The following is a 110,929-nucleotide window of genomic DNA, read 5'->3' as shown; positions in this document are numbered from 1 at the left end:
TTTGAACGTCTGGATCAATGGACGCGAATGAGGGTGCGAGCCTTTATGCGCAAAAAGAGATCTACGGTGTCAAACCGGCTGATACCAAACAAAGTACTGGAATCAGCCGGAATGGTATTTCTAACAAGCTTACTCACCACACGTTCCTAATTCAGGAGTGAAATAAGCAATCCGGCGACGGATGAAGGAAACTCACTCCTGAAGATGGGGAACTGACGAAGGAAAGCCGTGTGCGGGAAATCCGCATGCACGGTTTGACGGGGAGTCCGAGGGAGTAATCCCTCGTCTTACCCTACTATTGTGCTGTGGGATAGACTGACCGCAAGGCACATGAACAGGCAGGATAATGCTGGTAAATGCCGAATTTACCTATGTTAACTATGGTGAATAGGGGGGGAGTCCATGCAAGGAAGCGAGTTGTATGTTTATCACATTGTCACTAGGAAAAAGATGGACCTTGGGCAGATCATTAGCTTTGACAAAAATCAAAAAAACACCTTATATCACTTCTTTTTTGAGAAGGAACAGATGAATTCTAAAGGTGAAGATATGATTCAAATTTTGCATGGTCATTATACAAATGACGGCTTAAAGATGGATAAAGAGAATGCAGATGTAGCGATTAGATATATGGGGCAGACAATCAGGGCTATTAGAGAAGCAATATGTGAGATGGTTAGATTGCAAGAATATCCTGAATATCCTTCACGGTTGTCTTGCTTATATGCTGCGAAGAGCTATGAAGACGCTCAGAAATGGAAAGAACTATTCGATGCTTACCATCGAATAGTTCTGCAGATCGTTAAACTTCGGGTCATTGGGAATATCTTTGAAGGTGACGGCAATCTTTTACCAAAGGAAGATGGAATTCCGTTCTCCCAAAAAATCGAACAAGCCAGAGAATATTGGAAAGGCAATATACATAACAATCTTCCTGAGCTGTTGATCAACGGACAAATCGAAGTAGTAGAAATTATTGATGAATTCTCCGCTTAATTTCAGCGAAATGTTTGAAAAACCATTGAGCTAGTAGGCATAAAAGAGAACGTGGTGGTACGCTATAAAAAACTTTCTAGGAGCTGAATGATGAGCGAATTTAGTGCAAGTTATCATTTACAGACAAGCGATCAGCAAAAAGCCGTTGAGTTAATTAGAGCTTCAAACAATAAAGGATTTGTTTTCCCCTGAGTCTAATGGTTGGGTGACTTTTATTGTTAAGGGACCGGCATTTGGTATCCGGAAAGCGATTGTATCGCTAAATCCAGGCTTATTAGTTCATTATTCATATATGGAAGATCACGGATGGGCACTATCATTTTTTGAGAAGGATGAACTCATATCTACATATAAGTGCGATTGGACTGAGGAACTACATATTGAGAAAGATAAGCTTGATATAGTTCTCCTTAGAGAATTAATTATTAAGCAAGGTAATTCAATTGAAGACTTGGAAAAAGCTTTAGATTTAGCGGAAGATGTTGGTGAAGAGCCTCCAGCTTATTTTATCGCAAATAAACTAGGATTAAGCTATTATGAATGGTTGTCCGCTGATAACATCGGCGATGGCTCATATTATAAAAACTTAGTAATTGTGGATTAATCGAGAAAGAGAAGACTAAACCCCGGAAGGTTCGTGAAGGTGGGAACGCTACTTTCAATTACGTAATGGGAAATGATAGAGGAAAAGCAGATTGCATTGGCAGTCTGCTTTTTTCATTGAAGTAAAGGGCAGCTTACGTTGAAGATTAAAATAGACTGGCCTAGTCAAATAAATGAAAATTGTACCTTCTAATCTTTTTTGAGAGGTTTATGCTCGTAATAAAAGACATTTTACTTTTGAAAGGTTGTATTTATTATGTTTACAGGTTTATCTGCATTTCCTCTTACTCCAATGAATGAGACCGGAATAGATGAGATGGCTTTAGTGCAATTACTCAAACGTTTAGCCTCAGCAAGAGTAGATTCAATTGGAGTTTTAGGGTCGACTGGTAGTTATGTTTATCTCAATCGGGAAGAACGACTGCGTGTTACTCAACTCGCAATTGAGTACGCCGAGGGGATACCAATAATGATTGGAATTAGTGCTTTACGTACACGTGATGTTCTCCAATTAGCCGAAGATGCTCAGAAGGCAGGGGCGAATGCTGTACTCCTAGCGCCAGTTTCCTATCAGCAACTTACTGATGACGAGGTGTTCTCACTGTATGAGACAGTAACAAAATCTCTTTCTATACCATTGTGTGTATACGATAACCCAAGTACAACTCAATTCCGGTTCAGTGATCATTTGCATGGGCATATTGCGCGGTTACCAATAGTCCATTCCATAAAGATACCCGGGGTACCGGATTTCGATTCTGCTAAGCAGAGAGTGGAACATCTACGTGCCCATATACCAAAGGATGTCTCTATAGGAACTAGTGGAGATCCGTATGCAGTGGTTGGTTTAACTGCTGGATGCGAGGCATGGTACTCTGTACTTGGTGGTTTGTATCCTGATATTTGCATAAGTATAACCCGTGCTGCTCTGGGCGGGAATTCGGTCAATGCTGAGAGACAATCTGCTTTTCTTGCCCCTCTTTGGCAGATGTTTCAAAAGTATGGTAGTTTACGCGTCGTTGCTACAATTGCGGAAATTCAGGGGCTGATCAACAATCCGAGTCTTCCGTTACCGCTAAAAAGTTTAGATGGAGTTGCTCGGCAAGAATTAGGAAATATCCTTGCTGACTTGCAACTCGAAATCCCGTTATGCTAACGAAACGCTAGCTCAAACACGATAAGGCAGCCGGTCAGTAAACGCGATCGGCTGCTCTTATTTAACTAAAGGTCACTATAACGTGGCGTATGATCAGACTAAGACAGGACTCACGACATCTTTTTTATAACAGTTTTATACTAATCGCAAAAAATTTATTAGTAGTATACTATTGGATGAGTGTCCATTATTGAAGGGAGTGATGAGGTATGAAGAATATTTTTGCTGTCACGGTTGTTAGGGAGGAAGTTCAATTATAGTCGCAGAGGAATTCCTCTGTGATATCAAAATTCCGGAGGAATTTATGTGGTTATTGAATTAAAGCCAGTATCATTTGAGAACTGGTACGATTGTACCAAGTTAAATGTAAAGCAAGAACAAAAAAGTGTGTTTCCAGCTCCTGTTGTCTATTGGATCGCAGAATCTAAATACGTTCATGATTTTGAGTTGCGTGCAATATATTCCGAGGCGTTGCTAGTCGGATTTATGGTCTTTTGTAAAACCCCCGACGAAGACGGTAACCACTGGATACCTGCACTCATGATTGATGAGAATCATCAAGGGAATGGTTATGGCAAATTAGCAATGGAAAAATTAATTGATCTTATGAGTGGGAATAGTTGTAACAAATTAATGATCGGGCACAAACCTGACAACTTGATTGCTGGGAACCTGTATGAATCCTTGGGGTTTCAGAGGGCTAGCGATGAAATTATTGATGGTGAAATCATACGTTTTCTACAACTTAATTAAAGAATCTCCCTAGTAATAAGCGGAAATGAGCAGATTGCATTGACAGTCTGCTTTTTTCTTTGAAAGTAACGGCAGATTTGTGGAACAGCAGGACCGTACAATCATTTACATTTACAATTAATTCCAGTGCAGTATAATAAGCGAGCGCTAATACAATATTTATCTAGGAGGCTATATGTAGGAAAAATTTGCGCTTACCAATAAGGCTGCTTGGGAAAGGAAAGCTTATCAGGCTTGGGTACAGTACCATGGATCTCCTAATGAATTTGCTCAAACGTTAAAAACAGATCCTCGGCACCCTTTAAGGTATTGGTTGAAGTACATAGGTAATCCATCAGGTAAGAAAGTATTCTATCTACTTGGTTCTCACGGTAAGAAGGCAATTTGTTTAGCCTTGTTAGGCGCTGATGTTACCCTGTTCCGTTGACTCCCTTATATGCATGAACAAGTTTAGTGTAAAAACTAAAGCAATAATTAGATTTGTTAGACTCAACTAACGGAAAACGTTAATTCAATAGGAACAAGTAGGCAGCCGCTCAAAAGATCGGTTGCTTTTCTTTAAGCTAATGGGCAGGATAATGGATGTGAGATTTCTTTGATTTAGTCCAATTAAATTTTGAGCTTATGCATTTTGTTTGCTTATTTTCTTCTACTAAAGATACAAGGGGGAAAAGTTGCTTTTGGAACACACTGGTGGGTGAGAAAACAGAAGAGAATACTTGTTTGCAAAAATGATGACAAGTAAAATATGGATATATTAATTGGATATTGACTGGGCATGATGGAAGTGAAAAAATGCGATGACTCGATGTTTTTTTAAACCGACCCAGGATGTCATAAAGACAGAAACGTTATGTGAAATACCATTAAAAAACAAGGAAATGAGGGATATGCTCAATGACGTTACAAAACTTATTTAACGAAAAACCAGCTAAATTATGGAATGAGAGAATGTCAGTAGATGGAGATGAGTTTTTTACGAAAGAGAGATTACTAATGTCTGATAAAGTCCTGGATAAATTTATAAACCGATTATTATTATTACAAGAAACTAAACATCCTGAGAGTATTATGAAGGCTGTGGAAGAAATTGTAGTTACGTTTAATGAAATGAATGAGGACAATGGCTATTTTATTGAAACGATGGAGCGTGAAGAATTGGCTGATTTTATTGACAAGCCAGCTAGGCTAGCTGGATTAGAAATTGAGGAGGATCAAGATATTACAGAAGAATGGAGGGAGTGGTAATTTGTTGATTAGTTTTTGTAAATTGACTCAATAAAGTCCATAGTTCTTCACATAACACAATATTCACGCCTCGGGCTCAATTCAGTCCGGCAGGCAGATATAAATAGAATTCAACACAATTCCTCATAGAGGAAGGATAGTTCCGTCAATGGTAAGATAGAAATAAGAATTAATTTGAGAATGGAGGTATCATGTGGAACCTGACTTGGAGAAGGACCTAAAGGAAATATGTACAGACCTTTATGTGAAGTTAAGGGGGAACGGAGGCGGAAATGGGAATGCTTTGATTGATCACGGCTTGATTCAACATCTTCATACAACGTTGGATGCCTACAAGGAATCCATTCATAAAGAAGAAATGGTTTCAAAAGAATTAGTATGGTCCCTTTTTTATACCTGCAGCAGGTTCTATATACAAAGTAAATATTCTAGAAATGCCGTAGATCTCATGAGAGAATTTGATAAATTAAACTATAAGTTACTTCGCACTTTCGACAATTACGACAATTAGCAAGTATTTACTACTCGATGGCTTAGAGCTAACTGAAAACGATAGAAAAAGCGGTTTCTTGCGGGAACCGCTTTTGTTTTTCTTTACTAATTGGGCAGTTTAGTGCAGCCCTTTTATATAAAAGGACTTGCTACTACTATTCTCCTGTTAAAATATGGGGGTTGTTAGATTCATTTAAAAGGACGGCGAATTACTTTAATAATGCGTGCCCCTTTACTAATCAGTCTTTGTGCTTGAGCCACATTTATTCTAACGAGCACTGCTACATCGGTAGAGTTCTCAACGTCGAATACTGAAAAGATCTGCCCATTGGCGAACAGTACTCCTTTAAGCTCAACTTCTTTTCCGCGGGTTGGTCTTGGAACAGTATTTTGAATTTTGCAACGCATTACACCCGCACGTATTAGACGGCGTGCTTGTTCAGTAGTCGTTCTAACCGCGAAAATCGGGTCTATTTCTACCCCTGTCGTTTTCGCTTCAATTTCAGATATTAGAAAAAATTTACTTCCTATTTGTGCAATACAATTGGAGCCTATGGTAACCGGATTTGCCATAGTGTATCACCCCCTCGAAAAATGATATGAAGAGTAGGAGAATTATGAAACGGCGAAGTTCCTAGCCGAGCAGCTTTTATATGTAAAAAAACTTGCATGAACTGTGCCATAGATTACAAACAGATTTTATTCCACTAACGGGCAGGATAGTTTAATTATGTTTATTTTATCCTGATTATATTGTCTATCCATCGTGGTATTATTGAATGCAATAAACAATATAACACTTCTGATGGGGCGTGATTTGAATATGAAGGATCCCTTTAATCTGATGAATTTGGATATAGAAGAAGCAAGTATATACGAATTACAAAATGCGATGGAACAAGGTGAATTTACTTCAAAAGAATTAGTGTTTTGCTACTTATCACGTATCGCAAAATATGATCAGGATGGCCCTCACATAAATTCCATCATGGAAATTAACCCCGATGCCATTTTCATCGCAGAAGCACTCGATATAGAACGTCAGCGCAAGGGGAGTAGAGGACCGCTTCATGGCATACCGATTCTCGTTAAGGATAATATTGAAACCGGAGACAAGATGCGTACCAGTGCGGGAGCTTTAGCACTAGCACAGCATGTAAGTACGAGGGACGCTTTCTTGATTCGCCGATTAAGAGAATCGGGGGCCATCATTTTGGGCAAGACGAATATGACAGAATGGGCTAACGGTATTTCCTCGACGATGTGGGCAGGTTATAGTTCAAAGGGGGGGCAGGTCGCGCACCCCTATGGTGATTTTTTCGTAGGCGGATCCAGTACGGGATCGGCAGCAGCGGTGGCCATGAGTTTTGCAGCGGCGGCGATAGGCACAGAAACCTCCGCTTCAATTCTAAGTCCGGCCATACAGATGTCTATTGTCGGCATTAAACCGACCATCGGCTTAATTAGCCGCTCAGGACTTATTCCTTTTTCTTATTCACAAGATACAGCAGGGCCGATGGCAAGGACGGTTTCAGATGCGGTTGTTCTGCTTAACGCATTAGCTGGAAGGGATGAGCGCGACCCAGCAACCTGGCGTAATGACCATGCTATAGAGGACTACACACCGTTCTTGGACAAGAATGGCCTACAGGGAGCTAGAATTGGGGTCTTTTGTGAAGTGCCAGATTCCCAGCGTGAATCTGGTGAATATAATGAGGAGCTATTTCATCAAGCATCCTCCGAATTGATAAAAGCAGGAGCCGAAGTAGTAGAAAATATCGACATTCCTTCGTTTCATGGTCCATGGCATTGGAACAAGATGAATTTAGAATTCAATCATGGAGTGGAGAATTATTTGCAGCGCCTCCCGGCACACATGCCGGTTCATTCATTGTCCGAACTCATCGATTGGAATGAAAAGTATGCAGATGCAGCCCTGAAATATGGTCAAGATATATTAGAATTCCGGGAAGGGCTAACCGATCCCTTGAAAAATAAAGACTATATCATGGAATCAATTATGGATTTATATCTAGCCCAGAACGAAGGAATAGATTATGCGATAAATAGTTATCAGTTAGATGCGATAATGTTTCCAACTTATATTGGAGCGGATATATGTGCCAAAGCTGGTTATCCATCTATTGCTATCCCCGCAGGGTACGGAGCAAACGGCAGACCATTTGGCATTACTTTTGCCGGAAAAGCATTTACTGAACCCACCTTAATTCGCATAGCTTATTCTTTTGAACAAATAACAAAACATCGCAAAAAACCTATATTCAACTAAAGGAGGACTATATAGGTAACTTCCCATTTACTTATTATACGTACTTCCCAATTACCTAAGTATTATGGTTTTGGCTGCTTTTACCGTGAATTGCAATTGGAGTTATGAAGGTAAGAGGACATTAACGGGCAGCATAGTTTAATTAAAGTCGTTATTTATTGTCCGTGCTTAACTGTGTTCTGTTAGAATGCCATTAGATACTAATGTGGCATAAAGGAGGAATAAAGTTGAGGATCGTTTTTGCAACTGACTCAGACTATGAATACATACGAAACCGTGACCCTCATATTTCAGAGAGCTTAATACTGTCAAAAATAAAGGGAAATGAGGTATACATTCTTCGTAATCCGGATGAAAGTAATATCGGATGGATGAGGTATGGATATTTTTGGGACAACACCCCTTTCCTGAACATGATTTGGGTTGATGAACAATATCGAGGCAAGGGGGTAGGAAAGCAAGTTGTCCTCTTTTGGGAAGAACAAATGATACAAAAAGGCTTCAATCTGGTTATGACGTCCACTCAGGCTGATGAAGGAGCCCAACATTTTTATAGAAAACTAGGCTACCAAGATGCAGGATGCTTAATACTTGATACACAACCTTTGGAAATACTCCTCACAAAAAACTTAATCTAACGGGAAACGATCGCTCAATAATACGTTATGTAAAATACACGCAAAGTAACTAAAAGAACGAAGTAAGTACAATGCCAGAATACTCACGCATTCAAACTTATTTGAAGGGTAATGAGAATAACTATAATAAAGTAATTGACCAAATAAAGAAAAGCCGAAACCACTGGAAGAGAGGAATGATAAAACATGATAGAACTAAAAACAAATGAGTACTACAAGATAAGTCATCTTATAGCTCATAAAGAAGAAGAATTTATTTTTGTCTTTGTTCAATCTGTTATTGATCTTAATCAAAGAGGAACGATATTCGTTAATAATTTTGACAATCCCACTGCCGGATTAGTTGCTAGTCGTGGGGGGAAGTATTATCTTTTTGGAGATGAAGAAGATCAAACTTTCAATCGTTCCTTGCTTGATTTTTTATCCAATCCCGATAACCACGCTAATTTTTATGATTTATATTTTTCTTCAAGTACTTGGCTCTCTATTATTAAAGCCCCATTGAATGACAATACAGTAGAGTTAAGAAGAACCCATTATATTTTTAGTGACACTACAACAGCCCCTGATGAACAACATGTTCAATCTGGAGCATTCCCTTTAACGAGAATTAATGAGAAGTTATATGAAAGATATGTAAAGGAAATTGATGATTCGTATGCCTTGCTTTGGGATTCAGCGGAGGTATATCTTGAAAGAGCATTTGGTTACTGTTTTTTGAATGAATCTGGTTTTGTAAGCGCATGTAACACCTTCTATTTGGGTGGAGGGTATATTGAACCAGACATAATTACACTTTCAGATTACAGGAAACAAGGTTTGGCTCTTACTCTGTGTCAGGAATTTATTAAACAAAGTAGGCAACGTAAGTTAATTCCTTATTGGGATTGTGATTCTGGTAATAATGCATCTAACCAGTTGGCTAGTAAATTAGGCTTTAATAAAGTTGGGGAAGTGCCGATATTATGGTGGCATGAAAACAAGCAAGTCATTTCAAATTATTTAATAAATTATAACTACAACAGTTTGGGGTAGTACCAGCGTAGCTGTCATCAGGGGCAAGGCCGCTTCAAGAAATTCCTTTAATTTGTGCTTTGTAGGCGTACCCGTGACAGGCGTATAGATACAGAAATGAAGGTCCGTATTGCCGTTCAGTCTGACGAAGGTGTTGATTTCAAACGCCAGCTCGCCTGCCCGATGGTGGTTCAGGATGAACCGGCTCGCCTTTTTCTGCTGGATGTCGTGCAGCCGCCACAGGGTGCCGAATTCCTCGCATTCTTCTGCCAAACGTTCGACCGTATCCCTGAACCAAGCGTCACCTGTATGACGATAGTAATACGAGCGAAACACCGCCATGGAGTATGATGCAAATTCTCCCCAGTTCAAAATATGATTGCGGAAATACGGGTTCATGAAGAATATCCTTATGAGGACGCGTTCCTGGTCGGACATCGACTGAAAGTCGGCGATGATCTCACAAGCCGCCCGGTTCCACGCGAGCACTTCCGTTCTGTCATTGGCGATAAAAGCCGGGTAAGGCACTTGGTCGATAATGTCTTGCCACTCGGAATTTACACTATCCGTCCCCGGAGGAGGCACATCGGGCTTCTCCGAACTCCACAATTGGAGCAAATGCAGCCGTTCATCCGGGGATAATTGAAGCGCCCTTCCGATGCTTTCAATAACTTCCTTGGAAGCCGCCACCTCCCGCCCTTGCTCCAGCCATGTATAATAAGTGACACTCACTCCGGCTAGTATGGCAACCTCTTCCCTCCGAAGCCCCGGAGTTCTCCTACGGCCGAACGAATTCGGAATCCCGGCTTGTTCAGGCTGAAGGCGTTCCCTGCGGGACTTCAGAAATTCGCCCAAGACCTTAAATCTGTTGCTTTCCATAGAAATGTCAATCCTCCTAGACCTCATCATGTGGTGCCCTTCGACCGTTCAGACATCTTGACACTACTCATTAATAGCATCGAACTTCGCTTGGCAGATGACACTGAGCTAGCCGGTAATCTCTCAGATGCCTCGTTCATGCGGTTTGGATATGCTGAACCTCATGCTGCCAACCTTAATCTCCTAGAAAAGCGATGGTGAATCAAATGATATCGTTCCCAAAACCACTTATTCCAACAAGTTCCCCGGTCTTCGCCCCGTTAGTCTTTAGGATGATTTTTCCTGATATGGAGGCGAAAATGTAACTTTTGGCGAATTCATACGTGGATAGGGTAAGGGGGGAGGGAATGGAGCCGAATTCGCTGGATGAGCTGTATCAGATCTATGTTCAGGATATATACATCTATTTGCGCTCCCTTTGTCATGATCATCACCTTGCCGAGGATCTGATGCAGGAGACCTTTTACCGTGCCTATCTGTACCTGGAAAACTGCCCGGAAGATAAGATAAAGCCCTGGCTGTTCCGTGTTGCGTACAATGCTTTTGTGGATGATATGCGTAAAGCGAAGAGGAGCATCATTACAGATGCGGATTATTTCAATAAGCTGGTCCACCCGGATACTACAGAGGGAACGCTGCTTCGTCAGGAACGTTTGGAGGAGGTAGCATTGTCTGTAGACCAGCTTCCGGAGAGGCAGCGTCATGCGCTTTTGCTGCATGAAGTGCATGGAATGTCTTATTTTGAAGCGTCAGAGATCATGGCGATCGGACTGTCCCAATACAAAATACTCGTATTCCGCGCCAGACAAACGCTGCGTGAAGTGGAGTGGAGGAGGAACGGCAATGAGTGAGGAGTTCAAGGAGAAGCTGCGGAAATACAGTGAAGGCAAGCTGCCGGAAGCAGAACGCAAAGAAATGGAGCACGAGCTGGAGAAGCTGGAGGCATACCAGGTCTATCTGGAGGAGCAGATGGAGCAGGAGGATCAGCCACCCGGGTGGCGAAAAGAAACCCTTTCCCCTCAGTCAGCTCCGCCGCCAGGCAAGGCCAAAAAAATAATCCGCCGGGGTAAATGGAAAGCGCGGATTGTAAATACGTTTACCGTGCTCGCGGCACTTCTGGCTTTTATGATCATTAGTACCATAATTACTACACTATTCTATAGCACAGGTGACCGGACAGACATCTACCGTGATGTTGTGTCCTCCGCCATAGCCGTCTCCCGGCCCAATACGATAGTAAATCTGAGTGCAAACATCAAGAACCTTTTTAGAATGGAGTTATCTGGAAGGCTGCAGAAGCAAATCGGCGGGGAGCAGGTGGATGCCGGGGAATATACGCAGAATTATCTTTTCGGGTTGTCCGGTCCAGGTATGATGAATTGGACGGATATGAGGAACGCCGGGAATTATTATTTCTATTACCCGGATAAGGCAGCGGGTTCCGGCGGGGGAGTGGATGACCGTGCAGAGTGGCTAAAGCTGCAAAAGCTTCCCGAAGGCACAGTGGCCGAAGCCTACTTGTCTTTCGATCAATTGTTCACTACAGATACGCTGCTGAAAAAGCTTGAACCGCTGAATCTGCTGCCTGTGTGGTTTGCTGCTGATATCGGCCCGATGTCCGGAAGCGTGGTTGCCACTGCTCCACTCGGGTTCCCTTACATGCCCATGTGGCATGAGTCTGATGCGAAAGTTCTGCAGGAATCCAAGGAAAAGACAGGCTGGTTCAGCAGCGTGAGCTCCAGAAGTGTGGCGTATCCGTCCGTTGAATCCTACGGGGACGGCAAACTGCGGGACGAGAACTTCATCAAGACGCTGCAGCTTCTGCAGCAGCATAAATCGCTCACCCTCAAGGCTGCCCCATTCCTCCAATTGGACGGAGCGCTCAGCTATCTGCGAAAGCACGGAGTTCAGCTCTATGGAGCTGTTGTCACCGGACCGGTAAAGGAATTGTTAAAGCTAAAAGAGGAACCCTGGGTCAGCCATATCCGTATTGGGGAAGTGCGTCTATGGAACTGGCGGGACCGGGGGAAATGAACAGTTGATATAAGCCGTTTCTGCGCTTAATGAAATCCTCACTGTAACTGCTGTACTTGCTTCTCGATCCTACAGATCGTACAATTATCTGAAAATTAGGTTTCGCAGATTAGGAGCTGAAGCAGATGAAGGTAGGAGTGGTATCGGATACGCATCTCTCAAGCAGAGCCAAGGGGCTGCCATCCGTGCTTATGGAGGAATTCAGCAAGGTGGATATCATTCTCCATCTGGGCGATTGGGTGTCGCTGGAGATTTATGATCTTCTGGCAGAGCTGGCCCCGGTGGAGGGGATCGCCGGCAATAACGACGGAGGAGAGATAATCAAGCGGTTCGGGGAGCGCAAGGTCGTTACGCTCGAAGGCAAGCGGATCGGAATGATTCATGGACATGCCCCCTATTCGCGCAAGGGAACCGACGGCAATGCGCTGCTTGCTTTTGAAGGAGAGCAGGTAGACTGCATTCTCTTCGGCCATTCGCACCAGCCGCTGCAGCGGCTGGAGGGTGAGATACTGCTGTTCAATCCCGGATCACCTACAGACAAGCGGCGGGAGAAACAATACTCTTTCGGCCTCCTCGAAATTGAAGATGGCAAAATCAGCGCACGCCATATTTTCTACGATTCTAAGGAATAATTACATTTGTGAAAAGAAAGTTAGGAGCGTTAACGTGGATAACAGCAATGGGGAGCTAGCCATATTTTTTGATCTGGATGATACACTGTACGACCATCTGGTGCCTTTCCGGGAGGCGGTGCGCGAGGTACTGCAGCCGGACGAGACCTATTTGATCTATGCGGATCTTTTCTACAAGGTAAGACATCATAGTGATTTGCTCTGGCCGAAGTATCTGCGGGGCGAGCTTGCGTTAGAAGAAACGCGGGTGCGGCGGCTGGAGCTGGCTTTTGCGGAATATGGCATAGAACTGGAACGCGAACAGGCGGTGAAGATACAGGCAGCCTATATCGGCCGACAGTACAGTATTAAGATGATTGAGGGCGCGGCTGAGCAGCTTCAGCGGTTCATCTCCCTCGGCCACAAAGTAGGCATCATTACGAACGGCCCGCAGGACCATCAGATGAGCAAGCTGCGCGGACTCGGCGTAGACAAGCTGATCCCTGAGAATATGATCTTTATCTCGGATGCGGTTGGACTGGCTAAGCCAGACCCGGCAATTTTTGCCCATGTGAATAAGGTAACAGGGACAACGGCCGAGCATTCACTCTACGTAGGAGATACGTGGGATAATGATGTGGTTGGTGCGCTTGCGGCAGGCTGGAAGGTGTGCTGGTATAATCCCCGCGGCCGTCAGCCGGGAACGGAGCATAAGCCAAGCCATATTTTCACCAGTTACCGGGAATTCAGCGAGCTTCCATTGATTTGAATCCCCATCCTTATACTATACGCAGCAAAAAGAAAGCGGCGGAGCCCAGGCTCTGCCGCTTTTGCTGTTATCTGCTGATTCTACTAACAGGTGATATTTAATTGGCAAAAGTGTACGTAGGATCAGTCAGCTGCAATCGATCCCGCAGTCCCGAGGTCGCGTAAATCTTGTTGTCGTCCGTGATGAAGAAGGCATCGATTTTTTCCGGCAGCGACTCAAGATATTTCATGCCGTCCTTCAGACCCATGAGAAACACCCCGGTGGACAGGGCATCCGCATCCGTTGCATTGGGGCTCATAATCGTAATGCTTTTCAGCCCGTTCTGGGATGGGAAGCCAGTACGCGGATCAAGAATGTGATGATAACGCACACCATCCTGCATGAAGAAACGTTCGTATACACCAGAAGCGTCAATGACTTCGTTAGAAATCTTAATGGTTCCCAGCTGCGTACCCCGGCTCTGGTCAGGGTCCTGCAGACCAATGTTCCATGGAGTGCCGTTAGGCTTGTTGCCCAGGGCAATAATACTGCTGCCCCCAAGGTTGATCATCGCGCTGTCCAGACCCTGCTTTTTCAAATATTCTGCAATCCGGTCGGCGGCATACCCTTTGCCGATCCCGCCCATATCCAGCACCATGCCTTCTTTGGCCAGTTTAACCGTCTTCGCGGCATCGTCCACAATTACATCTTTATAGTTGGTCAAGGCTTTGGCTTTGTCGATATCCGCCTGAGGTGGAACCGATTCTCCGCCGCTGCCGATATTCCAGAGATCTACAAGCGGACCGATGGTCGGATCGAACAGCCCGTTCATTTTTTCGGCATATTTCAGCGACTGCTTGACAATATCCAGCGTTTCATCGGAGACAACAACGGCCTCTTTACCGGCAGCCTTATTCACGGCATATAGTTCTCCGTCTTCTTTAGTCCGGCTGAACTCTTTATCCATGCGCTCCAGCATTTGCTGAATGTCATCCATATTTTTCTGTTCTGCCTTGTCGCCGAACACCTTGATATTCACGACAGTATCATAAATATAAAACGTCTGCTCCAGGGATTTCGTTCCCCCATCCGTAGCAACCTTTGCACCGCCGGAGGTTTCCTTGGGACTGCTGTTCTTGTCCTTATTATTGCTGCAGGCTGAGACAGCAAGAGCCATGACAATGACGAGAGCGAGCAGGACAAGTGCCGATTTTTTGTTCTTAAACATATTCCACCATCCATAAAGTTAGTTTCTTGATCACATCTTTTTTATCATACCCCAGATATGGAGGCAATGGATACTTATTTCATAACATTTTGGGCATAAGAAATAGATGAGATTCATACACCAGATGGAATTTAATTAAAATTGTTGTCATTTGGGCGCAGACATGTTAAATTGTTTTATGACCGACTGACCAAAATAAAAATTTAGTCAAAATTAGACTGATTCTTTAGAAGGAAAGGAGCTTGAACCATGTCCATCGACCGCAAAGCATTAATCCTGCAGGCGGCGACAAAGTCCTTTGTGCAGTTTGGCTATAAAGCCACGACTATGGATCAAGTGTCCAAGATCGCGAATGTTGGTAAGGGTACGATTTATACCTTTTTCAAAACCAAGGAAGAGCTGTTTGAGGAAATTCTAGACAAGGCCTCCCAGGAGCTGACCTCGGTTATGAACCGTTTGGCTTCAGAAGATCACACGTTTACTCAAAAGCTGCTCAATCTGCTTGACTCCATTTTGGAATTCCGCTCGGACCATGAGCTGTTCGTCAAGCTGGCGCAGGAGGTGCGCGATATCGGTACCGTCCAGGCACTTGAAGGGGTCAAACGGATGGAGGAATATGCGCTCGATTTTCTGCGGCAACAGATTGAGCGTGCCATCCAGCGGGAAGAAGTGAAGCCGTGTGATCCAAGTGTGGTGGCGTTTATGATCCTGCGTTTATATCTGGCTTTGACTACTGAATGGAACAAAGGGCATGAGCCCCTGGACAAAAACCGGATTAAGGAGCACATGATTTTGTTTATTTCGAAGGGTATTCTCGTGTAGAAGCCAAGCCACCCGGCCTGAAAAGGCTATTTTTTTCCGATAATAATGATTGATTGTGAAAATTTTCATGAACTTACAAAAAAGAGATAGAAGGTGCCGGCAATGAAAGCTATTACTGTATTTCTGAAGGATTTGAAAATCCTGGTGACGAAGCCGATGCTTGCGCTCACTTTGCTGGGTGTTGCGGCATTGCCGATGCTGTACAGCGGTTTTTTGGTCGATGCTTCATGGGACCCCTATGGCAATACGGGCAAGCTGCCTGTGGCCGTGGTCAACCAGGATAAGGGAGCTGTCTACGAGGGCAAGACCATGGACGTGGGCAAGGATTTTGTCGATGAGCTGAAGGATAATAGTGATTTCAAGTGGGATTTCGTTGATGCGGCTGAAGCGGAGGATGGCATGGCCCATAACCGCTATTATATGACGGTTACTATTCCTGCCAACTTCTCGGAAAATGCGACTACCTTAACCGAGGATCATCCGGTCCAGGCAGAGATTGTGTTCGAGCCGAACAGTGATTATAACTTTGTAGCCGGGCAAATCGGCATCAGCGCGATGAGTAAACTGAAGTCGAAGCTGTCTACCCAGATTACAGCGGCGTATACCCGAAGCATGTTCGAGCAGGTAGACACGATCTCTGAAGGCCTTGGGAACGCCGGCGGCGGTGCAACCGAGCTTAAGGACGGAGCAGGGAAGCTTACTAACGGGCTGACCACGCTTAAGACCAACCTGAACAAGCTTGCCACAGGCACTTCTGAGCTGCAAAGCGGACTGAAGCTGCTGTATAACGGGGCGGGTAGTCTGAATCAGGGCTCAGGCACGTTGACTAAAGGGACGACGGACCTTGCTAGCGGCTTAAGCCAGCTGGCCAAGGCCCAGCAGCAGCTGCAGGATGGTGCTGTGAAGTCACAGAACGGCGCGGCGCAGTTAAAAGAAGGACTGCTGGCTTCGCAGAATGGCAGCAGCCAGCTCAAGGAGGGGCTGACTGCATCCGAAGCGGCCAGCAGCCAGCTTGCTGCCGGTGCAGATCAGGTCGCCAAGGGACTGGAGCAGATGATGGCGGCTACGCCCGGCCTGCAGGAGAGTGAACAGTTCCAGCAGCTGCTGGCCGCAAGCCGTCAGGTTGCCGCGGGTAGTCAGCAGCTGCACACCGGGCAGGCACAACTGCTCGCCGGCAGCACGCAGCTGGACAAGGGACAGCAGCAATTGGCCCAAGGCGCCACACAGCTCAGTGATGGCGGTGCTCAGCTGGCCGCAGGAATGCAGGCCTTCGGCAAGAAGCTGGATGAGGCTAGCAGGGGCGGAAGCAAGCTGGCTACCGGGGCAACGGCGCTCAACAAAGGCGCGTTGCAGCTGAAGCAAGGATTAACCAAGCTGACTGGAGGTGTGGACGGTCTCTCGGAAGGCGCCGTCAAGCTGAATGATGGGGCGGGCGAACTGAAGGACGGTGCAGGCAAGCTGGCCAGCGGCAGCGGTGAGCTGGCGCAGAAGCTGAATGATGCTGCAGCAGACACCTCCAGTGTGAAATCCGGGGATAACACCGTGAATATGTTTGCTGAACCGGTGAAGCTGACAGAGAAGACCGGTCACAAGCTGGATCACTACGGACTGGGAATCGCTCCGTATTTCTTATCGCTAGCCCTGTTTGTGGGGGCGCTCGTGTTCACCACTGTGTTCTCGCTGCGGGACTCGAATGTGCCGGGGGCTTCGCCGATGGGCAGATTCGTCAGCCGGACGCTCACCTTCGTAATGGTAAGTATTCTCCAATCGGTTCTTGCCGATATAATCTTGCTATATGGTCTGAAGCTGGAAGTTCAGAGCGTTCCCCTCTTCTTCCTGTTCTCGCTGATTGTCAGCTTCACCTTCACCATGATTGTGCAGGCCTTGGTTACCTGGCTGGATAATCCGGGGCGTTTCCTGGCGATTGTCCTGATGATCTTCCAATTAACCTCAAGTGCAGGCACCTTTCCGCTGGAGCTGCTGCCCAACTGGATGCAGAAGGTCAATCCTTGGCTCCCCATGACGCATAGCATCGTCGGTTACAAGGCAATTGTCGGCACCGGTGACTACGCGCTGATGGGACAGCAAATCATATATTTGCTTACCTATGCTGTAATTTCCCTAGTGCTTACATTCCTGTATTTTGCCCGCCAGACCAAGCGTACCACAGCTGCTCCGAAAGAGCTGACGGCTTGAGCAACGGGGAGCACAGAACCACAGCAGGCATGCAAGCAGGCATGCAAGCAGGCATGCAAGCAGGCATACAGCAAAAACTCCCGCCCCTGAAGAAGGGGAACGGGAGTTTTTGCTGTATTATTTAGAAATTAAGATTTATTCTGTTAGTCCAGCATATATTCGCGGTACTTATCCTTACGGGGATTCAGTACAAAGAGAATGCCGCTGACATAGCCTGAAACTGCATTGAAGTTGCGTTTCAGCGTAAACTTACCGGTAAGATAAGTCAGTGTCCACAGCAGCGCGGCGTAATTTTTCACCGGAGCTTTGCGCAGATTCAGCAGGTAATAATGATTGACCGCCGTCGCCCGTGCCACACGTCCTGCTTTGTCGCGGGAGCTTGGAGACTCATGGTGGGTGATTTTCATATCCGGGTTGATTACAAGCTTGCCGTACTTGCTGGCCAGATGACACATATAAATATCGTCAGCCACTGCATAGCTGGTCATCCAAGGATAAGGTTTCATGTCTTTAAGAGCCGAAGCGCGGAATGACATATTGCAGCCATGGAAAAAATCTGTTTCAAAGGTGTCCCGGGTTTCCCCCCAGAGCAGCAGGGAGCCGGCAAGGGTGCTGGCAGACAATCTGCCTGGCGAAGCCGACATTTGGAAGGTCAGCATGCCGAGCAGTTTGCCGGATCTGCTGCTGGACATGCCTTTGGCTATGCCGCCGACGCCGACGATCGACTTGTCCGCCGCATAGGTATCCAGCATCCGGCGGATGTACAGCGGATCATCCAGTTCGGCATCATCGTCGAAGCTGAGCAGAATGTCTCCGTTAATGAGTCCGAGTGCCTCATAACGGGACAGCCAAACGCCGGGTTTGGTTTTGCGGTAATAACGCAGCTCTGCCTGAGGCATCCGGTTCAGTACCTTGCGGAAATACTCCAGGACAGACTCTTCAATATCACCATCGTCTACAATCAGCAGCTCTATCGAGACATCTTCGAGTTCGGTCTGCCTGCCGATGGACTCAATGCACAGCGTAAGATCTTTGATCCGGTTGCGCGTGGGAATGACTATAGACACATCATGCATGCCGCTGACCCCTTCCGGGACGCCTTAAGCGTCCGCTTTACGAGAATATAATACACCGAGAGTTCTTGTTGCTCTAAGTTTACCCCCCTTCAGGTAGGCCGTATATACCACTTTCGTTTACTTTTTTTTATAGCGTTTGCGATTATAATTATTAGGAAATAAGTTGCATTTGATTTTAAGTAATATGAACTATGCTTACAAAACTTTAAGCCTATGCTTCCTAAGTTAGTTTTGCGAAGTGCGTTCAAGGAGGCTTATGCTATCAAAACTTTAAGGAGGAGACGTTATGCATGTCGGGATCTTTATGCATACTAATTACTTTGAAGATTTCTTCGTGAAGGGCCTGGGTCTCAGTGAAGAGGAATATGTAAGTTCGTATCATAACGATTTTTCATTCGATTATGCGCGTCTCTTGCAAACCAAAGGAATCCGTACCACTATTTATAACTTCACCCGTGTCGGTGATGAGGTCAGAACTTACCAGCATGGCATGGTGGATTGCACGGTTAAATTTATTCCTGTAGGGAGACTTTATAAAACGTACTGTCTGATCCCGCACTCGCACCGGACGCCCATCGGTAAATTTATCTCCCAATATATCTCCACCATTCAAAAGGACCTGGCCGGGATTCTGCGGGGGGATGGGATTAATCTGATCTATGCCCAGGAATATGCTTCCGGACGTTTTGAACGGCTGGCTTCAACGGCCAAGCAGCTGAACATCCCGATCATAGCCGCATACCACGGAGGCAGCATTCATAAATGGATATTGCCAATCAAAAAACATACGCTGCACAAGGCTTCCTTTCTGACCACACTTAATGAGGATGAGCAGAAAAGCATGGTAAGCCATTTCCCGCACATCGCGGACCGGATTCGGCTGCTGCCGAACTTTGTGAATTCGGCGATCTTTTACAAGCGGGACAAGGAAGAGGCGATGACGGCGCTTGGCCTGGACCCGGACAGCAGATATATTATCACCGTAGGGCGATTGTTCGAGCACCAAAAAGGACATTCTCTGCTGGTTCAGGCCATGGAGCAGTTGCGTTCCATTCCGGGCCTAAAGGTACTGATCGCCGGCGGCGGGCCCGATGAGCAGAGCCTGAAGGCACTGATTGCTGAAAAAGGTCTTGAGGACCGTATGATTCTTCTCGGTACGATCCGCAACAAGGAGGTCCTGGCCAGCTACTACAGCATTTCCGAGCTTTTCGTACTGCCTTCACGGTATGAAGGGCTGCCGCTGGTCATTCTGGAAGCTGGTGCCTGCGGGCTGCCGACGGTTGCCTTTAATGTAATGGGGGTACGTGGGCTGGTGCAGCATGGGGTGAACGGCCTGCTTGCTGAAGGGCTGAGCCCGTCCGCACTCGCTGCCTCACTCGATACGTTGCTAGCCAATCCGGAGCTGCGTGCAGAAATGGGGGAAGCCGCCTTGCAGATCGTCCGCTCTGACTATTCTGAGGAGATCATCGGTGCCAGGCTGTATAATTTGCTGCAGGAGAGTCTGGGGCTTGACCCTTTGCCGGCCCAATTCGGCGGGGACGGCTTTGCAACGAAGCTGAGCACCCCCGTCTGAACAGCCCGAATACAACGTGGTAACGTGTGTAGAACCTAATATAAACTGATCCTACAGCGCTCTGCGCTCCGCAAAGAATGCCGGCAGGCTTTTTGCGGAGTGAGGCGCTTTTTTGCGGATTCGGTGCATATTTGGAGAAGGTAAGGCCGAAGGTGTGAAATATACTTGTAATTTTCGGTTTTTAACTATACAATTGTAAGTGACAAATATTTAGTTACTTAACTTTAGGAGGAATCCCTATGAGAATAGATGTATGGTCCGATAATGCCTGCCCGTTCTGTTATATCGGCAAAAGACGACTGGAGAACGCATTGAGCCAGTTCGAAGGCCAAGACAAGGTAGAGGTGGTCTTCCGCAGCTTCCAGCTCGATCCGAATGCTCCGGTTCAGGCAACCATGGATATTTATGATATGCTGGCTGCCAAATATGGCATGACCCGTGAGAAAGCGATAGCGACGAACGTTCAACTCGCAGAACAAGCCAAAGGGGTTGGTCTGGATTTCAACTTTGATATCGTGCAGAATACAAACACGTTTGACAGCCACCGTTTAGGCCACTATGCTGCCGCCAAAGGCAAAGGTCCCGAGATGTCCGAGCGGCTGCTGGCGGCTTATTTTACCAATGGGCATAATTTGGCAGACCGTCAGGAGCTGGCTTCCCTGGCAGCCGAGGTTGGACTGGATGCTGCAGATGTAGCGGCTATGCTGGAGACAGACGCTTATGCCGATGCGGTGAACACTGATATTGCGGAAGGACAACGGCTGAATATCACAGGCGTACCTTTCTTTGTCTTCAATAATAAATATGCCGTTTCGGGCGCTCAGCCGGGGCCGGTATTCTCCGAAGTATTGGATACAGTCTGGGCTGAAGAGAAAAATACACCTGAGCTTCAGGTTGTCGGTAAGCCCCAGTCCAAAGCAGCAGATGCCGAGGGCTGTGACGACGGCTCCTGCAGTATCTGATTTTGAATACCCGACCGAAACCAGGGCATCCTGTCTTGGAGCGGATGAATGAATAGTGCTTACATGAAGCTGCACAAAAGCCCCCTCCCGTTAGAAATGGCTAACGGTGAGGGGGCTTTTGGATGAAGGGAAAAGCAACGGCTACGGTCAGCAGTTATCTGAACGAAGTCACAAAGCTCGTAAACAACGTCCGCACATCATAGTGATGCTGCTTGATCGGTTCCACAGGGCGGTTCACACCCATCAGCGTGTACACGGCAATTCTGGCTGCCCGGACGGAGTATTCCTCGGTGAATACCACGTCGTCCGGGATCTCGCAGTATTGGCCGACAAAGGCGAGGTTGGTTGACCCCGCTGGAACGACCTGCGGCCGGTCGCTGTTCAGCCGCGGCATGAACTGGGAGGTAATGTATGGCATCATGCAAGGGATACAGCTCACGGTAGCCATGATCTCTTCCTTGTGCGCTTCGAAATGAAGGTGGCCGATCAGCTCCTGCATAATTTCTTCCCCGGTACAGTCGCACATTCTCTTTTTTACGAAATCGCCGACCTTGTCCGGATACAGCCCGTAGCCCCAGAATACCTTGACATGCTCTGGTTGATTGCGGAAATGTGGCTGGAACGCCAGCACCACAGACATGAACCAGCTGGAATCCTTGAAGGTGACAAGAGCGCCTGTACCGGCCCGGTTGCGTGTGAACTTTTCCATCAGATCAAAGAATGCCGAGTCCTGGAATGTTACGGTGAACGATTCCCATTTCGAGCCGTCCACATGATCGTCGAAAGGGGAGGGATTGCCGAGACCCGGTTTCTTGGCGGCGATGTTCTCCCATAGCTTCCAGGAGCTTCCCTTGCCGTTCAGGCCCGGAGCGGTTGTCATCGAACCGAGGCTGGAGCCTTCGGTCATGGAGCCGTTCGTAATGATTACGCGGTCTTCTTCGCCAATCTCGATGACATCCGGAACACCTTGGCGCAGCACATGCATTTTCGTAACTGTAATGCCTTCGCCGTCCTTGAAATCCAGATCGGTGACTGTACATTTCAGGGTGAAATCTACGCCAAAAGGCTCAAGGTACTTGTGCAGCGGCAGAATAATGGAATCATATTGGTTATAAGGAGTGCGGGTGACTCCTTCAAGCGTTTGAATGCGCGGGAATTCATGCATGAAGCGGATCATGTATCTTTTGAATTCAACCGCACTATGCCAGGGCTGGAAGGCGAACGTCGTTGCCCACATGTACCAGAAATTCGTCTGGAAAAAATGAGGACCGAACCAGTCGTTGATCCGTGCCTTGCCCATTTTGTCTTCGGGAGTGATAATCAGCTTGCCCATAGCCAGACGGTCCGCCATGTCGAAGCCCATCGATAGTACATCCTCGACTTCACCTTCCCGGTTAATCAGACGGGCATTGGAGTGTGTAGGGTTGGCATCATCGAATGCTGTAATTTCCTCCCGCAGCGATTGCCCCGGATGGTCGATCGAAGGAATGGTGCTCAGGAGCTCCCAGAGATTCTCGTAGGTTTCATCGTTCAGCATCCGGCCGCCCCGGATGACATAGCCTTGTTCACCGCTGCCCGAACCGTCATTGCTGCCGCCGAGGATTTTCATCTCTTCAATAATGTGAATGTTCTGTCCGGGGAAGTCGCAGTCTCTGACGAGGTAGGCCGCACCTGCAAGGGATGCAATACCGCCGCCGACAAAATAAACCTGGCTGTTACCGTACTCTTTTTTCACTGTGAGTCGCCTCCATAGGGTTGCTGTTTGCTGTTGCTGTCCCTAATGTAAACCAAGGCTGACGCTGAGGGTATGGTCAAAAGTCTGCAAGTGTATGAAATTTGGTCACTTGAGGCAAAGTGTAAGGTTTTCCGACGGAAATCGCCTCTCTTAGAGATCGGTAAGACCGTTTCCACTCGCATATTGATGCAGCGCTTTGGCAAAGTTCCCCTCAATGAGCACACTGAGCTTATCGATGATCACCTTCGGCTCTTCCTTCATGCCGCCGCGCATCCACTGGATCACAAGTCCCGTAAAAGCCAGCGTATAGAAATTGGCAATAAACCGCTTGTCCTCACCGCTAACCTCCAGTTCACCCGCGAGCTCTTGAATAACCCCCATAATCAGGTCATTCGTCACTTCATACAGATACGCATCGAGATGTGTTCGGCCCAGAGAGTCCAGCGTATTGCAGCAAAAGGCTTTATTGGCCCCAATATAGCAAAAGATCCGGTAAAACCCGTCCGTCCACGTGCTGTAGCTGCGGTACTGGGCGATGCTCTCCACAGCTTCTGTCTGATAAATCCAGCCCAGCAGCTCAAAAATATCCTGGAAATGATAATAGAACGTCTGACGGTTCAGCCCACAATCATCCACTAGATGCTTAACGGAGATTTTGTTCAGCGGGGCATGCTCCATCAGGGCTTTCAGCGAATGGGCGAGGGCTTTTTTGGTCAGAAGGGAATTGGACATGGGCTACCCCCTTATCATGTGGTCCTGATGGTTGACAAAGCTTCGTTGTTCAAAAGGAATTATGCGCCGTGCCTGCGTCTGGCCAGCCAATAAACCCCCTCCGTGAGCAGGCCGGCCGCAAAGCCTCCAAGGGTGAACATGGCAAACGTGAGAAAGCCCGCCAGATCCTCCCATCCGGACATTTCCCGGTAGGTGTAGAAGATCATGAGTCCCAGCCCGATCAGAATCCCTGCCGTGGTAATCAGCCACACCAGCCTTGCGCCGAGCCAGCCGGAGCCGTTCACCATGATGGACACGCCGAGCGCAAGCACGGCATAACGGCCGAGGAGGAGAGCACTGAATTCCTTGTCCAGCAGGATAAAACGGTGTAGAGTCAGCAGCAGCCACAGAAGAAGGGCATAGACGGGAAACCAGATGTACCAGCGGTTGCTTTTGGCGGTTGGCAGGAAACTCATGAACCCATCACCTCATTTATAGGAATATTTAGATGTCTTCCAGCTCCTCAGCGCTTTGCAAAAGAAACTTTAGAAGATTGGGGATATCCTCCATTTGATCTTCGGTAATTTGTCTCTTGAACTGCAATTCGATGCAGTTGTTGTACGTATCGCTATCCTGTCCGTAAAGGTAACTCAGGGATTGAACAGGCTGGAAATCAGGTCCCCAGATCGCGGAGAGGACATCCTCAATCGCCGGACACTGGACGTTAACATCCTCGATTTCCATATAGAAGCGCAAAAGAAGGCCGCAGCCGGGATCGCTGCCCGGAGTTTCCAGAATTTCATCACTGAGCTCCTTCACAGAGGAGAGCAGCACCACCTCGGAGGTGACATTTCTGCCATCGGTCAGCTTGAAGGACAGGCTGAACTCCCGGGACATCAACGCGAGGTTCAGGAGATCGGTCCGGTCTGTTATCACTAGAATGCCGTCCAGATTATCATAGTCGTAGAGCTGGTTTTCAAAAGCAATTTTAATATTGTCAAAGACAGTAGGATGGAACATGAATGGCACCTTCTTATGTTTCTCTATATTGTATCATGACGCCAATTGCTGCGAAAATGTTGCTGGACCGGAGGCACGCCAATGCCGAATGAAAGGGGTGCTTATCCCACTGATCAGCCGGATAAGCACCCCTTTAAGGATGAATGGAAGCATTTAATCCTGTCCATTTGCGGTTCGTAATAAACTTTAGTTCGTTGGTGCAGGTGCAGAGTATTTCAGGAATGTCTTCGGGATGGCACTCTCAAAGGTGAGCAATTCTCCCGTGGTCGGATGTACAAAGGAGAGCACGCGGGCATGCAGTCCAAGCCGGCCCACAGCTTTGGTCTCTGCACCGTATTTTTTGTCGCCGGCAATCGGATGTCCGATATCGGACATGTGCACACGGATCTGATTTTTGCGTCCGGTCTCCAGGTGTACCTCCAGCAAAGAGAAGTGGCGGTTGGCCTGAATAAGCTTGTAGTGGGTCACGGCGTGCAGGCCATCCCCTTCATGGGGGCTGGAATACATTTTGAGCGTCGAGGTTTCCTTCAGCCAGGAGCTGATGGTTCCCTCCGGTTTTTTGACAACACCTTCGACAAGAGCTACATAGGAACGTTCCTTCACCGTGTCTTTCCACGTATTCTGCAGCATTTGCTGAAGCGGTTCACTCTTGGCAAACATCATGACCCCGGAAGTGTCGCGGTCCAGCCTGTGTACCACAAAGACGCGGTTTTGGGGGTTGCTTAGGCGTACATGCTCCATCAGTTGACGGTAGGCGGTCAGTTCATTGTCTTCGCCGGTGGCGATGGACAGCAGACCCGCATCCTTTTGAATGACAATCAGATCGTCATCCTCATGCACAATCGTCAGTCCGATCATTTCCTTCACCTGGGCCGGCTTTTCCTGGTCAATGGTAACGGTCTGGCCGGGGTGCAGCTGGAAATTATGTTTGGTCACTGCCTTGCCGTTCACAGACACCTGCCCCCGGGAGAGCATTGATTTGATGGAATTTCTTCCACGGCCTGTGACGGTCTTCAGCAGAAAAGCCAGCAGCTCGGCAGGTTCGGTCACTGTATACGATTTAACTGGAGCGGGTGTCTTGGCTGTGGCCCCCGGCTTGCCGCCCGGTTTGCTATTAGAGCTTCTTATGCCGGACTTAGGCTGAACCTTGGCGTTCGTTCCCGGTCTCGCGCCGCGTTTGGAACTATCTTTGGGATTTCGTCTTGTATTCATGGAAGCATTCTCCGTCCTCTAATAATGTACTCCTCAATATACCATGAGCAGTTAAGAAATACTACGGAGCGCCGGGAGTGGGGGTCATCAGGCTGCTGTAGGGCGGCTATATCATCATAATCCGCCAGACGACGACGATTAAGGCAATACCGGCAAAGCACCATCCCAGTGCGGAGGCGTATTTTTTTTCTCTTACCCATCCGCTGGATTTGTAGATATTCCGGTCTACAGTGAGCAGCATCAGTGCGGAGAACATCGCAATGGCGGCGGAACTGGAAAATAAACTGACCATGAGCATCTCCCCGTTTCCTAAGTCTTTTTAAGTCCGACTCTCCGCAGGTGCAGTGTGAGGTTGAAGTCCACGGTAATGCTGCCGTAGAGCTCTTCCCAGTCACTTTTGTTATGAATGTGCTGTCTCCAATACTCAGGGTGGTGGGCGCGGATAATCTCTCCCATTCCAAAAATATCGGCATGATCCTTCTGGGTCTGCCGTATCAGCCTTCGGATCACACCCTTCGCATTCCTTTCGAATTCACGCTCAATCTCATGCAGTCTTGCAGTGGAATCGGCAGGCTTCTTGCCGTTATAGTGCTCATCCAGATCCCCTTCAAAGTTAATATCAAAGGATAGCACCGGCTTGCCGTCCCGGATGAAGCTGCGGGCCTTGGTGTAGCGCTCATTAATTTTGGTCATGACCATACCGAGCTCCTTCGTCTTGAAAAGGGTAGAGTAGCCGCCTGGGTCCATTCCCTCAACGGCCATGAAAGCGCCGATTTCAAGCGGCTGTGTAGTGTTGATCATTTTGCCCTGGCTGAAATACGCCAGACCGTTAATCAGAATATTCTCTTTGTTGCGGAGCGCCACATAAGGAAGATAGGCGCTTTGTCCCCATTTGGAATCTGCCGACCAGTAGGTGCCGATATAATCCGGGGGGAACTTGCCCGAGGTTACCGCTTTCTCCATCATGGAGAGCACATAGAGCGTGGGCACGCGCTGCAGCGGAGGCTTGACATCCATGAACTGCGAGGCACGTCCTTCGGACACCAGCAGCCAGGTCCTGCGCCGGACTTCGGGATTGCGCCGGAGATAGTCATCCAGATCGTCCATTCTTCCCCGGGCGATGTCTTGGCTGATGACGATCACACGCAAATGCACGAGATACCGGGGGTCTGCGATCTGCTGCTGCAGATTGTTCATGGCATCATCAAGCGAATGTCCAAGCACCGTAACCACCCACACCGGGCTTATCTTTCCGTCCTGGCTTCCGCCGCTGCCCGGGCCCAGCGGGACCCGTCCTGGAACAGCAATCTGTGCTGTGATACTGATCATTTCCTTCGGCATTTCAGTATTCTTTAGATGGGTGACCTGTTCTTCCTCAGCTGCCTTTTCGGGCGGGGCGGTATCAATGGATAAGCCCAGCACCAATGCCCGGTCCTCAATTTCAACCTGATCCCAGCATCCGGCAAGGAAGAGACTGATAACGGCAGCCGGCAATAATACCGAGCCTATTTTTCGCAGCAATTTATTCATGACAGGCCCCTCTTTCCGGAGCGGCGGAGCCAATAGACCGCCCATAGCAGCATGGGGTAGCCAAGCAAGAGGAGCATGGAGACATTCCCCAGCATCAGTGACCAGGTATAGGTCTCAAAGACATTCTCCGGAAGCAGGGCGATCACAAAAACAAAAGGAAGCACGGCGCTTGAGGTCATCCGCTGATCTCTCAGACCCAGCAGATTCTGCAGGAGATAGGATGCCAGGTAATAGGTAGTGTAAATAGAGGTATATACTGAAATTACCCATATGACAATAAATAGGGCATCCAGCCGTTCCAAAAATCCTTCGCCTATTGCCGCTGATCTGGCGGTTTCCAGCGTGGGGTAAATCAGCAGTTTGGTTTCCTCTGCACCGAACAAGCCTATGCATGCTAGAGCAATCAGCCAATAGACAGCCCCCGATACAAAAATGCCAATGGCCCCTGCACGTACCGCCTGCTTCGGCAGCTTCATGAAAGGGATCAGCAGCGTAATCACAAAGGAGCTTTGGAACAGGTAGCTGGCTTCAAGCGCGCCTTTCCAAAATGAGGCTGTAGGAGCCGTCAGAACAGGCTGCAGGTTCAATAGGTCAACATTCCTTAAGGAAATCAGAATGGTTACCAGAACAGAGCCGATGATCAGCGGCAGGTAGAAGAAATGAATGTAGGAAAACTTGATGATATTCCTTCTGGCTGACAGCTGACAGATTAGCAGCATCAGAAAAATGGTTGCTTCGATCGGTGTTTTATTGAATAAAACACTGGTAGCGACATCTCCAAACTGGCGGGCAGTAAGACCGGTAAGCGTCATGAATATGAGCCATATGATCAAAGTGAAGAACATGGCCAGCGGGCGGCCAATTAATCGGCGGCTGAATACAAACAGCGATTCTGTAGGGAAACGGCGGCATAAGGAGGCGAGCAGCCAAAAGCTGAAGAAGGAAACCAGAACGCCGGTGAGCGCCACAAAAGGCCCGGCACTATTTCCGGCAACGGCCATGTAGCGGGGAAAGCTGAGTAACCCTACACCAATGATTGTGCTACTGATTACGGCTGCCGCGCGCAGGGTCGTGATCTGTCGGGAATCGTTCACCGGTCTCCCCTCCTTCTTGAAGAATCTGGTCTATATAAGTTCCAGGTACAGAGTCCGGAAGTTTAGTGCTGTCCTGGGTATACAAAAAACTGGGCCGCCGGCGCATCCACCACAAAGGCGCCCTCACCAGCGTATCCTTCCAATCCCGCCATTTGCCGGGGATGTACGGTGACATAAACGGGACTCCGAAGGATTCGAGGAATAACAGATGATTGATAATCAGGATCGTACCAATCATTACACCGTAGAGTCCGAACATTCCGGCAAGAAGGACCAGGGGGAATCTCAGCATACGCAGAGCAATCGCGGTGTTATAAGCCGGGGTGGCAAAAGAACCGATAGTGGTCAGCGCGACAATGACCACAGTGATCGGACTTGCCAGTCCCGCTGATACCGCAGCCTCGCCGATCACGAGCACGCCCACAATGGAGAGGGCCCCGCCAATCATCTGCGGGAGGCGGATCGTGGCCTCCCGCAGCACCTCCATGGATACCTCCATGATCAGCACCTCCAGCACAGCCGGGAAGGGAACGCCGGCCCTCCCCCCGGAGATGGCTACTGCGAAATCTGTAGGCATCAGCTCCGGATTAAAGGAGATTACGGACACGTACAAAGCCGGGAAAAACAGGGAGAAAGCAAGTGCGATCAGTCGGATCATCCGGATGAGACTGCCCATAATAAAACGTTCCGTATAGTCATCAACCGTTTGGAAGAATTGGTTGAATAAAGCCGGAACAATGAGTGCAAAAGGAGAGCCGTCCACCAGGATAGCCACCCGGCCTTCGAGCAAAGAAGCTACTGTTTTGTCCGGCCGCTCCGTGCTCTGAACCTGCGGGAAGGGGGATAACGGCTGGTCTTCAATAAATTGTTCAATATAGCCTGCATCGATAATCCCGTCAGTATGAATAATTGAAATTCTGCGCATCACCTCGGCTACGAGCTTCGGGTCAGCCAAGTTGTCCAAGTAGCACAAGGCCACCCTGGATTGGGTTCGGGTCCCGAGCGGACTGATTTCAATCCGGAAGTCCGTACTCTGCAGCCGGTAGCGCAGGAGCGAGAGGTTGTTCTCAAGCTTTTCCACATATCCTTCCCGCGGGCCCCGGATCACTTGTTCCGTCTGGGGCTGCTCTACACTTCGGATGTCGATCTGCCGCATATCCAGCATTAGAGCTTCGCTGGAGCCTTCTATCAGCAGAATCAGCTGGCCCTTGACGATTGCGGGAGGCAATGCGGACAGGTCTTGTTCTGTGGTTCCTTGTGTGACTTGTACCGCTACATTCCAGATATAATGGGACATATCAGCAAGCTTGTCCGGCATTCCGGGATGACCGGCAGAACGGTCCATGAGCGGTTTAAGAATGTATTCCTGAATCTGCTCCTGATTGACCAGAGAGGAGAAGAAAATAAGCGCCGCCTCATATCTGCCGAACAGCAGAAAATCACGCACGACAAGATCTCCGCTTTGGCCGAGCCGGGTAAGCAGATCTTCCTTATTGTCTTTCAGGCTGAGGCTTATCTTGTCATTGCCGGGAACGGGAGGTACAGGGGAGGGCTGCTTTTGCTTCTGCATATATGAAGCGTATTTCTCTTTCCAAGCTTGCATTCGGCCGCCTCCTTTGGGCTGACAGTTTGGAAGATCACTATAAAGTGTTGGTTAGTAGAGGGTTTTTTATGTAAACTAAAGATAGAAAGTCTTAAGGAGTTATGATAGAGATGAAGATGCAAGCACCTACCATGGAACAGGCGCAGGCTGAACTGCAAAAATATTACGGCTATCCCGACTTCCGGGAAGGCCAGAAGAAAATTGTCATGAATTTGCTGGAAGGCCGCGATACGCTGGGTATTATGCCGACGGGCGGGGGGAAATCGATCTGCTATCAGGTTCCCGCACTGCTGCTGCCGGGACTTACCCTGGTCATTTCACCGTTAATCTCGCTGATGAAGGATCAGGTGGATGCGCTAACCACAGCAGGAATTCCAGCCGCATATATCAACAGCACACTAAGCGGCAAAGAAGTGAATGATCGCATCCGCGCTGCACGCCGGGGCGAGCTGAAGCTCCTCTATGTGGCTCCTGAGCGGCTGGAGCTGGACTGGTTCCGCCTGGAAATGGCCGGACTGTCTATCTCTTGTGTTGCAGTGGATGAAGCACACTGTGTCTCCCAGTGGGGACATGACTTCCGTACCAGTTATCTGGCAGTCTCCCCGTTCGTAGAGGAGTTGCCAGAGCGGCCGATTCTTGCGGCTTTTACCGCAACGGCTACGCCTGAGGTGATGGAGGATATGGTCCGGCTGCTGCGGCTTCGTCAGCCCGGGGTCTTCATGACCGGGCTGGGCCGTGACAATCTGGCGATGTCTGTGCTGCGCGGGGAGAACAAACGCGAGTTCGTGATGGACTATACCGCGCGGCACTCTAATGAGCCGGGAATCGTGTATGCGGCTACGCGCAAAGAGGTTGATGACCTCTATCAGCGGCTGCAGGCGTCCGGTGTTGCCGCCGGGCGTTATCATGCGGGAATGAATGATCAGGAGCGGGCAGAGAGCCAGGAAGGGTTCCTCTACGACGATATACGCGTCATGGTCGCTACCAACGCCTTTGGGATGGGTATCGACAAGTCGAATGTACGTTACGTCATCCATTACAATATGCCAAAGAATATGGAAGCCTATGTGCAGGAGGCAGGCCGTGCCGGACGGGACGGAGAGCCCAGCCAGTGCATTCTGCTCTTCAGCGCCCAGGATATTATGACGCAGAAATTCCTGATCGAGCAGAATCCGCAGGACACAGACCGCAAAGCCAATGAATACCGCAAGCTTCAGCAGATGATCGATTACTGCTATACCACCCGCTGTCTGCGCAGTGCCCAGCTGGATTATTTCGGCGAAGAGCATGGGGACAAGCCATGCGGAATCTGTAGCTCTTGTACGGATGAACGGGAATTGGTAGATATGACAGTGGATGCCCAGAAGATTTTCTCCTGTATCCACCGCATGCGCGAGCGTTATGGCGTGGCCCTGGTATCCTCTGTGCTGAAAGGCTCACGTAATCAAAAGGTGCTCCAGTACGGCTTTGAGAATCTGCCTACACACGGGGCGATGTCCAGCCGTACGGAGAAGGAGATTACAGAGACCATCAATGTAATGATCTCAGAAGGTTATCTGGCATTATCGGAGGGGCAGTATCCTGTTGTACGGCTGCAGCCTCTGGCTGCTGAAGTGCTGCGCGGCCAGCGGCAGGTACTGCAGCGGGTGGCCCGTCCACTCCGTACCGGAGGTGCATCCGGTTCGCGGGACCGCAGCCGTGTCCGCGATCTGGCGCCGTCGGCTGTCAATGAGACGGTATTCGAGCAGCTGCGCCTGATCCGCCGCGAGCTGGCGGGGCGTGAGCATGTGCCGTCCTACATTATTTTCAATGATGCGACCCTTCGCGAGATGAGCGTGGTTTGCCCGCAGACCGAAGCGGAAATGCTGAGAGTCAAAGGGGTCGGTGAAGTGAAATACCGGAAGTACGGCAAGCCCTTCCTGGAATTTTTTCAAAATGAAATGTAAAGAAGGTTATGAGGCATGAAAATCATCCTGGCCACATTAAATGCCAAATATATTCACACCTCGCTGGCGATCCGTCTCCTGAAGGCATACAGCGAGCATGAGTTTCAAGATATTCATTTGGCAGAATACACCATCAAAGATCCCGTGATGAATATCGTGTCAGACCTATTCCAGAAGAAACCGGATGTGATCGGTTTTTCCTGTTATATATGGAACATCGAGGAGACCGTTAAGCTGATCGGGATTCTTAAGCAAGTGATGCCGGAGATCAAGATTGTGCTGGGCGGGCCGGAAGTATCGTATGAGCCGCTATACTGGATGCAGCGTGAGGCCGGGATTGATTTTGTAGTGAACGGGGACGGGGAAGAGACCTTCCATCATTTGCTGCAGGAATTGCGGGATGACCACAAGTTCCATTTTGTCTACGGGGCTGCCTACCGCAAGGGCGAAGAGCTGATCGTCAATCCGCCGCGTCCCAAAAGCGATCTCAACACTCTGCCGACGCCGCACCGGTTCCCGGATGATCTGCCGGATCTCGGCAAGCGGATCGTTTATTTTGAGACCAGCCGGGGCTGTCCGTTCAACTGCCAGTTCTGCTTGTCCAGCATCGAGGTGGGGGTGCGGTACTACGATATTGAACGGGTCAAATCCGATCTGCTCTATCTGATTGAGAATGGTGCAAAAGTCATCAAATTTCTCGACCGCACCTTTAACATCAACCGCAATTATGCCATGGAAATGTTCCAGTTCCTGATCGACAACCATCAGGGCTGTGTATTCCAGTTCGAGATTACGGCCGATATTATGCGTCCAGAGGTACTGGACTTTCTGGCGGAGAATGCCCCTCCGGGCATCTTCCGGTTCGAGATTGGCGTGCAGTCCACCAATGATGAGACGAATGAGCTGGTCAAACGCCGGCAGAACTTCACCAAGCTATCCCGCACTGTCATGAAAATCAAGGCCAGCGGCAACATCGATCAGCATCTCGATTTGATAGCTGGTCTGCCGCAGGAGGATTACTCCACCTTCCGCAAAACCTTTAACGATGTATTTGCCATGGAGCCGGAAGAGCTGCAGCTCGGATTCCTCAAAATGCTGCGCGGCACCGGCCTGCGCGCCCAGGCGGCCAAATACGATTATACGTATATGGAGCACGCTCCTTACGAAATACTCAGCAGCCACGTGATGCCTTTCTCTGACATCATCCGGCTCAAACGGCTCGAGGATGTGCTGGAGAAATATTGGAACAGCCACCGGCTGGATCATTCGGTCAAGTACCTGATCCGGCATGTGTTCCCATCTCCGTTCGATTTCTTCCAGGAGTTTGGCGACTATTGGGAGGAGCGGGGCTGGCAAAAGATCGGGCACCAGCTGGAGGATCTGTTCATCCGGCTGCATGCTTTTCTGACGGACCGCGGAACGGATTCCATGGAAGTAATCACCGGGCTGATGAAACTGGATTATTTCCTGGGCCACAAATATAAGCCACGTAAAATCTGGTGGGATATCACGCTGGACAAATCCGACTGGTCGCGTTATATGAAGGAAATCACCAGTCATCCGGAGCGCCTGTCCGCCAAGCTGGCAGAGGCGGGATTCAGCGAGCGGGAGCTGCAGAAGTTCACAGTGCTCGAAGTGCTGCCATTCCGGCTGGATGCTGTGCTGGATTCGATTAGCGGACTGCGTTTTGATCCTGTGGCTGCTGAAGCTGAAGGGGCCGGGAAAATAGACGATAGCACGCTGGGGAACCCCCTTGTAACGGGTGGCGAACAGACAGGCACGGCAGCTGCTGCAGTGCAGACAAAGCCAGCGGATCTGGCAATGGATACCACGCCGCCGCTTGCTGCTGCAGACAAGAGTTCCGTTGCTCTGGCGGAACCCCTGGCGCATACCGCCGGAAGCACGCTGTTGATCGTCATGTACCAGCAGGACGAGAGCCAGCGGGCGCAGTACTATTCACTGCCTTTGTAGTCAGTCTGTCTCTTGATGCGCCGGGAAAGGGGAGTTTCGGAAGGGAGGCCCGCCGGAGAGGATTGCCCGGCAGGTCTTTATGTAATAAAATGGATTGTGCTTAAATAAAGTAAAAAAGGAGCTGTGTCATCAGCACAGCCCTGGTGTACAACCACTGCTGTAGAGCAGCCGGTCGTCTCATCTTTTGTGGTTTGGAGTAGACCGTTACCTTCCGGGGCGGTCTATTTCTTTTTAATGTAGCCTAGCAGAGCCAATAGGAACATACCGAACATGAACATCAGGGTAATAGCATCTTTTACGTCCATTACCGTCACCTCCTCTTATAGGAGAGGCGCCTACTGCTCATGAACAATGTTGTACAAGAAAATCATATCACATTCTGCATGTTAAAAAATGGATCATTAGTAGATTTATAGCGGAAAAATACAAAGACAGGCTTTCCGGAACTGACGGAAAGCCTGTCTTTTATAGTATGCTAATGAGCAGCGGGTTGAAGCAGCAATGATTCTGCCGGCAGGTGGCGTACAAGCCAATCCAGCACATCCGAAGTTACCTCATCCCGGTTCACTTCGTTGAGCATTTCATGCCTGCCTTCGGGATACAACTTGAATTCTACATCGGATATTCCATGCTCCTGGTAGATTCCGGCCAGGCGGATCACACCTTGACCGTTCATGCCTACAGGGTCTTTGGCTCCCGCAAATAAATATACGGGCTTATTCTTGCATAGTGTAAGCAGAGTTTCCGGGGAATGGATATCCCGCAGCAGCCGGAAAAAATCGCGGAAGAAACGGGTTGTGCAGACTGCTCCACAGAAAGGATCAGCTATGAAGAGGTCTACTTCCTGTGAATCACTGCTCAACCAGTCAAAAGCAGTTCTTACCGGGGCGAAGGAACGGTTATAAGGGCCGAAAACAATCCCGTTCATCAGAACACTGCGGTGGCGCATCCCCTGCAGCCTGGACTGCAGTCCGGCAAGCGACTCTCCGAGCCGAAGCATACCGCGCGGCCCGTTCGTACCACTCAGGATAAAGCCGGTATAGACTTCGTGGCCATCCTCGCACATCAGCTTCTGAGCCAGAAAGGAGCCCATGCTGTGGGCCAGGAGGAAGATTGGCAGGCCCTCATGCCGGGATGAGGCGATGCCGGCTAGCTGGAGCAGATTACGCCGCATCCAGTAAAAGCCGTCCTCACCTGTGTCACCGAGTAAATCGATCCGGTCTGCGGTATGCCCATGGCCCCGGTGGTCATTGGCATACACCGCATAACCAGCTCCGGTGAGTGCTGCTGCAAACCGTGCATAGCGGGCAGCCGTTTCACACATGCCGTGGGCAATCTGGACAATCCCCCTCACCGGAGCCTCCGGCTCCGGCAGCCATTCATAGACATGAATGGCGACCCCTAGCGGATCAGTCATCTTAAAGCTGTTCTCTCTCATACCGTTCCTCCTAAAAGTTTTGTGAGCAATACTTCTTGGAGATGCCACGTACAAAACTGACTTCGTAAGCATAGGTCTAAGTTTTGTGAGCAATACTTCTTGGAGATGCCACGTACAAAACTGACTTCGTAAGCATAGGCCTAAGCTTTGTGACCTTCTGCCTTAATCATATGCCGGTCCAGGCATGGCTTATGGCAGATACGAACGGAGCACGGTGGAGTGGCCTTCAATTCCGTAGGCACCCAGGGTGGACGGAAGCAGGTAGCATTCTCCGGCGGAATAAGGCTGGGAGCCGCCCTCCCAGGTCAGATGCCCGCTGCCTTCGCAGACCACGAGGATTGTGAAGCTGTCCGGAGTGGTAGAGAGGTTCCACTCTCCGTTAACGACCCCTTTTTCTACAATAAAATAAGGGGACGCGGCAATCTGCAGCCACTCTCCGGCTACAGCCCCATCGGTCTTCATGGAAGTGGCGCCAGCGCCTTCATATGCAGTCACGTTAAGCGAATCCTCAATATGAAGCTCACGCGGCTTGCCGTCCAGACCCGGACGGTCGTAGTCGTAAATCCGGTATGTAGTGTCGGAGTTCTGTTGAATTTCCGCTACAACCACACCGGCGCACAATGCGTGAACGGTTCCGGCAGGGATGTAAAAAGCGTCCCCGGCCGAGACGGTGATTTCCTGCATGCTGTCCATCACTTTGCCGCTTTCCAGCGCCTCGCGCAGACTTTCGCGGGTTACACCGTCTTTGAGGCCGTAGATGATTTTGGCGCCTGGTTTGGCATCAAGTACGTACCACATTTCTGTTTTACCCAATTCTCCCTTTGGCAATCCTTCATACTCATCCGTAGGATGTACCTGCACCGACAAATTGTCGTTGCAGTCCAGGAGCTTGATCAGGAGCGGAAAACGTCCGCCTTCCTTCGGGCTGCCCTTGCTTCCGAACCATACCTGTCCGAATTGCTCGCGAATCTGATCCAGCCCTTGACCGGCAAGCTCTCCATTTAGCACAGATGAAGTACCGTTCGGGTGGTCGGCGATCATCCAGCCTTCGCCAATATGCCCTTCAGGCAGCTCGAGACCGAATTTCTCCAGGGCCCGGCCCCCCCACACGCGTTCTTTGAACTCCGGCTGAAATTTTAAAGGATAAGGCTTAGTCATTTCTTCATCTTCCTTTCCAAGTTATAAAATAATGTCCTGCTTGGTTTACCTGGTTCGTGTGGATTCAAAAAACTCCAGCTTTTCTTCGTCTGGCCCGTCAAAAAAGAAATAGCGGCAGCCGTTCGCAAGCGTCGAAATGCCAGTCAAAGCGGGTATGCCGAGTCCGGCAATTCTCCTGTGTTCTTGCTCAATATCATCCACCGTAAAGGCGGCATGACTGACTCTACCCTCCTGGGGGAGGCCTTCAAATGCCCGTTCAATCAATTCTATCTCCACGCTGGACTGGCCAGGGAAGCTTAGAAAAGCAAGACGGATCTCGTCTCCCGGCTCTCCCAGAATGTTCTGAAGGGTCAAACCGATAACCTCCTGATAAAATTGCAGCGAACGCTCCAGGTGGTTCACTTTAATACCAATGTGCTCGATTTTGGTTACGGCCACTTACAGATCAGCTCCTTTTTTCTTCTCGACTGCCAGCGTGTAGGGGGCGGTAGCCCGCTGCAGCTGGCGGTAGACAATTGCTTGTGCCTGCTGGGACGGAAGGGCCGCCGCCCAGGCTTCCACCGCGGCGGCTTCATGTTGGCCGCCTTCATGGCCGGGGTAGAGCACGGCTGTGATGATGCCGCCCGGCCGCAGCAGTGCAAGCGCGGTATCCAGCGCGGCCAGCGTGCTCACAGGCTCGGTGATGATCGTCTTGTCGGCATCGCCCGAGGGCAGATAGCCGAGATTGAACATCACCGCAGAGACCGTTCCGCGCCAGTCCGGCGGAACGGCTTCTGCCATGGCTGCATGGCTGCGCAGCAGCAGCGTTACGGGAGACAGCGCCGCCTGCGCGTCCTCCCGGGCCAGCCGCAGGCGCTCTTCGGCCAGAGCCAGCGCGGCAGGCTGAATGTCGAAGCCGCACACCCCGCCGCGCGGACCGGCCGTTTTGGCGAGAAACAGCGTGTCAGCACCAGTGCCAACGGTAGCATCAATGGCCCGGCCGCCTGGCTGCAGGCGTTCCTCGGTTAATTTATGAGCAAAGCTAAGGACAGACATAAAGCCCATTAGCTCTTCCTCCAGTATTTACCTTGCCAGGTATCGCGTGCAATCAATTCATCATCAATGGCGTTCAGTACTTCCCATTTCTTCAGGCTCCACATCGGTCCGACCAGCAGGTCGCGCGGAGCATCTCCGGTCAGCCGGTGCACAATCATCTCCGGCGGCAGGATTTCCAGAGAATCGGCAATAAGCTTCACATACTCGTCCTGCTCCAGAAAACGCAGCAGTCCGGCTTCATATTGCTTAACCATTGGCGTCTTGCGCATCAGATGCAGCAGATGAATCTTAATGCCCTGCACATCCATGTTTGCAACTGCAGACACCGTCTCCAGCATCATCTCATGGGTTTCCTGCGGAAGACCGTGAATAATGTGGGTACAGACGCGGATCCCATGACGGCGCAGCTTCTGGACAGCTTCAGTATAACACTGGGTATCATGTGCCCGGTTAATCAGCTCCGAGGTAGAATCATGAATGGTCTGCAGGCCCATTTCGACCCAGAGATAGGTGCGCTGGTTCAACTCCGCCAGGTATTCGACCACATCATCCGGAAGGCAGTCGGGACGCGTTGCAATGGAAAGGCCGACTACGCCCGGCTGCTGCAGAATCACTTCATAATACTCTCTAAGCTCCTCTACTGGAGCATAGGTGTTCGTATAGGCCTGGAAGTAACCGATATATTGGGCATTCGGCCATTTCAAGTGCTGCCTGTCCCTTACGTTATTGAACTGGGTGACCAGATCGTCGCGGCGGCTGCCGGCGAAATCCCCGGACCCTCTCGCGCTGCAGAAGGTGCAGCCTCCTTTGGCGATGGACCCGTCGCGGTTCGGGCACGTAAACCCGGCATCGAGCATCACCTTGAATACCTTGGCGTCCAGTTGCTCGCGCATTTCATAATTCCAGGTATGGAAATGTTTATCCCCCCACAATAGTGGAGAGGAGGTTTGTAAAAGGTTAGACATGGGTACTCCTTTCTTTACAACATAAGGATTTATATATTTCAAGCCATACATCATCCTTATATTTCTAACTGAGATAACACCGTTTCAACTTAACCTTTCTATTGTATCAAAAATCAGCGGTGAACGTAACATTCAGGCCTCTGCAAATACAGCGGAAAATAGGCTGGAATAACAGCGCTTTCATCTTGATATTGCTTACATAGTATGTTATATTTAGGGTGTAAAAACACCGCTGCAGCAACCATAATCTCTATTTCTTGAATTCATAATTTCGTGTCGCAAGGTCCATAATAAAACCAAGAGGTGATCACGATGAATTCTCAAACGGTGTATGCCGAAGGAAAAGGCTCCATTGACGTGCAGCTGACTCCCGACGAAGCGCTTGCGCTTACGGGTGTTGAATTTAATGGCAATCACAAGATCAAGACCGAAGCACAACGCAAGATCCGCAGTGCCTTTGAGAAGAGATTTGATTTTCAATCTCCTCCAAGGTAGACTATTAGCTGCATGAAAACATGGACCCCAATTCCAAATATATCAAAAAGGAATTCTCTGTCCGGCCGTATCCAGGCCAGCGGAGAATTCCTTTTTGTTTGAATCGTGAGAATGTTTAAGCTTCGCGTTGTTCACTATTCTTTGGTTTCTGTCTGCTTTCTTGTTAAAATCCCTTTACTTTTGCGGGTAAGTTCGGCACAATATTGCAAGTGACAGTGTTTGTATCAGAGAAAGCGGAGGAAAACTTATGCGTTTACGCGGAAGAAAAGGAATACGTGAAAGTCTGGAAGGACAGACCGATCTGGTCATCCTGGATCCACGCAGCCTGAAGGGGCGGTGGTCTGAACTGTTCGGCAACGATCATCCTATTCATGTAGAGTTTGGCATGGGCAAGGGACAGTTCATCAGCCAGATGAGCTTCAAATATCCGGATATAAATTTTATCGGCGTTGATATGTATGATGAGCTGATCCGCCGTGCGGCTGAGAAGGCCCGTGCAGTCTGGGAACCGGCTGGGCAGGAGACGCCACCTAACCTCAGAGTGGCGCTTGCCAATATTAACTATGCAGAGGAAGTATTTGCCCCTGGAGAGCTTGAGCGCATCTATTTGAACTTTAGCGATCCGTGGCCTAAGGGCAAGCATGCGCGCCGCCGGCTGACCCATCCGCGTTTTCTCGACAAATACCGCGGTCTGCTCAGTCCGCTTGGCGAGATCCATCTGAAGACGGATTCGCGCAGCCTGTTTGAGTTCTCTCTGAATGCCTTTGCCGACTATGGTCTGCAGATGAAGAACATCTCTCTCGATCTGCATCCGGACGGAGTGATGAACGAAGAACAGGTTATGACAGAGTACGAAACCAAATTTTTTGGCCGGGGTGTCAATATTCACCGCTGTGAGGCGATTGTCGGTGCAGAAGCGCTGGAACGCTATCAAGCCTCGCGATTGGACAAATACCGCCTGTAATCGGATCTCAGTGGCGAAGAAGTTTGACTTCACAAACGGGTCTGTACACAAAAAGGCGGTCCAGTGAAGAATATCTGGACCGCCTTTTTTTGCTTCATGAACGGCATGATTGCCATAGATTCAAGTTCTTGCCCTGGCTATTCCAGCATATCAATAATGCTTTGGGCGCTTTGCATGGGATGGAAGCGGTCGATCTCCTTAAGCAGGCTTTGGCGTTCGGCTTGCACCTCGTCATAGCTGTACAGCAGCCGTTTCATCCATCCGTCTACCACCTGAAGTGAAGAAATGGGTTCGCCCAGACCAGCTGCCATGAAATAACGGCAGTTTTCTTCTTCCTGCCCGGGGAGCGGATCATAAAACAGCATAGGAATTCCCTTGGCCAGACCCTCACTGCAGGTCATTCCACCCGGCTTGGTAACCAGCAGATCAGAGATTTCCATCAACTTGTCAATTTCACGTGTAAAGGCGATCAGCGAAACGTTGGGGTGACTGTACAGTGGATTCTCCCGCATTGCATGAAGCAGCTTCTCGTTTTTACCCAGGCAAAAAATTATCTGCACCTTGTCCCGCCAGCCGGCCAAAGCTTCGTTAATGACCTCGTCGTTCATCATTCCCCAGCCGCCGCCCATAACCAGAACGGTCGGCATGTCCTGAAGAGTGAACTGCTTCAGAATATCCGCTCTGCCCGGATGCTCCCAGAAGTTCGGATGAACCGGCATACCGGTGACCTGGATTTTGGCTGCTGAGACGCTTCGGCCGCGCAGCTTGGCTTTGACCTCTGGAGTAGAGACCAGATACCGGTCAACTTCTGGACTGATCCAGGTCGCATGGGCGTCGTAATCGGTTATGACGGTGATCAGGGGTGCCTTGAAGGCCGGATCGAGCCGTTTGAGGCGGGAAACGACGGCACTGGGAATGAAATGAGTACAGACGATAATGTCGGGCCTCAGCTGCTTTACAATATTTTGTGTATGTGTATAAAATATGCGGTGCAGGGCAAGTGTGGTAAGACGATTGAATGATTTCTGGTGACGGTACACATATCCCATCAGCTTGGGTTGGGAGGTTACCGTCTTACGGTATGCTGACACAATCAGAGGCGCCATTTTGGGATTCAGAAAGCTTCCAAGCTCAAGCACCTTTGTTTGCAGATTAGGCGACAATTTACGCAGGCTGCTTGACAGCGCGTAAGCCGCTTGCGTATGCCCTGCGCCAAAACCTTCAGACAGCAATAGTACTCTCTTTTTACGCAATGTATAATCCACCTGTTTTCGTGAATGGTATTCGCCGGTTTAGATGATCTCTGACTTTAGAACCACAAGACAACTGTACCTGCAGCGACTCCGGAACCAATTACTGCACCTGCAAAAACGTCTGACGGATAGTGCAGTCCGAGATAAATTCGGGAAAATCCGACAATGCAGGCCAAAGGCAGCAGTATGACGGTCAGGGCAGGAAAGGCCATCATGTAAGGCACTGTAGAAGCGAAGATAGCAGTCGTATGGCCGGAAGGAAAAGAATGATCCTTAAGCGGATTGTGAAACGTATTGGTGCCCGGGAGCGCCAGATACGGCCGCATACGCGGATAGAGCTTCTTGGCCACAGCAACAGGCAGATGGCTGATAGCCAGGGCAGTCAGAGCCTTAAGCCCCGCGGTTCTTAAAGGCTCAGGGGACAGTGCCCAGATCAACAGATTAATGCCAATGGCGCTTGTGGCTCCACCCAGATGGGTCAGATAAAAAAGCCAGAAGTTCAGGACAGGATGATGCAATCGTCCGTTAATCCACTTGAACATGCGCTGCTCCAAGAGATGCATTTTCATAAACAGATGTCTCATATCTTGTCCCTCCGATAGTCCGGCTGATGATCATAGTCGCAGCTGCAGTAATCCGGTCTATGCCATAAAGCTGTCTTTATCATACTTTTTTAAGGTAGTCCATTTCAAGGAAAAAGCTCGGGTTCGCTCGGAAATTGCCAGTTTTGACTTCATCACCACTTACGCCTTACAATGATTCAAGCAGGCGGAACGCGTTTATAAGGTAACAGAGAAAAAGAGGAGCCGAAGACAGAGGCATCCGGGCCTTATCTTTTGACGTAATAGACATACAGGCAAGCCTGCCTTAGCAAAAAGGGAAGCCATAGGTCTTACTGTAAGGGATGCAACAAAAGGGTCAGCAAGAACGTTAGCAATGCCAGAGAGAGAAAAAAAGAACATCAAGATTGAAAAGGGGGCATCAAAGGTCATGACAGACGCACTGTTTGTTACGCTCCAAGTGATCTTGGCGGCTATCGCAGTCTATCAGTTTACGTTTTCGTTATTTGGACTGCACAAGAAAAGGAATAAGGCTCACTTCACTCCGCAAAAATCATTTGCTGTACTGGTTGCCGCACATAACGAGGAAGAAGTCGTCGGCGCGCTGATGGAGAATTTAAAACAGCTTAATTATCCCCAGGAACTGTACGATGTATTTGTCATCTGCGACAACTGTACGGATGGTACAGCAAAGATTGTAAGGGAACACGGCATGAATGCCTGCGTCCGTACCAACAACAACTTGCGGGGCAAGGGCTTTGCTATTGAATGGATGCTCAAGGAACTGTGGGCCATGCCGCGGCAATATGATGCCGTCGTTATGTTCGATGCCGATAATCTGGCTCACACAGAATTTCTGATGGAGATGAACAATGATCTCTGCTCAGGCGCACGCGTTATTCAAGGCTATATCGATACGAAGAATCCGGAGGATTCCTGGATCACTGCCGCTTACGGTGTATCCTACTGGTATATCAACCGGCTCTGGCAGCTGTCGCGTCACAATCTCAATATGGCGAACTTCCTTGGTGGAACGGGTATGTGCTTCGAGACCAATCTGCTTAAGGAAATGGGCTGGGGAGCGACAAGCCTTGTAGAGGATTTAGAATTTACTATGCGTAGTGCCTCTAAGGGCGTCTATCCAAGATTTAATTACGACGCCAAGGTTTTCGACGAGAAGCCACTGACATTCAAGGCTTCCTCAAGACAGCGGCTGCGCTGGATGCAGGGTCACTTTACGGTGGCTCGCCGTTATTTCTTTCCTTTGCTGTGGCAAAGTATTAAAGAACGGAGTCTTACGAAATTTGACCTGGCTCTATATGGTGCCAATGTCTACATCGTGCTGTTGACGTTCTTGATGACCGCGGTCATGTTTATCGACAACACCATGTTTGGAGGCCCGCATATAGCCAACATCTATGGGCAGCTGCCACTGTGGCTTAGTTACTTTGCGGTTGGCGCCAATATTCTAACCTTCCTGCTCGCGATGGCGCTGGAGAAGGTTAAGTTCAAGAAGGTATATCTGTATTTGCTGGTCTTCCCGATCTACCTGATCTCTTGGTACCCCATCACGTTCTATGCGTTCTTTACGCAGAACAACAAGCAGTGGAGCCATACCAAACATACGCGTGTCGTACGGCTTGAGGAAGTACAGAGCAAACAGGTTTCTTAACAAAGTTTTTTCTAGAAGAAAAGATATTACAGCTGTTGACACAGTGTGCATAGTGGTGTATAGTATTCAAGTATGCAAAACATAGGGATTGCAAGCAGAAGCACCGGCTTCTCACCTGACTGGCTATAAGCCAGCTGGTTTTGATCTCAATGCTTTATGGATGTTATAATTCATGAACGTTGATCAAACGGGGTGTCGGGAGTTACCGGCACCCCTTTTTTATGGAGAACCGCAGAATTGATTTCCCAAGTAGATCCGGAGGTGGAGTATTATCAGTAAGGAACATATGATCAATGATGAAATTCGGGCCAAAGAAGTTCGATTGGTTGGAGCGGAAGGCGAACAAATCGGCATCAAACCGATCCGCGAAGCGTTGCAGATGGCGATTGATCTTAATCTGGATTTAGTCAACGTAGCACCGCAGGCGAAACCGCCAGTATGCCGCATCATGGATTACGGCAAGTTCCGTTATGAAACGCAGAAGAAAGAGAAGGAAGCACGCAAGAACCAGAAGATCGTGGACATTAAGGAAGTTTGGTTCCGTGCTAACATTGAGGAACATGATTATCAGACCAAGTTCCGCAACGTTATCAAGTTTCTGGGTGAAGGCGACAAAGTGAAATGCTCCGTGCGTTTCCGCGGACGTGAGATTACACACGCCAGCATCGGTCAGAAGATTTTGGAACGTGTAAAGAGCGAAGTTGAAGATATATCTGTTGTAGAACGCCAGCCTAAGCTGGAAGGCCGCAGCATGATTATGATCTTGGCTCCCAAAGCCCAATAAATTTGGAGTCACTTGCACAGCAATTTGGCGCCGCATAATATTCAAGGAGGAAACACCATGCCTAAAATGAAAACTCACAGCAGTCTGAAAGGCCGTTTCAAGATCACCGGAACTGGCAAAGTACTGCGTTACAAAGCTCACAAGAACCACTTGCTTTCCCACAAATCCAAACGCGCAAAACGCGTATTGAACGGCAATCCGGTTATGGCCCCTGGGGACGTAAGACGCTTGAAACAAGGACTCGCTAACTTGAAATAGTTTTATCACACATTTTTGGGAGGTTTATTAATATGGCAAGAGTTAAAGGCGGATTTGTAGTTCGTCGTAGACATAAAAAAGTATTGAAGCTGGCAAAAGGTTATTTCGGTTCCAAGCACCGCATTTTCAAAACTGCTAACGAGCAGGTAATGAAATCGATGGTTTACGCATACCGTGACCGTCGTCAGACGAAACGTAACTTCCGCAGACTGTGGATCGTGCGTATCAATGCAGCAGCCCGTTTGAACGGACTGTCTTACAGCAAGCTTGTATTCGGCCTGAAATTGGCTGGAGTAGAAGTGAACCGTAAGATGCTGGCTGACCTGGCAGTAAACGACCTTAACGCATTCAACTCCCTGGCTGTAGTAGCCAAAGAGAAGATCAACGCGTAATTACTTAGAAGTAACCGAAAAGCACCGCCTGCGGGACATCCCGTGTGACGGTGCTTTTTTTTGGGCCTTGCAATGGGTTTACAGTTACTAGAAGAGAAGATCAAGACTTCAAAATGCGGGTTGGCTCAGAGATGGTTAGTCCTCCGCACTGCTCACTCCCAGTACTTGGTTGTGCTCAGCTGGGATGCCAACAGCTTGCTGCTGGTTCTTCTGATCTTGCGCAGTTCGGAACGCTGATCTGCAGAAGCGCTGATGAGCTTTTCCTCATCGGTTTCGGCAATGATTGCGGGTACCAGTGCCGGCGTGCCGTCTTCATGCACGGCCACAAAGGTAAGGAAAGATGTAGCGGCAACAGCGCGTTCGCCGGTATACAGGTTCTCTGAAATGATTTTGACGAATACCTCAATACTGGTTCTGCCTGTCCAAGAGACAAAGGACTCAAAGCATACTGAATCGGTGGGTCTTATAGGCAGGAGAAAATCTACAGAGTCTGCAGAGGCGGTAACTACATTAGTCCGGCAGTGACGCATTGCAGAGATGGATGCGACTTCATCAATCGTACTCATTAACTTGCCTCCGAACAGCGTCTTGTGATTGTTGACATCATTCGGGAATACACGGCCTGTTTTGAACACGCGGGATTCTCGGCAGTATTTGAAATCCGGTGCAGCTTGGGGTTGGTTTTGATCATCCATTTTTCAGTACTCCCTTTTTATAGAATATGTAAACATTCATGATAATAGAAAACACATATCCGTGCAATAATATTTATATGTGCTGAAGATAATCAGGCGATTCGAGTATTTCTGACATGGTTTGAGTGTTTTGTTGACACGTAATGTAACAGTAAACGGTTTCTTGTGAAAAAATGCAAATTATTATTGACCTGAGGTCATTTATAGACTGGATTTTAGGGTTTTTACCAGTTATAATTTGATCTAATGGTATGTCCAAGAACACAGAAGACATCCAATTTCTTAAGGGGGATCACACTCAATGAAAAAGGTTTACCAACTATCTCTTGTTATGTTGCTTGCGTTCACTGTCATTCTGGCAGGCTGCGGAAAGAACAATAACAACGGCAATGCAGCAAGCAACGCTGGAACAGCAACCAATGCACCAGCTGAAGCAACAGCAGCACCAACGGATGCTCCTAAAACTGACGTCAAAGTCGGTCTGGTTACTGACGTAGGTGGCGTAAACGACAAATCGTTTAACCAATCTGCTTGGGAAGCTCTGCAGGCCCTTCAAAAAGAAACCGGTATTGATATCAAATATCTGCAAAGTAAATCCAATGCAGACTACGAGCCAAACCTTAATCAATTCGTTAAAGGCGGCTACAACCTGACTTGGGGTATTGGTTTTGACCTTGGCGATGCTGTTAAGAAAGTTGCAACTGAGAATCCGAACGCTAATCTTGCGATTATCGACAGTGTGGTAGATGCTCCTAACGTAGAATCCGTTACCTTCTCCGAAAATGAAGGTTCCTTCCTGGTTGGTGTAGTTGCAGGTCTGACTACAAAAACCAACAAAGTAGGTTTCATCGGCGGTATGGAAAGCCCAGTAATCAAACGTTTTGAAGTAGGTTTCGTTGCTGGTGTAAAGGCTGTTAACCCTAATGCAACCGTAAAAGTTACTTATGCAGGTGCTTATGACAAGCCGGATGTTGGTAAATCTTTGGCAGCTACCCTGTACAATGATGGCAATGACATCATCTTCCCTGCTGCCGGCGCAACTGGCAACGGCGTATTCAACGAAGCTAAATCCCGTAACAAAGCAGGCGGTGCTAAAGTATGGGTAATCGGCGTAGACAAAGACCAATCCCTGGAATTTGGTGATGATGTAACTCTGACTTCCATGATCAAACGTGTTGACGAAGCGGTTAAGAAAGTTTCCCAGCAGGTTGTTGACGGAACATTCAAAGGCGGCAGTACAACTGTACTGGGTCTGAAAGACAACGGTGTAGGCCTTCCTGAAACTTCCAAGGCTAACGTATCGGCTGAAATTCTTGCCAAAGTTGATGAATACAGCAAAAAAATCATTGATGGAACAATCAAAGTTCCTACCGAGTAAGACTGACTTGATGTTTCTTGCCTTACAATAATGAACAAGGAACAAGGCCGGTTATTGAGCTGGCCTTGTTCCTTGTTAGTGGAATGTAACATGCAATAACTTAGACAGAGCTGTACCGTCCTTCATAGGACGGTACAGCCGTGTCTACAAGGAAATATATATATTCTGTGATGAGGGTGATTCCATGAGTGCTGCGGCTCCTGTCGTAGAGTTGAAGCAAATCACAAAACGCTTTCCCGGTATCGTTGCGAACGACTCCATCAGTCTTACGCTCGAAAAAGGAGAAATTCATGCACTGCTAGGTGAAAACGGAGCAGGCAAATCCACCTTGATGAACATTGTCTTCGGATTGTATCAACCCGATGAAGGCAGCATCGAAATCGACGGGAATCCGGTTATTATCGATAACCCCAATAAAGCGATTGAGCTTGGCATTGGAATGGTTCACCAGCATTTCAAGCTTGTAGAGCCTTTTACGGTAACTGAGAACATTGTTCTTGGTATGGAACCGAAAAAAGGTCTTAAAATCGACTATAAATCCGCTGCGGAGCAGGTTCGCAAGCTATCGGAGCAGTACGGTCTTCAAGTCAATCCCAATGCCAAGATTTACGACATTTCGGTTGGTATGCAGCAAAGGGTAGAAATTATGAAGACCCTGTACCGTGGTGCGGATATACTTATATTCGACGAGCCTACCGCTGTGCTTACGCCACAGGAAATTACCGAACTGATGGCGATTATGAAGCGGCTCGTTGCAGAAGGCAAATCCATCATTTTGATTACGCATAAGCTTAAGGAAATCATGCAAATTTCCGACCGGGTTACTATCATCCGCCGGGGGAAAGTTATTGATACTGTGAAGACTGCTGAGACGAATCCGAATGAGCTGGCTGAAAAAATGGTAGGACGCGGTGTAACCTTCAAGGTAGACAAGCAGCCTCCGCATATTGGCGGAAGTGTACTCAAGCTGACGAATGTCAGCAGTAAGAGTAAAGATGGCGTATCGGTACTGGACGGTCTCAATTTTGAAGTGAAGGCTGGCGAAATCCTCGGTATTGCAGGAGTGGACGGCAACGGACAAAGTGAGCTGATCCAGGCAATAACCGGCCTGCGTAAGATTGATTCCGGTTCTATTACCGTATCCGGCAAGGAGATTGCCAATCTGAGTCCACGCAAAATTTCTGAAATGAATGTCTCCCATATTCCGGAGGACCGTCATAAGCATGGGTTAGTGCTGGACTTTACAGTTAGCGAAAATATGGTGCTGGAGACATACTATAAGAGCCCGTATAATCAGAATGGATTCCTGAACAAAGAAGTCATCGATAAGCATGCCGAGGATCTGGTCAAGCAGTTTGATGTACGAACCCCCTCTATTGAGAACAAAGCACGCTCTTTGTCAGGCGGTAATCAACAGAAAGCGATTATTGCGCGGGAAATAGATAAAAATCCGACACTGCTGATTGCGGCCCAGCCTACCCGCGGCCTCGATGTCGGTGCGATCGAATTTGTGCAGAAGCAACTGATTGCTCAGCGCGACCAAGGGAAAGCGGTATTGCTGATCTCTTTTGAACTCGATGAAATTATGAATGTGTCCGACAGAATTGCCGTTATCTATGAAGGCCAGATTGTCGGTGAAGTATTCCCGCAGGATACCAATGATCAGGAACTGGGTCTGATGATGGCGGGAAGCTTGAAGCGGGGAGGCCATACGGATGTATAGACTCAAAAAAATATTTGCGACAGACAGCTACATTGTTCCTTTAGTCGCAATCGTGATGGGCTTCCTGGTTGGGGCTGTAGTTATGCTGATCGGCGGATACGATCCTATAGCCGCATACTCAGCGCTGTTCAAACGTGTATTTGGCAGTCCTTATGACTTTGGTGAGGCCATCCGCGAAATGACACCACTGATGTTCACAGGACTTGCAGTAGCCTTCGCCTTCCGTTCGGGGATGTTCAATATCGGTGCGGACGGACAAGTGCTTATTGGAATGACAGCAGCTTCTGTTGTTGGCATTAAGCTAGCCGGAGCCTTGCCGAATTTCTTGCTGGTTCCGCTAGCAGTTATCATTGCTGGAGTCTGTGGCGGCCTTTGGGCAGGCATTGCTGGATATCTCAAGGCAAAACGCGGAATCAACGAAGTTATTACAACAATTATGCTGAACTGGATTGCACTGTTCCTGTCCAACTATATTGTCAGAACATTCTTGCTGCTTCAGGGGCAAAACCGTTCTGAGGATATTCCGGCCTCGCTGTCCATGACATTTCTAAACTCAATGTTTGATAATGCACGGATTCACTGGGGGACTGCAATCGCACTTGCTGCAGCAGTGTTCTTCTATGTCTATCTGTGGAAAACCAAACAGGGTTACGAAATGCGCGCCGTCGGCTTGAATCCGCATGCTGCAGAATACGCAGGTATGAATGTTGGCCGCAATGTCATCAAGGCCATGTTCATCAGCGGTGTTTTTGCCGGTCTGGCAGGTGCTGGAGAAGTGCTTGGTGTATTCCATTATCAATCTGTATTTGCGGCTTCTCCAGGTTATGGTTTTGACGGTATTGCCGTTGCGCTGCTTGGTCTGACCCATCCACTCGGAGTGATTTTGGCTGCTATTCTCTACGGTAGTTTGACTTATGGATCTGCAGGTATGAGCTTTGGAGCGGATGTTCCTCCTGAACTCATCCGAATCGTAATCGGTTCAATTATTTTCTTCATTGCGGCACAAGGAATTGTGCGCTGGGTGCTTAAACCGTTCTACTTCAAGCGCAAGAAAGAGAAGGTGTTATAGATGGAAGTATTAGGCCAATTGCTCAATACAACGCTTGTTTTTTCCACAGCGCTGATTTTTGCCGCCCTCGGTGGCATCTTCTCTGAACGCTCCGGTGTCGTGAACATTGGACTTGAAGGCTTGATGATGTTTGGTGCCTTTGCTGCAGCTGTAGGCGGCTATTATGCACAAGATGCAGGTATGGGTGAATGGGCTCCATGGGTCGGTATAATCTGTGCTATGGTGGTCGGGGTGCTTGGTTCACTTATTCATGCGGTAGCATCGATTACGTTCAAGGCAGATCAGACGATCAGTGGTACAGTCATTAACTTTCTGGCTGCCGGGAGTACGCTTTATGTAGTTAAACTGATTTTTGAAGGAGCTGGCGAAACACCGTTGCTGGACGGATTTAGTAAAGTGCCTATCCCTGGGCTCTCCAAAATTCCGGTTATTGGTGAAGGGATTTTTAATTCCTATCCGACGACTTATCTTGCGATAATCCTGGTTATTGTCATTTATTTTGTGCTCTTCAAGACTCCATTTGGCCTCCGCCTCCGTGCAGTCGGTGAACACCCAAGTGCGGCGGATACGCTTGGTGTCAACGTAAACCGTATGAGATATATCGGCGTAATGCTGAGCGGGCTCTTGGCTGGTATTGGCGGAGCCACCATCACACTTACGACAACAGGCACCTTTGCGCACAACACGGTTTCCGGTCAGGGCTTTATCGCCATTGCGGCGATGATTTTTGGGAAATGGAATCCGCTTGGCGCGTTCGGCGCTGCAGTATTCTTCGGGTTCTCTCAAGCAATCCGCAACTATGTGCAATTGTTCGAGTGGTCTAAGGACATCCCGCAGGAATTTATCTTCATGATTCCTTATGTGTTAACGATTATTGTTCTAGTCAGTGCTGTTGGCCGTTCTTCGGCTCCGAAGGCATTGGGTGAACCTTACGACCCTAGCAAACGTTAATCTTGATGCAGTGTTTGCTGCATTGATCAAAAAACGCATTTCCGGTATGATCCGGGAATGCGTTTTTTTTGTTGAAATTCCACGAAAAGCCGGCAGGGACAGGTGTACAGGCGAAGCACGCTAGACTCGAATAGACTGTTGTGAAGAAAACAAGTTTTGTTCGAAGCCAATCAGGAAGCCTATGCTTACAAAACTTGAGTTTATGCTTTCGAAGTTAGTTTGTACAAAGTGAACTCTGAAAGCCTATGCTTACAAACTTTTAGGAGGGATAATATGGCACAGCCGGTTACAAAGAGACAGGTGATGAAGCTGGTAGGCAAAAATATTGTCGCAGTGAAAAAGGATGGCACGAAAGTAACGGGCAAGCTGCTCCGAGTTTCAGGCAGTCGTCTGGTACTACAACGGATCACCGGTAAAAAAGTGCAAACCAAGGCCTTGATTCCACTGGTGCTGTTTGATTTGCTGGCCATCGGTACAGCTCCCTACGCATATGGCGGAGGTTATGGTTATGGTGGTGGAGTTCCCGGACCTTACGGCGGACCTGGAGCCGGACCTTATGGCGGATACGGACCTGGCTACGGACCTGGTTACGGCGTCCCGCCGATTGGTTTCTTTTAAGCTCTGATCCTGCCAGCTAAAGGTTTTTCGAACTCGTAGCAGAAGTTTTGCGGCTGATAACGGGCTACGCTGTAGCCCAATTTTTGATAAAAGGAAATGCCCGGCACATTGCCGATGTCCACAGAAACTTTGGCCCTCTGGCACCCGCGTGATAGTGCAAACCGTTCTGCTCTATCCATGAGCATATTCCCCCAACGTTTGCGTCTCGCGGCAGGGGCTATAGCCAGCATGTCGATATAGAGCAAGTCTCCATGCAGCATGAAATGAACGAAGCCCAGCGGATTACTTTCGTAATCTGGACAAGCGACAAGGGTAACCCCTTGACCCAGACGCCGGGGCAGATCTTTTCGGACCTGGTTGATTACCGTCTGCGGAAGATGCGATAATGGAACCAGCTGTTTCTCAATCAAGTCAAGAATGACAGTATCATCCTGCTTGGGTCTGCGGTAACGAATCATAAAGCGCCCCCTTCACGCATTGTCGTACATCATATGCCCAGAGGGGTGTGGGCGTTCCGGCAAGAATAGAACAACGATTTATGACGATTGCAGAAAAGATGGGTATTGACTAACCGTGTGAGGAATCATATAATGTGTCTAAACATTTAACGAACATACATGCATCGGCAATGATGAGGACGAAGTTTTAAGGGCTCTTTTGCTCAGAGAGTGAGAGGAATTGCTGCAACCTCCACCAGAATCCCTTATATACGAGCTCACCTCGGAGCTGTTTCCCTGAAAGGTCTATCGGCAAGAGTGGTGGAATTATTAGGGGGAATCGTTTGGTCCGCGTTAGGGACTTCAGGTTACAGAGATTTGGGCCCTGCCTACATCGATGGATTTTTGTATCCTGATAAGGTGTTGCATCGTGAGATGCAATGCAAACATGGGTGGTACCACGGAAGATCAACCTTTCGTCCCTCACGCGCTGTCTTCTGCGCGTGGGTGGCGAAAGGTTTTTTTGTTGCCAGGAACATTATCGGCCGTATATAGGACGTTCTGTCATTTGCATAATGAATGTTAACTATCGAAGGGAGGAATACTGATGAGCGCGCAAATACCGGAAGTACAGTCTATAGAGCAGTTACGTGAGAAATGGAAAAATCCCGAGGTGATTACGGGTTCCGAGGTGCTGCTGCGCAGTCTTGTATTGGAAGGGGTAGATACCGTATTCGGATATCCGGGCGGTGCCGTATTGTACATCTACGATGCTCTTCATGGCTTCACCGATTTCAACCATATCCTGACACGGCATGAGCAAGGCGCGATTCACGCGGCTGACGGCTATGCCAGAGCCAGCGGTAAGGCGGGTGTGTGCATAGCAACCTCGGGACCAGGAGCAACCAATCTGGTAACAGGTATTGCCACCGCATTTATGGACTCCGTTCCACTGGTAGTAATCACAGGTAATGTCTTTTCCAGCCTGATTGGAACGGACGCTTTTCAGGAAGCCGATATTACAGGCATAACCATGCCGATTACAAAACACAGCTATTTGGTACGTGATGTTGAGGATCTTCCGCGTATCATTCATGAAGCATTCCATATCGCAAACACCGGCCGCAAAGGTCCGGTACTGATTGATATTCCGAAGGATGTGTCGGCTGCCAAAACTCTGTTTGCTCCGGCCAAACAGCAGGGCGTCAATCTTCGCGGCTACAATCCGCGCACGGTTCCGAACAAGCTTCAATTGGATAAGCTGGTCCGCGCAATTTCATCTGCAGAACGTCCAATCATCATTGCCGGCGGCGGTGTCATATACTCCGGGGCTCATGAGGCCATGTACGAATTCGTAAAGCGGACTGAAATTCCAATCACCACAACATTGCTGGGTCTGGGCTGTTACCCGAGTGCAGAAGAGCTGTGGATGGGAATGCCGGGTATGCATGGTACTTACACGGCTAACAATGCCATTCAGCAATGCGATCTGCTGATTAATATCGGTGCCCGGTTCGATGACCGTGTGACCGGCAAGCTGGACGGTTTCGCACCAAAAGCGAAAATTGTTCATATCGACATTGATCCGGCTGAAATCGGTAAAAATGTATCGCCAGATATTCCGATTGTTGGTGATGTGAAAACGGTACTGGAAATGCTGATTCCTGAAGTAAGCCGTGCCGCCAATGCCGATGCCTGGAGAACGCAGATTGCCCAGTGGAAGCTGGATTATCCGCTCCGCTACAACGATTCCGATACTGAGCTCAAACCTCAGTGGGTCATCGAGATGATCAATGACACCACTAAAGGTGAAGCCATCGTAACTACAGACGTAGGTCAGCATCAGATGTGGGCAGCTCAGTATTACAAGTTCAATCATCCGCGTTCATGGATCACTTCCGGTGGACTTGGAACGATGGGATTCGGATTTCCGTCGGCTATCGGAGCACAAATGGCATATCCGGAACGGCTGGTAGTCTCCATTAACGGAGACGGCGGCATGCAAATGTGTTCACAGGAGCTTGCGATCTGTGCGATCAATAAGATTCCGGTTAAAATTGTAGTGATCAACAACCAGGTTCTGGGGATGGTCCGCCAGTGGCAGAACCTCATCTATGAGAAGCGGTACAGCTATACCGACCTTGCAGGCAGCCCGGATTTTGTAAAACTGGCTGAAGCATACGGGGTAAAAGGATTACGGGCAACAAACAAGGAAGAAGCAGCCACTGCGTGGAAAGAAGCACTCGAAACGCCGGGACCCGTTCTGGTAGAATTCGTTGTTCCCAAAGACGAGAATGTCTACCCGATGGTAACTCAAGGGTCAACCATCGATCAAATGCTGATGGGGGATGAATGACAGTGATGAAACATACGATTGCTGTGCTTGTGAATGACCAGCCGGGTGTGCTGCAGCGGGTGTCAGGCCTGTTCGGCCGCCGTGGCTTCAATATTGAGAGCATCACCGTCGGGCAATCCGAAGAAGTAGGCCTGTCCCGGATGGTGATTGTAACACTGGGTGACCAGCACACTTTGGAGCAGATCGAGAAGCAGCTCTACAAGCTAATTGATGTAATCAAGGTAGTGGATCTGGGCTCTAAACCAATGGTAGCCCGCGAGCTCGCGTTGATCAAAGTCAAAGCGGAACCGGCTGAACGTCCGGAAATCATGGGTGTTGTTGAGACTTTCCGCGCTTCTGTGGTGGATATTGGTACAACCAGCCTGCTCGTACAGGTAGTTGGAGATACCCAGAAGATTGATGCAATGATTGAGCTGCTCAAGCCTTATGGCATCAAAGAGCTGTCCCGCACAGGAGTTACGGCAATGATTCGGGGCAATGCCTGATCGTTATATTTTACAGCTTTAACGGATTACTGCTTGTTTGCATTAATTTGATAAGATAAGGGCAAGGCAATTCCCGCGAAAGAGCGGGGGCTTGAAGAGCAGCCTATCCAACCCTAAGGAATGAAGGCTCTTGAAGCACCCGCTCTTTACGATGGGTCCCAAATTAAAGGAGGATATTGACAATGGCAGTGACAACGTACTATGAACAGGATGCAGAACTTAGTGTACTAAAAGGGAAGACAATTGCAGTAATCGGGTACGGCAGCCAAGGGCATGCCCAGGCACAGAACCTGCGTGACAGTGGTCTTCAGGTTGTCATCGGCCTGCGCGAAGGCAAATCGTTCGAAACCGCCAAAAATGACGGCTTTGAAGTATTGCCGGTAGCTGAAGCAGTATCCCGTGCAGATGTTGTACAAATTCTTATGCCGGATGAAACACAGGCATCCGTATATAAAAATGAAATCGAACCAAACCTCAAAAACGGTGCGGCTCTGATGTTCTCCCACGGCTTCAACGTGCATTTTGGCCAAATTGTAGCTCCTAAGGATGCGGATGTCCTGCTGGTGGCTCCAAAATCCCCGGGTCACATGGTTCGCCGTACTTATGTTGAAGGCTTCGGCGTTCCCGGCCTGATTGCAATTGAACAGGATGCAACCGGCAATGCTCAGGCTATCGGCTTGGCTTATGCCAAAGGCATCGGCTGTACACGTGCAGGGGTTATCGAAACTTCGTTCCGTGAAGAAACCGAAACCGACTTGTTCGGCGAGCAGGCCGTTCTGTGCGGTGGCGTATCCGCGTTGATCAAAGCAGGGTTCGAGACACTTACCGAAGCAGGCTATGCTCCTGAAATGGCGTACTTCGAATGTCTGCATGAAATGAAGCTGATCGTTGACCTTGTGTATGAAGGCGGACTTGCAACCATGCGCGATTCCATCAGTAACACTGCTGAGTACGGTGATTATGTAACAGGTCCTCGCATCATTACAGATGAAACCAAAAAAGCGATGAAAGAAGTGCTCAGCGATATCCAACAGGGTAAATTCGCCCGTGACTTTATTCTTGAAAATCAATCCGGCCGTGCCTTCCTGACAGCCACCCGCCGCAACGAAGCTGCTCATCCGGTAGAAGTAGTTGGTAGCCAGCTGCGTGAAATGATGCACTGGATTAAGAAATAGTCTCATATACTTCAAACGAAGAACGTAATATAGTGTGATTCTCAGATGCGGCCGTGTTTTTTGCGGGCCGCATTTGAGGGTTTAAGCACAATCTTTTTCAGGAGGTGCTCAGCTTTGCGGAAAATATATGTGTTCGATACGACGTTGCGTGACGGAGAGCAGTCCCCGGGCGTCAATCTCAATACACGTGAAAAGGTAGAGATTGCGTACCAGCTGGAGAAGCTGGGGATTGACCGGATGGAGGCAGGATTTCCTGCAGCGTCACCCGGAGACCTGGCCGCGGTAAACGCAGTAGCGCGAGCCGTGAAGAATGTAACTTTGATTGGCCTCTCCCGTTCCAGAGAGAGCGATATTGATGCAGTTAAAGAAGCGCTTCAGGGAGCGCAGGACCCCTGCATTCATCTTTTCTTGGCGACGTCACCGATTCACCGGCAGCATAAGCTCCGAATGGAAAAGGCACAGGTTCTGGAGACTGCACAGGCTGCCATCCGTTATGCCAAGAAATATTTCTCCAAGCTGGAATTCTCACTGGAGGATGCCGGCCGCACTGAACGTGACTTCATGGCTGAAATGGTGGCGATGGCGATTCGTGAAGGTGCGAATGTGGTCAATATTCCCGATACTGTCGGTTATCTGAACCCCTCGGAATATGGTGCAATCTTCAAGTTTCTTAAGGACACCGTACCGGATATTGAAAAAGTTCAGCTTAGCGCCCATTGTCATAATGATTTGGGAATGGCTACAGCGAATACGCTGGCTGCGATTCAGAACGGTGCCGATCAGATCGAAGGTACCATCAACGGCATTGGCGAACGCGCCGGGAATACAGCTATTGAAGAGGTAGCGCTGGCGCTGGAGACACGCAGTGAGTTTTTCGATGCCAAGACATCGCTTGTACTTTCTGAGATCGCCCGTACCAGCCGTCTGGTCAGCAAGCTGACAGGCATGGTTGTTCCAGGCAACAAGGCGATTGTCGGTGCTAATGCCTTCGCCCATGAATCCGGGATTCACCAGGACGGCATGCTGAAGGAGAAAACCACTTACGAAATCATGACACCTGAAACCATCGGGCTCAAAGAGAGCAAGCTGGTGCTGGGCAAACATTCCGGCCGCCATGCATTCCGCGAAAAGCTCAGTGATCTGGGCTATGAGCTCTTGGAGGAAGAACTGAATACTGCGTTTGCCAAATTTAAGGATCTGGCAGATAAGAAGAAGGAAGTATCCGATGAGGACATTCTGGCGCTGCTGGAAGAAAAGCTGACCGATACTCCGGAAGTTTTTAGTCTGCAGACGATTTATGTCACTTATGGCAATGAGGCCACTCCTGAAGCCAAGGTAATCATTAACGGGCCAGACCCGCAACCGATTGTTGCGGTTGCTGAAGGCAACGGGTCAGTAGATGCGATCTATAATGCCATTGATCAGGCGACAGGGGAGGAAGTTACGCTTGGTGACTACTCCATTAAGGCCGTAAGCCGGGGCAAGGACGCGCAGGGTGAGGTGCATGTGGTATTGTCACAGGGAGAGGTTGCCGCACAGGGCCGAGGACTCAGCACAGATATTCTGGAGGCGAGCGCCCGTGCGTATCTGGATGCGCTCAACAAGCTGCTGGAGAAACGTAAGACGTATACACAGCGTGATCATGCGCAGTTGTAACCCATAAGATTTTTTGTATAGTGTAATTATTGAAGCCATTCCTTCAGTGGAGTCCCCTCTGCTGACCGGATGGCTTTTTTTGTGCTGCAGTATTCGAATGATGTTACAGATAGCTCAGTTGCCCATGAGTATGCTGGAAAGTATCAGTGTTTTATCAGTGACTTTAGTTACTATATATAATGTTATCTGTGATATTAACTCTGAATTTATTGTCGTTTTTGTGAAAAAAAAATCGAAAATAGAAGAAAAATATCCGCTTGTACATAGGCTGTTCAGAAATTGTTCATGCGTGAAGATTACAGTTAAGGCTGATATCTTACTCGGGGAGAAAAAGGAGACAACTGGTAATGATTAAAAAAAGAATGGCAGTCATACTTAGTTTACTTATTATTTTCATACAAGGGGCTTACAGCTTTGGCTTCAACACACAGGCCAACGCAGCGGAAATAACCGGCAATATCATCACCAGTGTAACTATGGACGTATATGACAACGGGGTTCCCGTAACAGACGTTGTCTATAAGCAAGGGGCTGAAGTGAAGCTTACCTATACTTGGGAGCTTCCGGATTCAACGTATAAAGGCGGTGATACATACAGCTTCGAGTTGCCTGACAAGTTTGTGCTAGCAAGTGATATTAGCGGAACTCCTCTGATGTTTGACGGCGTTCCACTAGGTCATTTTGATGTCCTGAAGGGCAGCCCGAACAAAGTGGTTATGACCTTTAACGATGACATTAAAAGTTATTTCGGTGTACACGGTTCCTTTACCATTAGCACCAAATTCGATAAAACTAAATTTACGGAAACGACTGTCCAGCAGATCGTGTTCCCGATCAACGGAGGCAATCAGACGGTGACGCTTACGTTCATTCCTGATGTCACCTCTCCCATTGCCAAGAGCGGAGTTCCAACCGGCTCCAACAAGGATAACATAAACGCCAAGCAGATTATTTGGACTGTAGACGTGAACAAAGTATTGTCGAGTGTCCAAGGAGCAACGGTTACCGATACGATTCCTGCCGGCCTGGCGCTGGTGGATCCGCTGGACGTCAAGGTGTTTAACCTTAATGTGAAGCTGGATGGTTCCGTTACACAGGGAGCGGAGCTCGATGCTTCGCGTTATGCTGTAACGACACCTTCCGGCAAGTTGAATGTTGCTTTTAATGATTCAACGATCACGGGGGCATACCGTATTCAATATACTACGGACATAACGGATGCTGCCAAGACGAGCTTTACCAATACTGCAGTCTTCAGCGGTTCAAACCAGGCGGGGGCTACAGCATCAGCGACAGTGAGCGTATCGCAGGGTACCTTTTTAAAGAAATCGTCCACCGATAATATCCGGCAACACAGGTAACGTCCTGGGAGATTGATTACAACTATAATGAGCTTCAGCTTGCCCAGGCAGATGCTGTACTGAAGGATTATTTTAACAACACGCAAGAGCTCTTGCCTGGTTCACTGCAAGTCTTCCCGGTTAATTTCCTGACCAGCTCAAGCGGCACCGCAGGAACTACTGAGGCTACCAATTATACAGTGAGTGCACCTTCGGTCCCAGCATGTCCACTACTCCCGGAGCCGCGGATTGAATGTGGAGGCTTTGCAGCTTCAATTGGATATTGCTCTCGCGAAGCTGTGACAGATCCAACAGATCGTTGAGCAGCAGGGACATGCGGCGGCCGACGGTGATCAGAAGTTTCAAATCCTCGGCATTCTGCTTATGCAGAGTGCTTTTATCGCTGGATAATCAGGGGTATCCCTTCAAAAATGGAGTATTCTTGTTGTAGGATATAGAATAGAGGATTTGAAATTACCGGGATTAAAAAAATATGAAATAAGTTGCAGGGGAAGTCATAGGCCCGGCGTCTAATATTATGAAGCTGAAGGAGGGGAGAACTACTTGGAAGAGGCAGAGTGGATATCAGCCGTGCTAAACGGGCAGCATCAGGCTTTTGAGCATTTGGTGTCGCGCTATCAAGGCATGGTGTATCGGGTATGTATCAAGATTACAGGAGAAGCCGAGTCGGCCAAGGATATGGCCCAGGAAGTCTTTATCAAAGCCTACAAGGCGCTCCCTTCCTTCAGAGGGCAATCCTCATTCTCCACATGGCTGTACCGGATTGCTTACCGGACCTGCCTGGACTGGAAACGGGCCAATGACAGGGAATGGAAGCACCGCAGTACGGCGGATTATACAGAGAATGATTGGGTGACATCGCAGACGCCTGAGCATGTGCTGCTCCGTAAGGAAGCTTCGGAGGAGCTGGGCGAGAATCTGAACCATCTCACAGAACCGTACCGGTCGGTCGTGCAGATGTATTATTTTCAGCGACACTCTTATCAGGAGATTGCCGAGCAGAAAGGCGTTTCGGTAAAAACAGTAGAGTCACAGCTGTACAGGGCCAGACAGATGATGCGTAAAAACGGGGAGGAATGGCGATGAATTGTGCAACAGTCAAAGAATGGATGCCGCATTATATCGAAGGCTTGCTGTCTCCGGAAGCGGAGCTGAGAATCCGTCTGCACATCGAGTCTTGTCCCGATTGCGCACAGTGGCTGGAGGAAGCAAGAGAAATGTCTGCGCTATGGAATGAAATGGAGAATGGACAAGAGTCCTTGGATACACTTGATTTTCCGGATATTACTGCCGATGTTATGGGGCAAATTGAACAACTGGAATCGGGTCGCCGGGAAAGGGCAGTCAGAGCAACTATGGCAAGACGCCGCACAGCTCCCAGAACCTCTTGGGTACATTATGGGGTCGCGGTTGGTTTGACTTTTCTGCTGCTGCAGCTTGGGGTGTTCAAAGATATGGCCTACGGTATTACTGAGATTAATGGACATATGTCCACATCGGTCAGCGCCTGGCTTAACTCTGATGGTACAAATAAATAAATCAATATATCAGCAACTTCAAATAGGAGGATATGTTATGATCAAAAAAAGACGTTGGCTCACCTTTCTTCTGGCTATGATTCCGGGAATCGGACATCTGTATTTAGGCTTCAAAAAATTGGGTCTTGAGTATATGATTGGAGCAGCACTGTGTATTATCTTTATCCCTTCCATGCCAACGGTTTTCCCGTTCGCATTGGCTGCTCTGTGGTTCTATCAATTATTTGATGCCCTTCAGAAAGCCGCGTGGATGAAAATAGCTGCCGAAGAGCATGAACGTATGATGTTCCACCCTGATAGCTACGGTGTGCCCTGGAGTATGGGGATGCCTGCCAGTCCGGCTTATCCCAATGATGAAGTTAGTCCGGTCTGGGTCGGTTTTGGCTGTGTAACTGCGGGCATTCTGCTGCTGATCATTACCACCTTTCCAGGGCTCTGGGATTTACTCACCGATATGAATATCGGATCCATTCTGTTGTCCCTGGGGCTGATCGGCTACGGGCTGAGAATGCTGAAGAAAAATCCAAAAGTATAGAGAAATGGGGAAATGAACAATGGCGAGATGGAAGATCGGCAGTTTTACCGCAGCTTTGGGCTGCATCATGTTGGGGGGGATTATTGCACTGGCCCAATTTGATGTGGTTACTTACCAGGCGCTTGCTTATCTCTGGCCTGCACTACTTATACTGTTCGGGCTGGAGACGCTGCTCCGGATATTTATTAAGTCCGATGCCAAAACCCGTGTTAGCGGCTGGGCTATTGTCCTGATCGTGGTATTGGTTGCAGCAAGCGGTGCCCAGAGGGTGCTGGCCGATGGCTCGCTCAGCGGGATTTTTGGAAGAACACAGCTTGTGCCGGTAAACGGAACAGTGGATGTGCAGGCAGGGATCAAAAATGTGAAGATTGAACTGCCACACGGTAAGGTTAAGCTGAGCGGTGTGGACGGAAATACGCTTGACTATGAGGGGAAGCTGGAAGTGCCGGGGAAATCGGAGAGTGAAGGGTCAAGCGCACTGGAGCAGAAGTGGTCAGTTGTAGCCGAAGGAGACACCTTGACTATGAAGCTTGAAGGGGATTCCGGCTGGCTCTCCAACATTCATATTGGATTTAATTTCAAAGATCCCTATATAAATGTCAACCTTCCCAGCAATCTTGCAGTAGAGGTTGAAACCAGTGACGGATCGATTGAAGCTGGAAATTTGAAGTCTGGTGTTGAAATGAACACTAGTAATGGAAGACTGGACATTCATGATGTAGCCGGCGGTGTAGATGCGCACACCAGCAATGGGACATTAACTGTGCAGAATGTGCAGGGTGAAGTGAAGCTGGTTAGCTCCAATGGTGCTCTGAATCTTGGCAATATCGACGGTTCGTTGTATGCCAAGAGCAGCAACGGCAAGATCACGATTAACTCGGCGATCACCGGCGGATGGGAGTGTTCCTCCAGCAATGGCAAGATTGTAGTGGGCCTGCCAGCTGTTACCGATGCAACGATTACTGCAGATACCAGCAACGGCTCTCTGAAAGGGAATGTCAAATGGGATGGTGACGATAACAGTCACGGAACTGCTGTGCTCGGGAGCGGGACGCACAAAGTCTCCTTGTCTACGAGTAATGGATCAGTGACAGTGGATACGGCAGAATAACTAGGAGTTTAGACCGGATGCGGATAAAAAGAGCTGTTGTGCCTGGCAGAATGACTGCCATGAACAACAGCTTCTTTTTTGCGGTGTGAAGTGAGGGATCTGCTCCCCGCCTGTTGCTTCTGCTTGTTAACCCGCACTTGCTCCAGCAGTCGTGAGCGCGATTTGAGCTCACATGGAACTCACTCTACCAGGCATAGGCCTTCGGTGCTGCACCGCCCGGGCCAGGGAAGATCTCGTCCAGTCGCTTCAGTACGGACTCGTCCAGAACAACTTCAAGGCTGCGCAGTGCGCTTTCGAACTGCTCCAGCGTCCGCGGTCCGATAATTGGTGCCGTGACTGTGGGATTTGCCAGCAGCCAGGCCAGAGCGATGTTGTCCTGCGGTTCGCCAAGCTCAAGGCTGAGTTCGGCAAAAGCTTCAAGCTGGTTCTTGTGCTGTTCTACCCGATCTGCGTTCCCGCCGCTGCGGCTGCCCTCGATTTTCTTGAGCGCATTGCGTCCCAGCAGTCCCCCGTCGAGCGGACTCCAGGGGATAATCCCCAGACCGAGGTTCTGGGATGCAGGAAGAACCTCCAGCTCCGGCAGACGGCAGGTGAGGCTGTATTTATGCTGCTCCGATACAAGCCCCAGGAATCCCCGGGCTTTGGCTTCCTGCTGCGCTACTGCGATATCCCAGCCGGCAAAGTTGCTGGAGCCGACATAGCCGATTTTCCCCTGGCTCACTGCGAGTTCAAAGGCGCTCCACAGCTCATCCCACGAGACACTCCGGTCTACATGGTGCATCTGATACAGCTCAATGTGATCAGTCTGCAGACGCTGGAGCGAGCCCTCCAGATGCCGCCGGATAATATAGGACGAGAGACCGCTTTCATCATTAGGGCCGTCAAGCTTGTCGCTCATGGCGCCGTAGACTTTGGTGGCCAGTACTACCTTTTCCCGCCGACCTCCGCCCTGCTTGAACCAGCGTCCGATAATCGTCTCGGTAAGTCCGGAATTCTCACCCCAGCCATACACATTGGCCGTATCAAAAAAGTTGACCCCCGCATCCAGTGCGGCGTCCATAATGCGGAAAGCTTCCTTTTCATCCGTAATCGGACCAAAATTCATCGTTCCGAGACAAAGGCGGCTTACCTTCATACCTGATTTTCCAAGCTTTGCGTACTGCACCACACAACAACTCCTCTAACTGTAATGGCCAAGCCGGTTATCTAGATAAGTACATACTTATTGTAAACAACTTAAGAAACAAGAGCAAATGAACAGACAGGCCCTGCCGGGTGGGGAACCGCTAGTGCAATGGCCCGTCTTCATTTACTTTGCGTTATAGGCTGGGCCTATCACTCCCATAGAATCTATATCTTTGTCCTTTGGGCTTAGGTATGATACAACAATATACAGAAGAACTATGTCTGCGAGCAGCAGAAATCAGAGGAGTGACGGGAATGAGCGAGGTCAAAAAAATCGCCGTAATCGCCGGGGACGGTATCGGACCTGAAGTTGTGGCAGAAGCGTTGAAAGTATTGAAAAGAATGGAAGATTTGTTCGGTTATGCGTTTGAAACCGAGCAGGCACTCTTTGGCGGAATCGCCATTGATGAACGGGGAACTCCGCTTCCGGAGGACACACTCGAGATCTGCCGCAAGGCGGATGCCGTGCTGCTGGGTGCAGTCGGTGGACCGAAATGGGATAACAACCCGAAGGAACTGCGTCCGGAAACTGGCCTGCTGGGTATCCGTAAGGCGCTGGGACTGTTCTCCAATCTGCGTCCGGCTGTCGTTTTTGACTGCCTGAAGGATGCGTCAACACTGAAACCGGAAGTGCTGGAAGGTACGGATCTTATGGTGGTCCGCGAGCTGACCGGCGGCATTTATTTCGGAGACAAGCTGCGCCGTCAAGGTGAATTCGGCGAAGAGGCTGTGGATACTTGCGTATATAATGTTACGGAAGTGGAGCGCATCGTGCGCCAGGCCTTTGAAATTGCCGGCAAACGCCGCAACAAGCTGGCAAGTGTCGATAAGGCGAATGTTCTCGAGACTTCACGCCTCTGGCGTGAGGTTGTGAACAGAATTGCTCCGGAATATCCGCAAGTAGAGCTGGAGCATGTGCTCGTTGATAACTGCGCTATGCAGCTGCTGCGTCGTCCTGCCAGCTTTGATGTTATTGTGACTGAGAATATGTTTGGCGATATCCTGAGTGATGAAGCAGCGATGCTGACCGGTTCGATAGGTATGCTCGCCTCGGCATCGCTGGGCGAAGGCAGCTACGGTCTGTATGAACCGGTACACGGCTCTGCGCCTGATATTGCCGGACAAGGCCTGGCAAATCCGATCGCTACGATTCTGTCGCTCGCTCTAATGTTCCGTATGACCTTTGGTTATGAGGCAGCGGCAGCGGCCATTGAAGCTGCAGTGGCAGAAGTGCTTGATGCCGGTCACCGTACCAGTGATATCGCTGTAGACAAGAGTAAGGCTATCAGCACTACAGAGATGGGTGATCTCATTGTTGCCGCTATCCGTAAAGCCTAGGATGTAATCCAGCTGTTCTCCTTTTGAAGCAGAAAAACAAAAAACTTCACAGAAAATTGCTTATTTATAATAATTATAAAAAAGTAATGACTGTAATATTGACTTTAATTTTGTACGATGATACCATTTGGTCTATAGCAACAAGTATTCACCAACTCATCCAATCAAGAAAAGCATATTGCACTGGAAGTGGATTTCAACAATTGTTTTTCTTACATACTCAAAGGAGGATTTAAGCAATGGCAGAACGTTTGGTAGGTAAACCAGCCCCAGATTTTACAATGGAAACCGTAACGGGCGACGGTAAAGATTTCGGTAAGGTAAGCTTGTCCGACTATCGCGGCAAATGGCTTGTATTCTTCTTTTATCCGCTTGATTTCACCTTTGTATGCCCTACAGAAATCACAGCATTAAGCGATGCTGCAGCTGATTTCACGGCACTTGATACCGAAATTCTTGGTGTAAGTATCGATTCGGTTCACAGCCACAAGGCTTGGATCACTACACCTAAGGATTCGAACGGTCTTGGACCCATCAACTTTCCGCTGGCATCTGATATCACTAAGAAGGTTGCCAGTGATTATGGCATCCTGATTGAAGAAGAAGGGATCGCACTGCGCGGCTTGTTCATCATCGATCCTGACGGTGAACTGAAGTATCAGGTAGTTAACCACAATGATGTAGGCCGCAGTGTAGAAGAAACTCTCCGTGTTCTGCAAGCTTTGCAATCAGGCGGATTGTGCGCCATGAACTGGAAACCCGGCGACAAGAACCTGTAAGCAAGGGCTCAGTTAAGCACTGATCTTTGAGATATTTAGAAAAACCTCCTTGCGGGAGTAATTTCCGGCGAGGGGGTTTTTTGCACCAAATAGCCCATAGGCAACGGAACTCCCGTTTGAAAATGGGCGCAAAGGTTAATTTATAGCTTCAAGGCGAGGAATCTCCGCCGCCATTGTGTAATATAATATTAAATCAATGTAAATACCAAGGAGGGTGAACAAAAATGAGCTTTTGCTGTGGAGCGAGTATGGTTGGAACGAAGGGAACCCTAAAGCATTATCGCACGCAAGTCCATAATGTTCCCCTGCTTTTTTGCCCGGTCTGCCATCGGGTAGAGGTACATTATAAAGTTGAAAATGAATATGAAATCTTGGCCGAATATGCCCATGGAGACGGTGTCACAGATGTTGATTTCCAGGATTATGTGATGGAAGACGAGGAAGCTATTTTCGAGAATGTCATTAATGTAGAGAGTGAAGATCCGCTGCACATCGTGCGCAGCCAGATTGATATGGCCCTTGACCTGCTGGCTGTAGCCAAGCAGATCGAAGATACCAAATGGGAGCGGGAGCTTAAGAAACGTCTGGCTGTTATGAGTCAGCGGCGCCACCGCTTGCAGCAAAAAGCCTGAAAGAAACAGACTGTTTGTTGGAGCAGCCTGATATGTAGATCCAGAGCCTTCGCTATAGCGGGGGCTCTTTTTGCAGTCAGTTTAACTAAAAGAGGAGGGAAACTGGTTTCACAATAGGAATAAGTGTGTCTTTAGAATCATTTTAGGAATAATTTTGCAATTCGACAGTTTCTCTGATTGCGTTGTCTGCTTCTCTTGGATATGATTGGAATATAGTTGAAACGGTTGGATAATATAATACGATTTCCGAATGTTCTGGCGGCTTCGTCATATACTCATATACATAGTAATTTGATGTCGCTTAAGCGTCTTCGTCAAATGCAGTAAAAGGGGGAACTTCGTATCGTGATAAGCCAATATCAGGAAAGCTTGCTTCTGCCGGCAAGAACGTTTCAAACTGGGCCGATGACTACTACATATGAGGATGTACTCGAGCAAATGGACAGCGGAATCATGCTTTTTGATGAAGAAGGAGTACTAACATTTGTGAACAAGCAAATGTATGCTATTCTGGGACTGAGCAGACATTCGCTGTTGGGCTGCACTATGATTCATTTATTGTCTAATATCCAGATGAACCGGTTCAAGAAGAAACAGGTATTGCGCGGATATCGTGAAATCATGAAAAAAGGTAAGCCAAGCTATGAGTTTGTAGATGAATACGGCCGGTATTGGAAAGTAACTTTATGCAGTGGCGAACAAATGAAAGGCTGCTATCTGTTCACGTTCAAGGAAATCTCCGACTACAAGCTGATTGAGCAAACAGCATATCAGAACGACAGTCTGGTGATGTTGGGCAAATTGTCAGCTTCGATTGCTCATGAAATCCGTAATCCGCTTACAGCGATCCGCGGTTTTATACAATTACTTCATCCCCATCTTCATCAGCTGGGCAAGGAGGAATACGCCAAGATCATATTAGCGGAGATTGATCGGGCCAATGATATTATTCACGAATTTCTTATGTCCTCCAAACCTTCAGTGCCTCAGGTAGCCATGATTTCTGTGTCGGGGCTGCTTAAGGAAGTTGTCCTGCTTACCGAAAGTGAAGCATTAATGAAAGGCTGTGAGATCCAGCTTCAGCCGTTTCAGGAGGATATGATCATCTCCGGCGATATCAAACAGATGAAGCAGGTCGTTCTCAATATGATAAGAAATGCGATGGAAGCAATTACTGAAAAAGTGGATGACGCTATGGGCAGGATCGAGCTGGGGGCACGCAGGGAAGGTGCGGAGGTTCGCATCTTTATCTCTGATAATGGCAGAGGGATGGATATCTGCACCTTGGACAGGTTGTTCAATCCTTTTTTCACCACGAAGGAAAACGGGACTGGACTTGGTTTGTCCGTCAGTGACCGGATTATCAAGAACCATGGGGGATGCATTTCAGTCAGCAGCCGGCTTAACGAGGGGACGCGATTTGTCATTTCGCTGCCGCTGATTCAGTAATTCAATATCACACCTGTATATTTAGGTAAATTAGATTCATGAGAGGCTGATTCCCGCGCAGCAAGTTCTGTGTAGGAATCAGCCTCGCTGTGTTATGGTGGAGGAAAACATCATTGGGCTACTGGCGAGGAGGGATTATTATCGATATTCATTGGAGCAGCGGCAGCCCGTCAAAGTCACTACAGGGTGATGCCTTATGTATCGTTATATCTGAGGCTGAATGTGAAGGTGGCAATAAGGCTGCTGAATGGTCCAGACAAATAAGTATGCTGGCTAAAGCCGGATTATTCGCCGGCAAGCTGAACCAAACCTATGCTATCCCCGTAGAAGGAATGCCTGAGTTACCTGTTGTCATTCTGGCCGGCAGCGGAAGCGGCCTTCTTCAAGCGGAGGAACTTCGTGTTCTAGCTGCTCAAGCAGCTCGCGCTGCACTCAAGCTGAAGGCTGGCAGGCTTCTTATTCAGGTGCCTGACACCTTAAGTCTACTGACTGCTATTGGAGCTGATGAGGCCAGCCAAGCGCTCGTGGAGGGTATTATTCTAGGTGGATACCTTCGGATGCATTACAAGCGGGAACAGCCAGTCTACACCGGTCTTGAGTCTGTTGTACTGCATATGGAACGGATAGCGGAGACCGTAGAGACTGATCAATGGATACAAGGGATTAAGCAGGGAAAGGCATTTGGTGAAGCGACCTGTTTGGCACGCCATCTTACCAATCTTCCGGGGAATCTGCTGACACCTTCAACACTTGCAAGGGCCGCGATAGAAATTGCTGAGCGGCACGGATTCCCTGCAGAAGTACTTGATGAACAGGAGATCGAACAAAAAGGTATGGGAGGCCTGCTTGCGGTCGGCAAAGGAAGCGTACATCCACCGCGGATGATCGTAATCCGTTACCAGGGGACTAACCAATGGGAGGATGTTACAGCAATTATCGGTAAAGGCGTTACGTTCGACACCGGTGGTATTTCCCTGAAAAGAGCGCCAGGCATGGAAGACATGATCAGCGATATGGGTGGAGCAGCAGCGGTGCTCGGGGTCATGGATGCGCTGGGCACGCTGCGTCCGCGGATTAACGTGGTAATGGTTATTCCTTCCGCTGAGAACATGCCTGCACCAAATGCCTTCAAACCGGGAGATATCGTTACCTCCCTGAGCGGACGAACCATTGAAATATTAAATACCGATGCGGAAGGCCGAATTATACTGGCGGATGCACTTACCTATTCCCGGGAGTGGGGAGCAGAGCGGATTATCGATGTAGCGACCCTGACAGGTGCTGTGCTATCGGTTCTGGGTGACCTTGCAACAGGAGCTGTAACCAATAACGAGACAATGATGGAGGAATTAGAGACGGCTTCGATTAGAGCTGGAGAGAGGATCTGGAAGCTGCCAGTGTATCCCGAGTTCCGGGAAATGCTGCGGAGCGAGGTGGCTGATATCCGTAATGCGGCAGGGAGATACGGCGGAGCCACAACGGCAGGATTGTTCATCGGCGAGTTCGCAGAGGGTCTGCCATGGATTCATCTGGACATTGCCGGAACGGCATTTCTGTCCAAGGAACGCGGAGTGAATCCTAAGGGAGCAACGGGGGTAATGGTACGCACACTTTTACAATATTTACTTCATTTAAGCCCCTGCAAAGAAGAACGTTCTGGAAATACAGTCGAAGGCTAGCCATTTCCAAATCGATTACAACCAAAAGCCGCGAGACCTCTATTTCAAGGTCTTGCGGCTTTTGGCAAAGATATAAGAATTCGCCTATTCTGCAGGAGCTATAATAACCTATAAGCGTTGTCTAATCTGTTCCAACGTTCCGGCTAGATGTTCTTTTTGGCTCTCATCTGGGAAGTTATTGATTGAATGCCATTCATGACCTTGTTACGCGCATCCTTGTTTCTGAGCAGGTAGGCTGCTCCAAGTGCTGCTGTAGTCCATAACGTCTTTTTGGTATTCATGTGTATTCCCTCCTTGGGTTGGTCTGGCTGTAATTGCTTATTAGTAACATACCCGCATCCCAGGGATCCTAAACGAATCTGCTTGCATTGGCTGGTCAAGCCTTGGCTGAATGTTTGGTATCTACAGGTCCTCCGCTGCAGGAGAAAGGAGAATCGGATGAAGCGGCTGCGCAGGTTTTGCTTTTATCACAGCCGGCGCAAGCGCCCTGTTTGCCCTTCTGTACGTGACGGTAGATCATCCAACCGGAGTAACCAAATACAAGCGCTACAATTAGTATATTAATAATCATTGCTGTTCCCCGCTTTCGCTTAAATTACTCTTGGTTAACCAGGCATTAAGACAATCCGAGTAAGCTGCCGCCTTGAAAAATGACCAGTGCAACAATATACGCCAGCGCAACAGAGTAGCCTATGGAGAAAAAGGTCCATTTCCATGAAGCTGTCTCTTTCTTAATTACCCCCACAGTAGCCAGACAAGGAGTGTAGAGCAGGATAAAGGCCATGAAGCTGACTGAGCTAAGCGGTGTGAACACCTGCGAGATTTGGCCTTCCAGTCCGGCGGCATCCGAGGCATGGTAGATAATATTCATGGTGGACACCACCACCTCTTTGGCCAGGAAACCTGGAACCAGGGTGGAACCGGCCTGCCATGTGCCAAATCCAAGCGGATGCAGCAGCGGCGCAATCATTCCGCCAAACTTAGCCAGGAAACTGTTGTCCATGTCCACATTCAGTCCGGAAGGACCGGCGTAGGACATCAGCCAGATGATAACCGAACCGGCGAGAATAATCGTACCGGCTTTGCGCAGAAACCCCTTACCTTTTTCCCACGTGCTGCGTCCAAGGGTCTTCATTTGCGGCATCCGGTAAGGAGGCAGCTCAATGATGAAAACGGAGGATTCATTTTTGAACAGATATTTTGAGAACAATTTGCACAAAATAAGTGCGAACACCACACCCAGCACATACATCGTGAGTACTACAGTGGCCTGTTGGGCAGGGAAGAATACTGCTGCGAACAGCAGATATACCGGCAGCCGGGCAGAACAGGACATAAGCGGCAGAAGGAGTGTGGTCAGCATGCGGTCTTTAGGCTGTTCGATACTGCGTGCAGCCATAATCGCAGGTACATTACAGCCGAATCCGATAATAAAAGGAATAAAGGCTTTACCGTTAAGGCCCATGCGCTCCATCGTACTGTCCATTAGCAGGCAGACACGAGCCATATAACCGGAGTCCTCAAGAAAAGAAATCATCAGGAACAGAATGAAAATCTGCGGGACGAATACTACTACGCCACCAACCCCGCCAATGATTCCGTCCACGATAAGCGCATGTGTAAATCCTGATGCACCAATCGTCTGAAGGAGTGAATTCGCTCCATCGCTGAGCGGGCCGGAAATAAAGCCATCCACCATATCAGACAAAGGACCGCCGATCCAGTCAAAGGTTGTCTTGAACATGGCGTACATGAAGAAAATGAACAGAGGGAGGCCGAGGAAACGGTGAGTCAGGACAGCATCCAGCCGTTCGGTCAAATTATGCGGTTTGATAAGCGTAGTATCCATTGCAGCTGCACATAGAGAGCGGATAAAGTCCATACGCACTGAACGAATCCATTGAGGCAGCGTCAATGCCAGCTTGCGGCTCTGCAGTTCACTCTGACAGCTGTCGCAGATGGCCATAAGTCGTGAAGTATCTACGCGCTTTTTGAGCAGTTCTAGAACCACCGGATTTTGCTCCATTAATTGAAGTGCAATCCAGCGCAGATTCGGCAGACCCTGAACAGCCTGTAATTCTTTTTCAATAGAAGCGATGGCTTCCTCGGCCAATTCACCATAATCCAGTTTGAAGGTTACCCGGGGAATAGCCGAAGTTTTCTCCAGAACGCTAAGTACTTGTCCGCTGCCTTTGCCGGTTCTGGCAATCAGCGGGAGGACGGTAATACCAAGGCGTGATTGGAGCACTTCAGGATTGACCGAGATGCCGCGCGCTTTAGCCACATCCATCATGTTGAGTCCCAGGACAGTAGGTTTGCCGTATTCAAGCAATTGAAGTGTGAGTAGCAGGTTCCGTTCAAGCTGGGAGGCGTCAACGATATTAATGAGGGCTTCCGGGGATTCCTCGGTCAGATATTGCGTGGCCACACCCTCATCACGGGAGAGCGGGTGCAGTGAATATATGCCTGGAAGATCTATCAGCTTGCCGGCACCATTCTTCAGGCTTCCGACCTTTTTCTCTACCGTTACCCCCGCCCAGTTACCCACATATTCATAGGAAGAGGTCAATGTATTGAAAAGCGAAGTTTTACCAGTATTAGGATTCCCTACGAGTGCTATTGAACTCATGAGACATTCACCTCGATCATGGAGGCTTCCTTCCGGCGGATGGCGAATAGTTGACCGTTGCATTCCAAGGTAATGGGACCAAGAAAAGGCCCTTTTCCTTTCAGACGGATCATAACGCCTTCAGACACCCCGAGATCAGCCAAGCGGCGCCGCAAGATGGGATTCATTCCTTCAATTCTTTGGATGGAGCCCATGGAGCCCGGTTCTAAGCGCAGTAAGGAGCAGGATGTAGAAGCCATTTGTAATCCCCCTGAGAGAGATTGATAATCAATCTCAATTGTTTTCTTGTACTGTAGCATTTTAGGTGACATTTTACAGTGATATTTGTCATTGCGCAACCCCGGTAATAAGGGTTATGTGGATAATCTGAAATTTTCTTTACAATTGTTTCTTCGCTCAGTATGATTGAACGATAATAACTGCACAGGAAGTCTGTCCTGGCGGGAAAATGAAGGTTATAGTTGAAGGGAGAAACACAATGGTCAAGAGTAATCAGAGCAAAATTGTCGACTGCACCATCCGTGATGGAGGGCTGGTAAATAATTGGGATTTCAGTGTTGAATTTGTTCAAAATCTGTATGCCGGTCTGAATGAAGCCGGTGTTGATTATATGGAAATCGGGTATAAGAATTCGCCCAAGCTGCTTAAGGGAGCTGAGGGGGCTGGGCCTTGGCGTTTTTTGAATGATGATTTTCTTAGAAAAGTTATCCCGCAGAAGGGACATACCAAGCTCTCTGCACTTGTGGATATTGGGCGGGTGGACGAGAATGATATTTTACCCCGCAGTGAAAGTATGCTGGATCTGATCCGTGTAGCCTGCTACAGCAAAGATGTGGACAAGGCACTGCAGCTGGTGCAAACCTTCCATGATCTAGGTTATGAGACTACCATTAATATTATGGCATTGTCGAATGTTATGGAGAACGAATTGCTGGAGGCTTTTGAACAGATTCGCGAGAGTGTTGTAGATGTTGTGTATATTGTAGATTCATACGGAAGCCTTGACCATAAAGACGTTCATTATCTGGTGGAGAAGTTCCAGACTCATCTGCCAAATAAGCGTTTGGGCGTACATACCCATAATAATCTGCAGTTGGCTTTCTCTAATACACTAGTAGCTGCCGACAAGGGTGTAGAACTGCTGGATGCTTCCTGCTACGGGATGGGACGTGCTGCGGGCAACTGCCCAACCGAACTGCTGGTTACCCATTTGAAGAATACGAAATACACGCTCCGTCCTGTAATCGATATTGTTGAACGACTGATGATTCCTCTTCGTGAGAAGGAAGAATGGGGTTATATCATTCCGTACATGATTACGGGAACACTGGATGAGCATCCGCGTTCTGCAATGGCATTGCGTGCATCTGAACAGAAAGACAAAGCCGTTGAATTCTATGACAAGCTGACCACGCCTGAAGTGAATTTTGGAGATAAATAAAGGCTTCATAAGGAGCACTGAACTCTTCAACAGGGGGAAGTGCTTTTTTATTTGTTTTATTTGTTTTATAAGAAGCTGAATGTAACTTTAAGGAGCTATCAAACCGATATTTATACATAGGACATAAATATATCCATTCACTTATTATAGATATCAATTTCAGACGCGAGGGACCTATGAGACAAGAAGAGAAAAAGACCATTCATGCGGCGATTATAGGGGCCGTACTGTTCCTTCTGATTCAAATTTTTCGGACGCCGCTTGGGAATATAGAAGATAAAGATATGCTGTCTGCACTCTATCTTATCATTGGCTGCTGCAATGTGGCCTTCGCATTTGCGATTTTTGCCCAGGGCTGGCTGTTCTTTGCTAACCGGCTATCCAAAGCAAGACTGCACACTTCTGCTCTTTTTTTGGGTGTCTGCATTTTAGACTTTTTGCATACGCTAAGCTTTGCAGGCATTCCTGCAATATCTTCCTATATAAATGCAGAACAATCCCTATGGTTGCTCACCTTCTCCCGTTTAGCCAGTGCGCTGGGGATTTTATTCATTTTCAGCAGGGCAGATAAGCCGGTAGCAGTTGAAGATAAGCATAAGGTATTCCGGGTTTCCTTTGTGATGATCCTGGTGGCTTTGGCTGTATTTATTTTTGGCTACATGCTGACTCCGTGGATATCGGGTTATTCATGGGTCTCGGGACTGCAGCATTTAACGGATTTGGTTGTTCTTTTTGTATACCTGCTTGCGGTGGTGCTTATTGTATACCCTGGCAAAGCAGACAAGTCGGCTTCCATTCTGATTATTATCCGCTCATTGATCTTTTTTGCTCTCGGACAGGTATTCTTTATGAATCCGCTGAGCGTAGGGAAAATGGATTACTTGTTTGGCATGCTTAGCAGTGGAGTCGCCTATTACCTTCTGTTGAAGGGAGTATACCGGCTTACGATCGAAGAGCCTTTTCAAGAAAATGAGCAGGCTGAAGCCCGGATTAACTATTTGGCATACCACGATGACCTGACAGGACTGCCGAATAGACGCCGCCTTATGCAGCGAATGGAAGAAATCGTGATTCAAGGTGAACGGGATAAAAGCCGCGGATTCGCTGCACTAGTGATTATGAATATTAACCATTTTAAGAATATCAACGACTCTCTCGGCCATTATGCCGGGGATCTTTTGCTTCAACTGGTCTCGAAGCGCATTGGAAATGATGTGAAGTTGAATGAAGAGCTGTACAGCATGGGAGCGGATGAATTTGCTTTTCTGATGTACGACCGGACTGGCGTAGAGAATTGCCTGATTCGGGCGGGTGAACTTTTGAAGCTATTCGAAACGCCTGTACAGCTGGAATCAGGAGAATACCATATTTCACTCAGTCTGGGCATGAGTATTTACCCTGGTGACGGAGCTACGGCAGAACAGCTGATTCAGAATGCAGATACTGCTGTGCACAATGCCAAGGACCAGGGGGTTGAAATCCGCCGGTACATACCTGCTATGCAGATGAAAGCGAAGGAACGTCTGAAGCTGGAGAATGATCTGCGCCGGGCACTGGAGCGGGACGAGTTCTACTTGGTATATCAACCGCAAGTTCAGCTCGATTCGGAAGAAATTGTGGGCATGGAAGCACTGCTGCGATGGGATCATCCGAAGCGGGGACTGGTATCTCCAGTGGACTTTATTCCTATTGCCGAAGAGAGTGGACTGATTGTTCCGATCGGGGAATGGGTTCTAAAAACAGCATGCCTGCAGAATAAAAGCTGGCAGAACGCCGGATACCGGCCGATTTGTGTCTCGATTAACCTGTCCATGCGCCAATTTTTGCAGCCGAATCTGGCGGGTAAAATCGATGCCATTCTAAAGGACATCGGGCTCGACCCGTGTTATGTTGATCTGGAGATTACAGAGAGTATGACATTAGACAAAGAAACTGCATTCGATCAATTGAACCGCTTGAAGAGACTTGGAGTTTTTATCAGTATTGATGATTTCGGGACCGGATACAGTTCCTTGCATTATCTGAAGGATATGCCGATTGACCGGCTGAAGATTGACCGATCCTTCGTGTCAGAAGTTATGGAGGACAGTAACAACGCAGCTATTGTATCGACTATAACGTCTATGGCCCATCACTTAAAACTGAAAGTAACAGCGGAAGGTGTGGAGAATAAGGAGCAGCTGCAATTCTTACGCCAGCAGCATTGCCATGAGGCACAAGGTTATCTGTTCAGCAAACCGGTTAAGGCTGCCGAATTCGAAATGTTTTTTCTAAAGTCCTCACTGGGAATGCCTTCTTAACAAGTAAACGAATCCGAAGGGTTGCATTTTATTCTTGGGAATGATACAATATCTTTTGTCTTCACTACCCAATGCGGGTGTAGTTCAATGGTAGAACTTCAGCCTTCCAAGCTGATAGCGTGGGTTCGATTCCCATCACCCGCTCCAACTTTTAAACTCCGAAATCCTTGTTATGCAAGGGTTTTTTGTTTGTGTATTTTTCGGTAAACGTTTGTCTGCTTCATACCGGTAGAGCAGAAAATAGGGCATATCAAAATAGAAAGCCAGGGTCTCCGCGAAATGCTGGAAACCCTGGCTTTTAGCATACCCGGCTGGGCGCGCTTAGACGGTCTTCAGGAATTCGACAATGGTCAGCAGGCCTTTATCGAAGTTCTCGAGATTGAAGTGCTCATCCGGAGCGTGGAGGTTCTCGTCATCCAGACCAAAACCCATCAGCACTACCGGTGCTTTTAGAATGCGTGAGAAGCTTTCCATGATCGGTATAGACCCGCCGTCTTTGGTGAAGAGAGCGCGGGTGCCGTATACTTTGCCGTAGGCATCAGCCGCCGTCTGCAGGATTGAATGGGAAGGGTCAATGTTGAAGGCGCGGGCTTTCTCCATTTGCTTCACCTGGACCTTCGCCCCCGCCTGGATATTGGCAATAAGGTGAGCTTCGACAGCATCCAGAATATGCTGGGGGTCCTGGTTACCGACAAGGCGGCAGGTGATTTTGGCGTGGGCTTCTTTAGGGATAACGGTCTTGCTGCCTTCACCCTGGAATCCGCCGTAGATACCGTTCAGTTCAAGCGTTGGCCGGGCACCAACCCGCTCCACGAAGCTAAAGCCCTCTTCGCCATACAACTGCTCCAGGCCAAGACTTGCTCTGATTTTGTCTTCATCAACGCCTTGCTTGGCGAATTCTTCACGCAGCAGCGGAGATAGCTCAGGGACACCCTCATAGAAGCCCTCAACGGCGACACGGCCCTTGTCATCATGGAGCGAGCTTAATAAAGAGACCAGCGCATGAAGCGCATTCGGTACACCGCCGCCGTATGAACCGGAGTGAAGATCGGTCAATGCTGTATTTACGGTGACTTCCAGCGAGCAGAGGCCGCGAAGGCCGGTGCAGATGGCAGGGCGTCCGCGTTCCAGCAGGGAGGTATCAGAGACCAGCACGGCATCCGCTGCCAGCTTGTCCTTACTAGCTTCCAGGAAAGGCGGCAGATTGACGCTGCCGATCTCTTCTTCACCTTCAATACACAGCTTGATATTGACCGGGAGGGTGCCTTCCTGCTTCAGGATGGCTTCAATGGCTTTGATGTGCATGAATACCTGGCCTTTATCATCGGTTGCTCCGCGCGCGTACAGCTTACCGTCACGGATTTCCGGTTCAAATGGCGGTGTGGTCCATAGGTTAAGCGGATCGACCGGCTGCACATCATAGTGGCCATAGACCAGAATAGTTGGTTTGCCGGGGGCATGAAGATAATCGGCATAGATCACAGGGTGGCCCGCAGTGGGATGAAGCTCAAGATTCTCCAGCCCGGCGCGCTTTAGTGTGTCCAGAAGCCAGTGTGCTGCGGACAATACATCATCCTTGTGGGTAGAGAGAGCCGAAATGCTGGGGATTGTCAGCCATTCTTTCAATTCGGCAAGCTGAGCTTCACGCTCAGTCTGAAAATAAGCTTCGTAAGACATAGTGTATATGTACCTCCTTGGAGTTTCGCTGCGCAAAACAGGCAGTGCAAGCCCTGAGCTTGAAGCTCAAGGCAATGCACCGCAGGCTTTTTTTGGCAGTGTAATGCCTCCATTATACTGGAGAACTCACGATGGATCAAAGGAATCGGAAATCCCTACCAGAGGATGGTTGCGGGAGTAACACCTTGAGGAAAAGTATCTTCGGCTTGAGTCTTGTTTGTGTATAAGTCATACCAGGCATCGGCAATAAGACCCGGATCGGAAGCGGTGCCGGGCTTGATAAATGCGCCTATGGCCAGGTGCGCTACATAGATTTCCTTTGGATCAAAGCGACTTGAAAACCGTTTGTACCAAATTTCTTGGCAATGGACAGGCCGAGTCCTGGCCCTGCACCTACGATTGCTAATGTTTTAGGCATTCTTTATCAGTTCCCTTCAGGTTGTTGATTACTTTCAGTAACCATGATAGACTGAATGAGCTTAAGCGGCAAGAAGGCACTATTACTTGCTTAAGTTACATGGAGGTAACCATTTTGGACCATACAATGAGTCATCGGCTGGAGGATACCCGGCAGCTGCCAATGCTGGAAGATTGCACGATTACACGGCAGATTCTAGACCGGGTTGGGGATAAATGGAGTGTGCTGATCATTGTCAATCTGGGGGTTGAATCCTTGCGGTTCAAAGAGCTTCAGCGGCGATCCGGCGGTATCTCCCAGCGCATGCTGACGCAGACGCTCCGCCATTTGGAGCGGGATGGACTGGTCTGGCGCAAAGCAACCCCTACGGTACCTCTAACCGTTGAATACGGGCTTACGAAGCTTGGGGAATCCCTGCTGCAGCCACTAGCCTCTTTGGTGGAATGGGTGAACGGGAATCGTGGAGAAATAGCTAAAGCACGCAGCGGTTACGACAGTGATCATCAAGATACGGAATTGGCGGGTTATCCCGCTGTAGAATAGGCAGAACCTGCGCATGACGCGGAAACGATAGGAGCGGAATAAGAGAGTGTCAGTGAATTCAAATACAAGAACTTACATCTATACCTACGCCTGTACAGGGGATGAAGAATCCTTATGTGGCATGGAGCTGCGGTGTCTATTTGGCCGGGAGATTCCGGCAGCGATTTTTGAGAGCGGGATTCGAGTTGATGTCAGCCGCAGCCCGTTTATCAAGGAACGGATTGATGTCATGTATGCCGGAGACAGCCTGGAGGAGATCTATAGTCAGACCGAGCAGGTTGAAGTGCAAGGGCAGTCATTCAAGGTGATTTTTGTGAAGACAAATGATTTGTCCCCGGCGGAAAAAATAGAGTATGATGAACGCAGAGTGATCGAGCGGGAAATCGGCCTGCGAATCGAGGGGGAAGCGGATGTCAATCACCCGCAGCTGGTGTATGGTATTGTGACGCTGGGCGGACGCTGGTACTTCGGAGCCTATCATAAGAATAAGGCAACGTGGTTCCGTCAGATGAAAAAACCGCGCAGCTACTCGATTGCCCTAAGCACGCGTGTAGCGCGGGCGGCTGTCAATATGGCAATTCCTCATCCTGCCGGTGTACGGGCTATAGACCCTTGCTGCGGTATTGGCACAGTAATGGTAGAGGCGCTGTCAATGGGCATTGATATCGTTGGGCGTGACATTAATCCTCAAATTGTTGCCGGTGCACGCACAAATATCGCCCATTTCGGGTTCAGCAGCACTGTTACGCTGGGAGATATCGCGGACATTGAAGATCATTATGATGTAGCGATTGTAGATATGCCCTACAACTTATATTCGCGGATTACACCAGAAGAGCAGCTTGCGATCCTGGTCCATACCCGCCGAATTGCTGACCGGGTTGTCATTGTCGCCATTGAAGCGGTGGACGAGATGATAGCTGATGCAGGCTTCACTATTATCGACCGTTGCATAGCGAAGAAAGGTGCGTTCTCCCGGCATTTGATGCTTTGTGAGTAAATGGTGATTTTATGCCGATATCTACTGGAGGCGGTGCGGTTATGGAACAGAAATGGTTAACCTGGGCCAAGGAGATACAGGCGATTGCCCAGACTGGACTTACATATGCCAAGGATGTCTATGATATTGAACGTTATCAGGCCTTGCGGGAACTGAGCGTGGATATTCTCGCGAACTACACCTATGAAGGCAAGGAGAAGATCAGACTCGCTTTTGCCAGTGAAGAGGGCTATGCTACACCTAAAGTTGATGTGCGCGGCGTGATTTTCCGTGAGGATAAGATTCTGATGGTCCGTGAAAAGCTGGACAGCAACTGGGCACTTCCCGGCGGCTGGGCTGATATCGGACTTTCACCAAGTGAAGTCGTGGTCAAGGAAATTGCGGAGGAGTCAGGCTTCAAGGCTGAAGCAGTGCGTCTGCTGGCAGTGCTGGACAAGAAGTTCCATCATCATCCCCCTGAGCCGTACCACGTCTACAAAATGTTTATCCTCTGCCGGATTACGGGCGGTGAAGCGGCTGAAGGCGTGGAGACAAGCGGTGTGGCCTTTTTTGGCGAGGACGAGCTGCCGGAGCTGTCGGAAGAACGGAATACAAAGGAACAGCTGCGAACGATGTTTCAATTTTTGCGGAATCCCGAAAAACCGGTCATTTTGGACTAGAACTATGCATATGATATATGAATAATTAAAATATAAGTTTTAATGGAGTCAAAAACTGGTTAATGATAATTATGTAAGCCTTTGCAAAACCAATCCGCTGAGCCTTTATATCTAAAAAATCACCGATAATTTTACTTTTTGGGCCAGGCGGTCTACATTTTTTCCTCTACTGTGACGATAGATATTTTAGGAGGGGATCGCATGGAACAAGAAGAATTGAGACTTCCGCTTGCGCAGGAGAGCATGACACGTCCTGCAGAAGGCAACATTGCCAATGGCTTGGTATGGGGCATCCTCATCAGCATTCCTTTATGGATTTCAGTTATAGGCTGGGTTATGGGTTTTTTGCACTAGAGCTTACAGCAGGGCTACTACTTCTAACAAATTGAAACTATACAATGAAGGCTGCCTCTTCGTGAAGAAGAAGCAGCCTTTTTGATATATAATTTATTTGTTTCACACAATAAATTATCCGTTCACTAGATTCGCCGATTGTATTTATTTGCGGAAGGCCAGTTCGAAATTCTCGCAGACTATCCGCATATCTGGATTAAAGGTCATACCATAAGCCTTCATCTCTCTAGTAAAATACGCTTCATGATGAAACCGCCATGATTCCAGGGTTCGGTCATCTTCCCCCTCGGAATAGGCAAATTCCGCAGTCACTTCGTGAAAGGGGATAATTTCACATTTTGTGGTTGTGATTATTCCGCGCGGGGCACCTTGGCTGTCCAGCAGGATAAAATGCCCGCCAATAAAAGGCAAAGGCAGTCCGCGTACCTCATTCAACTCATAATTCATGGCCGTTCCGGTCTTGACTCCCCTCAGCACTAGTGCAAGCAGCTCATCAGCCAGCCGGGCATTGTCCCCAAATGACCAGGCACTGTCGTACAACGCTGCCGCTTCAGGATACTCCTCCAGATAAGCATTCCAGTATTCAGTGATTATAGGGTTTTCCTTCACGTTCTTCACCACGTTCTCTCTATAATTATTGCTCGGTTTCGTTCATCCAACAGGCATACAGTTCATCCAGTTTCTCCTGCACGGCGTCCCGGATGAGCTGGAGCTCTGCGAGCTTATGTGCATCGCTGGAGATCAGCGGGGCAAGCATTTCAGTATCGATAGAGCCAATCTGCTCCTCCGTTTCGGCAATCCTCTGCTCCCAGTATCCTGGAGGGCGTGACTTCCCGGAGGCGGCAGCAGAGGAAGAACTGTTGCGTTTGGCTTCGCCCTTCTCCATTCGCCTTGCCTCTGAAGTGATAGCCTTAGCGTCAGATGGGTTGCTGCTGGACCTTAGGGCAGGATATGGTTGCAGTTCTCCTTTACTGCTGCTGTTCGAAGATAGCAAGCGTGCAGCCTTCTCAGCCTGCTTTTCCTTGAAATACTCGTAGTTCCCGGAGAAAGCGCTGAATCTTCCTTCCGCGATGGACCAGAGCTTCCCGAAGCAGCGGTTGATGAAATAACGGTCATGGGATACCGCCAGCACGGTGCCGGGGTATTCCTCGAGTGCCTCTTCCAGCGCCTCGCGGGAATCGATATCCAGATGATTGGTGGGTTCATCCAGAATCAGCAGATTCGGACGGCGGTGCATCAGCACTGCGAACCGCAGCCGTGTCCATTCGCCCCCGGAGAGACTTGCGATACTCTTGAACACATCACTTCCGTAAAAGAGAAACCGCGCCAGCTGTCCACGGGCTTCACCCTCCTCGAGACCTGCCTCCTCGCGGAAGTACCGCAGCACTGACAGTGTTCCGTCTTCGGGAACAGCTTCCTGTGCCAGATAGCCGACAACCGCTCTGGAGGCGAGTGTGCAGCTTCCCTCGTCTGGTAGTTCCTGGCCCAGAATGATCCGAAGCAGCGTACTTTTACCTGCGCCGTTGCCGCCGATCAGTGCAGTGGTCTCACCATACCGCAGAACTTCACTGGCTTTCGAGAAGAGGGTACGGTCTCCGTAGCTTTTGCCAATCCGGTCAAGAATGACAACCTGGTTACCGGTACGGTCCTCTTGCTGGAGCTGCAAATCCATAGCTTTGCGCTCCAGAATCGGACGTTTGACCTTTACCATCCGGTCTAGTGCCTTCTGCATTGAGGCAGCCCGGCGGTGGAAGGAAGGATTCGGCGGATTGGAGCGGTTGCCCCATTCAATTAGCCGTTTGATGCTTTCCTGCATCTGCTTGATTTTCTTTTGCTGCTCCTGGTAGTCGGCAAATTGCCGCAGCAGCCGGGCTTCCTTCTCGATCTGGTAGCCACTGTAATTGGTATGGAATGTGAAGGCTTCACCGTCTTCGATCTCAATCACTTTCTTCACTACAGCATCGAGGAAGTAGCGGTCATGGGAGATAGCTACTACTGTTCCGTCGTAATCCTGCAGGAACTGCTCCAGCCATTCGATGGCTTCCATATCCAGATGGTTCGTCGGCTCATCCAGCAGCAGAATATCCGGACGGCGCAGCAGCAGCTCCGCCAGGCCGACTTTGGTCTTCTCGCCGCCGGAGAGGGAAGAGAAGCGGCGGTCATATTGTCCGGCACCGATGCCAAGGCCTGTGGCTACGCGCTGGATAGAGGATTCAATTTCATAGCCTCCAGCGGCTTCAAATTTCTCCTGAAGCGTACCGTATTCCTTAAGCAGCCGATTCCAGCTCTGCCCGCTTGCGGCAGCATCCGGTACGGACATTTCCAGCTCGAGCTCCCTTAGGCGTGCCTGCCACTTCAGGGGTTCAGCAAAGCTCCGCTGAAGGACTGCATATACGGTTTCTTCGTCATTCACTTCCTGAATTTGGGCCAGCAATCCAACGATGCTGCCTTTACGGATGGAGATTTGCCCCTGCTCGGGACGTTCTTCGCCGCTGAGCAGATGGAAGAGGGTAGTTTTGCCGCAGCCGTTGCGGCCAATCAGACCGATTTTTTCGCCTTGGCGTATATCAAAGGTAACATCGCTCAGCACGAGCTGGGCACCGTGGTATTTTTGAACATTTTGACATGAGATGATCATAGGTATTCTCCTTTTATAGGAATGCCCTATCGCTGCTCTGGTCCATCTTCAAAAACAAAAAGACCGCAGGGAAATTTCCCCGCGGCCTTGATCGTTCTCCGGTCTTATAGCGTCCGTTGAAGCGTAGGCAGGAAAGGCATTTCACAATGTTGTAGTGTTATTGAATTCTTGTAAATGGACAGACTTCTCCCGTTGTCGGCATTTACATGAACGATGCCAGCCATAATATTAATCAGCCGGCTGCTAACACTATTGGTCCGATTGTGATCCATTCCTCCTACACCTCCTTCATACAAATTTAGGAATAGTGTAACCAATATCGGCTGAATATGCAAGAGCAAAAGTAGAGCGCCTGTGCATATCTGATGGAATTCTTAAGTAGTATGAGTATATGGCAGAGGAAGATTTGCCAAATCAAACTAGGAAACGGGGACTTGGCGATGGCGATTTTTAACGGATTGCTGGGCAATGCCACCCAGGTGGCGCTGACAGATGTTCAGCGGGAATACGCGCAGATTCTTGCGCCTCAGGAAAACATTGAGCGGGCCTATAAACTGGTCAGAGATATGTTCATATTTACGGATAAACGGCTGATTCTCGTGGATAAGCAAGGGGTAACCGGCAAAAAGACAGAATATCATTCGATCCCTTACAAAAGCATATCGCATTACTCTGTGGAGACGGCCGGTCACTTTGATCTGGATGCGGAGCTATGCCTGTATGTCTCGGGAAGCGCGTTACCGCTGAAGAAGACCTTCAATAAGTCCGTGAATATTTACGAGGTTCAGGCGGTGCTGTCCCAGTATATTTTAAAGTAAGCTCAGGGTGGCAAGGCTGCTAAACCGTATAACGGAGCACCAGTCCGCCATAGGTGAATGCAGCCAGGATCACCAGCGCAGGATGCAGTTTAAGCTTCTGTATCGCCCAATAGGCGATTGCAGCAATGATCAGCGTCTGCCAGATGCCGATGGATTCGGCGGGGCCTTTGGCCATTTTCAAGGTAAGTATAATCATCATAATAGCGATTACTGGTTGTACAAGCAGGGTCATGCCTTTCACTACGGGCGACTGCTTGTATTTTTGCATAACGCCCAGCAGGAAGATCAGTGCCGCCGCGGAAGGAACTACAGTAGCGATCAGCGCTGCGGCCATCCCCGGCCACCCGTAGACATCATAACCGACGAAAACAGCGATTTTGGTAGCGATCGGACCGGGCAGCGCATTGCCAAGTGCCAGCATATTTGAGAACTCCTGATCGGTAAGCCAGCCATAATGCGGCACGATTTCCTCATACATCAGCGGGATGGAGGAGGGGCCGCCGCCATACCCTAGCAGATTAGCCATAAAAAAGCCGTAAATCAGTTTTAGCCATTCCATTTAGGCGGTCCCTCCTTTTTGTTTTTTTGCGAGTATCCGGTAGTGAACGGTTCCATAACCGAGGAACAGCACGATCACAATCGCCGGATGGATATGCAACACTTCAAGCAGAACCAGGGCGAGCAGCAGAAAAGCGGCGCCGATCCGCTTGCCCAGGCCTTTAAAGGCTTTTTGGGCAAATTCGTAAGCCATGAGTCCCAGCATCACTGCGATGACAGGCGAAACGGCGGCGATCATTCCCCCCACTACCTTGGAACCGCTCAAATAGTTGACTACGGAGAGGAGGGCGATCATGGCGATCCCGCTCGGGAGGATATGCGCCAGCACAGAGAGGATTGCACCTCTGACTCCTTTCAGCTTATAGCCGAGATAGGCAGCCATCTTGGTGGCGATAGGGCCTGGAAGGGCATTCGCGATAGCCAGTGTTTCTCCGAATTCATCATCTGTCAGCCACCCGTAACGGGTCACGGCATCATGGCGGATTAAGGGAATCACGGAGGGCCCGCCGCCGTAACCGAGTATGCCCGTCCTGCACATAGCAACGGTGAGCTGTATATATGGGTTGTCTTTGTTGTTCACGTGACACCTCCTAATATATTTGCTGAGCGTTCCCAAAGTTGGCTTCATTCTTACAAAGCGGGTAGCGCAAGTGCAGACGAATCAGTTGGCAGGCTTGGTAGCTGCGTTGATTGCATTTGCCCCATACTCACCCCGGAGGCGATAGTCTGTTTTTTGAGCTTATTCTATACAATTCATCGGTTCCCAGCTACCTGGAGGAAGGCGGTTCCACGAAACTTTGTGCACAGCTCACAAAAAATAGGAGCGGCTCGTGCGTTTTCTTTTGCCCGGATTGACAAAGGTTTTTACGGTGCTGTTAAATGACACTAACTTGAACGACAAATGGGAGATGGGTAGCATGACGACAGGTCCTGTAATCGGCACAAAAACGATGGTGGTCAGCCCCCATTACCTGGCTTCTGCCGCCGGAGCGCGAATTCTGCAAAACGGAGGCAACGCCTTTGATGCGGCGGTAGCGGTCAGCGCAACGCTCGGTGTGGTCTATCCGCATATGACGGGACTGGGCGGCGATGCTTTTTGGCTCACTTACAGCGCTGGTGAAGGGCGTGTCCGGGCTTACAACGGCAGCGGACGTTCCGGTTACGGCGTCCGCAGAGACTGTTACGCCGGCGAGGATGCGATTCCGAGACGCGGGGTACGCAGTGCCATTACGGTACCCGGAATGGCGGACAGCTGGTCAGCCGTCCAGCGCGAGTATGGACGCCTGACCCTGGGGGAGGTACTGGAGCCGGCGATTGGCTACGCCGCGGGCGGTTTTCCGCTGTCGCCGGACCAATACGGCAACAGCATGCTGGCAGGAGCGGCGCTGTCACCGGCGGCGTCCGCGATCTATCTTCCCGGCGGTACGGTTCCGGCAGCCGGGAGCAGGTTTGTGCAGAAGCAGCTGGCTGCGTCGCTGCGGGTCCTGGCAGAGGGGGGCAGGGACGCCTTTTATAAGGGGAAGATCGCCGAAGATATAGGTCATTATATGCGGGCTTCCGGCGGGTATCTCACCCGCGAGGATTTTGCCGCTCATGAGGGGAACTGGGACGAGCCGATATCTACGGATTATCATGGCCACACGGTCTATCAGGTTCCGCCGAACTCTCAAGGGTTCACGGCGCTAATGGCGCTAAATATCCTGGAACACTACAATTTTGGAGACATCACGCATGGCTCCTATGAATATTACCACTTGCTGGTTGAGGCTTTGAAGCTGAGTTTCCGCGACCGGGACCGGGTACTCACGGATCCGGCATTCAGCAGGATTCCGCTGGAGCAGTTGCTGGATAAACGGTATGCAGAGCAATTGGCGGCTTCGATTTCACCTGCGAAGGCAGCAGCGCTTGGCAGTGAGCCGGTGGGCCGGGATACCGCCTTTGCGGCGGTAGTAGATGATGAAGGAAACGCGGTTTCCTTTATCCAAAGCCTGTACTTTGAATTTGGCTCAGGCATCGTTGCTGGCGATACGGGGATTCTGCTGCAGAACAGGGGCTCATTTTTCTCGCTGGACCCCGGGCACATCAATACGCTGGAGCCGCATAAGCGAACGTTTCACACGTTGATGCCGGCGATGGCCTGCCGTGACGGCAAGCCGGCCTATCTCTATGGCACCCAGGGCGGGGAAGGCCAGCCGCAGACGCAGAGTCTGCTTCTGACCCGTATGCTGCATTACGGGATGGACCCCCAGGCAGCTGTGAACGCACCGCGTTTTGTGTGGGGCAGAACCTGGGGCGAGCCCACCCAGGAGTTGAAAGTGGAGGGCAGAGTGGCACCCGGGGTACTAAACCAGCTATCCGAAGCCGGACATCTGGTGCGCACCGTTGGGGACTTTGATGGAATTGTGGGGCATGCACATGCGATTGCTGTCGATGGCAACGGCTATCGCAGCGGAGGAACAGATCCTCGCTGCGATGGGGCCGCTATTGGCTGGTAGGCCGGGAGTAGGATGGATTTCTGTTCAAAGTAGAATCTGTTGCACCTTTGTACAGTAACGTAGACTTGAAGCTTGATGAACGTAGTGAAGCTCCTTGGAACTTAAGCGAAGTGGAAAAAGGTAAACTAAATTGGCTGTAACCCTGGCGACAGAAGGAGTTAATGGGATTTTGTACACCTAATTCAAGCATGTCATCCCAAACGTCCGCTGTCAGTAGAATTAGTGATACTTTTTCCCACATAGGCTCTTCCATTAGCCGAAAGAGTTAAATTAGTGATCCTTTTTCCACTAAAGGATAACGCCCCCCTTCATCAAGTTTCCAAGTTCAATCTCTGTAGAGGCGGGCTAAAGGTGTTAAAGGCTAGAAGAGAGGGGCTTACATGCACCGGTAGAGATTGCCCGGGTTGTCCGGGAGGAGAGGAGGGGGACAGATGGGCCTGGATAATCAGAATGGTGCATTTATAGACCCGGGGCTTGAGGTAACGGGTTCGGCAAGCGGCAAGCTGGCTGGACTTAGCTTTGCTGTAAAAGATGTATTTGCAGTGGCCGGGCATCGTTCTTCTGCCGGCAATCCGGATTGGCTGCGCAGCCATCCGCCGTCAGCTGCCCATGCGTCAGCGGTCCGCAGGCTGCTGCAGTCCGGGGCTTGCCTGCGGGGGGCCACGCATACCGATGAGCTGATGTACAGCCTCGGCGGGGAGAATTACCACTATGGGACACCGGTTAATCCGCGTGCCGAAGGCCGAATCCCTGGCGGCTCTTCCAGTGGTTCGGCGGTAGCGGTGGCCTCGGGCTATGTGGATTTTGCCCTGGGAACAGATACGGGCGGTTCCATTCGCGTGCCTTCAGCGTACTGCGGCGTGTACGGCTTCCGCCCGACGCATGGTGCCGTGGAGATGGAAGGCGTGATTCCGCTCGCGCCGGGCTTCGACACCGTAGGCTGGATCGCGGACAGCCTGGAGCTGCTTCAGCGGGCGGGCGAGGTCCTGCTCGGAGCAGCAGCTCCGGGCAGCGGGGAAGGCGCGATGGACATGCTGCACATCGCGCCGGAGGCTTGGGCGCTGGCCGGTGCGGACAGCGCGGCCAGCCTCAAGCAAGGCCTGCGCCAGCTGCAGGCCGGTGCAAGACAGTCCGGCGTGACGGAGATCGCGCCGGAGGGACTGAAGACATGGATGGATGTCTTCAGGGAACTGCAGGGCGCCGAGATATGGGCGACCCACGGGGCATGGATCGAGCATGCGCAGCCGCTCTTTGGCCCGGATATTGCCGCCCGCTTCGCGTGGGCGGCAGGCCTGGCCGGGCAGGATCACAGCCGCGCACAGGCGGTGCGCGCGGAGATAGCAGCCCGGCTGCGGCAATTGCTTGGAGAGGACGGTTGCATCGTCCTCCCAACCGTGCCCGGCCCCGCCCCGCTGCGCGGCGGGGATCTGGCGCAGCTGGAGCAGAACCGCAGCGGCGCGATGATGCTCAGCTGTATCGCCGGCTTAGCCGGATTGCCGCAAGTGACGCTGCCGGTGCCGGGACCTGGCAGCCTGCCGCTGGGCCTATCCGTGATAGGCGGTCATGGTCAGGATCTGCGGCTGCTCTCATGGGTCCGGCGTATGTGGAAATGAACAGTTCTTCGAAGACGACAGAATTCCTGGTTCGTATACCCTACGAATCGGGAGTTTTTTTATTGTCAGGAGTTTAGCGGATGAGACAAGGCAAAAACTGTTTGGCGAGAAAAGGAGAACCACCGGAAGAGTAACCGCTGGCTAGAAAGTGTATTTACCCGCCAGGGTGATGTTGTTCGGTGACCAAGTATAGGCATTCCCTTGGTTTACTATGAATAACGCACGCAGAAACGGAAGCCGTCCTTACTAAAGGGGGGATCCGTTTCTGTATTATTTCGGCTTTTTGTTATGAGTCCGATCGTTAAGACTGTGTGGAAATGTGATATTACCTTACACAATTATTGAATATCCGCATTTTCCTCTTCCCATCATAGGTCTCTTTATCTATAATGTTACATAACATAACATTGAGAACGAAGGGATTTCCAATACATGAATTTAATATAAGGAGGGGTGGCCATGCATCTAACGGTCGAAGAAGCGTTGTCCATTTATCCTTTGTCCGAAGCGAGGCTGATTGCTGGCTCGAAGGGCAAACACCGAATTATCAAATCGATCAATGTGATGGATGCCCCGGATATTTCCGATTGGATCAAAGAAGGGGAAATGCTGCTTACGACAGCTTACCTAATTAAGGACAGTCTGGAGGATGCATCGGCGTTGCTTCAGACCCTGAACCGGCGCGGCTCCGCGGGCCTTGGCATCAAGCTGGGCCGATTCTGGGACGCAGTCCCGGAGAAGCTGATTGCGGAAGCAGAGACGCTGAATTTTCCGCTGATTGAGCTGCCGTTCCAGTTTACTTTCTCCGATCAGATGAACGGACTGTTCCGTGCCGAGCTTACGCGCAGTACCAGCGTGCTTCAGAGCATCATGGATAAGCAGCGTAAGCTAATGCGTTTTGCTTTGCGGTCCGGCCGCAGCCGCCCGCTGTTCGAATCGGTATCGGAAGTGATTGAGACTCCGCTGGCTGTCATCAGCGCCCGTGGAGATGTGGTGTTCAATAATTCGGACAACACAGCGCCGAAGCTGCTGGAAGGCTGGCCTTGGCAGAACCGGAACCTGCGCTTCCGCATCGGTGACAAAACCGGGTTCCGGATCCCCTTATTGCAGGGCGACAAGTGCTCCGGTTATCTTTTATACTGCTCCATTGACCCTTTATTGCTGCCTGTGGAAGAAAGCTTGTTTGTTCAGGGGGGCGAACTGATATCCTACCATATTCATTCCGGTTATGAAGATTATTTCGAGCATGCCGAACACAGGGAGTTCAGCGGACTTTTACGGCGCTTCCTAAGCGGCGGAATGTCCTGTGGTGAATTGGCCAAGGCTGCAGCCAAGCTGGAGGTGGAGCTGCTGCAGGCTCCGTTTCAATTGATGCTTACCGATACTGCCGCTTCAGGAGAAGCCCGCCTCGGAGAACTGCTTCGCTTGAAGGAAGAATATCTGGAGCAGCCGGAGCTGCATGGGCTGAATGGCATCCACGTAATGATAGACGACGGTCTGTTATCGCTGTATCCGGCGGGTCCGCACAGCCCGGAACAATTTCGGGAATGGGTGAACACTTGTTTCGATAATTTGAAATTTGATAAAGGCTATTCACCCCGTGCTGCACTCAGCAGCTCCAAGATGAAGCCGGAAGGTCTGAGGGAGGCCTTTGCCGAGATCAAGGAATGTATGGGGATGTCCCAACACTGGGGAGGGCACGGAAATGTTGTGCATTACCGTCAGCTTGAACTGAGCCTGCTGCTGCGCCGGATACCGGCAGAAACCATGGAGAAATACTGCACCAGCAGTCTGCGCGGCCTTCAGAGCCGGGAACCGGAGTACGTTAAGGAGATGCTGCGTACCCTGGAGGTCTATCTGGATAATGACGGGCATGTGAATGAGACCGCGAAGAAACTGTTTATTCACCGTAATACCGCCACCTACCGGATTGAGAAGCTTAGTGAACTGCTGGACGTGGATTTCAAAAAGATCAATGATCTCATGCGTCTCAAGCTCGTGTTTCTTTTCCGCAGCATGTTAGAGCAAGATTGAGGTATTCACCCTGGCGGTTTTAAAGAGGTGATACATAAACCGGCTTGATACAATAGGGAATGACATGAAAAACACTGATTCCAAGTTTCATGTTATGAATTATCACATATTCTAAAGATGATTCGAGGTATCATAGTGCGTTCGGCACAAAAAAAACTTCAGTTCTTATAAAATGGCACAAACGTATGTTATATAAATTTACGTGGATGCTGTGTCTCAGTATAGTAGAGATACATTAATGGCTTGAGCTATTATGAGAGATTTACTGGAGGAGGAGAATTATGAAAAGAAGGGGTCAAGCGGTTACTTTCAGCTTCGCATTAATGTTCCTGTTGGCGGTGGTTTTGGCAGGGTGTGGAAGCAACAATAATTCTGGCAACAACGCCAGCAGCACGAAAGCGCCGGCAGCAGCGAATGCGGGCACAACAACAGAGGCGGCGGCAACAACAGAGCCGGCAGCGAAGAAGCCGACGGTTGCCTTTGTCTACATTGGACCTCCGGGTGACGGCGGATATACCTACCAGCATGACCAGGGCCGTCAGTATATGGAGAAGGAGCTCGGCATAAAAGCGGACACTGTAGAAAATGTTCCGGAAAGCGCCGATGCCGAACGCATCATCACTGAGCTTGCCCAGAGTCATGATATCGTATTTACAACGAGCTTCGGGTATATGGACTATACCCTTAACGTAGCCAATAAATTTCCAAACGTGAAATTCATGCATGCTTCCGGCTACAAAACAGCCGCCAACATGGGAACCTATTTCGGCAAAAACTATCAAGGGAGCTACCTGGCAGGTATTGCAGCCGGTAAAATGACCAAGAAAAATCACCTTGGCTATGTAGGAGCCTTCCCGATTAGTGAGGTTATTTATAACCTCAACGCCTTTACACTGGGCGCTCAGAGCGTCAACCCGGATATTAAGGTGGACGTGGTTTGGACGAATACCTGGTATGATCCCGCAACGGAACGGCAGGCGGCGATCAGTCTTTTGGATAAAGGCGCAGATGTGCTGCTCGCTTACCAGGACTCCCCTGCAACCCTGCAGGCTGCAGCAGAACGCGGTGCTTTTGCCGGGGGGAATGACTCCGACATGGGCAAATACGCTCCGGATAGCTATCTGACCAACCCTGTATGGAACTGGGGACCTTATTATGTGAAGGCTGTTCAGTCCGTAATGGACGGAACCTGGAAGAACGAACAGTACTCCGGGGATATGGCTGACGGTATGATTGACATTGCACCGTTCGGCAGCAAGGTTCCGGATGATGTGAAGAAGCTTGTAGAAGATGCCAAGGCCAAAATCATCAGCGGAGAGCTGGATGTATTCACCGGCCCTATCACTGACAACCAGGGCAAGGTTCAGGTACAGGAAGGCCAAAAGCTGACCCTTGAAGAAGTTCTGTCCATGAACTGGCTGGCCAAAGGCATTGAAGGCACCATCCCGAAATAAGCGCTGCAACCAAGTGAATAGTGCAAGGCCTTATGGGTGGGGCGGGCTCCGTACAGCGGAACCTTCCCCACCCGTACTACAACTATAAGGAAAGGAGCGTCCCATCATGCAGGACCCTTCGGTTGAGATGCGCGGGATCGTGAAGAAATTCGGTTCTGTAACGGCAAGCGATCAAGTCGATTTTTCGGCAAATGCGGGTGAGATTCACGCGCTGCTTGGTGAGAACGGAGCAGGTAAAAGCACGGTCATGAGTATGCTCTCAGGGGTATACAGAGCGGATGAAGGCGAGATTCTCGTTCACGGCCAGCCGGCCAAAATCCGTTCCCCCAAAGATGCTGCACTCCTTGGCGTCGGCATGGTATTTCAAAACTTCAGACTGGTGCAAAGTCTCACGGCAGCGGAAAATATCGTGCTTGGCGAAAAGTCGTCTTTCTGGCGAGGCAGCAAATGGATTAAGAATAAACACAGGGAAATTGAAGGTCTGGCGGAGCGGTTCGGGCTCAAGTTCCCGGTGGACCGTCCAATCTGGCAGCTGTCCGTCGGCGAGCAGCAGCGTGTGGAGATCGTCAAGACGCTCTACCGTGGCGCAGATATTATCATTCTGGATGAACCCACCTCGGTGCTGACTCCCGGTGAGGCGGAGCAGCTGTTTGCGACTCTGCAGGTCATGAAGCAGGCTGGCAAGACGGTCATCATGACTACGCATAAAATGAAGGAGGTTATGGCCTCCTCTGACCGTATCTCCGTCATGCGCAAAGGGAAAATGATTGCAACGCTGGCCACAGCAGAGACGGATGAACTGGAGCTGGCCCGCCTGATGGTTGGACGCGAGGTTGAAATTACCCGCCAGGAGCGCGAAGCCTCCGTTGGGGAGCCTCTGCTGGTGGTCAATAATCTGGAGGTCACTGCCGATCACGGCCGCAAGGCGCTGGACGGCCTGTCCCTCAAGGTATGCGAAGGTGAGATTGTAGGGGTTGCAGGGGTTGCCGGCAATGGTCAGAAGGAGCTTGCAGAAGTACTGACAGGGCTTCGAACCTGGAAGAACGGTGACATCGAATTTGACGGCCAACCTGTCAAATCGGCTTCGGTGCGCGGCGCTATTGATTCGGGCATCTCCCATGTGCCGGAGAACCGGATGAAGAGCGGCCTGGCCGGACGTCTGGGCTCTGTAGATAATCTGCTGTTCAAGTCTTACCGCAGTGACGAACACTCCAAATTCGGATTCCTGAAGGCGGCTAAAAACCGTTCCTGGTCGCAGGCACTGGTCGAACGCTTCAATGTCAAAACACCAGAGCTGGATACCCCGGTACAGCAGCTGTCAGGCGGCAACCAGCAGAAGTTGCTGTTTGCCCGTGAGGTGAGCCACCAGCCGAAGCTGATGGTAGCGGTCCATCCTACGCAGGGGCTGGATGTAGGCGCTGCTGCCGGTGTGCATGATTTATTGATGGAGCTGCGCAGTACGGGCAGCGGAGTGCTGCTGATATCTGAGGATCTGGATGAACTGCTTCAGTTATCTGACCGGATTCTGGTGATGTACAACGGTTCGATCATAGGTGAGAGTGATCATGAGCATGCGGACCGGGAGCACATTGGCCTGCTCATGGCCGGAATCCGGAACAAGGAGGCAAGCGCCATATGAGTCCCAAAAATACAAGTGACGCCGTACTGATGAACTCCGTTCCGGCCAAACCCGGCAAATGGTTCCCCATGTGTCTGGAGTATGATGCAAGCCGTACGCGTTCCCCGTGGTGGTCACCGGTTCTGTCTATCATTCTGGCGCTTCTGCTCTGTGCGGTGTTCATCGCCGCTAACGGCATGAGCCCGATTACTGTATACGAAAAAATGTTCCGCGGGGCTTTCGGCACCTCCTATGGCTTCACCGAAACAATGGTTAAAGCGATACCGTTGCTGCTGTGCGGACTGGGGATTGCTGTTGCATACCGCATCTCCGTATGGAATATCGGCGCGGAGGGACAGCTTACTGTTGGGGCAATGGCTGCTACGGCGGTAACCATCTATTTTCCCGATCTGTCTTCCTTCTGGTCTATTACACTGATGCTTGTATCCGGAACAGCCGCCGGAGCTCTCTGGGGACTCATGACCGCGATTCCGCGGACCCATTTCGGCGTCAACGAGCTGATCACCTCTCTGATGCTGAATTATATAGCACTGCTTGCGCTGGATTATGTAGTGTTTGGTCCATGGAAAGACCCTAAGGGATTCAATTTCCCAGGCTCACCGATGTTCACCGCCGCCCAGTCGCTGCCGGTGCTGGGAACCACGAGACTGCATATCGGGTTGATCTTTGGTCTGGTGGCGGTAGCCATCTATTATCTGATGATCAAATTTACCCGCTGGGGGTATGAGTTGCGCCTCATTGGTGCCAATCCGACCGCTGCCCGCTATGCGGGGATTCACATCAAGAAGCATATTATTATTGTCATGCTGATCAGCGGCGGTCTGGCCGGCATTGCAGGCATGGCCGAGGTGTCCGGCGTCACGCACAAGCTGATGCAGGGAATCTCGCCGGGTTACGGCTACACCGCTATTATTGTCGCCTGGCTTGCCAAGCTGAATCCGCTCGGTCTTATCGTTACCTCGATCCTGTTCGGCGGCCTCATTGTCGGCGGCTACAGTGTGCAGACCATTGGTCTGCCTTCGTCCATTTCGGAAATGCTGCAGGGGGCAATCCTGTTTTTTCTGATTGCCGGGGATATGATTCACCGTTTCCGCATCCGCCGGAGCGCATAGCAGCATCCTCTTAGAGAAGGGAGTTTACCCATGGATTTCACTACACAGTTATTAATCGCCGCCATATCCGCCGGAACACCACTGCTGCTGGCTACACTCGGGGGTATCCTGAATGAACGGGCGGGCATTATCCAACTGGGTGCGGAAGGATTGATGCTGATGGGGGCGGTCACCACCTGTATCGTTTATATCCGCACAGAAAATCTGCTGCTGGCTCTCCTTGCGGCCATGGCTATCACTGCTGTACTTGGCATCGTTCATTCCTTCCTGTGTGTCACACTGCGTGCCAACCAGACCATGTCCGGCCTGGCGATGACCTTGTTCGGCAGTGGTCTAAGTGCTTATCTGGGCAAGTCCATCAGTGGCATTCCGCTGCCGGGTACTTCGCCCAAGCTGGATCTGGGCTGGGTGAAGCCGATTCCGGTAGTCGGTGATATCTTCGGCCGTATGGATGATCTGACCTGGTTCAGCTTACTGCTGGTGCTCGCGCTGCATCTGCTGATTCACCACACCTCCTGGGGTCTGCATTTGCGGGCCGTTGGAGACAGCCCGGCGACAGCTGACGTTATGGGCATCCGCGTACAGCTGATCCGTTACAGCTATGTCACTGCCGGAACTGTGCTGATTGGTCTTGCGGGTGCCGACATGGTGTTGTCTTACGCACCGACATGGAATGAAGGGCTTACGGCAGGCCGGGGCTGGATCGCTGTCGGTCTGGTGATTTTCGCCCGATGGAATCCGCTTCGCGCATTGTTCTGTGCCTATTTATTCGGAGCACTTGATTCACTAGGATTTCGCATGCAGTTGCTCGGCAGTACGATTCCACCCTATTTCCTCAAAATGATTCCATACGTTGTAACGATTCTGGTACTTATGTACCTCGGCTACCGCAACCGCAACAAGCCCTCCGGCACACCGGAATCACTGGGAACTCCGTTCATTCGAGAGCAGCGGTTCTGAATCTCACGCCCATTTTATGCAATTCGAGCATCTAAGTTAAAATTAAAAACAATCGGGAAAGAGTTAACTGGAGAAAGAAGGAAAGCCTGTGACGATGACACCGCCTATATTTTTGACACTGGAAGAGATAAACCGTATGAGCGAAGCGGAATTTGTAGTGAATCTTGGAGGAATCTTCGAACATTCGCCTTGGGTAGCGGAGGGGGCGTATGCGCATATTCCGTTTCACTCCATCGCAGAATTGCACAAGATTATGGTGCATACGGCACGTAATGCGGAGCAAGAACAGGTAGAGGAACTTTTGCGCGCACATCCGGATTTGGCGACCCGGCTTCAGGTCAGTCCGTTATCGGCAGCGGAGCAGCAGGGGGCTGGATTGGACCGCCTGACTCTGGAGGAATTCACCAGGCTTACCGCGCTGAATGCCGCATATACGAAACAATTCCGCTTTCCATTTATCCTGGCTGTGCGCGGCAAGAATAAGGATGATATCATCCAGTCTATTGAAGAACGTGTGAACCGGACACTGGAGGAAGAGTGGGAGCAGGCGCTTACTGAGATTGGCAAAATCACCGCTTTTCGGCTGAATGATCTGATCCAAGAGAAGACGACGGAGCTATAAAGCGAGAGTGAATTGAAACAGAAGATATAGGACCAATAGAACCAGCGGAGGTGCTCTACCATGACTGGAGCGGGGATAGTAGGTATAGCCTGTGAATTGGGGAATCCGGGATGCAGACTTGGGATTGCTGATGATTTGGAAATGAATGCGGGAACGGTTCAGCAGTCTGTGAGCGTCCGCTTGATAGATAGACATAGCTGGAAAAGAGGGTCTGGAGCATGAGCGGGCGTCTGACAACTCATGTGCTGGATCTGTCACGTGGATTGCCGGCCGCGGGGATGAAACTGCAACTTTGGAGCCTTGCGGAAGGCCCAGGCAAGCTGTTGCGTGAGGCAACTACAAACCATGACGGCAGACTGGATGCTCCGCTGCTGGAAGGAGTGGAACTAGTCACGGGCTGCTATGAGCTGTTGTTCATGGCTGGAGATTACTTTCGAGGTAACGGACTGGAAGGAGTTTTTTTTCTGGAACAGGTCCCGATCCGGTTCAATATCACCAAGACAGAAGATCATTACCATGTTCCGCTGCTTGTTGCTCCCGGAGGCTACAGTACATACCGGGGCAGCTAAATAGAGCAAGAGTTAATGACCGGAGGTGACCGATTCATGGAGGAATCATACGAGCTTATTATCAAAAATGGAGATGTCGTGCTGCCCGGAGAAGTACGGAAGCTGGATGTTGGGGTTAAGGACGGAAAGATCGCTGCACTGGGCCAAGGGCTTCGGGCGGCGGCAGATACTACGCTCATAGATGCGGAGGGGCACTATGTACTGCCGGGAATGATCGATATGCATGTACACTTTAATGAACCGGCGTTTGGCCACTGGGAGGGATTTCGTTCCGGTTCGGCAGCGTTAGCAGCAGGGGGGTGTACCTGCTATGCGGATATGCCGCTGAATGGGAATCCGCCTACGGTAAATCAGGCTGCACTTCAGCTCAAGACAGAAGCTGCCTCCCGGAATTCTGCAGTGGATTATGTATTGTGGGGCGGTCTTGTTCCAGGGAATCTGGAGGATTTAGAGGATCTGGCGAAGGCCGGTGTGACTGGCTTCAAGGCCTTTATCTCTAATCCCGGCGGTGAAGGAGAAGGGCGTTTCCGTGAGGTGGATGACGAGACGCTGTATTTGGGAATGCAAAAAATCGTAGCACTCGGCGGTATTCTCGCCCTGCATGCGGAGAGTGAAGATATTACGGCCGTGTTATCGGCGGATGCCGTACGCAGCGGTAAGACCGGGGCGCGGGACTTCGCGGCTTCCCGCCCTGCGATTGCGGAGCTTGAGGCAGTATCACGGGCGCTGCTGTACAGTGAACGCACCGGCTGCCGGCTGCATTTCGTGCATATCAGCACGGCTGCCGCGATTGAGATGATCCATGCTGCGAAGCAGCGCGGACTGGATGTGACGGCGGAAACCTGTCCGCATTATCTGATGCTGAGTGAAGACAGCATGGAACAGCTGGGGCCTGTAGCCAAATGCGCTCCGCCGCTCCGAAGCCTTGAAGAGCAGGAAAAGCTGTGGGAGGTGCTGGCTGAGGGCAAAATCGATCTGATCGCCTCCGATCATTCGCCTTGTCCGCCTGAGCTTAAGCTGAATCCTGATTTAACGTTTTTTGAAGCCTGGGGCGGGATCTCGGGGGCCCAGAGCAGCCTGGAGCTGATGTTCCATGAAGGAGTTCATGTACGCGGACTGCCGGTCACCCTAGTCTCGGCTTTATTGTCGGAGAAGCCGGCGCGGCGATTCAGACTTGACCACCGCAAAGGCTCTATCGCGCTGGGGCTGGATGCCGATCTGGTGCTTCTGAACCCAACGGCCGATTACACACTGGCTGCAGAGGATCTGTTCTATCGGCACAAGCACAGCCCCTATACCGGAATGACTTTATCCTGCAAGGTTACAGCCACGATCTGCCGGGGGAATGTGGTATATACCGCTGAACAAGGTGTGGTCTCGCCGGACAAAGGGGAATGGCTGCAAATTAATTATACGCAGCCTGCTCTATGAAGAGACCGTTCCTGCACGCACCGGCTACGGATATGCTGGAGCTGCTCGAGGAACTGGCAGCGTTCAGCACTCCGGGTCCGGGTGTTACCCGCCTGTTATATACGCCGGAGTGGAGCGGGGCACAGCATTTTTTGCAGGAAAAAATGGCTGGGCTCGGCCTGGAGGTTCATACGGATCCAGTAGGTAATGTCTTTGGACGGCTGAGCGGATCACAGGATTCCGATAAAGTCATCCTTACCGGCTCCCATATCGACACCGTGGTGAACGGAGGCAAATATGACGGAGCTTATGGAGTAGCGGCTGCAGTCACCGCGATGCACTATTTGGCAGAAACTTTTGGGCCGCCGCTGCGGACGTTGGAGGTTGCTGCGTTCTGTGAGGAGGAGGGGAGCCGCTTTCCGCTGACGTTCTGGGGTTCCGGGAATGTGACGGGCCTATATAACGGAAGCGTGGCAGAGTCTGTTTCTGATCTGGAGGGGATTACACTCATGGCGGCGATGGAGTCCTGCGGCCTACCAAACCAGGGGAGCCGGACTGATCATGATAATCACGGTGACCGCCTCATGAATTCCGCCCGGAGAGACGACATCGGGATGTATGTCGAACTGCATATCGAGCAGGGAATCATTCTGGAGCAGTCCGCCCAGCAAATCGGGGTGGTGCAGGCGATTGTTGGCCAAAGACGATTCACTGCCAGAGTCATTGGAACCGCGAATCATGCCGGAACAACGCCGATGGGGCTGCGCCAGGATGCGCTTGCCGGTACAGCGGAGATGTTGTCTGCGCTTGAGCAGTTTGCTGTGGAAGCGGGAGAGCCGCTGGTAGCCACTACCGGCAGGCTGGAAGTTTTTCCGGGAACCTCGAATGTGATCCCGGGCGAAGTGCAGTTCACGCTGGATATCCGCCACAGTGAGGCAGAGCGGCTGGAGAGCTTCTGTTCCCGGGTCATGACAAAGTTCGGAGAGATTGCGGCCCGGCGCGGGCTTAAGCTTGAGCTTGAGCAGACGCTGGCTACGTCTCCCGCGCCGATGAACCCGGCGCTCTGTGAAGCTCTTGAACACATCTGCCAGGAGCAGGGGAGAAGCTTCCGCAGTATGGTGAGCGGAGCGGGGCATGATGCCCAGCTGTTCGCACCAAGGTGTCCGGCGGCGATGATTTTTGTGCCCAGCCGGGCAGGGATCAGCCATTCTCCGGAAGAATACTCCTCACCGGAAGAGCTGGCGGCTGGGCTGGATGTTCTGACAGCATTATTATATAAGCTTGCCTATGAGGAAAGCTGAACCTATAGAGGGAGAGATGATCATGAAGCGGTACGAAGATTTGTCGCCATCCCTGCGGTGCATTATGACCCCCGGACCGGTGGAGGTCGATCCGCGCGTGCTGCGGGCGATGTCTTTTCCGGTACTCGGACAATTCGATCCTGAATTTACAGACATTATGAATGAGACGATGGGGATGTTGCGCGAGCTGTTCGCAACGGAGAATAAATGGGCTTATCCCGTAGACGGTACCTCTCGCTCCGGTATTGAAGCGGTAATGGTCAGCCTGATCGCTCCGGGTGACCGTGTGCTGATTCCGATCTATGGGCGGTTCGGCCATCTGCTGCATGAGATCGCCGAACGCTGCGGTGCCGAGGTATTCACAATCGAGAAAACCTGGGGCAGTGTATTTACGCCGGAAGAAGTCATCACCGCGATCAATAGCTTCCAACCTGACGTGGTTGCCATGGTTCATGGCGAGACCTCGACTGGACGGGTGCAGCCGCTGGCCGGGATTGGGCGGGCCTGCCGTGAGCACGATGCGCTGCTGATTGTGGATGCTGTGGCGACTATTGGCGGAGTGCCGGTGGAGACGGATGCCTGGATGCTGGATGCCGTTATCGGCGGCACACAGAAATGCCTGTCCATTCCTTCAGGCATGGCGCCGGTAACCTATAATGAGCGCGCCGAAGCCAAACTTATGAAGCGTAAACAGGTAGAACGCGGACTGCGCACAGGCGGAGCTCAGAGCAGTGAGCTGCCAGTGGTTCGCAGCAATTATTTTGATCTGGGCATGCTGCAGGATTACTGGAGCGAACAGAGGCTGAATCACCATACTGAAATGACCTCCATGCTCTACGCACTGCGGGAGGGAGTGCGGCTCGTACTGGAAGAAGGGCTTCGGGAGCGGCATACCCGGCATGCCTTGCACGAACGGGCTCTGGTCGCTGGACTTACGGCGATGGGCCTAGAGCTATATGGAGACCCGGGGAGCAAGCTGACGGTTGTGACCTGTGTACTCATTCCGGAAGGGGTGGACGGCGAGTCGGTGCGGGAGATGCTGCTTAGCCGCTTTGGCATTGAGATTGCCAGCTCTTTCGGTCCACTAAAAGGGCTGATTTGGCGCATTGGCACCATGGGCTTCAGCTGCCGTGAGAATAATGTACTGCGTGTGCTGGGCGCGCTGGAGGCTGCCCTGTTGCGGCACGGTTATGCAGCTCCTTGCGGGCTTGGCGTTCAGGCGGCATTAGATGTATATGAAGCAAATGCGGATTAAAGCGATCCTATCCGGTATAATGCTGTTTGTACATGCCCACGGGAGGAGAGAAGTATATGTTATATAAAAGAAACCCGCTTGCCGATTGTGTCCCGGATCTTGTGGCTACCGCGCGAGGCGATCTGCCGGCTACCCTGGTTGTTACTGGAAGCAAACTCGTCAATGTATGCTCTGGTGAAATTCTGGAGGGAATGTCTGTCGCCGTCCAGGGCGGACGTATCGCATATGTAGGCAAGGACGTCTCACACATGATCGGCAAAAGCACTCAGGTCATTGAAGCCGCCGGTAGATATCTGGCTCCGGGTCTGCTGGACGGACACTGTCATATTGAGAGCACGCAGCTGACGGTGACGGAATTTGCCCGCGCGGTGTTGCCGCTTGGTACTACAGGCGGATTCTTCGACGCGCATGAGATTGCCAACGTGTTCGGACTGAAGGGTATTCAGCTGATGCTGGAGGAGATGCGCGGAACACCGCTCGCTGCATATATGCAGGTAGCCTCCTGTGTGCCATCGGCGGGTGCGGAATTTGAAACGACCGGTGCTTCCATAGGACCGGTCGAGGTAGCGGAAGCCTATACTTGGGGCGACGACGTTATTGCGCTGGGCGAAGTGATGAACTTCCCCGGTGTGGTTTACGGCGATGCAAAAATGCTAGGGGAAATCCAGGCGACATTGCGCGCAGGCCGGGTGGTAGATGGGCATTTCACCTGGCCTTCGAATGATTGGAGGCTTCCGGTGTACGCGGCCGCTGGCGTAACCGGCGATCATGAGTGTGTCACGGCCGAGGATGTAATCGAACGCGTCCGTCTGGGCATGTATGCCAAAATGCGCCGCGGCTCCGCCTGGCATGATGTGGCGAAGACGATTACCGCACACACGGAGCATGGGCTGGACCCGCGCCGGATGCTGCTCGTGACCGATGACCGCAGCTCGGAATCCTTGCGTGACGAAGGTCATATGGATTTTGTGGTGCGCCATGCCATCTCTCAAGGGGTGAAGCCGGTGACCGCCTTTCAAATGGCGACGATCAACACTGCTGAGCGCTTTGGAGTTGCCCGTGATATCGGCTCGATTACACCGGGGTCCTGTGCCGATATGATTTTGCTGGATGGCAATCTGGCGGATGTTCATGTAGTGATGACTATAGCGGCAGGCGTTGTAGTGGCCGAGAATGGGTTCATTACTGCTCCCCTCGAGACGTATACGTATCCTGATGAAGTGCTGACTTCAGTTCATTTGCCGCAGCTCCCAGTGGCTGAGGATTTTGTGATCCATGCGCCCATTGAGTCTGGTAATCTGTCAACACGGGTCATCCGTGTTATTGAGAACCATGTGGAGACAGAGGAGCTTATTCTGCAGTTGCCCGTAGAAGCAGGAAGACTGCAAGTGGAGAACGGTCTTTGCAAAATAGCTGTCTTTGAGCGCCACAGAGGAACCGGCAACAAATCGGTTGGTGTTGTAGCAGGAATCGGCTTCCATGAGCCTGCGGCCATAGCCATGACCGTGGCCCATGACAGCCACAATGTGCTGGTGATTGGCAATGATGATGAACTGATGGCGACAGCGGCGGGGGCGGTAGCTGAAGCTCAGGGCGGTGTGGCTGTAATCACAGCCACCGGAACCACGCTTTTTCCGCTGGCTATTGCCGGACTGATGTCCGTAGAGCCGTTCGAAATTGCAGCGGCACAATCTGCGGCGATCAGCAAGGCGCTTTATGATTCGGGGTGTACGTTGAACTATGCCTTTATGACCTTGTCCTTGCTTGCGCTGGCGGTGATCCCGACCCTGCGCATCTCCGATAAAGGCTTGGTCCGCATTTCGCCGGAAGAGGGAATTCAACTCGTTTCCTTGTTTGTATAGTTCAAAATAGCCAGTTCAAGCGATGGGGTGTCTACAGTCATTCATTTGACTGGGATACCCCATTTTTACTATGGAAATAATCGCTTGATGTAGTACTTTTAGACTCCCCGGGCTGTAAAAGTAACGATATTGTAATCAAAACATATAATTTAACCATTTCATCACATTAAGAAACATGTTTTTTTAAAATTTTCATAAAAAACATTAACAAACAGCAGAAAATAGACGATAATACTTTTAAATTAATTAAAATTATTGCCTTATTGTGATGATGACAAGGTACGGAAAGCCCAAATATGAGGAACGGGGTGTATGAAATGATGAGATTGGATACGCAGGACATCGTGAATATCACCAGAAAGCAAATCGCAGCGATTTTTAAAATGGAGCCGCTTGAACTGAGGTTCGTTAATGATTTTCAAGGTGAGCAGTATCTGTTAACCAATGACAAGCTGCATCTCAGCAACCAGCACTACTGGGCCAAGGTTATGGAGTGTATCTTTGACAACCATACCCGGCCGGTTCTGATGTGTGAGGTGCTGTACTTCCTGAGGAACGAATTTTTGGAGAGTGATATCAAGCTTCGTTTTTCTTATGATTTTGCAGAAGGTGCTGACGGAGAGGCTGTGGCATGGGCAGAGGTGAGTTTCAACGATTCACCTGAATTGCAGCCGGGAGAAATCGCCGAATTAATCGATTTTGCACTGTCGTTACAGGATAAGCAATGGTTTGAGGAATTGACTTCCAAATACAAACAGTTGACTGCATGAGTCGAACTTTCATTCATAGAGTCCTTACGGAATCAGGCTGACAAGCCGCTCTACTCGCATGTTTTGATGCGGATAGGCGGCTTGTATTATTTTCTAAGCATATGAAGGGGACTTTCAGATCCAGTCTTGCAATGAGGTGTCTGATTGCCCGCCGCCTTCTTCGAGCAGCTCCCGGCCTTCGATGGCCAGCTTATACATTGTTTGCAGATAGGGCCGGACGGCCTTGGCATTGGGGACTGTTCCAATTTGAGCGAGAATGACTCCGGCAGGAGGGGGGACAGCAAGGTTAGGACTCTTTTCTATTCAATAGACATTGTTTTAAAATATCACATCCATTATTGAGAATACAATATAAAGAATCACATGATTATCATAACCCGGAGTAAATGGGAGAAAATGAGAGGAAATAAAAGTACCTATTTTGAATTAATTTCGAAATAGTGATGTTTCTTATAGGGTATGTGATTTTGTATACAGAGAATCAAAGGATAAATTTGATACCATCAAGCCAGAAATTACCGCTGGCAGGCTTGAATCCTTTTATGTGAATTAATTCACCTTTTGTATAGACCATATAAAATGGATGCATTCTTTCGTACACGGGATGGGTCGCGCACGAACTGGAGAGGGGGGATGGGCTCTTATGTCTTATGAAGACAAAGGAGGAACCTCATAAGAACAGAAGAGACGATAAGCATGGTAAAGCTTGTATTTGAAATGCTACATACTACTGGGGATATGGTAAAGGAGAATACTCATTGAAAAAGCTAATTTCTTTGACAGTCACCGCAGCTTTGCTGCTCGCACCACTTGCGTACACGATTAATGCACCAGCTCTGAACCTGAAGGTGGATGCGGTTTCAGCAGCATCGGAAGAAGCACCGGCAGCTACAGCCAAACCAGCCGCTGCGCCAAAGCCAACGGCTAAGCCAACACCGAAAGCAACAGCGAAACCAACGCCAAAAGCGACAGCTAAACCGGCTGCAACACCAAAAGCGACAGCTAAGCCAGTTGTTACAGCCAAACCGGCAGCAACGCCAAAAGTGACAGCCAAACCAGTTGCTACAGCCAAACCAGCTGCCACGGCAAAACCAGTTGCTACAGCTAAACCAGTTACTACAGCCAAACCGGTAGCAACTGCTAAACCTGTAACAGTAAAACAAGCTGTGTATCAGGATGGAGTGTACGTTGCTTATGGTAACGCTTACTCCAAAGGTACTGAAGGCGCTAAAATAACAATCAAAGATGGCAAGATTACGGCTATCGAGCTTATGAGAACCAATCCGAAAATCATCGATGTCAATGCACGCGACAATTACAGCGGCGTATGGGTGGCTTACGGTTTGATGAAAGAAAGACTGCTTGGCCAAACCAGAGACAGTGCAGCAGCAGTTGATGCTGTTTCCGGCGCAACACGCTCCAGCAACGGCTGGAAGCTGGCGGTAGACAGAGCGTTTGAAAGATCGCTTAAGGTAAAACCTGCTGATGCTACTTATTTTGCCGGAGACCACATGGGTGTGGATCCAGAAGGCAAATACGCAGTATTCGCCAGCTACGATGCGAACAAGCTTACTGCTGTTAAGCTGTATCCGCTGAATGCCAATGGAAGTTTCGTGGATGAGAAGGCGTACACTGCAGAACAGACTGCTGCGATTACGGCAATTACACCTGTACTGCTCGCTAACGGTTCTTCCGCTCAGCCAGTTGCCGGCTACGAAGCAGAATCCAAGGCTGCTATCAAGGCTTTCTGGGATGCTGAACAAAACGCTACCATCAACAACACTTCCGCTTACATTGACGGATTCTATTCTTCTTACGGTACTGCAAGAAGCGTAGGCGTAGAAAGAGCAGATGTGATTATCCGCAACGGCAAGCTGGTAGATGTAAAGCTGTACAGACTGGGCACCAACCTGATCGACAGAGGTGCAACTGCCTATGCCGAAGTGGTAAACGCCAATGCACCAATGACTGCAAAATTACTTGCTAATGGTTCTTATATCGCTAATTATGATGAGAAAGTAGACGGCATTTCCGGCGCTACCGAAAGCAGCCACGGCTGGAATCAGGCTGTAGAAAGAGCTTTTGAAAAGGCTCTGAAAGTTCCAACAGCCGGCCAGTATTTTGACGGAAAATTTGCCGGTGTAGACAATGCTTCCAAAGTCCTGCTGCTTGTTGATGTAGCAGCAGACCAGGTAACTGGTATTAAAATGAGCTTGTTTGGAACCGACGGCAAGCTGATTGCTGACGACAAGCTGACTCCAGAACAAAAAACGCTGGTGAACCAGCTTACAGCAGCTATGCTGGACAAAGGCGTAGAAATGGATTATGTAAACGGTCAAGAAACCTTGTCTGCAGCAGCAAAGGCAGCTCTGGTTGACGCTTTGACCAATGCTTCCAAAGTTCAAGGCACTTATAAAGACGGTACATTCACCGCCTACGGTGATGCTTATGATAAAGGAACCAACAAAGCTGATGTTACCTTGCGTAATGGTAAAATCGTAAATGTAACGCTTACCCGTGTAGGCATGAACATGGTTGACCTGGGTAAAAACGCTTATGTTGAAGTACAAAAAGCCCTTCCTCAGCTGACAGCCAGCTTCCTTGCCGCAGGCACAAGAGAAGGCGTTCAGCAAGTAGATGCAATATCTGGCGCAACCAGCAGCAGCAAGGCACTAAAGGCTGCTGTGGACAGAGCTTACGGCAAAGCCGAAGTTACTGAAGCGAACAAAGCAGCTTACTTTGACGGAACCTTCATTGGTGTAAGTACTGACAAGTCGGTAAATGTTATGGTCTATGTCAAAAACGGTGTTCCTGTGAACATGGTTCTCTACTTCCTGGACTATGCAGGCAAAGTAAAGGGACTCAATCAATTGACCGACGCTGAAAAAGCTGTAAAAGCCGAAATTGAGACTACCTCGTCCGGTTCTGGTCTGCACAAGTACGGATATCGTGCGGCTGCATTCGGTTCCAACGATGATGAGAAGGCAGTTTCCGCCAAAGTGGTAGAAGCGATCAAAGCCGCTCTGGAAACCGCAGGCAAGTAATTTCCTAATAAGCATTGAAGGGGTTATCCTTGGTCATTTGCAATTGGCCTGGGATAACCCCTTTTTTTATCGATGAAGAACGGCATGTAGTGGGACGAGAGCATAAATCCAATTAGGAATCGTATAGTAATTAGAGGGATTTTGGAGGTGAATGTCTAAAGTTTAATATACACAACAGGCTAAGATCCTGTTAGTAATGGGAGGCTCCAAAATGACACTTATTAAACAGCTATCTCCGCAGGATGAATTTGTCGGCTTTTATCTGCTACGGGAGCTGGTAATCAAACAAACAAACGGTACTCCTCCAAAGGATTATTTTGATATTGTTCTGGGAGATTCCAGCGGTCAAATCTCGGCCAAATTTTGGGATGTAAGCACAACGGATAAAGAGACCTTTTTCCCGATGGCACTTGTGAAGGTACGCGGGGTTGCGCATACCTACCGCGAAAAGCTTCAAGTGAAGGTTACCAAGATCAGACTGGCAAGTGATTCGGATAATGTTTCACTGACTGATTTTATAAGGTCCGCACCCATTCGTCCGGTGGATCTGATTCATACCATCAAGGGAGTGATGAATAGCATCACCGACACGGAGATTGCGACCATTGTATCGTTTTGTGTGGGTAAAGTGGAAGAGAAATTAATGCATTATCCGGCTGCCAAAACCCATCATCACGCTTATTTTGCCGGTCTTGCTTATCATATGGTGCGGATGCTGGAAATCGGGGAGTTCCTCTGCAAGCAGCGGCCGTTCCTGAATCCCGACCTGATGAAGGCGGGGATTATTCTGCATGATATCGCCAAGCCCGAGGAAATGATCTCGCAGTTCGGGATTGTGTCTGACTACAGTGTGCAGGGTAAGCTGATCGGTCATATCTCTATGGCTTCTAATTGGATCACTGAGGCAGCGATCCGCTCAGGTATTGATTTGGAATCGGAAAAAGTGCTCGGCTTACAGCATCTCGTATTATCCCACCATAACCTGGGTGAGTGGGGAAGCCCGGTTCAGCCGCAGACGGCAGAGGCCGTGGCTCTTCATCATATTGATGCGATGGATGCGAAGCTGCAGATGGTGGAAGACGCGCTGGATACGACACCGGAGACTGAGGAATGGACGCCATTCATCCGGGGGCTGGAGAATAAGGCTGTGTATCGGTTGAAGATCTAGATAAGCTGAACTGAAATTATACTAACGCGGGATGGAACGTAACTGCAGAGAATGTTTGGACTTCCGGCCGCTGTTATATTTGGATTTCCTGATTGAAACCGCTGGACGCGGTAGAAATCCAAATATAAAGGCGGACGCGTTCGCTCCTCCAGTTCCAAACTTCTCCTCCGTCATTTACCCTTTTTAGTAGTTTTCAAGTTCAATGGATATAGATAGGGTTGTGTAGCAAGAAGAAGCAGGAAGAACCCCCGATCCGCTACATGGATCGGGGGTTCTGTGTGCTGGGGGAAGCGCTGGCGGTCCGGGCAGAATTTAAAAGAAACTGCTAAAGTTAGATGAACCGCCGAAATCTTTCCGGCCCAGGGAAACAGAAGAGGATGAAAGACCCGGAGCACCGGAAGGTTTGGTGGTAGCAGATTTTTTGGCTGAAGGTTTCTTGGCAGCTTTCTTAGGCGGAGACTTGAAAGGGGTATAGCCGCCGGCATACATCGTTCCAGCCTTATAGCCTTGACTCCCGGCCAGATGTAAGGGATCAGTATGCTGCCCGCGTTCCATCAGCTTGAGCAGAATGGCAGCTGCAGCCCTGGCATCATCCAGTGCATCGTGATGCTTCAGGCTGATCCCGAAATACTGGGACATCACATTCAGTTTATGGGAGGGCAGCTCCTGCAGCATCTTTTTGCCAAGCAGGTAGGTGCACATGTATTGAAAATCCGGATAGCTGAAGGCCGAGCGGTCCAGACAATAACGCAGGACACTCATATCAAAGGCAGCGTTATGCGCTACCACAACCTCTCCCTGCAGCAGCGGTTTAAGCGTTGGCCATAGCTCGTCAAACGTAGGCTTACCCTCAACCATTGAGGGGGTGATCCCGTGAATCGCAATATTCATGCCATCGAACCGCTGCTGCGGATCAATCAGCCATACATGCTCGGCGCTCACTGCGCCTTCTCTCACTTGAACAAGTCCCAAAGCGCAGGCACTGGAGCGGCTGGAGTTGGCAGTTTCAAAGTCAATCGCTGTAAAATTCATAGGTAAAGCCCCTTATTCATCATATAAGGTTAATTTTAAAGGAGCGGATGAGCAATTACAATCTATTCAATTTACAAAGGTAAGTTAATAGGGTATCCCTTATCTATAAGAACTGGAGAAGGCTTCCAGATCAAGGCAATAGCCCTTGACCAGGGTATTTCCGTTCATAATATCGGTGTCATAGGCCCGCTGGAAACCTAGTCTGTCGTAGAGCCTGATCGCTGAAGCCATCATATCCGAGGTGTGGAGATTCAGGGTAGCGGCTCCAAGCTCCTTGGATCTTCTGGCTGCTTCGCGGATGAGTAGTGCTGCAATCCCGCGGCCCCGGACACCCGGTGAGACGGCCAGTAGACGGATAATTGGGGAATGGATGCCCAGCTCCGGTCTCCCGTACGCTTTCTCAGAGGAGAGGAAGAGCAGCACACTTCCGATAATCCGGTTGTCCATCTCAGCGATGATCCGCGCATATGGAGCAGTTCCATCTACAGAATCAAGAATGGAATGACGGTATTCAGCCCAAAAGGGCTCAGGCAGTTCGGCAGCATATTGACCATAGGCCTCCAGCAGTAGTTCGGCAATGGCATCACGGTCTGAATCCGCTGCGTTGCGGATATGGATCTCTTTGAAGCTGGACATCGTATGCCTCCTGTTCCTAATCCGAATGAATGACCTTCATTATAATCGACAAATCCGATGAATATAAGAGGAATTTAACATTTCTGATAAAAGGATAGAAAAGTTCTATCTATAAGCGTGATTAGTTGACAAGAAAAGGAGCTGTGAATAAGATATAAACTAAATCTATAGGTAAGTACTGCTTTAATTCCTTGTTAATCGATTGGAAAAGTAAATATTATATGAGTGAGATGGAGGGGAAGGCAATTGAACATCGAAAATATTGAGGCCTTTGTATATATCAACCACTATGGGAGCTTCAATAAGGCGGCAGATGTCCTGTATATTTCCCAGCCTACAGTGACTGCCCGTATTCAGTCGCTCGAACGGGAGCTGGATTGCAGAGTGTTTGACCGGCTCGGCAAGCAGATTCATCTCACAGAAAAAGGCAGGCAGTTCCTCCCCTACGCTCAGCAAATTCTGCAGGTCTACCAATCAGGCAAACATCAAATCCAATCGAAAGGACTTGTTCCGGATGAGCTGAGAATCGGGAGTACGGTATCGGTCTCCAATTATCTGATGCCGCATCTTCTGCTGCATTTGAAGAGCGCTTATCCAAACCTGACGCTCAAACTGACAACAGCGCCCACCGAAGCTTTGATTGACAAGCTGAAAGCGAAGGATATTGACCTTGCCTTTATCCGTAAAGTAGTGAATCCGGCGATCCAGGCCTATCCATTCTGTGAAGACCCCATCTCCTTATATGTGTACGAGGGACATCCTCTGGCACAGCCCGGGCCGGGCCGCACTTCCATTCAGAGTATTCGCGAGGAGACGCTTGTTTTCTTTGAATGCGGTTCTTTGGATTGGTTGCGGCTCCACCGCGTATTGGAGAGCATGGAGCAGCCGCCGAATATTGTGTATCAGGTAGATAATCTGGAGACAGCCAAGAAGCTGGTGATCAGAAAAGCGGGTATTTGCTTTCTCCCGGCCCTGAGTGTTCAGGATGAAGTGAAAGCCGGAACCTTAATTCGGGTGGATATTGCCGAGACGGAGGGCATCTCTTTACGGACCAGCCTAATCTCTCTGAATGGGGAGCATGCCGGATTTGTTGAAAGCCTGCTAGAGATCGTGCCGGGCAGAACGCCTAATCGACTTATTGTATAAATGGATTAAAAAACTCTATTAGCGCATGGTTGCATGCAGTGATAAAGTTAATTGCATATAATCACAACTAATTCTATGGGGATTATATAATATGATTTGCTGGAGGGATTGGAGATGGGGGAGGTCTACCGGCTTGCAGAGCTTAAAGATGCACAGCGATTGCAGGATATTACATATCGCGCCTATGCCATGATTCGTGAACTCGGGCTGCATTGGCCGGCAGCTACAGCCGATGTGGCCCTGATCGAAGATAATATAGCCAGTAACGAGTGTTATGTACTTGAAATTGACAACAGTGTGCAGGCGACGGTCACGCTTTCCAAGGGCGAGGAGATCAAGACGCTTACTGAGCTTCCTTTTGTCAAGTGGTTTGCGGTCAATCCGGACTCCCGCGGAAAAGGGTATGGCGGCAAGCTGCTGGATTGGGTGGAGGAGAATATCATCCTCGGCAAGCTGGGAGCATCTGCTGTAACTTTGGCAACAGCGCAAAAACATCCCTGGCTGGTT

The 110,929-nt window shown here is 49.8% G+C and carries 107 protein-coding genes and 1 tRNA gene (1 of these 108 running past the window's edge); 71 read left to right on the top strand and 37 right to left on the bottom strand.

Going from position 1 to position 110,929, the window contains the following annotated elements; translation table 11 throughout:
- Positions 1-402: 402 nt before the first annotated feature.
- From A3848_RS15860 to A3848_RS15835, 6 genes are all read left to right on the top strand, one after another.
- Entirely contained in the window at positions 403-996 is a 594-nt protein-coding gene (locus A3848_RS15860) for a DUF2441 domain-containing protein (protein ID WP_074085891.1), read from the top strand.
- Between the two features lie 205 nt (positions 997-1,201).
- Positions 1,202-1,600 (top strand): hypothetical protein, encoded by a 399-nt coding sequence (locus tag A3848_RS15855; protein ID WP_256702400.1) that lies wholly within the window; start codon positions 1,202-1,204, stop codon positions 1,598-1,600.
- Between the two features lie 255 nt (positions 1,601-1,855).
- Positions 1,856-2,755, top strand: coding sequence for a dihydrodipicolinate synthase family protein (locus A3848_RS15850; protein WP_074085890.1), 900 nt, complete (start codon positions 1,856-1,858; stop codon positions 2,753-2,755).
- Positions 2,756-3,061: 306 nt separating this feature from the next.
- Positions 3,062-3,508, top strand: coding sequence for a GNAT family N-acetyltransferase (locus tag A3848_RS15845; RefSeq protein WP_143186180.1), 447 nt, complete (start codon positions 3,062-3,064; stop codon positions 3,506-3,508).
- 897 nt (positions 3,509-4,405) lie between these two features.
- Positions 4,406-4,756 carry a hypothetical protein gene (locus A3848_RS15840; RefSeq protein WP_074085889.1) on the top strand — a complete coding sequence of 117 codons (351 nt, stop codon included), beginning with the start codon at positions 4,406-4,408 and terminating at the stop codon, positions 4,754-4,756.
- 193 nt (positions 4,757-4,949) lie between these two features.
- Positions 4,950-5,267, top strand: a complete 318-nt coding sequence (locus A3848_RS15835) for a hypothetical protein (RefSeq protein ID WP_074085888.1) — start codon at positions 4,950-4,952, stop codon at positions 5,265-5,267.
- A gap of 170 nt (positions 5,268-5,437) precedes the next feature.
- Here the strand turns inward: A3848_RS15835 and A3848_RS15830 are convergent, their stop codons facing one another.
- Positions 5,438-5,821 carry a hypothetical protein gene (locus A3848_RS15830; RefSeq protein WP_074085887.1) on the bottom strand — a complete coding sequence of 128 codons (384 nt, stop codon included), beginning with the start codon at positions 5,819-5,821 and terminating at the stop codon, positions 5,438-5,440.
- 250 nt (positions 5,822-6,071) lie between these two features.
- Between A3848_RS15830 and A3848_RS15825 the strand changes: the two genes are divergently transcribed.
- The 3 genes from A3848_RS15825 (at position 6,072) to A3848_RS15815 (ending at position 9,211) form a co-directional block, all read left to right on the top strand.
- Complete coding sequence (locus tag A3848_RS15825) at positions 6,072-7,538, top strand: amidase family protein (protein ID WP_074085886.1); 1,467 nt, start codon at positions 6,072-6,074, stop codon at positions 7,536-7,538.
- A gap of 227 nt (positions 7,539-7,765) precedes the next feature.
- Positions 7,766-8,176, top strand: a complete 411-nt coding sequence (locus A3848_RS15820) for a GNAT family N-acetyltransferase (protein WP_074085885.1) — start codon at positions 7,766-7,768, stop codon at positions 8,174-8,176.
- Between the two features lie 186 nt (positions 8,177-8,362).
- Positions 8,363-9,211: a GNAT family N-acetyltransferase gene (locus A3848_RS15815; protein WP_074085884.1), complete on the top strand. Its 849-nt coding sequence runs from the start codon at positions 8,363-8,365 to the stop codon at positions 9,209-9,211.
- Here A3848_RS15815 and A3848_RS15810 read toward each other — a convergent pair.
- Positions 9,179-10,069, bottom strand: a complete 891-nt coding sequence (locus A3848_RS15810) for a helix-turn-helix transcriptional regulator (RefSeq protein WP_143192409.1) — start codon at positions 10,067-10,069, stop codon at positions 9,179-9,181. The genes A3848_RS15815 and A3848_RS15810 overlap by 33 nt on opposite strands.
- Positions 10,070-10,416: 347 nt before the next feature.
- On the opposite strand from A3848_RS15810, the gene A3848_RS15805 reads away from it, so the two are divergent.
- The 4 genes from A3848_RS15805 to A3848_RS15790 all read left to right on the top strand — a co-directional run bounded on the left by A3848_RS15805 (position 10,417) and on the right by A3848_RS15790 (position 13,483).
- The gene (locus A3848_RS15805; RefSeq protein WP_074085883.1) at positions 10,417-10,920 is read left to right on the top strand and encodes a sigma-70 family RNA polymerase sigma factor; all 504 of its coding nucleotides are present in this window, start codon (positions 10,417-10,419) and stop codon (positions 10,918-10,920) included.
- Complete coding sequence (locus A3848_RS15800; protein WP_074085882.1) at positions 10,913-12,103, top strand: anti-sigma factor; 1,191 nt, start codon at positions 10,913-10,915, stop codon at positions 12,101-12,103. The genes A3848_RS15805 and A3848_RS15800 overlap by 8 nt, the downstream gene beginning before the upstream one ends.
- Before the next feature lie 125 nt (positions 12,104-12,228).
- Positions 12,229-12,735, top strand: coding sequence for a metallophosphoesterase family protein (locus A3848_RS15795; RefSeq protein ID WP_074085881.1), 507 nt, complete (start codon positions 12,229-12,231; stop codon positions 12,733-12,735).
- Between the two features lie 34 nt (positions 12,736-12,769).
- Positions 12,770-13,483 (top strand): HAD family hydrolase, encoded by a 714-nt coding sequence (locus A3848_RS15790; RefSeq protein WP_074085880.1) that lies wholly within the window; start codon positions 12,770-12,772, stop codon positions 13,481-13,483.
- Positions 13,484-13,580: 97 nt separating this feature from the next.
- Here the strand turns inward: A3848_RS15790 and A3848_RS15785 are convergent, their stop codons facing one another.
- A complete protein-coding gene (locus A3848_RS15785) occupies positions 13,581-14,690 on the bottom strand; it encodes an FAD:protein FMN transferase (protein WP_074085879.1) in 1,110 nt (369 codons plus the stop codon).
- A gap of 249 nt (positions 14,691-14,939) precedes the next feature.
- Here A3848_RS15785 and A3848_RS15780 point away from each other — a divergent pair, with 249 nt between their 5' ends.
- Entirely contained in the window at positions 14,940-15,512 is a 573-nt protein-coding gene (locus A3848_RS15780; protein WP_074085878.1) for a TetR/AcrR family transcriptional regulator, read from the top strand.
- A gap of 102 nt (positions 15,513-15,614) precedes the next feature.
- Positions 15,615-17,708, top strand: coding sequence for a YhgE/Pip family protein (locus A3848_RS15775; RefSeq protein WP_074085877.1), 2,094 nt, complete (start codon positions 15,615-15,617; stop codon positions 17,706-17,708).
- Positions 17,709-17,851: 143 nt separating this feature from the next.
- On the opposite strand, the gene A3848_RS15770 is transcribed toward A3848_RS15775, so the two are convergent.
- Positions 17,852-18,784 (bottom strand): glycosyltransferase family 2 protein, encoded by a 933-nt coding sequence (locus tag A3848_RS15770; RefSeq protein ID WP_074085876.1) that lies wholly within the window; start codon positions 18,782-18,784, stop codon positions 17,852-17,854.
- A gap of 286 nt (positions 18,785-19,070) precedes the next feature.
- On the opposite strand from A3848_RS15770, the gene A3848_RS15765 reads away from it, so the two are divergent.
- Positions 19,071-20,357, top strand: coding sequence for a glycosyltransferase family 4 protein (locus A3848_RS15765; protein WP_074085875.1), 1,287 nt, complete (start codon positions 19,071-19,073; stop codon positions 20,355-20,357).
- A 239-nt stretch (positions 20,358-20,596) separates the two neighbouring features.
- Positions 20,597-21,319, top strand: coding sequence for a DsbA family oxidoreductase (locus A3848_RS15760; protein WP_074085874.1), 723 nt, complete (start codon positions 20,597-20,599; stop codon positions 21,317-21,319).
- Positions 21,320-21,473: 154 nt separating this feature from the next.
- Here the strand turns inward: A3848_RS15760 and A3848_RS15755 are convergent, their stop codons facing one another.
- The 9 genes from A3848_RS15755 to A3848_RS15715 form a co-directional block, all read right to left on the bottom strand.
- Positions 21,474-23,054, bottom strand: coding sequence for an oleate hydratase (locus tag A3848_RS15755; protein WP_074085873.1), 1,581 nt, complete (start codon positions 23,052-23,054; stop codon positions 21,474-21,476).
- Between the two features lie 150 nt (positions 23,055-23,204).
- Positions 23,205-23,786: a dihydroxyacetone kinase transcriptional activator DhaS gene (gene dhaS / locus A3848_RS15750; protein ID WP_074085872.1), complete on the bottom strand. Its 582-nt coding sequence runs from the start codon at positions 23,784-23,786 to the stop codon at positions 23,205-23,207.
- Between the two features lie 59 nt (positions 23,787-23,845).
- Positions 23,846-24,241, bottom strand: a complete 396-nt coding sequence (locus tag A3848_RS15745; protein WP_074085871.1) for a hypothetical protein — start codon at positions 24,239-24,241, stop codon at positions 23,846-23,848.
- Between the two features lie 28 nt (positions 24,242-24,269).
- Entirely contained in the window at positions 24,270-24,785 is a 516-nt protein-coding gene (locus A3848_RS15740) for a hypothetical protein (protein ID WP_074085870.1), read from the bottom strand.
- A gap of 186 nt (positions 24,786-24,971) precedes the next feature.
- Complete coding sequence (locus A3848_RS15735; protein ID WP_074085869.1) at positions 24,972-25,997, bottom strand: RluA family pseudouridine synthase; 1,026 nt, start codon at positions 25,995-25,997, stop codon at positions 24,972-24,974.
- Between the two features lie 106 nt (positions 25,998-26,103).
- The gene (locus A3848_RS15730) at positions 26,104-26,289 is read right to left on the bottom strand and encodes a CLC_0170 family protein (protein WP_143186257.1); all 186 of its coding nucleotides are present in this window, start codon (positions 26,287-26,289) and stop codon (positions 26,104-26,106) included.
- Between the two features lie 17 nt (positions 26,290-26,306).
- On the bottom strand, positions 26,307-27,527 hold the full coding sequence (locus tag A3848_RS15725; protein WP_074085867.1) for a Ger(x)C family spore germination protein: 1,221 nt from the start codon (positions 27,525-27,527) through the stop codon (positions 26,307-26,309).
- Complete coding sequence (locus tag A3848_RS15720) at positions 27,524-28,621, bottom strand: GerAB/ArcD/ProY family transporter (protein ID WP_074085866.1); 1,098 nt, start codon at positions 28,619-28,621, stop codon at positions 27,524-27,526. Before A3848_RS15720 ends, A3848_RS15725 begins: the two co-directional genes overlap by 4 nt.
- Complete coding sequence (locus tag A3848_RS15715; protein WP_083612176.1) at positions 28,569-30,224, bottom strand: spore germination protein; 1,656 nt, start codon at positions 30,222-30,224, stop codon at positions 28,569-28,571. The genes A3848_RS15720 and A3848_RS15715 overlap by 53 nt, the downstream gene beginning before the upstream one ends.
- A gap of 110 nt (positions 30,225-30,334) precedes the next feature.
- On the opposite strand from A3848_RS15715, the gene recQ reads away from it, so the two are divergent.
- Positions 30,335-32,170 carry a DNA helicase RecQ gene (recQ, locus tag A3848_RS15710; protein WP_074085865.1) on the top strand — a complete coding sequence of 612 codons (1,836 nt, stop codon included), beginning with the start codon at positions 30,335-30,337 and terminating at the stop codon, positions 32,168-32,170.
- Between the two features lie 15 nt (positions 32,171-32,185).
- Positions 32,186-34,141: a B12-binding domain-containing radical SAM protein gene (locus A3848_RS15705; protein ID WP_074085864.1), complete on the top strand. Its 1,956-nt coding sequence runs from the start codon at positions 32,186-32,188 to the stop codon at positions 34,139-34,141.
- 221 nt (positions 34,142-34,362) lie between these two features.
- Here the strand turns inward: A3848_RS15705 and A3848_RS33010 are convergent, their stop codons facing one another.
- From A3848_RS33010 to mnmL, 6 genes are all read right to left on the bottom strand, one after another.
- Positions 34,363-34,446 carry a putative holin-like toxin gene (locus A3848_RS33010; protein WP_256701671.1) on the bottom strand — a complete coding sequence of 28 codons (84 nt, stop codon included), beginning with the start codon at positions 34,444-34,446 and terminating at the stop codon, positions 34,363-34,365.
- Between the two features lie 170 nt (positions 34,447-34,616).
- Positions 34,617-35,579 (bottom strand): alpha/beta fold hydrolase, encoded by a 963-nt coding sequence (locus tag A3848_RS15700; RefSeq protein WP_074085863.1) that lies wholly within the window; start codon positions 35,577-35,579, stop codon positions 34,617-34,619.
- A gap of 189 nt (positions 35,580-35,768) precedes the next feature.
- Positions 35,769-36,737: a type I phosphomannose isomerase catalytic subunit gene (locus A3848_RS15695; protein WP_074085862.1), complete on the bottom strand. Its 969-nt coding sequence runs from the start codon at positions 36,735-36,737 to the stop codon at positions 35,769-35,771.
- A 45-nt stretch (positions 36,738-36,782) separates the two neighbouring features.
- Entirely contained in the window at positions 36,783-37,175 is a 393-nt protein-coding gene (locus A3848_RS15690; RefSeq protein WP_074085861.1) for a VOC family protein, read from the bottom strand.
- Positions 37,176-37,781, bottom strand: a complete 606-nt coding sequence (gene mnmM, locus A3848_RS15685; protein WP_074085860.1) for a tRNA 5-(aminomethyl)-2-thiouridylate-methyltransferase MnmM — start codon at positions 37,779-37,781, stop codon at positions 37,176-37,178.
- Positions 37,781-38,737, bottom strand: a complete 957-nt coding sequence (gene mnmL, locus A3848_RS15680; protein ID WP_074085903.1) for a tRNA modification radical SAM protein MnmL/YtqA — start codon at positions 38,735-38,737, stop codon at positions 37,781-37,783. The genes mnmM and mnmL overlap by 1 nt, the downstream gene beginning before the upstream one ends.
- A gap of 312 nt (positions 38,738-39,049) precedes the next feature.
- On the opposite strand from mnmL, the gene A3848_RS15675 reads away from it, so the two are divergent.
- Together A3848_RS15675 and trmB are read left to right on the top strand one after the other, a co-directional pair.
- On the top strand, positions 39,050-39,232 hold the full coding sequence (locus A3848_RS15675) for a hypothetical protein (protein ID WP_074085859.1): 183 nt from the start codon (positions 39,050-39,052) through the stop codon (positions 39,230-39,232).
- Between the two features lie 247 nt (positions 39,233-39,479).
- Entirely contained in the window at positions 39,480-40,196 is a 717-nt protein-coding gene (gene trmB / locus A3848_RS15670; protein ID WP_074085858.1) for a tRNA (guanosine(46)-N7)-methyltransferase TrmB, read from the top strand.
- Between the two features lie 137 nt (positions 40,197-40,333).
- Here the strand turns inward: trmB and A3848_RS15665 are convergent, their stop codons facing one another.
- On the bottom strand, positions 40,334-41,449 hold the full coding sequence (locus tag A3848_RS15665; protein WP_074085857.1) for an MGDG synthase family glycosyltransferase: 1,116 nt from the start codon (positions 41,447-41,449) through the stop codon (positions 40,334-40,336).
- A gap of 56 nt (positions 41,450-41,505) precedes the next feature.
- On the bottom strand, positions 41,506-42,033 hold the full coding sequence (locus A3848_RS15660; RefSeq protein WP_074085856.1) for a phosphatase PAP2 family protein: 528 nt from the start codon (positions 42,031-42,033) through the stop codon (positions 41,506-41,508).
- A gap of 406 nt (positions 42,034-42,439) precedes the next feature.
- Between A3848_RS15660 and A3848_RS15655 the strand changes: the two genes are divergently transcribed.
- The 4 genes from A3848_RS15655 to rplT all read left to right on the top strand — a co-directional run bounded on the left by A3848_RS15655 (position 42,440) and on the right by rplT (position 45,115).
- Complete coding sequence (locus A3848_RS15655) at positions 42,440-43,681, top strand: glycosyltransferase family 2 protein (RefSeq protein WP_074085855.1); 1,242 nt, start codon at positions 42,440-42,442, stop codon at positions 43,679-43,681.
- Positions 43,682-43,967: 286 nt separating this feature from the next.
- Positions 43,968-44,465 (top strand): translation initiation factor IF-3, encoded by a 498-nt coding sequence (infC, locus tag A3848_RS15650; protein ID WP_020427376.1) that lies wholly within the window; start codon positions 43,968-43,970, stop codon positions 44,463-44,465.
- 57 nt (positions 44,466-44,522) lie between these two features.
- Positions 44,523-44,723 carry a 50S ribosomal protein L35 gene (rpmI, locus tag A3848_RS15645; RefSeq protein ID WP_036696104.1) on the top strand — a complete coding sequence of 67 codons (201 nt, stop codon included), beginning with the start codon at positions 44,523-44,525 and terminating at the stop codon, positions 44,721-44,723.
- Positions 44,724-44,755: 32 nt separating this feature from the next.
- Positions 44,756-45,115 (top strand): 50S ribosomal protein L20, encoded by a 360-nt coding sequence (rplT, locus tag A3848_RS15640; protein ID WP_038587257.1) that lies wholly within the window; start codon positions 44,756-44,758, stop codon positions 45,113-45,115.
- 152 nt (positions 45,116-45,267) lie between these two features.
- On the opposite strand, the gene A3848_RS15635 is transcribed toward rplT, so the two are convergent.
- Positions 45,268-45,810: an acyl-CoA thioesterase gene (locus A3848_RS15635; RefSeq protein ID WP_074085853.1), complete on the bottom strand. Its 543-nt coding sequence runs from the start codon at positions 45,808-45,810 to the stop codon at positions 45,268-45,270.
- A gap of 301 nt (positions 45,811-46,111) precedes the next feature.
- On the opposite strand from A3848_RS15635, the gene A3848_RS15630 reads away from it, so the two are divergent.
- From A3848_RS15630 to A3848_RS15610, 5 genes are all read left to right on the top strand, one after another.
- The gene (locus A3848_RS15630; RefSeq protein WP_074085852.1) at positions 46,112-47,188 is read left to right on the top strand and encodes a BMP family lipoprotein; all 1,077 of its coding nucleotides are present in this window, start codon (positions 46,112-46,114) and stop codon (positions 47,186-47,188) included.
- A gap of 184 nt (positions 47,189-47,372) precedes the next feature.
- Positions 47,373-48,911 carry an ABC transporter ATP-binding protein gene (locus A3848_RS15625; RefSeq protein ID WP_074085851.1) on the top strand — a complete coding sequence of 513 codons (1,539 nt, stop codon included), beginning with the start codon at positions 47,373-47,375 and terminating at the stop codon, positions 48,909-48,911.
- Complete coding sequence (locus A3848_RS15620; RefSeq protein ID WP_074085850.1) at positions 48,904-49,980, top strand: ABC transporter permease; 1,077 nt, start codon at positions 48,904-48,906, stop codon at positions 49,978-49,980. Before A3848_RS15625 ends, A3848_RS15620 begins: the two co-directional genes overlap by 8 nt.
- The gene (locus A3848_RS15615) at positions 49,981-50,931 is read left to right on the top strand and encodes an ABC transporter permease (protein ID WP_074085849.1); all 951 of its coding nucleotides are present in this window, start codon (positions 49,981-49,983) and stop codon (positions 50,929-50,931) included.
- Between the two features lie 273 nt (positions 50,932-51,204).
- On the top strand, positions 51,205-51,549 hold the full coding sequence (locus A3848_RS15610; RefSeq protein WP_074085848.1) for a hypothetical protein: 345 nt from the start codon (positions 51,205-51,207) through the stop codon (positions 51,547-51,549).
- Here the strand turns inward: A3848_RS15610 and A3848_RS15605 are convergent.
- Entirely contained in the window at positions 51,546-52,007 is a 462-nt protein-coding gene (locus A3848_RS15605; protein ID WP_074085847.1) for a GNAT family N-acetyltransferase, read from the bottom strand. The genes A3848_RS15610 and A3848_RS15605 overlap by 4 nt on opposite strands.
- Positions 52,008-52,593: 586 nt before the next feature.
- Between A3848_RS15605 and ilvB the strand changes: the two genes are divergently transcribed.
- The 6 genes from ilvB (at position 52,594) to A3848_RS15575 (ending at position 59,019) form a co-directional block, all read left to right on the top strand.
- Positions 52,594-54,342 (top strand): biosynthetic-type acetolactate synthase large subunit, encoded by a 1,749-nt coding sequence (gene ilvB, locus A3848_RS15600; RefSeq protein WP_074085846.1) that lies wholly within the window; start codon positions 52,594-52,596, stop codon positions 54,340-54,342.
- The gene (gene ilvN / locus A3848_RS15595) at positions 54,339-54,827 is read left to right on the top strand and encodes an acetolactate synthase small subunit (RefSeq protein ID WP_074085845.1); all 489 of its coding nucleotides are present in this window, start codon (positions 54,339-54,341) and stop codon (positions 54,825-54,827) included. Before ilvB ends, ilvN begins: the two co-directional genes overlap by 4 nt.
- 182 nt (positions 54,828-55,009) lie before the next feature.
- Entirely contained in the window at positions 55,010-56,002 is a 993-nt protein-coding gene (ilvC, locus tag A3848_RS15590) for a ketol-acid reductoisomerase (RefSeq protein WP_074085844.1), read from the top strand.
- 114 nt (positions 56,003-56,116) lie between these two features.
- A complete protein-coding gene (locus A3848_RS15585; protein ID WP_074085843.1) occupies positions 56,117-57,658 on the top strand; it encodes a 2-isopropylmalate synthase in 1,542 nt (513 codons plus the stop codon).
- Between the two features lie 13 nt (positions 57,659-57,671).
- Positions 57,672-58,013, top strand: coding sequence for a hypothetical protein (locus A3848_RS32355; RefSeq protein ID WP_178382011.1), 342 nt, complete (start codon positions 57,672-57,674; stop codon positions 58,011-58,013).
- Positions 58,006-59,019 carry a collagen binding domain-containing protein gene (locus A3848_RS15575; protein ID WP_074085841.1) on the top strand — a complete coding sequence of 338 codons (1,014 nt, stop codon included), beginning with the start codon at positions 58,006-58,008 and terminating at the stop codon, positions 59,017-59,019. The genes A3848_RS32355 and A3848_RS15575 overlap by 8 nt, the downstream gene beginning before the upstream one ends.
- 165 nt (positions 59,020-59,184) lie before the next feature.
- On the opposite strand, the gene A3848_RS33005 is transcribed toward A3848_RS15575, so the two are convergent.
- Positions 59,185-59,364: a hypothetical protein gene (locus A3848_RS33005; RefSeq protein WP_256702395.1), complete on the bottom strand. Its 180-nt coding sequence runs from the start codon at positions 59,362-59,364 to the stop codon at positions 59,185-59,187.
- A gap of 198 nt (positions 59,365-59,562) precedes the next feature.
- Here A3848_RS33005 and A3848_RS15565 point away from each other — a divergent pair, with 198 nt between their 5' ends.
- From A3848_RS15565 to A3848_RS15550, 4 genes are read left to right on the top strand one after another with little or no spacing between them, the layout of a single operon-like run.
- A complete protein-coding gene (locus A3848_RS15565) occupies positions 59,563-60,105 on the top strand; it encodes an RNA polymerase sigma factor (RefSeq protein WP_074085839.1) in 543 nt (180 codons plus the stop codon).
- Positions 60,102-60,557, top strand: coding sequence for an anti-sigma factor family protein (locus tag A3848_RS15560; protein ID WP_074085838.1), 456 nt, complete (start codon positions 60,102-60,104; stop codon positions 60,555-60,557). The genes A3848_RS15565 and A3848_RS15560 overlap by 4 nt, the downstream gene beginning before the upstream one ends.
- Positions 60,558-60,594: 37 nt before the next feature.
- Positions 60,595-61,092, top strand: a complete 498-nt coding sequence (locus A3848_RS15555) for a hypothetical protein (RefSeq protein WP_074085837.1) — start codon at positions 60,595-60,597, stop codon at positions 61,090-61,092.
- Between the two features lie 19 nt (positions 61,093-61,111).
- A complete protein-coding gene (locus A3848_RS15550; protein WP_074085836.1) occupies positions 61,112-62,203 on the top strand; it encodes a DUF4097 family beta strand repeat-containing protein in 1,092 nt (363 codons plus the stop codon).
- Between the two features lie 184 nt (positions 62,204-62,387).
- Here the strand turns inward: A3848_RS15550 and A3848_RS15545 are convergent, their stop codons facing one another.
- Positions 62,388-63,368: an aldo/keto reductase gene (locus tag A3848_RS15545; RefSeq protein WP_074085902.1), complete on the bottom strand. Its 981-nt coding sequence runs from the start codon at positions 63,366-63,368 to the stop codon at positions 62,388-62,390.
- Positions 63,369-63,643: 275 nt separating this feature from the next.
- Here A3848_RS15545 and leuB point away from each other — a divergent pair, with 275 nt between their 5' ends.
- The 5 genes from leuB to A3848_RS15520 all read left to right on the top strand — a co-directional run bounded on the left by leuB (position 63,644) and on the right by A3848_RS15520 (position 69,265).
- A complete protein-coding gene (gene leuB, locus A3848_RS15540; RefSeq protein WP_074085835.1) occupies positions 63,644-64,726 on the top strand; it encodes a 3-isopropylmalate dehydrogenase in 1,083 nt (360 codons plus the stop codon).
- Positions 64,727-64,965: 239 nt separating this feature from the next.
- Positions 64,966-65,505: a peroxiredoxin gene (locus A3848_RS15535; protein WP_074085834.1), complete on the top strand. Its 540-nt coding sequence runs from the start codon at positions 64,966-64,968 to the stop codon at positions 65,503-65,505.
- Between the two features lie 224 nt (positions 65,506-65,729).
- Complete coding sequence (locus tag A3848_RS15530) at positions 65,730-66,137, top strand: hypothetical protein (protein ID WP_074085833.1); 408 nt, start codon at positions 65,730-65,732, stop codon at positions 66,135-66,137.
- A gap of 345 nt (positions 66,138-66,482) precedes the next feature.
- Positions 66,483-67,586 (top strand): ATP-binding protein, encoded by a 1,104-nt coding sequence (locus A3848_RS15525; protein WP_074085832.1) that lies wholly within the window; start codon positions 66,483-66,485, stop codon positions 67,584-67,586.
- 113 nt (positions 67,587-67,699) lie between these two features.
- On the top strand, positions 67,700-69,265 hold the full coding sequence (locus A3848_RS15520; RefSeq protein WP_256702394.1) for a leucyl aminopeptidase: 1,566 nt from the start codon (positions 67,700-67,702) through the stop codon (positions 69,263-69,265).
- Positions 69,266-69,408: 143 nt separating this feature from the next.
- Here the strand turns inward: A3848_RS15520 and A3848_RS32350 are convergent, their stop codons facing one another.
- The 4 genes from A3848_RS32350 to A3848_RS15505 form a co-directional block, all read right to left on the bottom strand.
- Positions 69,409-69,546: a hypothetical protein gene (locus A3848_RS32350; protein WP_167374757.1), complete on the bottom strand. Its 138-nt coding sequence runs from the start codon at positions 69,544-69,546 to the stop codon at positions 69,409-69,411.
- A gap of 95 nt (positions 69,547-69,641) precedes the next feature.
- On the bottom strand, positions 69,642-69,836 hold the full coding sequence (locus tag A3848_RS15515; protein WP_074085831.1) for a FeoB-associated Cys-rich membrane protein: 195 nt from the start codon (positions 69,834-69,836) through the stop codon (positions 69,642-69,644).
- A gap of 45 nt (positions 69,837-69,881) precedes the next feature.
- Positions 69,882-71,894 carry a ferrous iron transport protein B gene (gene feoB / locus A3848_RS15510; RefSeq protein ID WP_074085830.1) on the bottom strand — a complete coding sequence of 671 codons (2,013 nt, stop codon included), beginning with the start codon at positions 71,892-71,894 and terminating at the stop codon, positions 69,882-69,884.
- Complete coding sequence (locus A3848_RS15505) at positions 71,891-72,133, bottom strand: FeoA family protein (protein WP_074085829.1); 243 nt, start codon at positions 72,131-72,133, stop codon at positions 71,891-71,893. The genes feoB and A3848_RS15505 overlap by 4 nt, the downstream gene beginning before the upstream one ends.
- A 239-nt stretch (positions 72,134-72,372) precedes the next feature.
- Here A3848_RS15505 and A3848_RS15500 point away from each other — a divergent pair, with 239 nt between their 5' ends.
- The 3 genes from A3848_RS15500 (at position 72,373) to A3848_RS15490 (ending at position 75,782) form a co-directional block, all read left to right on the top strand.
- Positions 72,373-73,335 (top strand): aldolase catalytic domain-containing protein, encoded by a 963-nt coding sequence (locus tag A3848_RS15500; protein WP_074085828.1) that lies wholly within the window; start codon positions 72,373-72,375, stop codon positions 73,333-73,335.
- Positions 73,336-73,511: 176 nt separating this feature from the next.
- Entirely contained in the window at positions 73,512-75,635 is a 2,124-nt protein-coding gene (locus tag A3848_RS15495) for a putative bifunctional diguanylate cyclase/phosphodiesterase (protein WP_074085827.1), read from the top strand.
- 73 nt (positions 75,636-75,708) lie between these two features.
- Positions 75,709-75,782: transfer RNA gene (locus A3848_RS15490), tRNA-Gly, on the top strand.
- Positions 75,783-75,956: 174 nt separating this feature from the next.
- Here the strand turns inward: A3848_RS15490 and A3848_RS15485 are convergent.
- The gene (locus A3848_RS15485) at positions 75,957-77,312 is read right to left on the bottom strand and encodes a dipeptidase (protein ID WP_074085826.1); all 1,356 of its coding nucleotides are present in this window, start codon (positions 77,310-77,312) and stop codon (positions 75,957-75,959) included.
- 532 nt (positions 77,313-77,844) lie between these two features.
- On the opposite strand from A3848_RS15485, the gene A3848_RS15475 reads away from it, so the two are divergent.
- The 4 genes from A3848_RS15475 to A3848_RS32345 all read left to right on the top strand — a co-directional run bounded on the left by A3848_RS15475 (position 77,845) and on the right by A3848_RS32345 (position 80,286).
- Complete coding sequence (locus A3848_RS15475; protein WP_143192408.1) at positions 77,845-78,273, top strand: winged helix-turn-helix transcriptional regulator; 429 nt, start codon at positions 77,845-77,847, stop codon at positions 78,271-78,273.
- Between the two features lie 46 nt (positions 78,274-78,319).
- On the top strand, positions 78,320-79,273 hold the full coding sequence (locus A3848_RS15470) for a TRM11 family SAM-dependent methyltransferase (protein WP_074085824.1): 954 nt from the start codon (positions 78,320-78,322) through the stop codon (positions 79,271-79,273).
- A gap of 41 nt (positions 79,274-79,314) precedes the next feature.
- Entirely contained in the window at positions 79,315-79,932 is a 618-nt protein-coding gene (locus tag A3848_RS15465) for an NUDIX hydrolase (protein WP_074085823.1), read from the top strand.
- A 201-nt stretch (positions 79,933-80,133) separates the two neighbouring features.
- Entirely contained in the window at positions 80,134-80,286 is a 153-nt protein-coding gene (locus tag A3848_RS32345; protein WP_167374755.1) for a hypothetical protein, read from the top strand.
- Positions 80,287-80,430: 144 nt separating this feature from the next.
- Here A3848_RS32345 and A3848_RS15460 read toward each other — a convergent pair whose 3' ends face one another.
- The 3 genes from A3848_RS15460 to A3848_RS32340 all read right to left on the bottom strand — a co-directional run bounded on the left by A3848_RS15460 (position 80,431) and on the right by A3848_RS32340 (position 83,196).
- The gene (locus A3848_RS15460; protein WP_256702393.1) at positions 80,431-80,904 is read right to left on the bottom strand and encodes an ASCH domain-containing protein; all 474 of its coding nucleotides are present in this window, start codon (positions 80,902-80,904) and stop codon (positions 80,431-80,433) included.
- Positions 80,905-80,920: 16 nt separating this feature from the next.
- Positions 80,921-82,924: a ribosomal protection-like ABC-F family protein gene (gene abc-f, locus A3848_RS15455; protein ID WP_074085822.1), complete on the bottom strand. Its 2,004-nt coding sequence runs from the start codon at positions 82,922-82,924 to the stop codon at positions 80,921-80,923.
- Between the two features lie 104 nt (positions 82,925-83,028).
- Positions 83,029-83,196 carry a hypothetical protein gene (locus A3848_RS32340; RefSeq protein ID WP_167374756.1) on the bottom strand — a complete coding sequence of 56 codons (168 nt, stop codon included), beginning with the start codon at positions 83,194-83,196 and terminating at the stop codon, positions 83,029-83,031.
- Positions 83,197-83,364: 168 nt separating this feature from the next.
- Between A3848_RS32340 and A3848_RS15450 the strand changes: the two genes are divergently transcribed.
- Positions 83,365-83,742: a PH domain-containing protein gene (locus A3848_RS15450; RefSeq protein WP_074085821.1), complete on the top strand. Its 378-nt coding sequence runs from the start codon at positions 83,365-83,367 to the stop codon at positions 83,740-83,742.
- A gap of 19 nt (positions 83,743-83,761) precedes the next feature.
- Here A3848_RS15450 and chrA read toward each other — a convergent pair whose 3' ends face one another.
- Both chrA and chrB read right to left on the bottom strand, forming a co-directional pair.
- Positions 83,762-84,301, bottom strand: coding sequence for a chromate efflux transporter ChrA (chrA, locus tag A3848_RS15445; protein WP_074085820.1), 540 nt, complete (start codon positions 84,299-84,301; stop codon positions 83,762-83,764).
- Positions 84,302-84,880 (bottom strand): chromate efflux transporter ChrB, encoded by a 579-nt coding sequence (gene chrB / locus A3848_RS15440; protein WP_371916092.1) that lies wholly within the window; start codon positions 84,878-84,880, stop codon positions 84,302-84,304.
- A 337-nt stretch (positions 84,881-85,217) separates the two neighbouring features.
- Between chrB and ggt the strand changes: the two genes are divergently transcribed.
- From ggt to A3848_RS15355, 16 genes are all read left to right on the top strand, one after another.
- The gene (gene ggt, locus A3848_RS15435) at positions 85,218-86,795 is read left to right on the top strand and encodes a gamma-glutamyltransferase (RefSeq protein WP_074085819.1); all 1,578 of its coding nucleotides are present in this window, start codon (positions 85,218-85,220) and stop codon (positions 86,793-86,795) included.
- 437 nt (positions 86,796-87,232) lie between these two features.
- Positions 87,233-88,408 carry an amidase gene (locus A3848_RS15430; RefSeq protein WP_074085897.1) on the top strand — a complete coding sequence of 392 codons (1,176 nt, stop codon included), beginning with the start codon at positions 87,233-87,235 and terminating at the stop codon, positions 88,406-88,408.
- 459 nt (positions 88,409-88,867) lie between these two features.
- A complete protein-coding gene (locus A3848_RS15425; RefSeq protein ID WP_074085818.1) occupies positions 88,868-90,442 on the top strand; it encodes a PucR family transcriptional regulator in 1,575 nt (524 codons plus the stop codon).
- Between the two features lie 281 nt (positions 90,443-90,723).
- Positions 90,724-91,896: a BMP family ABC transporter substrate-binding protein gene (locus A3848_RS15420; RefSeq protein ID WP_074085817.1), complete on the top strand. Its 1,173-nt coding sequence runs from the start codon at positions 90,724-90,726 to the stop codon at positions 91,894-91,896.
- A gap of 106 nt (positions 91,897-92,002) precedes the next feature.
- A complete protein-coding gene (locus A3848_RS15415) occupies positions 92,003-93,535 on the top strand; it encodes an ABC transporter ATP-binding protein (RefSeq protein WP_074085816.1) in 1,533 nt (510 codons plus the stop codon).
- A gap of 29 nt (positions 93,536-93,564) precedes the next feature.
- Positions 93,565-94,647 carry an ABC transporter permease gene (locus A3848_RS15410; RefSeq protein ID WP_371916093.1) on the top strand — a complete coding sequence of 361 codons (1,083 nt, stop codon included), beginning with the start codon at positions 93,565-93,567 and terminating at the stop codon, positions 94,645-94,647.
- A gap of 30 nt (positions 94,648-94,677) precedes the next feature.
- Positions 94,678-95,607, top strand: coding sequence for an ABC transporter permease (locus A3848_RS15405; protein WP_074085814.1), 930 nt, complete (start codon positions 94,678-94,680; stop codon positions 95,605-95,607).
- Positions 95,608-95,743: 136 nt separating this feature from the next.
- The gene (uraD, locus tag A3848_RS15400) at positions 95,744-96,229 is read left to right on the top strand and encodes a 2-oxo-4-hydroxy-4-carboxy-5-ureidoimidazoline decarboxylase (protein ID WP_244169839.1); all 486 of its coding nucleotides are present in this window, start codon (positions 95,744-95,746) and stop codon (positions 96,227-96,229) included.
- Positions 96,230-96,447: 218 nt separating this feature from the next.
- A complete protein-coding gene (gene uraH / locus A3848_RS15395) occupies positions 96,448-96,798 on the top strand; it encodes a hydroxyisourate hydrolase (RefSeq protein WP_074085812.1) in 351 nt (116 codons plus the stop codon).
- 36 nt (positions 96,799-96,834) lie between these two features.
- Entirely contained in the window at positions 96,835-98,229 is a 1,395-nt protein-coding gene (locus A3848_RS15390) for an allantoinase (protein WP_074085811.1), read from the top strand.
- Positions 98,226-99,509 (top strand): M20 family metallo-hydrolase, encoded by a 1,284-nt coding sequence (locus A3848_RS15385; protein WP_074085810.1) that lies wholly within the window; start codon positions 98,226-98,228, stop codon positions 99,507-99,509. The genes A3848_RS15390 and A3848_RS15385 overlap by 4 nt, the downstream gene beginning before the upstream one ends.
- Before the next feature lie 22 nt (positions 99,510-99,531).
- Entirely contained in the window at positions 99,532-100,764 is a 1,233-nt protein-coding gene (locus A3848_RS15380) for a pyridoxal-phosphate-dependent aminotransferase family protein (protein WP_074085809.1), read from the top strand.
- A 56-nt stretch (positions 100,765-100,820) separates the two neighbouring features.
- On the top strand, positions 100,821-102,626 hold the full coding sequence (locus A3848_RS15375; RefSeq protein ID WP_074085808.1) for an adenine deaminase: 1,806 nt from the start codon (positions 100,821-100,823) through the stop codon (positions 102,624-102,626).
- Positions 102,627-102,943: 317 nt separating this feature from the next.
- The gene (locus A3848_RS15370) at positions 102,944-103,396 is read left to right on the top strand and encodes an IDEAL domain-containing protein (RefSeq protein WP_074085896.1); all 453 of its coding nucleotides are present in this window, start codon (positions 102,944-102,946) and stop codon (positions 103,394-103,396) included.
- A gap of 758 nt (positions 103,397-104,154) precedes the next feature.
- Entirely contained in the window at positions 104,155-106,440 is a 2,286-nt protein-coding gene (locus tag A3848_RS15360) for an FMN-binding protein (RefSeq protein ID WP_074085806.1), read from the top strand.
- 211 nt (positions 106,441-106,651) lie between these two features.
- Positions 106,652-107,608 (top strand): 3'-5' exoribonuclease YhaM family protein, encoded by a 957-nt coding sequence (locus A3848_RS15355; RefSeq protein ID WP_074085805.1) that lies wholly within the window; start codon positions 106,652-106,654, stop codon positions 107,606-107,608.
- Positions 107,609-107,920: 312 nt separating this feature from the next.
- Here the strand turns inward: A3848_RS15355 and A3848_RS15350 are convergent, their stop codons facing one another.
- Positions 107,921-108,640, bottom strand: coding sequence for a 3'-5' exonuclease (locus tag A3848_RS15350; protein ID WP_074085804.1), 720 nt, complete (start codon positions 108,638-108,640; stop codon positions 107,921-107,923).
- A 99-nt stretch (positions 108,641-108,739) separates the two neighbouring features.
- Positions 108,740-109,276, bottom strand: a complete 537-nt coding sequence (locus A3848_RS15345) for a GNAT family N-acetyltransferase (protein ID WP_074085803.1) — start codon at positions 109,274-109,276, stop codon at positions 108,740-108,742.
- A 246-nt stretch (positions 109,277-109,522) separates the two neighbouring features.
- Here A3848_RS15345 and A3848_RS15340 point away from each other — a divergent pair, with 246 nt between their 5' ends.
- Positions 109,523-110,422: a LysR family transcriptional regulator gene (locus tag A3848_RS15340; protein ID WP_074085802.1), complete on the top strand. Its 900-nt coding sequence runs from the start codon at positions 109,523-109,525 to the stop codon at positions 110,420-110,422.
- Between the two features lie 114 nt (positions 110,423-110,536).
- A protein-coding gene (locus tag A3848_RS15335) for a GNAT family N-acetyltransferase (protein ID WP_074085801.1) crosses the window boundary here: on the top strand, positions 110,537-110,929 show its 5' portion. 114 nt of this gene lie beyond the right edge of the window; only the first 393 of its 507 coding nucleotides appear in the window; its start codon is at positions 110,537-110,539; the stop codon falls past the right edge of the window.

It is taken from the genome of Paenibacillus sp. P32E (assembly GCF_001909085.1).
GTDB classification, from domain to species: Bacteria; Bacillota; Bacilli; order Paenibacillales; family Paenibacillaceae; genus Paenibacillus_AQ; species Paenibacillus_AQ helianthi.
Note: the sequence above shows the minus strand (reverse complement) of the source record. Positions and strands in the feature narration are given on the sequence as shown.

Coding starts and splice junctions, on each gene's coding strand:
- A3848_RS15860 (WP_074085891.1), top strand. CDS start 403: ATGCAAGGAAGCGAGTTGTATGTTTATCACATTGTCACTAGGAAAAAG.
- A3848_RS15850 (WP_074085890.1), top strand. CDS start 1,856: ATGTTTACAGGTTTATCTGCATTTCCTCTTACTCCAATGAATGAGACC.
- A3848_RS15840 (WP_074085889.1), top strand. CDS start 4,406: ATGACGTTACAAAACTTATTTAACGAAAAACCAGCTAAATTATGGAAT.
- A3848_RS15830 (WP_074085887.1), bottom strand. CDS start 5,821: ATGGCAAATCCGGTTACCATAGGCTCCAATTGTATTGCACAAATAGGA.
- A3848_RS15825 (WP_074085886.1), top strand. CDS start 6,072: ATGAAGGATCCCTTTAATCTGATGAATTTGGATATAGAAGAAGCAAGT.
- A3848_RS15815 (WP_074085884.1), top strand. CDS start 8,363: ATGATAGAACTAAAAACAAATGAGTACTACAAGATAAGTCATCTTATA.
- A3848_RS15810 (WP_143192409.1), bottom strand. CDS start 10,069: ATGGAAAGCAACAGATTTAAGGTCTTGGGCGAATTTCTGAAGTCCCGC.
- A3848_RS15805 (WP_074085883.1), top strand. CDS start 10,417: ATGGAGCCGAATTCGCTGGATGAGCTGTATCAGATCTATGTTCAGGAT.
- A3848_RS15800 (WP_074085882.1), top strand. CDS start 10,913: ATGAGTGAGGAGTTCAAGGAGAAGCTGCGGAAATACAGTGAAGGCAAG.
- A3848_RS15795 (WP_074085881.1), top strand. CDS start 12,229: ATGAAGGTAGGAGTGGTATCGGATACGCATCTCTCAAGCAGAGCCAAG.
- A3848_RS15785 (WP_074085879.1), bottom strand. CDS start 14,690: ATGTTTAAGAACAAAAAATCGGCACTTGTCCTGCTCGCTCTCGTCATT.
- A3848_RS15780 (WP_074085878.1), top strand. CDS start 14,940: ATGTCCATCGACCGCAAAGCATTAATCCTGCAGGCGGCGACAAAGTCC.
- A3848_RS15775 (WP_074085877.1), top strand. CDS start 15,615: ATGAAAGCTATTACTGTATTTCTGAAGGATTTGAAAATCCTGGTGACG.
- A3848_RS15770 (WP_074085876.1), bottom strand. CDS start 18,784: ATGCATGATGTGTCTATAGTCATTCCCACGCGCAACCGGATCAAAGAT.
- A3848_RS15765 (WP_074085875.1), top strand. CDS start 19,071: ATGCATGTCGGGATCTTTATGCATACTAATTACTTTGAAGATTTCTTC.
- A3848_RS15760 (WP_074085874.1), top strand. CDS start 20,597: ATGAGAATAGATGTATGGTCCGATAATGCCTGCCCGTTCTGTTATATC.
- dhaS (WP_074085872.1), bottom strand. CDS start 23,786: ATGTCCAATTCCCTTCTGACCAAAAAAGCCCTCGCCCATTCGCTGAAA.
- A3848_RS15745 (WP_074085871.1), bottom strand. CDS start 24,241: ATGAGTTTCCTGCCAACCGCCAAAAGCAACCGCTGGTACATCTGGTTT.
- A3848_RS15740 (WP_074085870.1), bottom strand. CDS start 24,785: ATGTTCCATCCTACTGTCTTTGACAATATTAAAATTGCTTTTGAAAAC.
- A3848_RS15735 (WP_074085869.1), bottom strand. CDS start 25,997: ATGAATACAAGACGAAATCCCAAAGATAGTTCCAAACGCGGCGCGAGA.
- A3848_RS15730 (WP_143186257.1), bottom strand. CDS start 26,289: ATGGTCAGTTTATTTTCCAGTTCCGCCGCCATTGCGATGTTCTCCGCA.
- A3848_RS15725 (WP_074085867.1), bottom strand. CDS start 27,527: ATGAATAAATTGCTGCGAAAAATAGGCTCGGTATTATTGCCGGCTGCC.
- A3848_RS15715 (WP_083612176.1), bottom strand. CDS start 30,224: ATGCAAGCTTGGAAAGAGAAATACGCTTCATATATGCAGAAGCAAAAG.
- recQ (WP_074085865.1), top strand. CDS start 30,335: ATGAAGATGCAAGCACCTACCATGGAACAGGCGCAGGCTGAACTGCAA.
- A3848_RS15705 (WP_074085864.1), top strand. CDS start 32,186: ATGAAAATCATCCTGGCCACATTAAATGCCAAATATATTCACACCTCG.
- A3848_RS33010 (WP_256701671.1), bottom strand. CDS start 34,446: ATGGACGTAAAAGATGCTATTACCCTGATGTTCATGTTCGGTATGTTC.
- A3848_RS15700 (WP_074085863.1), bottom strand. CDS start 35,579: ATGAGAGAGAACAGCTTTAAGATGACTGATCCGCTAGGGGTCGCCATT.
- A3848_RS15695 (WP_074085862.1), bottom strand. CDS start 36,737: ATGACTAAGCCTTATCCTTTAAAATTTCAGCCGGAGTTCAAAGAACGC.
- mnmM (WP_074085860.1), bottom strand. CDS start 37,781: ATGGGCTTTATGTCTGTCCTTAGCTTTGCTCATAAATTAACCGAGGAA.
- mnmL (WP_074085903.1), bottom strand. CDS start 38,737: ATGTCTAACCTTTTACAAACCTCCTCTCCACTATTGTGGGGGGATAAA.
- A3848_RS15675 (WP_074085859.1), top strand. CDS start 39,050: ATGAATTCTCAAACGGTGTATGCCGAAGGAAAAGGCTCCATTGACGTG.
- trmB (WP_074085858.1), top strand. CDS start 39,480: ATGCGTTTACGCGGAAGAAAAGGAATACGTGAAAGTCTGGAAGGACAG.
- A3848_RS15660 (WP_074085856.1), bottom strand. CDS start 42,033: ATGAGACATCTGTTTATGAAAATGCATCTCTTGGAGCAGCGCATGTTC.
- A3848_RS15655 (WP_074085855.1), top strand. CDS start 42,440: ATGACAGACGCACTGTTTGTTACGCTCCAAGTGATCTTGGCGGCTATC.
- infC (WP_020427376.1), top strand. CDS start 43,968: ATGATCAATGATGAAATTCGGGCCAAAGAAGTTCGATTGGTTGGAGCG.
- rpmI (WP_036696104.1), top strand. CDS start 44,523: ATGCCTAAAATGAAAACTCACAGCAGTCTGAAAGGCCGTTTCAAGATC.
- rplT (WP_038587257.1), top strand. CDS start 44,756: ATGGCAAGAGTTAAAGGCGGATTTGTAGTTCGTCGTAGACATAAAAAA.
- A3848_RS15635 (WP_074085853.1), bottom strand. CDS start 45,810: ATGGATGATCAAAACCAACCCCAAGCTGCACCGGATTTCAAATACTGC.
- A3848_RS15630 (WP_074085852.1), top strand. CDS start 46,112: ATGAAAAAGGTTTACCAACTATCTCTTGTTATGTTGCTTGCGTTCACT.
- A3848_RS15625 (WP_074085851.1), top strand. CDS start 47,373: ATGAGTGCTGCGGCTCCTGTCGTAGAGTTGAAGCAAATCACAAAACGC.
- A3848_RS15620 (WP_074085850.1), top strand. CDS start 48,904: ATGTATAGACTCAAAAAAATATTTGCGACAGACAGCTACATTGTTCCT.
- A3848_RS15615 (WP_074085849.1), top strand. CDS start 49,981: ATGGAAGTATTAGGCCAATTGCTCAATACAACGCTTGTTTTTTCCACA.
- A3848_RS15610 (WP_074085848.1), top strand. CDS start 51,205: ATGGCACAGCCGGTTACAAAGAGACAGGTGATGAAGCTGGTAGGCAAA.
- A3848_RS15605 (WP_074085847.1), bottom strand. CDS start 52,007: ATGATTCGTTACCGCAGACCCAAGCAGGATGATACTGTCATTCTTGAC.
- ilvB (WP_074085846.1), top strand. CDS start 52,594: ATGAGCGCGCAAATACCGGAAGTACAGTCTATAGAGCAGTTACGTGAG.
- ilvN (WP_074085845.1), top strand. CDS start 54,339: ATGACAGTGATGAAACATACGATTGCTGTGCTTGTGAATGACCAGCCG.
- ilvC (WP_074085844.1), top strand. CDS start 55,010: ATGGCAGTGACAACGTACTATGAACAGGATGCAGAACTTAGTGTACTA.
- A3848_RS15575 (WP_074085841.1), top strand. CDS start 58,006: ATGATTAAAAAAAGAATGGCAGTCATACTTAGTTTACTTATTATTTTC.
- A3848_RS15560 (WP_074085838.1), top strand. CDS start 60,102: ATGAATTGTGCAACAGTCAAAGAATGGATGCCGCATTATATCGAAGGC.
- A3848_RS15555 (WP_074085837.1), top strand. CDS start 60,595: ATGATCAAAAAAAGACGTTGGCTCACCTTTCTTCTGGCTATGATTCCG.
- A3848_RS15550 (WP_074085836.1), top strand. CDS start 61,112: ATGGCGAGATGGAAGATCGGCAGTTTTACCGCAGCTTTGGGCTGCATC.
- leuB (WP_074085835.1), top strand. CDS start 63,644: ATGAGCGAGGTCAAAAAAATCGCCGTAATCGCCGGGGACGGTATCGGA.
- A3848_RS15535 (WP_074085834.1), top strand. CDS start 64,966: ATGGCAGAACGTTTGGTAGGTAAACCAGCCCCAGATTTTACAATGGAA.
- A3848_RS15530 (WP_074085833.1), top strand. CDS start 65,730: ATGAGCTTTTGCTGTGGAGCGAGTATGGTTGGAACGAAGGGAACCCTA.
- A3848_RS32350 (WP_167374757.1), bottom strand. CDS start 69,546: ATGAATACCAAAAAGACGTTATGGACTACAGCAGCACTTGGAGCAGCC.
- A3848_RS15515 (WP_074085831.1), bottom strand. CDS start 69,836: ATGATTATTAATATACTAATTGTAGCGCTTGTATTTGGTTACTCCGGT.
- feoB (WP_074085830.1), bottom strand. CDS start 71,894: ATGAGTTCAATAGCACTCGTAGGGAATCCTAATACTGGTAAAACTTCG.
- A3848_RS15505 (WP_074085829.1), bottom strand. CDS start 72,133: ATGGCTTCTACATCCTGCTCCTTACTGCGCTTAGAACCGGGCTCCATG.
- A3848_RS15500 (WP_074085828.1), top strand. CDS start 72,373: ATGGTCAAGAGTAATCAGAGCAAAATTGTCGACTGCACCATCCGTGAT.
- A3848_RS15495 (WP_074085827.1), top strand. CDS start 73,512: ATGAGACAAGAAGAGAAAAAGACCATTCATGCGGCGATTATAGGGGCC.
- A3848_RS15485 (WP_074085826.1), bottom strand. CDS start 77,312: ATGTCTTACGAAGCTTATTTTCAGACTGAGCGTGAAGCTCAGCTTGCC.
- A3848_RS15465 (WP_074085823.1), top strand. CDS start 79,315: ATGGAACAGAAATGGTTAACCTGGGCCAAGGAGATACAGGCGATTGCC.
- A3848_RS32345 (WP_167374755.1), top strand. CDS start 80,134: ATGGAACAAGAAGAATTGAGACTTCCGCTTGCGCAGGAGAGCATGACA.
- abc-f (WP_074085822.1), bottom strand. CDS start 82,924: ATGATCATCTCATGTCAAAATGTTCAAAAATACCACGGTGCCCAGCTC.
- A3848_RS32340 (WP_167374756.1), bottom strand. CDS start 83,196: ATGGATCACAATCGGACCAATAGTGTTAGCAGCCGGCTGATTAATATT.
- A3848_RS15450 (WP_074085821.1), top strand. CDS start 83,365: ATGGCGATTTTTAACGGATTGCTGGGCAATGCCACCCAGGTGGCGCTG.
- chrA (WP_074085820.1), bottom strand. CDS start 84,301: ATGGAATGGCTAAAACTGATTTACGGCTTTTTTATGGCTAATCTGCTA.
- ggt (WP_074085819.1), top strand. CDS start 85,218: ATGACGACAGGTCCTGTAATCGGCACAAAAACGATGGTGGTCAGCCCC.
- A3848_RS15425 (WP_074085818.1), top strand. CDS start 88,868: ATGCATCTAACGGTCGAAGAAGCGTTGTCCATTTATCCTTTGTCCGAA.
- A3848_RS15420 (WP_074085817.1), top strand. CDS start 90,724: ATGAAAAGAAGGGGTCAAGCGGTTACTTTCAGCTTCGCATTAATGTTC.
- A3848_RS15415 (WP_074085816.1), top strand. CDS start 92,003: ATGCAGGACCCTTCGGTTGAGATGCGCGGGATCGTGAAGAAATTCGGT.
- A3848_RS15410 (WP_371916093.1), top strand. CDS start 93,565: ATGAACTCCGTTCCGGCCAAACCCGGCAAATGGTTCCCCATGTGTCTG.
- A3848_RS15405 (WP_074085814.1), top strand. CDS start 94,678: ATGGATTTCACTACACAGTTATTAATCGCCGCCATATCCGCCGGAACA.
- uraD (WP_244169839.1), top strand. CDS start 95,744: ATGAGCGAAGCGGAATTTGTAGTGAATCTTGGAGGAATCTTCGAACAT.
- uraH (WP_074085812.1), top strand. CDS start 96,448: ATGAGCGGGCGTCTGACAACTCATGTGCTGGATCTGTCACGTGGATTG.
- A3848_RS15390 (WP_074085811.1), top strand. CDS start 96,835: ATGGAGGAATCATACGAGCTTATTATCAAAAATGGAGATGTCGTGCTG.
- A3848_RS15385 (WP_074085810.1), top strand. CDS start 98,226: ATGAAGAGACCGTTCCTGCACGCACCGGCTACGGATATGCTGGAGCTG.
- A3848_RS15380 (WP_074085809.1), top strand. CDS start 99,532: ATGAAGCGGTACGAAGATTTGTCGCCATCCCTGCGGTGCATTATGACC.
- A3848_RS15375 (WP_074085808.1), top strand. CDS start 100,821: ATGTTATATAAAAGAAACCCGCTTGCCGATTGTGTCCCGGATCTTGTG.
- A3848_RS15370 (WP_074085896.1), top strand. CDS start 102,944: ATGATGAGATTGGATACGCAGGACATCGTGAATATCACCAGAAAGCAA.
- A3848_RS15355 (WP_074085805.1), top strand. CDS start 106,652: ATGACACTTATTAAACAGCTATCTCCGCAGGATGAATTTGTCGGCTTT.
- A3848_RS15350 (WP_074085804.1), bottom strand. CDS start 108,640: ATGAATTTTACAGCGATTGACTTTGAAACTGCCAACTCCAGCCGCTCC.
- A3848_RS15345 (WP_074085803.1), bottom strand. CDS start 109,276: ATGTCCAGCTTCAAAGAGATCCATATCCGCAACGCAGCGGATTCAGAC.